We start from the raw sequence: 101632 nt of genomic DNA on the forward strand, positions 1-101632 counted from the left end.
CGTCGTGCTCGGCCGGCCGACGCTCTCGCGGCCCGTGCAGCGCCTGCTCGGGCGGCCCGACGTCGAGGTGAGCGTCGTCGCACCGGGCGCCGGCCCGTGGCCCGACGCCGCGCGCAACGCGTCGACGGTCCTGACGGCGGTGCCCGAACGGTGGCTCGCCCCGCGCCTGGGTGCCCCGGACCCGTCCGGGCCCGTGCCCGGACCGGCGTCGGACCACGCGACCGACACGGGCTGGCTCGCGCGCTGGCGCGCGGCGTCGGCGGCGGCCGTCGAGGTCGTCGCCGCGGCGACCGACGGGTCACTGACCGACGGCCCGAGCGTGGCGCGCGCCGTGGTCGGCGCGTGCGGGCCGGACGACCTGCTCGTGGTCGGGTCGTCCAACCCGGTGCGGGACCTCGCCCTCGTGCTCGGCCTCGACGCGGACGCCCCGCGCGTCCTGGCGAACCGCGGCCTCGCCGGGATCGACGGCACCGTCTCGACCGCGCTCGGCGCGGCGGTCGCCACCGCCCGGCCGCACCGCCGCACGCGCGCGCTGCTCGGCGACCTCACGTTCCTCCACGACGCGGGCGGGCTGCTGCGCGGTCCGCACGAGCCGCACGTCGACCTGCAGCTCGTCGTGGTGAACGACGACGGCGGCTCGATCTTCGCGGGCCTCGAGCCGGGCGCCCTGGGGGAGACGTCCGCGGTGGCGGGGCGCACGTTCGAGCGGGTGTTCGCGACGCCGCACGGCGCGAACCTCGCCCAGCTCTGCGCGGGGTACGGCGTGGACCACCAGCTCGTGCAGGACGTCCCCTCGCTGCGGCACGCGCTCGCGGCCCCGAGCCACGGCGTCCAGGTGCTGGAGGTGCACGTGTCGCGGACGGACCGGCGAGAGGCCGGCCTGCGCCTGGGCGAGCGAGTGCGCGACGCCGTCCGCGCGGCGCTCGCGGCGGACCGCTGACGACGGCGCCCAGAACTCGCAGCGAACTCCCAGGCTCGTTCAAGCCTCGTTCAAGCGCGGCGGTGTGAAGTAGTGGGCAGAACCGAGGAGGCCCACCATGACGAACACCCCGGGCACGGAGCCCACCCCCACCACGCCGTCCCCCGACGCGCCCGCGTCGACGCCGGCCGCCACGCCCGCCGCCACGACCCCCGCCGCCGCCGAGCGTGCCGCGTCGGTCGCTGCCGAGACGCCCACCGGGGCGCCGACGCAGCCGCTCGGCCCGGTCGCCACGACGCAGCCGCTCCCGCCGACCGCGGCGCACCCGACCGCGCACCCGACGCAGCCGCTCGAGGCGCCGCAGCACGTGCAGCACCTCACCACGCCGCAGCCGGCCCCGACGGCGCACACCGCAGTGACGGCGATGCCCAACCCGTACGCGCGTCCCACGCAGCCCGGGCCGCACGCGCCGTCCGGCAGCTTCGGGCCGCCGCCCGCGCCGCCGGTCCCGACCGCGCAGGGCGCGGCGGACGCCCCGAAGCGTCGGCGCACCTGGGTGCCGGTCGTGAGCGCCGCCGCCGCGGCCGCGGTCCTCGCGAGCGTCGGCACCGCCGGCCTCACGGGCGCGTTCGGCGCCGACCAGGACTCCGCGTCGCTCGCCGACGTCGGCCAGCGCCAGGAGAGCACGGCCGCGCCCGTCTCCGACTCGTCCTCGCAGAACCCGAACTGGGAGTCCGTGACGAAGGCCGTCGCGCCGTCGGTCGTCGCGATCCAGGTGCAGACCTCGCAGGGCGGCGCCGAGGGGTCGGGCGTCATCATCGACGACAAGGGCCACGTGCTCACGAACAACCACGTCGTGTCCGGGGCGGAGAACGACACCGTCCAGGTGACGCTCAGCGACGGCCGGCTCTTCGAGGCGAAGATCGTCGGGCTCGACCCGGCGACGGACCTCGCCGTCGTGCAGCTCGTCGACGCGCCCGACGACCTGCAGCCCGCGACGCTCGGCGACTCCGACGACGTGAGCGTCGGCGAGTCGGTCCTCGCGGTGGGCAACCCGCTCGGCCTCGCGAACACCGCGACGACGGGCATCGTGTCGGCCGTCGACCGGCCGGTCTCCGCGTCGGGCGAGGACGGCGGCACGTCCGTCGTGACGAACGCCATCCAGATCGACGCCGCGATCAACCCCGGCAACTCCGGCGGCCCGCTGTTCGACGCGCAGGGTCGCGTCATCGGCATCACGTCGTCGATCGCCACGCTGTCGGGCGGCGGGACCCAGTCCGGCTCGATCGGCCTCGGGTTCGCCATCCCGGTGAACCTCGCGAAGTCGATCAGCGAGCAGCTCATCGAGAACGGCACCGCCGAGCACGCGTTCCTCGGCGTGACGCTCGCGGACGCGACCGCGACCGCGGACGGCGTCACGCGTCGCGGCGCCGAGGTCCAGGAGGTCACCGACGGGTCGCCCGCGGCCGACGCCGGCATCCGGTCCGGCGACGTGATCGTCGCGATCGACGACCACGCCGTCGGCGGCGCCGAGTCGCTCACCGCGTTCGTGCGCGAGCGCGCCGCGGGCGCGAAGTCCACGCTGACGGTGGTGCGCGACGGCAAGACGCTCGATCTCGACGTCACGCTCGCGACGCGTCCCGCGGACGACGAGACCACCGGCCAGGGGTCGCAGGGCGGCCAGGGGCAGCTTCCCGGCCAGGACGGTCAGGGGCAGCTCCCCGGCCAGGGCGACCAGGGTGGCGAGCAGGGCGGCGACCAGGGTCAGCAGACCGACCCGACGGACCCGGGCAACGTGCCCAACCCGTTCGACTGGTTCTTCGGCGGCCAGGGCTGACCCTGACGGGCACCCCGCGAGGGGCGCCCACGATCTGCGGGGGCGGGTCGTCGTGCCGGCACGCGCGACCCGTACCCCGCGCCACGTCCCGTCGCGACCTCTGACCGCGACGGGCGGGTGACCGGACCACGGACGTCCCCCCGCGGACCGGGTACCGCACCGAGCGGCCGGCACGGATCCCCGTGCCGGCCGCTCGTCGTCGGTCCGGACTGCTCAGTCGGTGGCGGCGCTCGGCGCCCACGGTGCGTCGCCGCCCGCCGCGGTCGGCGCCGCCGGTGCCTCCACGCGCTTGGTGAAGAAGCCGGCGGTCTCGGCGTAGCCGCCGGAGACGTAGAACTCCTTGGAGAGCCCGGTCGCGAGCCCGACGCGGCGTGCCCCGACCTCGGCGGCCCACTTCTCGGCGCTCTCGAGCAGGTGGCGGCCGATGCCCTGGCGGCGGTGCTGCGGGAGGACCGCGACCTCCTCGACCCGGCAGACGACGCCGCTGGACGCGAAGGTCAGGTGCCGGTTCGCGAGCAGGTACCCCACGACGCCCTGGTCGGGCAGCTCCGCGACCGCGAAGTACGTGTCGAGCGCGGCGAGCAGCGGGCCGAAGGACCGCTCGAACGCCTCCCGCTCGGGGTCGTGGCGAGGCAGCTCCAGGACGAGCGGCCACACGGCGTCGCGGTCGGCGACGACGGCCCGGCGGACGAGCACGCCGGACGGGGCGGTGGGACGAGGACGGGAAAACTGGGAGGAGTCGGACACCTCCCGAAACCTAGCAGCGCCGCGGGCGCCGGGCCCGGTCGTCCGGGTGGCGGTCGAAAGTCGGCGGGGGTGACGTTCCGCACGCAGGCACGCAGGCACGCAGGCACGCAGGCACGCAGGCACGCAGGCACGACCGCCCGGACGAGGCGGACGGCGCGCCGCGGTCGTCAGGCCCCGCCGAGCGCGTAGCGCATCGGCTCGAGCTTCGCCTCGGACTCGGCGACCTCGGCCGCCGGGTCGGAGGCCGCGACGATCCCGCAACCGGCGAACAGCCGCACCGACCGGGGGTCCGTCGCCGAGAGCTCGGCCGAGCGCAGCGCGATGCCCCACTCGCCGTCGCCGTCCGCGCCGAGCCACCCGACGGGCCCGGCGTACCGGCCGCGGTCCATGCCCTCGATCTCGCGGATGAGGTCGCGCGCGACGCTCGTCGGCGTACCGCACACGGCCGCGGACGGGTGCAGCGCCGCGGCGAGCGCGAGACTCGTCGGCCCGGGACCGGTGCCGGCCGACAGCGAGCCCGGCGCGCTCGCCCCGCGCGCGAGGACCGCGGTCACGTCCGACGCGAGGTGCATGACGTTCGGCAGGTGCAGCACGAACGGCGCGTCGGGGACGTTCATCGACGAGCAGAACGGGGCGAGGGCTTGCGCGACCGACCGCACGGCGTACTCGTGCTCCTCCAGGTCCTTCGACGACCGGGCGAGCTGGGCCGCCCGCAGGAGCGCCTCGTCGTCGGACAGCCCGCCGCGGCGGATCGTCCCCGCGAGCACGCGCGAGGTGACGAGACCCTTCTCGCTGCGGACCAGGAGCTCGGGCGTCGCGCCCACGAGGCCGTCGACGGAGAACGTCCAGCACGCCTCGTACGACGTCGCCAGCCGTGCGAGCAGCCAGCGCGGGTCGACGGGCTCGGCCGTGTGCGCGACGACGTCCCGCGCCAGCACGACCTTCTCGAGCGCGCCCGAGCGGATGCGCTCGACGCCCTCCGCGACGACGGCGGCCCAGTCGTCGGCCCGCAGCGCGCCGTCGTGCCACGCCACGGCGCCGGGCGCGGTGACGGGAGCGCGCGGCGTGCGGCGCAGCGCGTCCGTCGGGGAGGACGACAGGGAGCCCGCGGTGTCGACGGTCGTGAGCCACGCGTGGCCGTCGCGCCGACCGACGACGACGCGCGGCACGACGAGCACGCCGCCCGCGCGGACCGGGTCGTGGGCGTCGTCGCCGGGGGCGGAGTCGTCGAACGCGAACGACCCGAACGCGACCGGACCCGTCCCGGGCAGCCCCACCTCGTCGCGCACGACGGCGCGCGCGAGCGTCTCGTGCCACGCGGCCTCGGCGTCGGCGAACCGGCCCGGTCCCCACGTCTCGAGCCGCAGCGCCTCGCCCCAGCCCACGATCCCGTCGCCACGACGCACCCAGGCGAGCGGCCGCGCGTCGGGCAGGAGGTCGACGAGGGCGTCCAGGCCGCCGGGCAGGTCGGGGATCCGGGTGGTCCGCACGACGATGCTCGGCCGGGGTCGGGGCTGTGCGGCCGTGGCCGACGGTTCTGCAGTCATCGCCTCCCAGCGTAAGCCGCGCGCGCGGGTGCGCCCTGCGGTGCGGGGACGTGGAAGCATGGGCCGCATGCCCCGCGCCAACCTGGACAAGAAGCCCTCCGAGGTCGCGTCGATGTTCGACGGGATCGCCTCGCGCTACGACCTGACGAACGACATCATGTCGTTCGGCCAGGACCGTGCCTGGCGCCGGGCGACGGTGCGCGCGGTCGGTGCGCTGCCGGGGGAGAAGGTCCTCGACCTCGCGGCGGGGACCGGGACGTCGTCCGAGCCGTTCGCCGACGACGGGGTGCGCGTCGTGCCCTGCGACTTCTCGCTCGGCATGCTCCAGGTGGGCAAGGAGCGCCGGCCCGACCTGCCGTTCGTCGCCGGTGACGCGACGCGCCTGCCGTTCGCGGACGGCACGTTCGACGCCGTGACGATCTCGTTCGGCCTGCGCAACGTCGTCGACACCGAGGCGGCGCTGCGCGAGATGCTGCGCGTCGTGCGGCCCGGCGGGCGGGTCGTGATCTGCGAGTTCTCGACCCCGACGTGGGCACCGTTCCGCGTCGTGTACCAGGAGTACCTGGTGCAGGCGCTGCCGCGCATCGCCGCCGCGGTGACGCGCGAGGGCGGCTCGTACGAGTACCTCGCGGAGTCCATCGCCGCCTGGCCCGACCAGGTCGGTCTCGGCCGGCTCCTGCTCCGTGCGGGCTGGGAGAAGGTCGCCTACCGCAACCTCTCCGGCGGGATCGTCGCGCTCCACCGGGGCACGCGCCCCGCCTGACGCCGTCGCCGGAGCGGTCCTGGCGACGCCGAATTCACCCGTCCCGAGCGGCGGCTCCCCATGCCGGTCCGCGCCGTCCGGCCTACGGTCGAGGGACGAGCGCGGCCGAAGGGGGCCCGCGCGCGGCATGACGGGGGCACGACATGGAACGTCTGACCAAGGGTGCGCTGGCGATCGGGGCGGGTGCGCTGCTCCTCCTCGGAGGGGCCGGGACCTACGCGCTGTGGTCCGACTCGCAGGCCGTCGCCGAGGCGGGGGACATCAGCTCCGGCGACCTCGACCTCGCGCTGGGGACGGCCGCCTGGACGCTCAACGGGACCGCGGTCGCGGACGTCACGGCCGTCCGCATCGTCCCGGGCGACGTGCTGGCGCTCAGCCAGCCGATCACGGTGACCGCGATCGGCGACTCGCTGCAGGCGACCCTCGCCGTGAGCGGCACGGACGGCCTCACGGGCGACCAGGCGCTCGTCGACGCGCTCGACGTGGCGTTCGTGCTCGACGGGCCGCCGGCGTGGGCCACCGCCAACGGTGACGGGACGTACGAGGTCGCGCCGTCGACGGCCGCCTACCCGGCGGTCGACGCCGACGTCACGCTGACGTTCGACGCGGCCACCGCCGACCAGGTCGCGACGAGCTCCGTGGTGAACCTCTCGAGCCTGACGTTCACGCTCGAGCAGCACCTCTGAGAGGACCGCGGTGGGGGTCGACCTGTCCCGCCGCCGCGCCCGGGTCGCACGTCGTCGCGCCCGACCCGGTCCGGGCGGCGCGGGCGGACGCGTCGCGCACGGGCGGCGCGGTGCCGTGCGCGCCCTGGTCGTGCTCGCGCTCGCCGCGCTGCCGCTCTCCGCGGGTGCGGCGTGGGCGACGTGGTCGGCGTCGCAGCCCGTGAGCGGTGCGGACGTGCGGTCGGGCTCGTTCGGCGTCGAGACGTCGTGGCAGACGTTCCCCGACCTCACGGCGATGCTGCCGGGCCAGTCCCGCGACGGAGTGGTCGCCGTCACCCACACGGGCGACGGCACGTGGCGCTACCGGCTCGCGGTGGCCTACGAGGGGACCGTGCGGCCCACCGTCGCGTTCTACCCCGGGGCGACGTGCACGGGGACGGCCCTGCCCGCCGGGGCACTCAGTCCGCAGACGTACGCGCGCGGCGCGACGACGCAGGTGTGCGTCCGCTACACGCTGCCCGCGGGGAGCCCGAGCGACTGGCAGGGCCAGAGCGCCCAGGTCGCGGTGACGGTCACGCTCGAGAGCAGGCCGTCGTGACGCGCGGCGCCCGGCTCCGGGTGGTCGCCGCGCTGGCCGTGGCGCTCGCGCTCGTCGGCGGCCCGGCCGTCGCGTGGTGGACGGCGAGCGGGTCGCTCTGGACGACGGCGTCGGCGGGGACGATCCCCGCCCCGACCGGGACGACGTGCGCGACGACGGGCACCAACCTCGCGCGGAGCGCGACCGTGCGGTGGACCGCGCCGACGCCCGCCCCGGCCCGCTACCGCGTGACGATCGCGGGAGGCGGGCAGTCCACGACCACCGAGACCACGGCGACGCAGCTCGTCATCACCGAGTCGCTGCTCGGCGGGCTCCTCCAGTCGATCCTCGACCTGCTGCTCGGCGGCACGATCCTGCAGGTCAGCGTCCAGTCCGTCCACGCGTCGGGATGGGTCTCGGTCCCGAGCAACGCGGTCGCGGTCCGCGGCGCGCTCCTCGCGGGCACCGGGCTCTCGGGGGTCTCCTGTGGCTGAGCGGCCCCGCGGCGGGCGGCACCGCGAGCGCGGCGCGACGCGGCGGCACGGGCCGCTCGCCCGGGCGCTCGGCGTGCTCGCGCTCGGGTGCGCCGTCGCGCTCGCGCTCGTGGGGGTCGTCGTGCCGCTCGTGCTGGGGGCGACGCCGTACACGGTGCTCACCGGGTCCATGCGGCCGACGTACGCGCCCGGGACGATGGTCGTCGTCCGGCCGGTCGACGTCGCGCGCGTCGCGCCGGGGGACGTGGTCACGTACCAGCTCGTGTCGGGCCGGCCGGAGGTCGTCACCCACCGGGTCGTCGCCGTCGGGGTGGGGGCCGACGACGAGCGGGTGCTCACGACGCAGGGCGACGCCAACGCCGCACCCGACCCGGAGCCCGTCCGCCCCGTGCAGGTCCGCGGGTCGGTCGTCTACGCGGTCCCGCTGCTCGGGTGGGTGAGCTCCGCGGTGTCGGGGGACACGCGCCGCACCGTCGCCGTCGTGGCCGCCGCCGGGCTCCTCGGGTGGGGCGCCTGGCAGGTCGCGGCGGGACTGCGCGAGCGCGCGCGGCGCCGGAGGACCCCGGCGGCGGTCCCGTGAGCCGCGGCGCGGGCCGAGGGCCGCTCCGTGCGCTCGCCGGCGTGCTGCTCGCGGTCGTGCTCGCCGGGCCGGGCCAGGCGGCGGTGGGGGCGACGGCGGGCGCCTCGGTGGGGGCGACGTCGGGCACCTCGGTGGGCACCGGCGCGGTCGCTGCGTCGGGGGAGGAGGACGCGCTCCGGCTGAGCGCCGACGGCGCGACGTGGGCGACGGGCCTCCCGGCGTCCCTGTTCGGTCCGGACGCGCTCGTCGTGCCGGGAGCGACCGTCGCGCGCGACCTGTGGGTCCGCAACGACGGCCCGACGGCGGCGCGCGTCCTCGTGGACCTCGCGGCCGACGTTGACCCGGCCGTCGTGCGGACCGGGCTCGGCGCGTGGCTCGACGTCCGGCTGGACGGCGCGGCGCCGCTCGCCGCGACCTGGGAGGGGCCCGTCCTCGATCCCGGGGAGGTGGGCCGGGTGGAGGTGAGCGTCGCGATGTCGCCGGACGCGCCGTCGTCCACGCGCCGCTCGGTCGCCGGCGTGCTGGAGACGGTGCACCTCGTGGGCGTCCCGGGCACCGGCCCGGCGCCCGCCCCGGGGGAGCCGCCGTCGACCGGCCCCGGGCTGGCGCGCACCGGGGCCGACACGTGGTGGCTCGCGACCGCCGCGGCGCTCGCGGCCGGGGCCGGCCTGGCGCTCGCCCGGCTCGGGCGGGCCCGGGCGGCGTCGTCCGACGGTCGTTGACCTGCGGCGACGCGCGCCCGCCGCCCGCCGTGCGTCCCGCGGCGGCGCGGGGAGGCTAGGCCATGGCCGCTCCGGCCCCCTTGCCCGCCGGTCCCGATCCACAGGGTCGGGAGTCGTCGCGCGGGAGGACCTTCGTCACAGGATCTCCCAGGGAAGGGTCGCCTTGCTACACATCCCGCGTCGGGAGTGACTAGAGTGGCGATGTCCATTGTGACCGACTTCACAAGGACCGTGGGTGCGCCGTGTCCCGACCCGGGTCACGGTGGACCACCACGAGGTGTGTCCCGACGACCGGACGGTGAGGTGAGCACGGTGGGCGCGAGGCTCGACGACGCCGACGTCATCGTCGTGGGCGCGGGCCCGGCCGGCTCCGCGGCGGCCCACTACTGCGCCGCCGCCGGGCTGAGCGTCCTCCTGCTGGAGAAGTCGTCGTTCCCGCGCGACAAGATCTGCGGCGACGGCCTGACGCCGCGCGCGGTCGCCGAGCTCGTGCGCATGGGCGTGCCGACCCGCGCCGAGGACGGCTGGATCCGGAACCAGGGCCTGCGCGTCGTCGCGAGCGGCCGCTCGTGGGAGCTCGCGTGGCCCGACCTCGCGTCGTACCCCAGCTACGGCATGGCCCGCGCGCGCCACTCGTTCGACCGGACCCTCGCCGAGCACGCGCAGCGCACGGGGGCCAAGCTCCTGGAGCGCACCGCGGTCACCGGCCCCGTGCTCGACGAGCGCACCGGCCGCGTCGTCGGCGTCACCGCCCGCCCCGTGGACGACAAGGGCCGGCGCGCGGGCGACGAGGTCACCTACCGCGCGCCCGTCGTCATCGCGGCCGACGGCGTCTCGTCGCGCTTCGCGCTCGCGCTCGGCCTCGCGCGGCGCGAGGACCGCCCGATCGGCGTCGCCGTCCGCACGTACTTCCGCACCCCCCGCCACGACGACCCGTGGATGGAGTCCCACCTCGAGCTGTGGGACGGCACGCCGCGCGAGTCCAACCTGCTGCCCGGCTACGGCTGGATCTTCTCGCTCGGCGACGGGACGGCGAACGTCGGGCTCGGCTCCGTGAGCTCGACGCCGGCGCGCCAGTCCGCCGCGAACGTCGACTACAAGGACCTCTTCGCCACCTGGATGCGCAACGCGCCCGCCGAGTGGGAGTTCACGGAGGAGAACCGGCTCGCCCCGGTGCGCGGCGCGGCGCTGCCCATGGGCTTCAACCGCACGCCGCTGTACACGCGCGGCGTGCTGCTCGTCGGGGACTCGGGCGGCATGGTGAGCCCCTTCAACGGCGAGGGGATCGCCTACGCGATGCAGGCCGGGCGGGCGGCGGCCGACGTCGTCGCCCAGTCCCGCGTGCGGCTCACCGACGGCGGTCGCGAGCGCGCGCTCCAGACGTACCCGCGGATCATGCGCCGCGAGCTGGGCGGCTACTACACGCTCGGCCGGTACTTCGTGAAGCTCATCGAGCACCCCGAGATCATGCGGATCTGCACGCGCTACGGGCTCCCGCGCCCGGTGGTCATGCGGTTCGTCCTCAAGCTCCTGTCCGACTGCTACGAGCCCCGCGGCGGCGACTGGGTCGACCGCGTGATCGCGGGGCTGACGAGGGTGGTGCCCTCGTCATGAGCCCACGAGGTGGGCCCGCAACGACGCGGGCGCTCGCACCACCCAGAGGTCTTCCCGGACACCGCCCGGGCGTTCCCGTCCCGAGCCCCCACTCGAGGAGTACGCGATGACCAACCCGTACGTACCGCTTCTCGTCCTCATGGGCGTGGCCGCCGTGCTGGCTCTCGGCGGTGTCGCCGCGAGCGCGGTCATCGGCCCCAAGCGGTACAACCGCGCCAAGCTCGACGCCTACGAGTGCGGCATCGAGCCCACGCCCCACGCGATCGGCGGCGGGCGCTTCCCGATCAAGTACTACCTCGTCGCCATGACGTTCATCGTCTTCGACATCGAGGTCGTCTTCCTCTACCCGTGGGCGGTCGACTTCGCGACGCTCGCGACCTTCGGCCTCGTCGCGATGCTCGCGTTCCTCGCGCTCATCACGGTCCCGTTCGTCTACGAGTGGCGGCGGGGTGGTCTCGAGTGGGACTGAGCAGGCGACCGATCGTCCGCGGCAGCCGGCACCGGCGAGAGAACTAGGAGAACACCATGGGGATCGAGGAGGCTCCCTCGGGCTTCTTGCTCACCACGATCGAGGACCTCGCGGGGTACCTGCGCAAGGCGTCGCTCTGGCCCGTGACGTTCGGGCTGGCGTGCTGCGCGATCGAGATGATGGCCGCCGGCGCCTCGCGGTTCGACCTGTCGCGCTTCGGCATGGAGGTCTTCCGGGCCTCGCCGCGCCAGGCGGACCTCATGATCGTGGCCGGGCGCGTGAGCCAGAAGATGGCGCCGGTCGTGCGGCAGGTCTACGACCAGATGAGCGAGCCCAAGTGGGTGCTGTCGATGGGCGTGTGCGCGTCCAGCGGCGGCATGTTCAACAACTACGCGATCGTGCAGGGCGTCGACCACATCGTGCCGGTGGACATCTACCTGCCGGGCTGCCCGCCGCGTCCGGAGATGCTCATCAACGCGATCCTCGCGCTGCACGACCAGATCCAGCACGAGCCGCTCGGCGTGAACCGCAAGGAGGCGGCACGCGCCGCCGAGGCGGCCGCGCTCGAGGCGACGCCCACGTTCCAGATGAAGGGGCTGCTGCGGTGACGGACGAGAAGACGGGCGGCGGCACGCCCGTGCCGCAGCCCGAGGAGGTCTCCGGACCGCGGTCGGGCGACCTGGTGACCGGGGCGGGCGCGCCGCGCACGCTCGAGGTCGTCGAGGTGCGCGAGGGCATGTTCGGCGTCCACGGCTCGGGCGACACGTCGGGGTACGGCGGGCTCGTCCAGCCCGTCGCGATGCCCGGCGCGAGCCCGCGACCGTACGGGGGCTGGTTCGACGAGGTCGTCGACGTCCTCGCCGAGGTGCTCGCGGAGGGCGGCACGCGGTTCGAGGCGGCGGTGGAGCGCGTCGTGGTGGACCCGCCCGGCGCGCACGCCGAGCTGACGATCCACGTGCACCGCGACCACCTCGTCGAGGTGTGCCGCGCGCTGCGCGACGACCAGGACCTGCGGTTCGAGCTGAGCCTGGGCGTGAGCGGCGTGCACTTCCCGCACGACGTCGGCCGCGAGCTGCACGCCGTCTACCACCTCACGTCGATCACGCACGGGCGTCGGCTGCGCCTCGAGGTGTCGGTGCCCGACGCCGACCCGCACGTGCCGACCACGACGTCCGTCTACCCGACGAACGACTGGCACGAGCGCGAGACGTGGGACTTCTTCGGGATCGTCTTCGACGGCCACCCGTCGCTCGCGCGCATCGAGATGCCCGACGACTGGCCGGGCCACCCGCAGCGCAAGGACTACCCGCTCGGCGGGATCCCCGTCGAGTACAAGGGCGCGACCGTGCCCCCGCCCGACACGAGGAGGTCGTACTCGTGAGCACGCACACCACCGGCGCCCCCGGCGCCGCCCCGCACTCGACCCGCCCGCCCGTCGGCGACTTCGACCAGGGCGTCCCGAGCTTCGAGGCGTCGGGCGGCGACTGGGCGGACATCGCCGAGAGCGCCGTCGCGGCGGCCGCGCTCGGCGAGGAGCGCATCGTCGTCAACATGGGCCCGCAGCACCCGTCGACGCACGGCGTGCTCCGCCTCATGCTCGAGATCGACGGCGAGACGGTCACCGAGGCGCGCTGCGGCATCGGCTACCTGCACACCGGCATCGAGAAGAACATGGAGTACCGGACGTGGACGCAGGGCGTCACGTTCTGCACCCGCATGGACTACCTCGCGCCGCTGTTCCAGGAGACGGCGTACTGCCTCGCGGTCGAGAAGCTGCTCGGCATCACGGACGACGTGCCCGAGCGCGCGAGCGTCATCCGCGTGCTCATGATGGAGCTCAACCGCATCGCGTCCCACCTCGTGTGCCTCGGCACCGGCGGCAACGAGATGGGCGCGACGACCGTCATGACCATCGCGTTCACCGCGCGCGAGGAGATCCTGCGGATCTTCGAGGCGGTCACGGGCCTGCGCATGAACAACGCGTACGTCCGCCCCGGCGGCGTCGCGCAGGACGTGCCGCCGGACCTCGTCGAGCAGGTCCGCAAGGCCGACCCGCTCATCCGCCGGTACCTCGGCCAGCTCGGCGACCTCATGCTGGCCAACCCGATCTTCAAGGGCCGGCTCGTCGGCGTGGGGCACCTCAACCTCGCGGGCTGCATGGCGCTCGGCGTCACCGGGCCGGTGCTGCGCTCCACGGGCCACCCGTACGACGTGCGCAAGTCCGACCCGTACTGCGGCTACGAGACGTACGACTTCGACGTCCCCACCGCGACGGGCGCCGACTGCTACGACAGGGTCGTGCTGCGCCTCGAGGAGTGCTACCAGTCGCTGCACATCGTCGCGCAGTGCCTCGAGCGCCTCGAGCAGACGGCCGGGCAGCCCGTGATGGTGGGCGACCGCAAGATCGCGTGGCCCGCGCAGCTCGCGATCGGGAGCGACGGCCAGGGCAACTCGCTCGACCACATCAAGGAGATCATGGGCACCTCCATGGAGGCCCTGATCCACCACTTCAAGCTCGTCACCGAGGGCTTCCGCGTCCCGGTCGGGCAGGCGTGGCAGACCGTGGAGCACCCGCGCGGCGAGCTCGGGGTGCACCTCGTGTCCGACGGCGGCACGCGCCCCTACCGGGCGCACTTCCGCGACCCGTCGTTCAACAACCTCCAGGCCGTGGCGGCGATGTGCGAGGGCGGCCAGGTGGCCGACGTCGTGGTCGCCGTCGCCTCCCTGGACCCCGTGCTGGGAGGGGTGGACCGATGACCATCGACGCCGGACCTGCGACGAACGGCACGCCCGCGGGCGCCCCGCGCCCCGGGTACGACGCGGAGACGACGGCGCGCCTCGCCGCCGACGCCGCGCAGATCGTCGCGCGCTACCCCGAGTCGCGCTCGGCGCTGCTCCCCATGCTGCACCTCGTGCAGTCCGAGGACGGCTACGTCTCGCGCGACGGCATCCTGTTCTGCGCGGAGCAGCTCGGCCTCACCGCGGCCGAGGTCTCCGCCGTCGCGACGTTCTACACGCAGTACAAGCGCCACCCCAACGGGACGTACACCGTGGGGGTCTGCACCAACACGCTGTGCGCGATCATGGGCGGCGACGCGATCTTCGACGAGCTCTCCGACCACCTCGGCGTCGGCCACGACGAGACGACGGAGGACGGCGCGATCACGCTCGAGCGCGTCGAGTGCAACGCGGCCTGCGACTACGCGCCGGTCATGATGGTCAACTGGGAGTTCTTCGACAACCAGACACCCGGGTCGGCGACCGACGTCGTCGACCGCCTCCGCGCGGGCGAGCCCGTCGCCCCGACCCGGGGCGCCGCGAGCGTGTGCACCTTCAAGCAGATGAGCCGCGTCCTCGCGGGCTTCCCCGACGGCCGCGCCGACGAGGGCGTCGGTGCCGGCGAGCCCACCCTCGCCGGCCTCCGCCTCGCGCGCGAGCAGGGCTGGACCGCCCCCGGCACCGACCAGGCCCCTACCTCGCCGGACCAGGGCTCTACCTCGGCTGGCGAGCCGGCTCCCGAGAGGCCCGTGACGGGCGGTGAGCAGTCGAGCGCCGAGCGGACGCCGACGACCGGCGCCGACGTCGACCCCGGTGGCAAGGCCGAGTCCCCCGGCACCCAGCCCGACCCGTCGAAGGGAGCGGACGCATGAGCGAGCAGCAGGGCACCGTGACCCGGCCGGCACCGGACCCGCTGACCCCCGTCCTGTCGGACACGTGGGACGCGGACCGGTCCTGGACGCTGGCGTCGTACGTGGACCGCGGCGGGTACGCGGGGCTGCGCGCGGCGCTCGCCCAGGACCCGGCGGACGTCGTCGCGACGGTCAAGGCGTCGGGCCTGCGCGGCCGTGGCGGCGCGGGCTTCCCGACGGGCATGAAGTGGGGCTTCCTGCCCGCGCCCGACGGCGGCCCGCGGTACCTGGTCGTCAACGCGGACGAGTCCGAGCCGGGCACGTGCAAGGACATCCCGCTCATGCTGGCGAGCCCGCAGGCGCTCGTGGAGGGCGTCGCGATCACGTCGTACGCGATCGGGTGCCACCACGCGTTCATCTACGTGCGCGGCGAGGTCCTGCACGTGTACCGCCGCCTGCTGCGCGCGGTCGAGGAGGCGTACGAGGCCGGGTTCCTGGGCAAGAACGTCCAGGGCTCGGGCTTCGACCTGGACGTCACGGTCCACGCCGGTGCGGGCGCGTACATCTGCGGCGAGGAGACGGCGCTGCTGGACTCGCTCGAGGGCCGCCGCGGCCAGCCGCGGCTCAAGCCGCCGTTCCCGGCGGTCGCGGGCCTGTACGCGCGCCCGACCGTCGTCAACAACGTGGAGTCCATCGCGAGCGTGCCCTCGATCGTCGCGCGCGGCGCCGACTGGTTCACGTCGATGGGCACGGAGCGGTCGGCCGGGTTCGGCCTGTTCTCGCTCTCGGGCCACGTGACGCGTCCCGGGCAGTACGAGGCACCGCTCGGCACGACGCTGCGCGAGCTGCTCGACCTCGCGGGCGGGATGCGGGGCGGCAAGGCGCTGAAGTTCTGGACGCCGGGCGGCTCGTCGACGCCGCTGTTCACCGACGCCCACCTCGACACCCCCCTCGACTACGAGTCGGTCGCGGCGGCGGGCTCGATGCTCGGCACGCGCGCGCTCCAGCTCTTCGACGAGACGACGTGCGTCGTGCGGGCCGTGAGCCGGTGGACGGACTTCTACGCGCACGAGTCGTGCGGCAAGTGCACGCCGTGCCGCGAGGGCACGTACTGGATGAAGCAGGTGCTGGCGCGCATCGAGGCGGGCCAGGGCACGGAGTCCGACCTCGACCTGCTCCTCGACACGTGCGACAACATCCTGGGCCGCGCGTTCTGCGCGCTCGGCGACGGCGCCACGTCGCCCGTGACGAGCAGCATCGAGCTGTTCCGCGACGAGTACGAGGCGCACATCACGGAGCACCGCTGCCCGTTCGACCCCGCCGCAGCGGCCCTCTTCGACTACACGCCCCGCCCGGCCCGCGTCCTGACGGCAGGAGTGCACTGATGACGACCACGACCCCCGCCCCGGGCACCGGCTCCGCCGCCGCTCCCACGGGTGGCGCGGCCAAGCCCCCGGTCCCCGCGGACCACGTGACGTTCACGATCGACGACGTCGAGATGTCGGTGCCGAAGGGCACGCTCGTGATCCGCGCGGCAGAGCAGATCGGGATCCAGATCCCGCGGTTCTGCGACCACCCCCTGCTGGAGCCGGCGGGCGCGTGCCGCCAGTGCCTCGTCGAGGTGGCGACGCCGGACCGCGAGGGCAACGTCCGGCCCATGCCGAAGCCCCAGGCGTCGTGCACGCTCGAGGCGACTCCCGGCATGGTGGTCAAGACGCAGCGCACGAGCCCGGTCGCCGACAAGGCGCAGCACGGGATCATGGAGCTGCTGCTCATCAACCACCCGCTCGACTGCCCGGTGTGCGACAAGGGCGGCGAGTGCCCGCTGCAGAACCAGGCGATGAGCAACGGTCGCGCGACGAGCCGGTTCGTGGACGTCAAGCGCACGTTCCCCAAGCCGATCGCGGTCTCGACGACGATCCTGCTCGACCGCGAGCGCTGCGTGCTGTGCCAGCGGTGCACGCGCTTCTCCCAGGAGATCGCGGGCGACGCGTTCATCGACCTCCAGAAGCGCGGCGCCGCGCAGCAGATCGGCCGGTTCGACGAGGCGGTGCTGGACTTCGCGCCGCCCGCGGGTCAGGCGCCGGGAGACCGCCCGGTCGGGCTCGCGCTCGAGGACGAGTCGGGGCTGCCGTTCGCGTCGTACTTCTCGGGCAACACCGTGCAGATCTGCCCGGTGGGCGCGCTCACGGGCGCGGCGTACCGGTTCCGCTCGCGCCCGTTCGACCTGGTCTCGACCCCCGGGGTCTCCGAGCACGACTCGTCGGGGTCGGCGATCCGCGTCGACCACCGCCGCGGCGTCGTGCTGCGCCGCCTCGCGGGCGAGGACCCGCTGGTGAACGAGGAGTGGATCACTGACCGCGACCGCTTCGCGTTCACGTGGCAGTCCGCGCCGGACCGCCTGACGCACCCCCTCGTGCGCGACCGCGAGGTCGCCCCGGACGGGTCGGTGACGCGGGGCGAGCTGCGCCCCGCCTCCTGGGCGGAGGCGCTCGAGGTCGCGGCCGACGCCCTGACGCGGGCTCGCGACGCCGGGGGCGTCGCCGTCCTGCCGGGCGGCCGGCTCACCCTCGAGGACGCCTACGCGTACGCGAAGCTCGCGCGCACGTGGCTGCGCACGAACGACGTCGACCACCGCGCCCGCGCCCACAGCGCCGAGGAGGCGGAGTTCCTGGCGCACGCCGTCGCGGGCCGGGCCGTCGGCCACGCCGGCGGCGTGACCTTCACCGACCTCGAGAAGGCGCCCGCGGTCCTCCTCGTCGGCCTGGAGGCCGAGGAGGAGGCGGGCGTGACGTTCCTGCGCCTGCGCAAGGGCGCCGTGCGGCACGGGGTGCGGGTGTTCTCCGTCGCGCCGTTCGCGTCGCGCGGCGTGCAGCGCATGCACGGCACGCTCCTCCCCGCCGCGCCGGGCACCGAGGCGGAGTGGCTCGACGGCATCGCCGCGGGCGGCCAGGTCCGCACGCTCGACGAGGCCGAGGGCACCGACCTCCTCGCCGAGGTCAGCGACGCGCTCCGGGCGCCGGGCGCCGTGATCCTCGTCGGCGAGCGGCTCGCCGCGACGCGCGGCGGGTACAGCGCGCTGCTGCGCGCGGTCGCCGCGACGGGCGCACGCCTCGCGTGGGTCCCGCGGCGCGCCGGCGAGCGCGGCGGCGTCGAGGCCGGCACCCTGCCGAACCTCCTGCCGGGCGGACGCCCGGTCGCCGACGCCGCGGCCCGTGTCGACGTCGCGACGGTCTGGGGCGTGGCCGCCACGGACGACCAGCCGACCGGGCTCCCCGCGACCGCGGGCCGCGACGTGGGGGAGATGCTCGACGCCCTGTCCGTCGGCCAGCTCGCGGGCGTGCTCGTCGGCGGCCTCGAGCTCGACGACCTGCCGGACCCCGCGCACGCGCGCCGCGCGCTCGAGGCGGCGGACGTCGTCGTCTCGCTCGAGGTGCGGCGTTCGGCGGTGACCGAGCTGGCGGACGTCGTGCTCCCCGTGGCGCCGCCCGTCGAGCGCGAGGGGGCGTTCGTGAGCTGGGAAGGCCGCGTGCGCCGGTTCCCGGCGGCGCTCGCCTCGACGGCGATGACGGACCACCGCGTGCTCGACGCGCTCGCCGACGCCGCGGGCGTCAGCCTCGGCCTCGGCACCGTGGACGCGGTGCGCGCCGAGCTGGACCAGCTCGTGGGCGACGGCGCGTGGGACGGCGAGCGCGCCGCCGCGCCGGACGTCGAGACCACCGAGCCGCCCGCCGTCGCACCCGGGACCGCGGTCCTCGCGAGCTGGCGCCTCCTGCTCGACGACGCGCGCGGCCAGGACGGCGAGCGCTACCTCGCGGGGACGGCGAAGCGGCCGGTCGCGCGGCTGTCCGCGACGACGGCCGCCGCGGTCGACGTGTTCGACGGCGACCTCGTGCGCGTCTCGACGGACCGGGGCGCGGTCACGCTCCCGGTGGTGGTGACCGACATGGTCGACCACGTGGTGTGGCTGCCGCTGCGGTCGCCGGGATCGTCCGTGCACGCGGCGCTCGGCGCCGTGCCGGGCGACGTCGTCCGGCTCGGCCCCGGGAGCACCGACGGAGGGGAGGGCGCATGAGGCTCGTCCACGCACTCGCTGCCGAGACCGCGGGCGTGCCCGGGATCACGGCGAACTTCTCGCAGGACAACGGCTGGACCTACCTCGTCAAGGCCGTCCTCATCCTCGTGTTCCTGCTGACGAGCGTGCTGTTCGCGATCTGGTTCGAGCGCAAGGTCGTCGCGCGCATGCAGGTGCGCCCGGGCCCCAACTGGCACGGCCCGTTCGGCCTGCTCCAGTCGCTCGCCGACGCGATGAAGCTCCTGCTCAAGGAGGACATCACCGTCAAGGCGGCGGACAAGTTCGTCTACCTGCTCGCCCCGATGATCTCCGTGTTCTGCGCGCTGCTCGTGTTCGCGGTCATCCCGTTCGGGCCCGAGGTGCAGATCCCGTTCACGGACTACGTGACGCCCGCCCAGCTCACGGACTTCCCGGTCGCGACGCTCTACATCCTCGCGTGCGCGTCGCTCGGCGTGTACGGGATCGTGCTCGGCGGCTGGTCGTCCGGCTCGACGTACCCGCTGCTCGGGTCGGTCCGCTCGACGGCCCAGGTCATCAGCTACGAGCTCGCGATGGGCCTCTCGCTCGTCTCCGTCTTCCTCATGGCGGGGTCGATGTCGACCTCGCGCATCGTCGACTCGCAGACGCAGCTCTGGTGGTTCCTCCCGCTCCTGCCCGCGTTCGTCATCTACGTCATCTCCATGGTCGGCGAGACCAACCGCCTGCCGTTCGACCTCCCCGAGGCCGAGGGCGAGCTCGTGTCCGGGTACATGACCGAGTACTCGTCGATGAAGTTCGCGTGGTTCTTCCTCGCGGAGTACATCAACATGCTCAACGTCTCCGCCGTCGCGACGACGCTCTTCCTCGGCGGGTGGCGCGCCCCGTGGCCGCTCTCGGCGATCAACGACGGGATGTTCAACGAGGGCTGGTGGCCCATCCTCTGGTTCCTCGTCAAGGTCTGGGCCGTCATGTTCTTCTTCGTGTGGGTCCGCGGCACGCTGCTGCGCCTGCGCTACGACCAGTTCATGCGGTTCGGCTGGAAGGTCCTCATCCCGTTCGCCCTCGCGTGGCTCGTGCTGCTCGCCGTCGCCCAGGCCGTGCGCCAGTTCCTCGACGTCGACCTCCGCGTCTTCGTCGGCATCGCCGTCGCGCTGGCCCTGGTGGTCGTGGTGGTCGTCTGGTTCTGGCCCGAGAAGAAGGCCCCACCCGGAGCGACGCCCCGCGCCGCGGGTACCGGGCCCGAGCCGTTCGACGCGTTCGCGGGCGGGTTCCCCGTCCCGCCGCTGCCGGGCCAGTCGCTCCCGCCCTCGCCCCGCCGCCGCGCCCTCGTGCCCGACGACACGGGCTCGCCCGGGGCGTCCCGCTCGCCGGGCACCGGTGCCCCCCGAGACACACCGCACGACAAGGAGGTCGACCGTGGCTGACGACCAGAAGCCGGCCCGTCCCGGCGAGTACGAGGTCCGCCGCCCGCAGGCGAAGGGGCTGCGCGAGGCGCTCGCGCCCGTCGCCGGGTTCGGCGTGACCTTCGCGTCGATGTTCCGGCCGACGGTCACCGAGCAGTACCCGCGCCAGAAGGTGCCGACGAAGCCGCGGTACCACGGACGGCACCAGCTCAACCGGTACCCCGACGGGCTCGAGAAGTGCATCGGCTGCGAGCTGTGCGCGTGGGCGTGCCCCGCGGACGCGATCTACGTCGAAGGTGCCGACAACGCCGACCTGCCCGACGGCGGCCACATGTCGCCGGGCGAGCGGTACGGGCGCGTCTACCAGATCAACTACCTGCGCTGCATCTTCTGCGGCCTGTGCATCGAGGCCTGCCCGACGCGCGCGCTGACGATGACCAACGAGTACGAGCTCGCGGGCCCGACGCGCGAGGGCATGATCTGGGAGAAGCAGGACCTGCTCGCGCCGCTCCAGGAGCGGATGCTCGCCGCGCCCCACCCGATGGTCCCGGGGACCTCGGACACCGAGTACTACCGCGGGGAGGTGAGCGGCCCGGTGGCCGAGCAGGTGGACTGGGTGCGCGAGCACCGTCCGGACGACCCGACCCTCCCGCCCGAGCCCACGGGGCCGCCGCCGGAGGTCCGGCGGGTCACCCCGACCTCGGGGCGCTCCGCCGGCGCGTCGGCCCGGAAGGCCGCCCGGTGACCGCGAGCGGCGGCGAGGCGGTCCTCTTCTGGGTCCTCGCCCCCCTCATGGTCCTCGCGGCGCTCTCGCTGCTCTTCGCCCGCAAGGCGGTGCACGCCGCCATCGCGGTCATGTTCGTCATGGTCGACCTCGCGATCCTCTACATCGCGCAGGAGGCGTCGTTCCTCGGCGTCGTCCAGGTGGTCGTGTACACGGGCGCCGTGATGATGCTGTTCCTCTTCGTGCTCATGCTCGTCGGCGTCGACGCGTCGGACTCGCTCGTGGAGACGATCCGCGGGCAGCGCTGGCTCGGCGTGCTCCTCGGGCTCGGGCTCGGGGTCGTGCTGGTGGGCGTGGTCGCGCAGGCGACCTTCCCGCCGTCGGTCGGGCTGGAGCTCGCCAACGCGGCGACGAACCCCGTGGCGCTCGCCCGCGTGCTCTTCGCGGACTACGTCTTCGCCATGGAGGTCGTGGGCATCCTGCTCATCACCGCCGCGGTCTCGGCGCTCGTGCTCACGCACCGGCGCCGGCTCACCCCGAAGGTGGGTCAGCGCGAGCAGGCCGACGCGAAGGTCGCCGCGCTGCCCGCGGGCGGCCGGCTCACGCCGCTCGCCGCCCCCGGCGTGTACGCGCAGAACAACGCCATGGACACCCCGGCGCTCGACCCCCAGGGCCGGCCCATCGAGGAGTCGGTCTCCCGCATCCTGCGCATCCGTGGCCAGGAGCGGTCGGCCGGGACCATCCTCGAGGCCGAGCGCGAGGTGCTCGTCGAGCACGAGCCCCTGCGGGCGCTGCCCGCCCTGCGGGCCCAGGACGCGAACGAGCGCACGGTGCAGGCCGCGACCGCCGACGAGCCGCAGGGCGAGGCGCCCGCCGGCGACGTCGGCGGGCCGGACGACCCGGGCCGGTCCCGCGTGCCCGGCGGCGCCACCGATGCGGTGCCGGACGGCGGCCCCGGCGCGACCCCGGGAGGAGAGGACTGATGGAGCTCACCAACTACCTCGTGCTCGCGGCGATCCTGTTCTCGATCGGTGCCGCGACCGTGCTGCTGCGGCGCAACGCGATCATCGTGTTCATGGGCATCGAGCTCATGCTCAACGCGACCAACCTCGCGTTCGTCACCTTCGCCCGGATGCACGGCGACGTGACCGGGCAGGTGCTCGCCTTCTTCGTCATGGTCGTCGCGGCGGCCGAGGTCGTCGTCGGCCTCGCGATCATCGTGTCCATCTTCCGCACCCGTCGGTCCGCCTCGGTCGACGACGTCAACCTGCTCAAGAGCTGAGGGGCCGGCACCGATGACGACGCTCCTTCCCGCCCTGCCCACGGCGAGCGGACTGCTGGCCGCGACCGACGTCGTGCCCGCGTCCGAGACCGTGCCGGGCGCGTTCCTCGCGGCACCGTACCTGGTGCTGCTCCCGCTCCTCGGGGCGGCCGTCCTCCTCCTCGCCGGGCGCCGCAGCGACCGCTGGGGCGCGTGGTTCGGCGTCCTCATGTCGGGCGCCGCCTTCGTGGTGGGCCTGGTCCTCTTCCTCGTGATGCTCGGGCTCCCCGTCGACGAGCGCGTGGTCGACTTCCGGATCGGCGACTGGATCGTCTCCGGCGGCCTCGACCTCGCGATGGGCCTGCGGATCGACCCGCTGTCCCTGACGTTCGTCCTCCTCGTGACGTTCGTCGGCACGCTCATCCACGTCTACGCGGTCGCCTACATGGCGCACGACCGCGACCGGCGCCGGTTCTTCGCGTACCTCAACCTGTTCGTCGCGGCGATGCTCGTGCTCGTCCTCGCCGACTCCTACCTCCTGCTGTTCGTCGGCTGGGAGGGCGTGGGCCTGGCGTCGTACCTGCTCATCGGGTTCTGGAACCACAACCGCGCGTACGCGGTCGCGGCCAAGAAGGCGTTCGTCATGAACCGCGTGGGCGACATCGGGCTCATCGTCGCGCTCATGCTGATGTTCGCGACGTTCGGCGCGGTCGACTTCACCACCGTGTTCGCGCAGGCGCCGGAGGCGTCGACCGCCGTGCTCACCGCGACGAGCATCGCGCTCCTGCTCGCCGCGTGCGGCAAGTCGGCGCAGTTCCCGCTCCAGGCGTGGCTCGGGGACGCCATGGCGGGCCCGACGCCGGTCTCCGCCCTCATCCACGCGGCCACCATGGTCACGGCGGGCGTCTACCTCGTCGTGCGGTCCGCGCCGATCTTCGAGGGCGCGCCCACCGCGCAGCTCGTCGTCGTCATCGTCGGCGCGGTGACGCTCCTCTTCGGGGCGATCGTGGGCTGCGCCAAGGACGACATCAAGAAGGCGCTCGCCGCCTCGACCATGTCCCAGATCGGGTACATGATCCTCGCCGCCGGGCTCGGGCCGATCGGGTACGCGTTCGCGATCTTCCACCTCGTGACGCACGGCTTCTTCAAGGCCGGGATGTTCCTCGGCGCGGGGTCCGTCATGCACGGCATGGACGACCAGGTCGACATGCGCCGGTTCGGCGGTCTCGCGCGGTACATGAAGGTCACCTGGATCACGTTCATGATGGGCTGGCTCGCGATCCTCGGGATCCCGCCGTTCTCGGGCTTCTGGAGCAAGGACAAGATCATCGAGGCCGCGTTCGTGCCCGTCGACGGCGAGCCGTGGCGGGCGTGGGTGTTCGGCGGCGTCGCGCTCCTGGGCGCCGGGATCACGGCGTTCTACATGTCGCGCCTGTTCTTCATGACGTTCTCCGGTCGCCGCCGCTGGAACGACGGCAGCGGCTCCGTGGACGGCCTCGGCCCGCAGGACGGCCCGGTGCAGCACCCGCACGAGTCGCCCCGCCTCATGACCTGGCCGATGATCGTCCTCGCCGTCGGCTCGGTGGCCCTGGGCGGCATCCTCGCCGCGGGCTCGCGGTTCGTCACGTGGCTCGAGCCGGTCACCGGGCACGCCGAGCACCACGAGCCGGTCCTGCCGGTGTGGTCGCTCATCACCCTGACGCTCCTGCTCGTCCTCGCCGGCGCGGCCCTCGCCTGGCGGCAGTACGCGATGTCGAGCGTCCCGGTCCGTGCGCCGCGCGGCTCCGTCCTCACGCGCGCCGCCCGGCGCGACCTGTACCAGGACGACGTCAACGAGGCCGTGTTCATGCGGCCCGGCCAGTACCTCACGCGCTCGCTCGTCTACGCCGACAAGGAGATGGTCGACGGCGGCTGGATGGGCCTCGCCGGCCTGATCGGCCGGATCGGGGAGTGGCTGCGCGGGTCGCAGAACGGCTACGTGCGCTCGTACGGCGCGACGATGCTCGGCGGCCTCGTGGTGATCGTCGCCGTCGTCCTCGCCCTGACCACCGGCTCCGCGAGCTGAGAGGGAGACACCCATGACTACCTCCGTCCCCTGGCTGTCCCTGCTCGTCGCCTGGCCCCTGGTGGGTGCCGCGGCGGTGTGGCTCACGGCCGCGGCCCGCACGCGCGGCGTCGGCGCGGGAGCGCTGCGCACCGTGCGCGGCATCGCCCTCGGCGCCGCGCTCGTCGAGCTGGGCCTGCTCGTCGGCGCCTTCACCGCGTTCGACACGTCCGCCGCCGGCACGCACCAGCTCACCGAGACGTACCGCTGGATCCCGCAGATCGGCGCGAGCTACGCGGTGGGCGCCGACGGCGTCGCGCTCGCGCTCGTGGCGCTGTCGGTCCTGCTCGTCCCGCTCGTCGTGCTGGCCGCGTGGAAGGAGCAGGACGGCGACGTGCGCCGCCTGCGCCACTACCTCGCGCTCGTGCTGCTGCTCGAGGCGTTCATGGTCGCGGTCTTCGTCGCGCGCGACGTGTTCCTCTTCTACGTCCTCTTCGAGGCGATGCTGATCCCGGTCTACTTCATGATCGGCGGGTTCGGCGTCGGGGCGCGGCGGCGCTACGCGGCGGTGAAGTTCCTGCTGTTCTCGCTCGCGGGCGGGCTCATCATGCTCGCGGCCGTCATCGCGCTGTACGTGCAGGTGCCGATCGACCCGACGACGGGCGCGCGTCCCGAGGACGCGTTCCTCACGTCGAACCTCGTCGAGACGTTCGCCGCGTCGCCCATGCCCGTCACGACCGAGCGCCTGCTGTTCCTCGGGTTCTTCCTCGCGTTCGCCATCAAGGCGCCGCTCTTCCCCGTCCACACCTGGCTGCCCGACGCCGCGCAGCACGCTCCCGCGGGCACCTCCACGCTCCTCGTGGGCGTGCTGGACAAGGTCGGCACGTTCGGGATGCTCACGCTGTGCCTCCCGCTCTTCCCGCACGCGAGCGCGTGGGCGGCCCCCGTCGTGGTCGTCCTGGCGGTCGTCTCGATCCTCTACGGCGCGCTCATGGCGATCGGGCAGAGCGACCTCATGCGACTCGTCGCCTACACGTCGGTGTCCCACTTCGGGTTCATCGTGCTCGGCATCTTCGCGTTCACGTCGCTCAGCGTGTCCGGGTCGTCGCTGTACATGGTCAACCATGGCATCTCGACCGGCGCGCTGTTCCTCCTGGCGGGCTTCCTCATCGCCCGGCACCCGGAGCGCTCGCAGCGCATCGCGGACTACGGCGGCCTCCAGAAGGTCGTCCCCGTGCTCGCGGGGACGTTCCTCGTGGCCGGCCTCTCCGCGCTGTCGCTGCCGGGTCTGTCGACGTTCGTCAGCGAGATCATGGTGCTGGTCGGCACGTTCGCGCGCAGCCCCTGGGCCGCGCTCGTCGCGGTGCTCGGCGTCGTGCTGGCCGCGCTCTACGTGCTGCTGACCTACCAGCGGATCTTCACGGGCGGCACCCGCGAGGGGCTCGACGCGCTCCCGGACCTCGGTGCGCGCGAGAAGTGGGTCGTCGCACCGCTGATCACGGTCCTCCTCGTCCTCGGCTTCTACCCGGCGCCCGCGCTCGACCTCGTGCGCGAGCCCGCGGAGGTCACCCTGTCCGACCTCGCGGTCGCCGGCGTCGAGGACCCGCCGCGCTCCGACCCGTTCGCCGAGGGCGCCGAGCAGGCCGCCCTCGAGAGCCAGGGGTCGTCCGTCACTCGTAGCTCCGACGAAGGGAGCGAGTCGTGAACGACTCCTTCGTGGCCCCCACGGTCGACTGGCTCTACCTCGCCCCGATCCTCGTCGTGCTGGGCGCCGGCGTCGTCGGCGTGCTGATCGAGGCGTTCGTGCCCGCGCGCGTCCGTCGCACGACGCAGGTCGTCCTCGCGCTGCTCGCGACGGCCGCGGCGTTCGCGCTCGTCGTCGTGCTGTGGCGCGACCCGGCCGTGCAGGGGTCCGCCCAGGCGGCTCCCGGGGTCCGGGTGCTCGGCGGATCCATGGTCGTCGACCCCTTCGGCCTCGCGATCCAGGGGATCGTCGTCCTCCTCGCGTTCCTCGCGATCCTCGTGATCGCCGACAAGACGTCGACCGGCCAGGACGCGTTCGCGCCGTCCGCGGCGGCGGTACCGGGGTCGCCGTACGAGGACCTCACGCGGCGCAAGGGCCTCGAGCAGACCGAGGTCTACCCGCTCGTGCTCTTCGCCGTCGGCGGCATGATGATCTTCCCCGCGACCGGCAACCTCCTCGTGATGTTCGTCGCGCTCGAGGTGCTCTCGCTCCCGCTGTACGTGCTCTCCGCGATGGCCCGCCGCCGTCGCCTCCTCTCGCAGGAGGCGTCGTTCAAGTACTTCCTCCTCGGTGCGTTCGCGTCCGCCCTGTTCGTGTTCGGCGTCGCGCTCGTCTACGGGTTCGCCGGCTCGGTCGACCTCGTCGAGGTGTACCAGTCGCTCGCGACGCCCGGAGGCCCGCTCGCGACCATGCCGGGGCTCGTCGTCGTGGGCGTCCTGCTCATCCTCGCGGGCCTGCTCTTCAAGATCGGTGCGGCTCCGTTCCACGCCTGGACGCCCGACGTCTACCAGGGCGCCCCGACGCCCATCACGGGCTTCATGGCCGCGTGCACCAAGGCGGCGGCGTTCGGCGCTCTGCTGCGCGTCCTGTACGTCGTGAGCCTCGGGCTCGCGCAGTCCTCGCCCACGGCGCGCGAGGACCTGTTCGTCGCGCTCTGGGTCGTCACGCTGCTCACGATGGTCGTCGGGACCGTCGTCGGTGCCGTGCAGACCGACGTCAAGCGGCTGCTCGCGTACTCGTCGATCGCGCACGCGGGCTTCATCCTCGTGGGCGTCGTCGGGTTCTCGCAGCTCTCGCTGCGCGCGACCGTCTTCTACCTGCTCGTCTACGGCCTCGCGACGGTCGGCGCGTTCGCGGTCGTCACGCTGGTGCGCGAGACCGCCCCCGTGCGCGAGCGCGTGCCGGCCACGGTGGGAGCCGGGGCCGACGGGGCGGGCGACCCCGCGGACAACGTGACCGACGGGGCGGCGGAGCAGCCGGTCGCCGTGCTCGGCGAGGCGACGCACCTCGCGCAGTGGGCGGGGCTCGGTCGCCGGAGCCCGTGGCTCGCGGGCGTGTTCTCCCTCTTCCTCCTCTCCATGGCGGGCATCCCGCTCACGGCGGGCTTCGTGGCGAAGTTCACCGCGTTCGGCGCGGCCATCGCCGGGCCCGACGGCCGGGGCGGGGGGTCGACGTGGGTGCTCGCCGTCGTGGGCGTGATCGCGTCGGCCGTCGCGGTGTTCTTCTACGTCCGGATCATCGTCCTGATGTTCTTCACCGCTCCCTCCGGGGGAGCCGCGGAGGGGACGGACGACGACGGCGGCGCGGTCGAGCGGCCGGGCGTGACCGTCGTCCGGTCGACCGGTCCGACGACGATCGCGATCGCGGTGTGCGCTCTCGGGGTGCTCCTCCTCGGTGTGTTCCCGTCCCCGGTTCTCGATCTGGCGGCCGAGGCGGTTAAGTTCGTCCCGTGACCTCTGTTCCTCCCGTGCCGCGTGAGCGGACCGCGCCCGTGACGACCACCGCGATCCCGATCTCGGACCCCGAGCTCGCGGCCGCCCTCACCGAGCGGCTCGCCGGGGTCGAGGCTCGGCTGCGCGAGGCCGTCGCGCACGCCGACCCGCTCGCCGACACGGCGTCCCGCCACCTCGTCAACGCGGGGGGCAAGCGGCTGCGGCCGCTGCTCACCCTGCTCGCCGCCGAGCTCGGGGACGGGACGCGTCCGGAGGTGGTGGAGTCCGCGGTCGTCGTCGAGCTCACGCACCTCGCGTCGCTGTACCACGACGACGTCATGGACTCCGCCCCGGTGCGCCGGGGGGCCCCGTCTGCGCACGCCGTGTGGGGGAACTCGGTCGCCATCATGGTCGGCGACCTCCTCTTTGCGCGTGCCGCGTCGACCGTCGCGGCGCTCGGGCCCGAGGCCGTGCTCATCCAGGCACGCACCTTCGAGCGGCTGTGCCTGGGCCAGCTCCACGAGACGATCGGCCCGGGGGAGGGCGACGACCCCGTCGAGCACTACCTCGAGGTGCTCGCCGACAAGACGGCCTCGCTGCTCTCGACGTCCGCGCGGCTCGGCGCCCTGTTCGCCGGGTGCCCGACGGCCGTCGTCGACACGGTCGCGGCCTACGGGGAGAAGCTCGGGGTCGCGTTCCAGCTCGCCGACGACGTGCTCGACCTGGCGTCGTCGGGCGACGAGTCGGGCAAGACGCCGGGGACGGACCTGCGCGAGAAGGTGCCGACCATGCCGGTGCTGCTGCTCCGTGCCCGGATCGCGAACGGGACCGCGAGCGAGGCGGACGCCCGGCTCGTCGAGCTTCTCGACTCCGACCTGACGGACGACGCCGCCCTCGCCACGGCCGTGGCCGCGCTGCGACGCCACGAGGTGCTCGGCGAGACGCGCGCGCTGGCGGTGCGCTGGGCGCGCTCCGCCGTGGAGGAGCTCGACGCGCTCCCCGCGGGGCCGGTCACCGACGCGCTGCGCTCCTTCGCGGAGGCGCTCGCCGACCGCGCCGCCTGACCGTCGCGCGGGGTGATCTTTTTCCCGGCCCACGACGGCCGGGGACGCCGGTGCGACCCGACGGCATCGTTGCCTCCGTCATCGAGTTGACCTGCTCGGACGCCCCCGACCGGGGAATCTCGCCCGACGCGGGACGGCGTCCGGGGAGCGCGGGGTGGGGAGCGCTCCCCATCGGACGGGTGTCGGTTTTCACCCGGTCTCCCGCTATCCTCGGTTGCGCGATCGGTGGGGCCGCCTGGTATGTGCGAGATCGAGGGGGCTGGAGAAGGGGGCCGATCGTCTCCCGATCCAACTCCTCGGAGGACCTGTGGGTTTCCTGGCGCGTCTGAACGAGCACCGTCGCACCGTCGCGTCGGTGAGCACCGTGTCGGTGTTCTCGACGGCGCTGGTCGGGATGGCGCTGTTCTACGAGGGCGAGGCCACGGCGGACGTGGACCTGAACGACTCGGGCGTGTGGGTGACGAAGTCGTCGGCCGGGCTGCTGGGTCGGTTCAACTACGAGTCGCAGGCGATGGACGGGACGCTGAACGCGGGCAGCGCGTCGTTCGACGTGCAGCAGGACGCGGGCCGGGTGCTGCTGGACGACTCCGGGACGAGCTCCGCGTCCCCCGTGAACGTCGCGCACCTCAAGCTGGACGGACAGGTTCGTCTGCCGGCGGGGGCGCAGGTGGTCTCCGGTGGCGCGACGACGGCGATCCTCGACGGCGAGGAGGGTCTGCTGTGGGTGCTGCCGTTCGACGGGGCGGCCTCGTTCGACGCGGAGAAGACGGACCCGACGGTCGAGGTCGAGGGCGGGGGAGCCCTCACGGTGTCGCAGGACGGGACGGTGTTCGCGGCGATCCCGTCGACGGGGACGTTGTGGACGGTGGCGACGACGTCCAAGGGCACCGCGGACGGCGACCCGTCGTCCTCCTCCCTGCCCGTGGGCAAGGGCGCGGAGGTCGAGGTGACCGCGGTGGGCGACAAGCCGGTCGTGCTCGACCGGTCGGGCTCGCAGCTCGTGCTCCCGGGTGGCAAGACGGTGACCCTGGACGACGGCGCCGAGGCGCGGCTCCAGCAGCCGTCCGCGGGGTCGGCGAACGTCGTCGTGGCGACGACCGGGGGGCTGGTCACGCAGCCGCTCAAGGGTGGCGACGCGCTGCGGCGCTCGGCCGAGGGGCGCCCGGCCGCGCCGGTGCAGCTCGGCGGCTGCACGTACGGGGCGTGGGCCTCGACGGGTCAGGTGATCCGTGACTGCGACGGCACCGACCGCGACCTGGACACCCGCCTGGAGGGGATCGATCCGCAGGCGCGTCTGGAGTACCGGGTGAACCGGCGCGTGATCGTGCTGAACGACCTGTCGGCGGGGACGTTGTGGATGGCGGCGGACGAGTACCAGAAGGTCGACGACTGGGACGTGCAGATGCCGGAGGAGGCCGAGGGTGAGGAGTCCGACGCGGAGCTGACGAACCCGGAGCAGGTGGACCAGTTCATCGCGGACCGGTCGCAGCCGAACAAGCCGCCGCAGCCGCAGGACGACAGCTTCGGGGTGCGTCCGGGTCGCACGACGATCCTGCCGGTGCTGGGCAACGACGTGGACCCGGACGGGGACGTGATGACGGCGTCGCTGGCGGGGGACTCTCCGGCCAACGCGACGGTGCAGGCGATCATGGGCGGTGCGGCGCTGCAGGCGGTGGTGCCCGAGGACGCGCAGGGTACGGGCACGTTCCGGTACTCGGTCGCGGACGGTCGCGGTGGTGTGGCCGAGGCCGGCGTCACGCTGAAGGTCTCGCCGTGGGGGGAGAACGCGCCGCCGGAGCAGACGGGTGACCCGGTGCTGCGGGTGGCTCAGGGTGGTCGGGCCACGATCAAGGTCCTGCCGTACTTCAAGGACCCGGACGGGGACGACCTGTACCTCGCCTCGGCCGCGGCGACGGTGGCCGGGGACGACGTGCGCTCGCGCCCGGACGGGACCGTGGAGTTCCGCGACGGCGGCGGCTCCACCGGCCGCAAGGTGGTCACGGTCACCGTGGCGGACGGGCAGGGTGGCGTCTTCGAGGGCAAGCTGCTGGTGGACGTGGTGCCGGGCCCCCAGCCGCCGGTGGCGGTGAACGATCACGTGGTGGTGCCGGCGGGGCAGCCGGTGACGGTGGAGCCGTTGCGCAACGACACCGATCCGAACGGTGACGAGCTGCGGCTGGCGTCGGTGTCGGAGTCCGCTCCCGCGGAGATCACGCCGAACTATGACGCGGGGACGTTCACGTTCGTGTCGATGGAGCCGCGGTCGTACGACCTGACGTACCAGGTCACCGATGGTCCGAACGCGACGACGGGTCTGGTGCGGGTGGACGTGCTGGCGCCGTCGGAGGCCGAGGGTGCCCCGATCGTGGTGACCGACACCGCCCTGCTCCCGGCGGGCGGCAGCACGCTCGTGGACGTGCTGGCCAACGACACCGACCCCGCCGGCGGCGTCCTCGTCGTCCAGTCGGTCAAGGTCCCCGCGGACGCGGGCGTCTCCGTCGCCGTGCTCGCCCACCAGATGCTGCGCATCACGGAGCTGCGCCAGCTCGACGGACCGGTCACCGTCACCTACACCGTGTCGAACGGCACGGAGTCCGCCCCGGGCGAGGTGCGGGTCATCCCGGTGCCGGCGCCGACGCGGTTGCAGCCGCCGCAGGCGGCGGCGGACGAGGTCACGGTGCACGCCGGGGACGTGGTGACGATCCCGGTGCTGAAGAACGACACCCACCCCGACGGGCTGGAGCTGTTCCTGCAGCCCGAGCTCGAGCAGGACGTGGACCCCGCCCTGGGCGAGGCGTTCGTCTCGGAGGACACGCTGCGGTTCAAGGCCGGCCCCGAGGCCGGGACCGCGTACGCGATCTACCGGGTGCGCGACGTCAACGGGCAGGAGGACTCCGCCCAGGTCACGATCCGCATCCGCGACGGCGAGGACAACGCACCCCCGCAGCCCCGCGAGATCGACGCCCGCGTGCTGTCCGGGTCCAGCGTGCGCATCGCGGTCCCCCTGGACGGGATCGACCCCGACGGCGACTCCGTCCAGGTCACCGGTATCGCGTCCCCGGCGGGCAAGGGGACGGTCGGCGTGGTCGACGGCTTCCTCGAGTACACCGCCGCGAAGAACGCGGTGGGGCTCGACACCTTCACCTACACGGTGCTCGACGCCCGCGGGGCGACGGCGACCGGCACCGTGCGCGTGGGGATCGCGCGCCCGGGGGAGACGAACCAGCCTCCTGTGGCGGTGGACGACGAGATCACGGTGCGCCCGGGGCGCACGGTCTCGGTCGCGGCCCTGGCCAACGACACCGACCCCGACGGCGACCAGGTCGGCCTGGTCCCCGGCGCCATCGAGGACACCCACGACCTGGACGCCGAGGTCGTGACCGACCGCATCGTCCTGACCTCCCCCGACGCCGACGGCGCCTACACGTTCTACTACCAGGTCCAGGACACCTACGGCGCCCGCGCCACCGGCGCCGTCACCGTCAACGTCGCCGCCGACGCACCCCTGCTGCCCCCCGTCGCCCGCGACGACACCGTGCCCGTCGAGGACATCCTCGGCAAGACCGAGGTCACCGTCCCCGTCCTGGACAACGACGCCGACCCCGACGGCGCCGCGACCGAGCTCACCGTCACCACCGACGCGACCACCGCCACCGTCACCGACACCGGCGAGCTCGTCGTCACCCTCACCGAGAACCGCCAGGTCATCACCTACACCGCCACCGACATCGACGGCCTCACCGCCAAGGCCTTCGTCAAGGTGCCCGGCCTCACCGACCAGAGGCCGACGCTCCGGCCGGGGACGCAGCTCGAGGTGCTGGCCGGGGAGTCCCTGCCGATCGACATCACCGAGCACGTGCTCGTGGTCGAGGGCAAGACGCCGCGCCTGACGACCGAGGACGCCGTGAAGGTCACCGAGGGCTCGCGCGAGGTCCCGTCGGTGACCCAGATCGTCTACACGCCCGACCCCGCCTACACCGGGCCGGCGTCGGTGTCGTTCGAGGTGACCGACGGGTCCGGCCCGGACGACCCCGAGGGGCACACCAACGTCCTGACCATCCCCGTCCAGGTCCTGCCTCCGGAGAACCTCGCGCCCGAGCTCGTCGGGTCCCCGGCGCTCGACGTGGCCGCGGGCGAGGAGGCCTCGGTCGACCTCGCACGCTTCGCCACGGACGCCGACGGAGACCCGCTGACGTTCACCGCGTCCTCGGGCGGTGCGCAGGGCATCACGGTCTCGGTCGAGGGCAGCACCCTGCACGCCCAGGCCACGCCCGAGGTGCCCAAGGGCTCGGTCGTGCAGGTCCCGATCACCGTCACCGACGGCGAGCACCCCCCGGTCGAGGGCACCGCGACCCTCACCGTCGTGGCCTCCACCCGACCCCTGGTCCGCGCCAACACCGACACGGTCGACGACGCCCACCAGGGCAAGGCCACGAAGGTCGACGTGCTCGCGAACGACTCGAACCCGTTCCCCGACACACCGCTGAAGCTCGTCGACGCCGTCGTGGAGACCGGGCAGGGTTCGGCTGACCTGGCCGGTGACCAGGTCAGCGTCACGCCCCGCGACGACTTCGTCGGCGTCATGGTGGTCCGGTACCGGGTGCAGGACGCGACCAAGGACCCCGACCGCGAGGTCGAGGGTCGGATCCAGCTCAAGGTGCTCGGCAAGCCGGAGGCCCCCGCGACCCCGCAGGTCGAGGAGGTGCGGTCCAAGACGGTCGTGCTGTCCTGGGACCCGCCGAACAACAACGGCGCCGAGATCACCGGCTACACCGTGCGCTCCCAGAACGGCTACGAGAAGGCCTGCGGCACCACGACCTGCACCCTCGACGGCCTGACGAACAACGTCAAGTACACCTTCACCGTGTTCGCGACCAACGCCGTCGGCGACGGACCCGCGTCCCCGCCCTCGGCCGAGGCCCGCCCCGACGAGAAGCCCGACCCGCCCGCCGCACCCACCCTCGAGTTCGGCGACCAGTCCCTGACCGTCACCTGGACCAACAAGACCTACACCGACCGCTCGCCCATCGAGACGGTCGACCTGGAGATCTCCCCGGCGCCGCCGGGCGGGGCGGTCCAGAAGACCGCGCTCGTCGGGACCTCGGTGACCTGGGACGGGCTGAAGAACGGCGTCGCGTACAAGGTGCGCGTCCGGGCGAACAACCTCGCGCCCGACCCCTCGGACTGGGGCGAGTACTCGACGGCGGAGACGCCCGCGGGCAAGCCGGCCGCGCCGGCGAAGCCGACCGTGAAGCGCACCTCGATCGGCGACACGTCGCAGATGCAGGTCGCGTGGACCGCTCCGTCCGACAACGGCGCGGCGATCTCGAAGTACACGATCGAGGCGCTCCAGGGCGGCTCCGTCGTGAAGACCGCCACCGCGGGGGCGGGAGCGACCTCGACGACGATCGGGGTCTCCGCGGACACGACCGGCTACACGTTCCGCGTGCGGGCGCACAACAAGGCGACCGACAAGTTCGGCGACGCCGAGTTCTCGCCCGCGTCCGACCCGGTGCGCGCCTTCGCGGCGCCGAGCACGGTGAGCAACCTCCGGGCTACGGCGAACGGGACGAACAATCAGATCCAGCTCTCGTTCGGTGCGGCGTCCGGCAACGGGGTGAAGGCGAGCGAGATCTCCTACGAGTACGCGGCCGGGGACGGCTGGAAGAAGCTCGCCGACAACAAGATCGTGGGCGGGCTGACCAACGGAAAGGCGTACTCGATCAAGGTTCGCGCCGTCGCCAACGTCGACGGCGCGAACCAGGCCGGCGAGAGCACGACCGCCAACTCGGCCACCCCGTACGGACCGCCGCCCCGCCCGACGGTCTCGGCGAGCGGCGGCAAGGGCCAGGTGACCTTCAAGGTCTCCGGCTCGACGAACGGTCGCAACGTGACGATCACGGTCAGCGGGGCGAAGTCCGGGTCGTTCGGCATCTCCCAGTCCGCCGGCTCGGGGTCGAACACGTACACCGCGAGCGGGCTCGGCTACGGCGAGACCGCCAAGCTGTGCGCCGTCGCGAAGGACAGCGAGGGCAACACGTCCGCCGAGGCGTGCGACTCGGCCAAGACCGAGGCGCGCCCGGTGCCGACGCTCTACAAGCACTCCGACGCCCAGGGCGAGGAGGGGTGCGGGGACAGCTCGTGCCGCTGGCTCGGCATCGACCCCAACGGCGCGACCGGATCGGTCCAGTACCAGTGCTGGGGCTCGGACGGCGGCTGGCACAGGTTCTCGCCGTCGTCGAACTACTCCAACGAGTGGTGGACCATCAACCTCAGCAACGGCCGCCAGCGGCTCCAGTGCTACTACGGCTGGCCGGGCCAGCAGGTCCAGGTGAAGTTCTCCGACGGGACGAGCACACCGGTCATGGGCTGGTAGCCCCCCGCCCGTCCGCTCTACAGCACGCAACGAGAAACGGAAACTCATGAGCACGATGACCCCCGAGCAGGCCACCTGGTTCGCTCAGACCTTCGACCGCCTCGTCGGCAACGTGGGCCAGGCCGTCCTGGGCAAGGCGCACGTGGTGCGCCTCACCCTGACGTGCATGCTCTCCGAGGGCCACATCCTCCTCGAGGACGCACCCGGCACGGGCAAGACGTCGCTCGCCCGCGCCCTCGCGGCGAGCGTCCAGGGCACGAACAACCGCATCCAGTTCACGCCCGACCTCCTTCCGTCGGACGTCACGGGCGTGACGATCTACGACCAGAAGACGGGACAGTTCGAGTTCCACCAGGGCCCGATCTTCGCGTCGATCGTGCTCGCGGACGAGATCAACCGCGCGTCGCCCAAGACGCAGTCGGCGCTCCTCGAGGTCATGGAGGAGGGGCGGGTCACCGTCGACGGCGTGGGCCACGACGTCGGGCGCCCGTTCATGGTCATCGCGACGCAGAACCCCATCGAGCAGGCCGGCACCTACCGGCTGCCCGAGGCACAGCTCGACCGCTTCCTCATGAAGGCGTCGATCGGGTACCCGGACCACGCGTCGACGGTCGAGATCCTCTCCGGTGCGTCCGTCCGCGACCGGAGCAAGACGCTCCAGCCGCTCATCACGACGCAGGCCGTGACGGAGATGGCCGAGCTCGGCGCGCGCGTGCACGTCGACGGCGCGGTCCTGGAGTACGTCTCCCGGCTCGCCGAGGAGACGCGCAACGCGCCCGAGGTCCGCGTCGGCGTCTCCGTCCGTGGCTCGCTCGCGCTCGTGCGCTGCGCCAAGGTCTGGGCCGCGGCCCACGGCCGCAACTACGTGCTGCCGGACGACATCAAGGAGCTCGCGCAGCCGGCGTGGGCGCACCGCCTCGTGCTCGACCCGGAGGCCGAGTTCGCCGGCGCCACGAACGAGGCCGTGCTCGGCCGGCTCCTCGCCGACGTCGCGGCGCCGCAGGAGCGACGCTCCGCCTGACCGGACGTACGGCGCTCCCCACGCCGCCCGCCCACTCCGCCCGTCGGGTGCCCCACGCACCGTCGACCTGGCGGACCGTCCTCCCCCGCACCGACCGAGAGCCCATCGCATGAACGCCTCACACGGCCCCTCGACCGGCCGCCCGAGCACCCGCTCGAGCAGCCCGAGCGGCAGGACCGGCACGCCACCCGCGTCGTCGGCCCTCGCCGGACTGCTCCGACCCCTCGCAGCGCCCCTCGCCCGGGTCGCGGCGCCGATCGGGCGCGCGCTGGCGCCGGTGACGAGGGCGGTCGAGCCGGTGACGTCGGCGGTCAGCCCGTTCGGCTGGGCCGCGCTCGTCGTCACCGTCGGGGCGTGGTGGGCCGGGCTCGCCCTCTCCTGGCTCGAGCTGCTGGTGGTCGCGATCCTGCTCACGGTGGCGCTGCTCGCTGCGGTGGCGTTCGTGCTGGGCCGCTTCCGCTACGCCGTCGTGCTCGACCTCGCGCAGCAGCGCGTCACGGTCGGCGACCGCGCCGTCGGCCGGCTCGACGTGCGCAACGACTCGGGCCGGCCGCTGCTCCCCTCGGTCATGGAGCTGCCGGTGGGGCAGGGCATGGCGACGTTCCCCGTGCCGCGCCTGCGTCCCCAGGCGAGCCACGAGGAGATCTTCACGGTGCCGACGCACCGGCGCTCGGTGATCTCCGTGGGACCCGTGCGCTCGGTGCGGGCGGACCCGCTCGGTCTGCTGCGCCGCGAGGTCGTCTGGACCGAGCCCGAGGAGCTCTTCGTGCACCCGCGCGTGAAGAACCTCTCGGGCTCGTCCACGGGCTTCCTCAAGGACCTCGAGGGCCGCGTCACGACGGACATCTCCAACTCGGACGTCTCGTTCCACGCGCTGCGCGACTACGTCCCGGGCGACGACCGCCGGCACATCCACTGGAAGACGACGGCCCGCACCGGGCAGCTCATGGTCCGCCAGTTCGAGGAGACCCGCCGGTCGCACCTCGCCGTGCTCCTCTCGACGCGTGCCGAGGACTACGCGCACGACGACGAGTTCGAGCTCGCCGTGAGCGCGTGCGGGTCGCTCGGCCTCCAGGCGATCAAGGAGGACCGCGGGGTCACCGTCCTCGTCAACGACGGCAACCTGCGCGGCGACCACCGCACCCGGCTGCTCGACGACCTCGCGCGCGTCGAGACGCGCGCGCAGCGGACGTCCCTCGTGGACGTCGCGCGCGTCGCGGGGCTGACGATCAGCGACGCCTCGGTCGTGGCCTTCGTCGTCGGCAGCAGGGTGACGCCGACCGAGCTGCGGGCGGCGTCCGCCCGGCTTCCCCAGGACGTCCGCGTCATGGCGATCCAGTGCGTCCCCGGGGCCTCGCTCAGCCGGCACGCCATCGCGGAGCTCGTCGTCCTCACCATCGGCGAGCTCGGTGAGCTCCCCCTCGCCCTGCGGAGGCTGAACGACTGATGAGCGCTCCCAGCACCACGACGCGCGGCTCGCGCCGCGCCACCCCGGTCGGCACGCCGCCGCCGTCCTCCGGTACCTCGCAGCGCAACACGACCCGGCTGCGCGGGGCCGACACCCCGCGCGCGCTCACGGCCCTCGGGGCCGTCGACGCGCTCGCGCTCGTCCTCGTCCTCGGCGCGGTCGCCGTCGGGTTCGGGCCCGTGTGGGGGTCCACCGGGTACCTCCTCCCGGCCGCGGGGGGCGCCGTCGTCGGGCTCCTGGTCGCGTGGCTCGGCGCCTGGCGCCGGTGGTCCGCCGCCACGGTCCTCGTGGTCGCGGTCGTCGCGTATCTGCTCCTCGGTGGCGCGCTCGCGCTGCCGGCGGACGCGATCGGCGGCGTGGTCCCGTCGCTGCAGACGATCACCGACCTGCTCCGTGGCGCCGTCACGGGCTGGAAGGAGTTCGTCACCACGGTCCCGCCGCTGCACTCCTTCCCGGAGCTCGCGGTGGTCCCGTACCTCCTCATGCTCGCGACCGCGCTCCTCGCGGGGACGATCGCGTGGCGCGCGCGCCGTGCCGAGTGGGCGCTCGTCCCCGTCGTGGTCGCGTTCGTGGGGGTCATCCTCCTCGGGACCGTCATCGCGGCGTTCCCGGTGGTGCAGGGTCTCGTCGTGGGCGGCGTGGGCCTGCTGTGGGCCGGGTGGCGGGTCACGGCCGCGCGCTTCGGGGCGCACCAGATCACGACCGAGGCGAGCAAGGCCGCGACGCGGCGGCTCTGGTGGCACCGCGTGCGCACCGGCGCGGCGATGCTGGTCGTCGGCGGCGTCGCCGCGGCGTTCGCCGCGCCCGTGCTGCTCCCGGACGCGCCGCGCACCGTGCTGCGCGAGACGGTCGTGCCGCCCCTCGACCTGCACGAGTACGTGAGCCCGCTCACGGCGTTCCGCAAGTACGCCAAGGACATGCGCGAGGACGAGCTGTTCACCGTGCAGGGGCTCCCGGCAGGCGCCAAGGTCCGCCTCGCCGGTCTCGACACGTACAACGGCGTCGTCTACGACGTCTCCAGCGGGCTGCCCGGCTCGGGCGTCTACACGCGCGCGGGCGAGGAGATCGCGACCGTCGCGTCCGGGACTCCGACGCGCGTCGAGGTCCAGGTCGGGGACTACACCGGCGTGTGGGTGCCCGACGTCGGCACGCTGGAGGGCATCACCTACGGGGGCGACCGCGCGCGCGAGCTCGGCGAGACCACGTACTACAACTCGACCACGGGGACCGCGCTGACGACCGCCGGGCTGCGACCGGGCGACTCGTACACGCTCGACACGCTCGTCACGGTCGAGCCCACGGAGGACGACCTGCGGGCGGGCGCGATCGACCAGTCGATCGAGGTGCCGAGGCCGCCCAAGGACGCGCTGCCCGCGTCGCTCGCGGGCAAGGCCGCGCAGTTCATGGGGGAGGAGACCGAGCCCGTCGACCAGCTCTTCGCGCTCCGCGACGGCCTCGTGGCCAGCGGCGTCTTCTCCAGCGGGCTCGACACCCAGCCCCCCTCGCGTCCGGGCCACTCGGCGGAGCGCATCGACACGCTCCTCGCGGACGAGGAGATGGTGGGCGACGACGAGCAGTTCGCGGTGGCGCTCGCCCTCATGGCCAACCAGGCCGGCATCCCCGCGCGCGTGGTCATGGGCTTCTACCCCGACATGGAGAAGAACCCGCTCGAGCCGGGCGAGCCCTTCACCGCGACCGGGACCGACGTGCACGCGTGGGCGGAGGTGCCGTTCGTCGGCTACGGGTGGGTGCCGATCACGGCGATCCCCGACGAGGACAACAAGATCCAGCCGGAGCCCAAGAGCCTCCAGGTGCCCAAGCCCCCGATCCTCGAGGACCCGGAACCGCCGGAGGAGCCCGCCGAGGCCGAGGCCGGCAAGGTCGACGACGAGGAGAAGGAGAAGGCCGAGAGCGACGGCTTCGACTGGGGCCAGGCGGCCCTCGTCGCCGTCGCCGTGGTGGTGCCGCTCGCGCTCCTCGCCCTGCCGGTGATCCTGGTGCTCGCCTACAAGGCGCGTCGCCGGGCGCGGCGCCGCGCGGCGGCACGTCCCGTCGACCGGGTGAGCGGAGGCTGGCGCGAGGTCCTGGACACCGCGACGGACCTCGGCACGCCCGTCCCCGCCGGGTCCACGCGGCGCGAGGGCGCCGGCCTCCTCTCCCAGGCGTACGGCGCGACGGCGACGATCCCGCTGGCGCACCGCGCCGACGCGACCGTCTTCGGCCAGGGCGAGCCGACCGAGCAGGAGATCGAGGCCTTCTGGGCGGACGTGGACACCGTCGTCGGGGGGCTACGCTCCTCCGTGAACCGTCGGGCCCGCGTCCGCGCCGCACTCTCGCTGCGGTCGGTCCGCGCGGCCTCCGGTTCGTCGGGTCTGCGCCGGTGGCTGCCCGGCCGCCGCGCCGGCACGAAGGGTGGCGCCGTGCCCCCGGCGGCAGGGTCGTCGTCGGAGCCGACGAGACGACAGGGAGACGAGTCATGAGCGACGTGACGTGCGCCGCGTGCGGGTCCGCGCAGTCCGCGGGGTCCGCGTTCTGCGCCGTGTGCGGGCAGCCCTTCCCCCGGACGGGTCGCCCGGTCGCCGAGCCGGCCGCGGGCCCGGTCGGCAGCGTCCAGGCCGTCGCCGCGCGCGCGGGGGCGGACCTGCCGTACGCGGCCGTCCCGCACTCGGCGCCGGACACCACGACGGAGCCCGAGGTCTACGCGGCGACCCAGAAGGCGTTCGGCCCGGCCGTCGCCGCGCCGTCGGCGTCCTCGCTCGCGACCGCCCCGTTCGCGGGGAGGGGACGGCGGTTCCTCGCCTACGTGGTCGACGTCGCGGTCCCGGGCCTCGTCGCGCTGGTGGTCGTCGTCGCGGGCCTCGCGATGGTCGGGACGCCGCTCGGCAGCGTCCAGGTCGTGACGCAGGACGAGGCCGCCGCGCTCTTCGGCAAGATCCTCGTGGTCTACGTCGTCGCCGGGGTGCTCGCGCTCGCGTGGTGGGTGGGCGTCTGGTTCTGGGAGGGCTCGACGGGCAAGACGCTCGGCAACCTCCTCACCGGCATCCGCACGGTCGACGCCGGGACGCGCGAGCCGGTCGGCTTCGGCCGGGCGGCGCTGCGCTGGATCATCGTCGGCGTCGTGCCCCTGGGCGGGATCCTCGTGGTCCTGCTCAGCCCGGGCTTCGACTCCTCCGGCCGGTCGCAGGGGTGGCACGACAAGGCGGGCCGCTCGCTCGTGCTCGACGTGCGCGGTGTCAGCCCCGCCTCCTCGTCGCCCTCCGGCTACGAGGGCGTGGCCACGCTCATGGCCGGTGCGCCCGCGGGTGCCTCCCACGGCGCCGCCGGGACCTACGCCTCGGCGCCCCAGCCCGGCTACGCCCCCGCACCGGCTCAGCCTGGGTACGCCCCCGCACCGGCTCCGACGGGGTACGCGCCCTACCCGCCCGCCCCGCTGGGCGGCCAGGGTCCTGCGGCCCCGGCGGCTCCAGGAGGCACGGCGTCGTTCGCCCCGTCGGCGCCGACGTCGCCGTCGGGTCCGGCGCCGGCCGCACCCGTCCCGGACCCCTGGGCCTTCCCGTCCTCCGCGGCGCCCGCGGGCGACGGACTGATCACGGGCGTCCCGGGCGTCGGGAGCGGGTCGACCCCGGCCGCGCCGCCGGTCCCCGCCACGCCCGCGCCCGCCGCTCCGCCGGCGGCGACGTCCCCCGCCCCCGTGGTGACGCCCGCGGCCCCCGCACCCGCCGTCGCGCCCACGCCCGAGCCCGCCGAGGCGGAGTGGGACAGCACGCGCATGACGGCGCGGGACGTCCGCGCCATGGACCCCGCACCCGACGTCTCGGTCGTCATCGAGCTCGAGTCCGGAGAGCGTCGTGCCGTCGACCGCCCGACCCTGCTCGGCCGCAACCCGCAGGCGCCCGACGACGGGCCGTGGAACCTCGTCGCGGTCGACGACCCGACGCGGTCCGTCTCCAAGACCCACGCCGAGCTCCGCGTGGACCCGAGCGGCCTGTGGCTCACGGACCGCGGCTCCACCAACGGCACCGTCGTCTCGGTGCCGGGAGCCCCGCCGCGCGTCGCCGAGCCGGGGACCCGGGTGCGCGTCCCCGTCGGTGCGACGATCCACGTCGGGGACCGCCGCATCGTCGTCCACCCCGGTGCCGCATGACGACCGAGCTGCCGGCCGAGGTCCACCTCGCCTGGGGCGCGGCGTCGCACCGGGGCGCGCGCCGGCTCCTCAACGAGGACCGGTTCCTCGTCTCGCGCTCCGTCTTCTTCGTCGCCGACGGCATGGGCGGCCACGAGGCGGGCGAGGTCGCGAGCGCGACGGCCGTCGAGGCCCTCCGACCCCTCGCCGACCTCGACGTCGTCACGCCGGACGAGGTCCGCGAGCGGATCACGGTCGCGCAGGAGAACGTGCAGGCCATCGTCACCGAGCCCGGCCGGGGGGCGGGCACCACCGTGACCGGCGTGGTCGTCTCGGAGCAGGACGGGAACCCGTACTGGCTCGTCGTCAACGTCGGCGACTCGCGCACGTACCACCTCGCCGGCGGTCGTCTCGAGCAGGTGAGCGTCGACCACTCGGAGGTCCAGGAGATGGTCGACGCCGGGCTGCTGACGCCCGCGGAGGCCCTCACGCACCCGCGGCGGCACGTCGTCACCCGCGCGCTCGGCTCGCGCAACGCCCCGCAGGTGGACTTCTGGTACCTGCCGATCGAGCGGCACGACCGCGTCCTGGTCTGCTCGGACGGCCTGACGGGCGAGCTCACGGACGAGCGGATCACGGAGGTCCTGCTCTCCACGCCCGACCCGCAGGCGGCCGCCGAGCGCCTGGTCCACGAGGCCATCGCGGCCGGGGGCCGGGATAACATCACAGTCGTCGTCGTCGACGCGACGGGCGTGTCCGACGACACGAGCGGTGGGAGCACGACGCCGCGCGACCACGCCGCGGCACCGGGTCCGGTCGTCGACGAGGACACGCTGCCCAGGGATGTTCGTCTCCAGATCGGGGGTCTGACGTGACGCTGCGCTACGTCACGGGAACCGCACGCGCCGTCGTGCGAGGCGGCACGGTCGTCGTGCTGCCGGGTCCGGTGGAGGCCTCGCTCGTCGAGCAGGTCTGGGACCAGCTCGGCACTGACGCAGGGGTCGTCGAGGTGCTCCAGGTCCTCACCGGCGCCTTCGGCTCGAGCCTGCGGACCGTGCCGCCGTTCGTGGTGGCGGTGGTCGCGGACCGTCGCGTCCACGTCGCCGCGCGCGGCCGGGTGACCGTGACCCTCGAGCTCGACGGCGGCGAGCGCGTGCGGGTCGAGGGCGAGGGCGTCACGACCTGGTCCGAGCGCGTCCTGGACGACGTCGTCGAGCTGCTCGTGCGCTCCGACACCGGTGTCGTCGGCACCCTCGACGAGGCGCCCGCCGGGGAGCCCCTGCTCGGGGACGCGGCCACGCTGCCGCTCGTCTCCGGCGTGGTCCTCGCGGGCGCCGTCGCGTGGCCGCTCGTCGAACGCCCCGCCCGGTCGGCTGCCGCGGACCTCGTGGACGACGACGCGCCCGCCGCCGAGCCCGCGCCGGCGGACCGGCCCTCCTGGGGCTCGGCCACCGAGCCGACGGCGGTGGAGCCCGAGTCCGTCCCCGTGCCGGCCGCGCCGCCGCTCGGCGCGACGCTCCGCCTCCCCGAGGAGACCATCGCGCCCGAGCCGGAGTCCGACGTCCCGACCCCGCCGGTGCTCGCGGACGAGCCCGCGGCAGCGGTCGAGGCGTCCGAGGCCGCCGCGGCTCCGGAGGAGGACGACGACTACTCGCACCTGTGGGGGTCGACCATCCTGCGGACCGTCGAGGATGCCGCGGTGCGCACCGAGGACGACGAGGAGCACGACGAGCCGGCACCCCCGGACGCCGTGACCCCGCCCGTCCCGCCGGCCCCGGTCGCGGAGGAACCGCCCGTGCCGTCGCCGGTCCCGTCCGGCGACGGGCTCATCGCCGGCGTCCCGCGGGAGTGGACGGGCGCGACGCCGGCCGCGGCGCACCGCGCCGCGACGGTCCTCGACCCCGACGGCGAGCCCGCCGAGGCCGAGGGAGAGCCCGGGCTCGACCACGACGGCCACACCGTGCACTCGTCCGCCATCGCGGACCTGCGCGCGGCCGCGCAGGACGCGGGCGGGGCCGCTCCGGTGCCGCCGCCGCCGTCGTTCAGCGCGCCGCCCGGCCCGGGACAGCAGCAGATCCTCGCGCGGACGTGCGCGCAGGGGCACGCGAACCCGCCGTCGCGGGACGCGTGCGCGCTCTGCGGCGGGCCCCTCGAGGGCGACGCCGCGCTGGCGGTCCGCCCGCCGCTCGGCCGCGTCGTGGTGTCGACCGGGCAGACGGTCGAGCTCGACCGTCCCGTCGTCGTGGGCCGTCGGCCGCGCACGCCCCGGTCGCAGGCGGCGGAGCTGCCCCGCCTGGTGACGGTGCCCAGCCCGCAGCAGGACATCTCGCGCTCGCACCTCGAGATCACGCTCGAGGGGTGGCACGTCCTCGTGAGCGACATGGCCACGACCAACGGGACCACGCTGCTGCGCGCGGGCCAGCCGCCGCGACGCCTGCACCCGTCGGAGCCGGTCCTCGTCATCGACGGCGACGTCGCTGACCTCGGCGACGGCGTGACCCTCGTCTTCGAGGGGATCCGGTGAGCACCAAGCGCGCGCCGTCCCCGCCGCCGGAGATCAAGGGCTTCGAGTACGTCTCGCTGGTCGGCTCGGGCGGGTTCTCCGACGTCTTCCTGTACCAGCAGCAGCGCCCCCGCCGGCGGGTCGCGGTCAAGGTCCTGCTGCACGAGTGGTCCAGCCACTCGCAGCGGGCGGCGTTCGACGCCGAGGCCGACCTCATGGCGACGCTCTCGACCCACCCGTCGATCGTCACGATGTACGAGGCGGACATCGCCGACGACGGGCGCCCGTACCTCGCCATGGAGTACTGCTCGCGCCCCAACCTCGGCGCGCGGTACCGCACCGAGCGGCTCTCGGTGGCCGAGGCGCTGCGCACGGCGGTCCAGATCGCGGGTGCCGTCGAGACGGCGCACCGCGCGGGCATCCTGCACCGCGACATCAAGCCGGCGAACATCCTGGTCACCGAGTACGGCCACCCGGCGCTCACGGACTTCGGCATCTCCTCGACGGTCGACGACGCCGCGCGCGCCGAGGGCATGTCGATCCCGTGGTCCCCGCCCGAGTCGTTCGCCGAGCCGCCCCGCAGCGGGATCGCGACCGACGTCTGGGCGCTCGCGGCGACGACGTACACGCTGCTCGCGGGCCGGACGCCGTTCGAGGTGCCCGGCGGCTCCAACTCGAGCGCCAACCTCATCTCCCGCATCGAGACCTCGCCGCTGCCCCCGACGGGCCGCACGGACGTCCCGGCCTCGCTCGAGCGCGTGCTCGCGACGGCGATGGAGAAGAACCCCGGGTCGCGCTACCCGACGGTCCTCGCGTTCGCGCGCGCCCTCCAGCAGGTGCAGAACGAGCTGTCGTACGCGGTCACCCCGATCGACCTGCTCGACGACTCGGGCCACGTGCAGGAGGAGGAGCCGGACGACGACGCCGGGACCCGCCTGCGGCAGGTCGTGTCGATCGACCCCTCGGGTCCGGGCGGGACGTCGTCGGGGCCCGTCGCCCCGAGCCGGCCGACCCAGCCCACGACGCCGCTGCGGCCGGGTCAGCCGGGCGCGCCGTGGCCCGGCCAGACCGTCGCGCCCGGACCGGCCGCCCCGCAGCAGCAGCCGGGACCGCGCGCCCCGCAGCAGCCCTACGCGCCCGCGGCCTGGAACCAGGGCGCGCCCGCGCACACCGCGGGCACCGCACCGACCTCCGTCGTCGGCGCCGGCGGGCACGCGCCCGTCGCCGAGCTCACGGACCCGTCCCGAATGTACCCCGGCGCCCGGCGCCCGGGGGCCTGGGGCCAGCCGCCCGTCGAGGACACCGTCCACCGGCCCACCGGGCCGGAGGACGGCGGACCGGCCGCCGCGCCCGCGGAGGAGCGGTCGGTCCGCGGCGCGCTGTGGGCGACGCTCGCCGGCGTCGTCGGGGTCGCGGTCGCGGTCGGCGGGTTCTTCCTGCTGCGGCCGGACGCCCCCGTGGACGACACGGACACCGGCGGGGGCGGCGAGGAGACGGCCGCCACGGACGACGACTTCCTGCCGTCGGACAACCTCGGCGACCTCGTCCCGCCCGTGAACGATCTCGTGGGCACCTACGACCCGGCGCGCGAGGTCGCCACGTTCACGTGGCGGTACGACTCGGACAAGGCGCAGGACGGCGACTCGTTCGCCTGGAAGAAGCTGGACCCCATCGAGGAGACCCCCTACAAGGAGATCTTCGACGAGACGACCGTCGAGCTCCGGGCGAAGCCGGGCGAGAAGGTCTGCATCGAGGTCGTCGTGCTCCGGGACGGTCGGCCGTCCGCGGCGCCCGGGAAGGTGTGCGTGACGGCGGAGGGAGCGGCGTGAGCGAGCTCGCGGTCGAGTTCTGCGGGGAGTGGTTCCGCCCGTCCGTGGACGGCGACCCGTTCGACATCGGGCGGGACGGCGACCTCGCGATCGAGGACAACCCGTACCTGCACCGCCGCTTCCTGCGCATCTCGCACGAGGGCGGCATCTGGTGGCTCGCCAACGTCGGGACGCTCATCTCCGCGACGGTGTGCGACTCGGGTGGCGGGGTGCAGTCCTGGCTCTCGCCGGGCAACCGCCTTCCGATCGTCTTCCCCACGACGTCGATCGTGTTCACGGCCGGGCCGACCACGTACGAGCTCACCGCGCAGCTGCACGGGGCGCCGTACCAGGAGATCCGCTCCGAGGACACGGAGTCGGGCGGCGCGACGACCATCGGCATGATCACCTTCACGACGAGCCAGAAGCAGCTCATCGTGGCGCTGGCCGAGCCGATGCTGCGACGCGACGGCACCGGCCTGTCGGAGATCCCGTCGTCGGCCGCGGCCGCTGCCCGCCTGGGCTGGGCGACGACGCGCTTCAACCGCAAGCTCGACAACGTGTGCGACAAGCTCGACCGGATCGGGGTCAAGGGCCTGCGCGGCGGGCCCGGAGCGCTGGCGACGAACCGCCGTGCGCGCCTCGTTGAGTACGCGGTGGCGTCGCGCCTCGTGACCTCGGCCGACCTGCCCCTGCTCGACCTCACCGACGACGGCTGACCCCGCGGGTCCCGGCGGGCGCGCCCGACGCGCGCCCCGCCCGGTCGCGCCCTCCCCGGCGCCGCCGACCGTCGTGGCATCCCACCTGCCCGTCCCTCTCCCCGGACCTGAACAGGAAACTCCGTGCGAATCAAGCTCACGCTGCACCGCCCTGACGCCAGCACGACCAACGTCGCCGTCACGGCGGACGCGACGGCCACGGTGCGCGACGTCGCCGAGGCGCTGTTCGCGGGCGACCCCACCCGGTCGGGCACCGCCGTCCCGGACCGGCTCACGCTCCAGGTCGGCACCGCGCCGTCGGGGTCCGGGCAGGGGCGCGTGCTGTCCCCGACGAGCGACCTCACCGAGGCGGGGCTGCGGTCCGGGTCGACGGTGTCGATCGTGCGCGTCTCCGAGCAGTTCGACGCGCCTGGGCAGGACCGCGGAGCGGCCGTCGCCGTCCTGCGCGTGCTCGAGGGGCCGGACGCGGGGCGCGAGTTCCCGCTGCCCGTGGGGACGAGCTACCTCGGCCGCGACCGCAACATGGACATCCGGCTGAGCGACCCGCAGATCTCCAAGCGGCACGCCCGCCTCACGGTCGGCGAGACGATCGAGATCACGGACACCAACTCGGCCAACGGGCTCGTCATGGGCGGCCAGCGCATGACGCGCTCGACGCTCACGTCGTCGGACACGGTGACGATCGGCAGCACGGTCGTGTCCGTCGTCGCGCTGCACCGCACGACGAGCCTCGCGCCGACGAGCCCGGTCGTCGAGTTCAACCGGTCCCCGCGCGTCGTCGCGCGCTTCCCCGAGCGCAAGCTCAAGGCGCCCAAGCCGCCGCAGCCGCCGGAGCCGCAGCGCTTCCCCTACCTGGCCATGGTCGCGCCGCTCCTCATGGGCGCGATCCTCTACTCCGTCACGCGCAACGTCCTGTCGATCGTCTTCGTCGGCCTGAGCCCGATCCTCATGCTCGGTAACTACCTCGACCAGAAGGTGCAGGCGAGGCGCAAGCTCAAGGCGCAGCGCGAGCAGTTCGAGGCGGGGGTCGTCGCGATGCGCGAGACGATCGACCGCACGCACGCCGTCGAGCGCGCCGTGCGCCTCTCGGAGGCGCCGTCGGTGGGCGACACGGTCGACGCGGTCCGGCGCCTCGGCGGGCTGATGTGGACGCACCGCCCGGAGCACGACGCGTTCCTGACGGTCCGCATCGGGCTCGGCGCCGCGCCGTCGCGCACCCAGCTCGAGCAGCCGGGCGAGAACAACACGCTGCCGGAGTACTGGAACGAGCTGGAGAAGCTGCACGCCCAGTGCGCGACGATCTCGGGCGTCCCGGTCGTCGCGCGCCTGCGCACGGACGGCGCGCTCGGCGTCGCCGGTGCGGGGTCCGCGGTCGACGCCGTCGCGCGCGGGATCCTCGTCCAGCTCGCGGGCCTGCACTCGCCGTCGGAGCTCGTGCTCGCGGCCATGACGTCGCAGCGCTCGCGCGCCGACTGGGAGTGGCTCGAGTGGCTGCCGCACACCGGGTCGCCGCACAGCCCGCTGGGTGGCGACCACCTGGCCGACAACCCGGGCGCCGCGCAGGCGCTGCTGTCGCAGCTCGAGGACCTGGTCGAGGCGCGCGGGGCAGACCTCGACACGCACGCCGAGCTGCGCGGGCCGATCGACCCCGAGGAGGGCGAGGACACGCCCAAGCCGGTGCTGCCGACCGTCGTCGTGCTCGTCGAGGACGACGCCCCGGTGGACCGCTCGCGCCTCACGCGCCTCGTGGAGCGCGGCGCGGACGCGGGCGTGCACGTCGTCTGGGTCGCCCCCTCGGTAGAGCAGCTCCCGGCCGCGTGCCGCACGTTCGTCCTCGTGGACACCGTCGACGCCGCGGCCGCGCCGGGTGCCACCGCGGGCGCCACGAGCGGCGAGGTCCGGGTCGGCCGCCTGTCGTTCCCCGTGGCGTGCGAGACGGTGGACCTCGCGACGGCCCACGAGGTGGCGCGCATCCTGGCCCCGGTGGTCGACGTCGGCGCGCCCGTCGACGACGACTCCGACCTCCCGCGCTCGGTCTCGTACCTCACGCTCGCGGGTACCGCGCTGGCCGAGGACCCGGGCCGCCTCATCGACGCGTGGCGCGAGAACGGCTCCCTGACGCCGCGCGACGGCTCGCCGCCCGTGCGGCGCAAGGCGCCGACGAACCTGCGCGGCCTCGTCGGGCACTCGGGGACGGAGCCCCTCTACCTCGACCTGCGCACGCAGGGCCCGCACGCGCTCGTGGGCGGTACGACCGGTGCGGGCAAGTCGGAGTTCCTCCAGTCCTGGGTGCTCGGCATGGCCGCCGCCCACAGCCCGGACCGCGTGACGTTCCTCTTCGTCGACTACAAGGGCGGCGCCGCGTTCGCGGACTGCGTGCACCTCCCGCACACCGTCGGCCTCGTCACCGACCTGTCGCCGCACCTGGTGCGCCGCGCCCTCACGTCGCTGCGCGCCGAGCTGCGCTACCGCGAGCACCTGCTCAACCGGAAGAAGGCCAAGGACCTCGCCTCGCTGGAGCGGACCGGCGACCCCGACGCGCCGCCGAGCCTGCTCATCGTGGTCGACGAGTTCGCGGCCCTCGTCAACGAGGTCCCGGAGTTCGTCGACGGCGTCGTGGACGTCGCCCAGCGTGGTCGCTCGCTCGGCCTGCACCTCATCCTCGCGACGCAGCGTCCGGCCGGCGTCATCAAGGACAACCTGCGCGCGAACACGAACCTGCGCGTCGCGCTGCGCATGGCCGACGAGGACGACTCGACGGACATCCTCGGCATCCCGATGGCCGCGCACTTCGACCCGTCGATCCCGGGCCGCGGCGCCGTGAAGACCGGCCCCGGGCGTATCACGCCGTTCCAGACCGGCTACGCGGGCGGATGGACGACCTCGCGCCCCGAGCGGCCCCGCATCGACGTCCAGGAGATGGCGTTCGGCTCCGACATCCGCTGGGAGCTGCCCGAGCCCGAGGTCGAGGAGGTCACCGACCCGGGTCCCAACGACATCGCCCGAGTGGTCGCGACGATCTCGCGGGCCGCGACGGAGGCCGCGGTCCCGATGCCGCGCAAGCCCTGGCTGGCCGAGCTCGCCCCGACCTACGACCTCGCGCGGCTGCCCAACCCGCGCACCGACACGATGCTCCTCCTCGGCGTGGAGGACGACCCGACGACCCAGGCGCAGCCCACGGTCTTCTACGAGCCCGACCGCGACGGCAACATGGCGATCTACGGCACGGGCGGCTCGGGCAAGAGCGCGACCCTGCGGACGATCGCCGTCTCCGCGGCGATCACGGCGCGCGGCGGCCCCGTCCAGGTCTACGCGATCGACGCGGGCGCGAGCGGCCTGCGCATGCTCGAGGACCTGCCCCACGTCGGCGCGGTCATCGCGGGCGACGACGAGGAGCGCGTCCAGCGCGTGCTGCGCACGCTGCGCGACCTCGTCGACGAGCGCTCGGCCCGGTACGCCTCGGTCCGTGCGGGCAGCCTCGACGAGTACCGGCGCCTCGCGAACGCCCCCGACGAGCCGCGCATCCTGCTGCTGGTCGACGGGATCGGCGCGTTCCGCGAGTCCTACGAGTTCCGGCCCGCGCACGCGTTCCCCGTGTGGGGCGCGTTCACGGCGATCGCGACCGACGGCCGCCAGGTCGGCGTGCACGTCGTCGTCGCGGGCGACCGCGCGGCGTCGGTCCCGACGTCGCTGGGGTCGACGATCCAGAAGCGGCTCGTGCTGCGCCTGGCGAGCGAGGACGACTACCTGACGCTCGGCGTCCCCAAGGACGTCCTGTCGCTCACGTCCCCGCCCGGCCGCGGTGTGCTCGACGAGAACGAGGTCCAGATCGCGGTCCTGGGCGGCGACCCGAACGTGGCGCTGCAGGCGCGCGAGCTGGGCAAGCTGCGCGACGCGATGACGCGCCTCGGCATCCAGCAGGCGCCGGGCGTCGAGCGGCTGCCCGACAGCTTCGCGCTGGACACGCTGCCCGAGGTCACGGGGGGCCGGCCGACCATCGGTCTCGACGACCTCGACATCGCCCCGGTGGCGCTGCCCGCCCGGGGGACGTTCATGCTCTCGGGTCCGCCCGGGGGCGGTCGCACGACGGCGCTCGTCACCATCGCCCAGGCGGTGCGCCGGGCGCGCGCGGGCCGGGTCGTGTACCTCTCGCCGCGCCGCACGAGCATCTCGGCGCTCGACGCGTGGGACACGGCGGCGACGTCGCCCGAGGAGGTCGTGACGCTCCTCGAGTCGCTCACGCAGGCGCTCGACGGCGGGTCGCTGCGGCCCGGTGCGCTCACCGTGCTCGTCGAGTCGGTGACGGAGTTCACGGGGACGCCGGCGGAGCAGCCGCTCGTCGCGTTCGTGCGGGCCGCCACGCGTGCCGAGCAGCTCGTCGTGGGCGAGGCCGAGTCGTCGACCTGGGGGCAGGCGTGGGCCATCGCGCAGCCGTTCAAGGCGGGTCGCAGCGGTCTGCTCCTCACGCCGGGCGACCTCGACGGCGACACGTTGCTCGGGACCGGTCTCGGCCGGATCCGGCGCGCGGACTTCCCGCCGGGACGAGGCTTCCTCGTCGTCTCCGGGAGGGCGCGCAAGCTGCACGTCGCGCTCCCGCGGTAGCGACGTGACGCCCGTGGGGACCTCATGGGGACACCTCCCCATCGACGGGGCTCGCGGGCCGATGGTTGAGTAGGGCCATCGACAACGGGACGACGTCCACGCAGGGTGGGGGTCGAGACACAGAAGGAGAACACCATGGCTGGTGGCATGTGGGGCGCGAACGTCGAGGAGCTGCGTGGGCTCGGTCAGACGCTGCAGCAGAAGGCGGACGAGATCCGCACGACCATGCAGAACCTGAACTCGCAGATCCAGAGCGTGCCGTGGGAGGGCCCCGACGCCCAGCAGTTCAAGGGCAGCGACTGGCCGGCCGCGCAGACGCAGCTCAACAACGTCGCGCAGACGCTGACGGACGCGGGCCAGAAGGCCACGCAGAACGCGCAGCAGCAGGAGCAGGCTTCGAACAGCTGATCCGCTGAGCTCCACGCAGGGCGCGGGACCCGGGACGGGTCCCGCGCCCTCCGTGTGCCCGGGGTCGGACGTGGCGCGCTGACGGGCGGCCGGGCGGTCGGTGGTCCGACGGTCTGCGAGACTGCTGGCGCGCCCCGCGCCGCCGGCGCGCGACGAGAGCGACCGAGAGGACCTGACGCATGGCCGAGCTGCGCTACCCGAGCGACGACTTCCCCGCGCCCGTGGGGGTGCGGCTCGACGCGCCCGACCGCTGGGTCCCGCTGCCCCACGTCGCCCTGCCGCTCGCGCTCGGGCGCGAGGTCGAGGAGGGGGAGTTCAACCCGAACGTCATCGTCGTGGTCTCGCGCATCCGGGCCGAGCAGACGCTCGACGACGCGCACGCCGAGGTGCTGCGCAAGCTCAAGCCGCTGCCGCGGCTGCGTCAGCTCGACGGCGGCGACGTGGACGTGGACGGCCTGCCGGGGCGGTGGGTCGAGGCGTCCTTCAAGGGCGGCGGGGGAGCGGTGCTGGTGCAGTCGGTGCGGACGGTCGTCGTCCCGCGCGGGCCGGTGGCCGACCTCGTCCAGACGACGGGGACGTGCACGCTCCTCCAGCACCCGTGGGCCGCGGCGGAGATCCGCGCGATCCAGGAGAGCCTGTGCGTCGACCGCTGACCCGGCGTTACATTCGCCCGGATCACAAGACGAGGTATCCACCAGGCGAGACCGGTGAGACCCTGGTCATGGAGGAGAGGGCCCGAGTGAGGCGACCCTCACCCCAGTCGTACAATCGAGAGGTCTCCTGCGGCCGGTACCCACTCCGGTCGACGCGGAACGGCCCGTCGGCCGCGCGGGAGAGACCCCCGTCCTCGACCGGAAGGCGCACCGTCCTGTGAGCAGCATCCGTCCACTGCGCGTCGCGATCGTCGGCGCTGGTCCCGCCGGGATCTACGCCGCGGACATCCTGTCCAAGACCGACCTCGACGTGAGCATCGACCTGTTCGAGCGTCTGCCTGCGCCGTTCGGCCTCGTGCGCTACGGCGTCGCGCCGGACCACCCGCGCATCAAGCAGATCATCGTGGCGCTCCACAAGGTGCTGAGCCGCGGCGACATCCGCCTGCTCGCGAACGTGGACTACGGCGTCGACCTCAAGCTGGACGACCTGCGCCAGTACTACGACGCGGTGATCTTCTCCACGGGATCGATCCGCGACGCGGCCCTGCCGATCGAGGGCATCGACCTGCCGGGCTCGTACGGCGCGGCCGACTTCGTGTCCTGGTACGACGGCCACCCCGACGTCCCGCGCACGTGGCCGCTCGAGGCGCAGCAGGTCGCGGTCGTCGGGGCCGGCAACGTGGCGCTCGACGTCGCGCGCGTGCTCGCCAAGCACGCGGACGACCTGCTGCCGACCGAGGTCCCGCAGAACGTCTACGAGATCCTCAAGGCCTCGCCGGTCACGGACGTGCACGTCTTCGCCCGCCGAGGGCCGGCGCAGGCCAAGTTCTCGCCGCTCGAGCTGCGGGAGCTGGGCCACGTCCCCGACGTCGACGTCATCGTGTACCCGGAGGACTTCGAGTTCGACGAGGGGTCGATGGCGGCCATCAGCTCGTCCAACCAGACCAAGCAGGTCGTCAAGACCCTCACGGACTGGACGCTCAAGGACCCGAGCGAGAACACGGCGTCGCGCCGCCTGCACCTGCACTTCCTCCACGCGCCGGCGGCGGTCCTCGGCGACGGCAAGGTCGAGGCGCTGCGCACCGAGCGCACGCGGCTCAACGGCGACGGCACCGTCTCCGGCACGGGCGAGTTCCACGAGTGGCCCGTGCAGGCCGTGTACCGCGCGGTCGGCTACTTCGGGTCGCCGCTGCCGGAGATCCCGTTCGACGAGCTCAAGGGCGTCATCCCGAACCGCGAGGGCCGGGTCATCGACATCGACGGCGAGCACATCCCCGGCGTGTACGCGACGGGCTGGATCAAGCGCGGCCCCGTCGGCCTCATCGGCCACACCAAGTCGGACGCCTCCGAGACGATCCGCCACCTCGTCGAGGACGTCACCGGTGCGGGCGACGGCGGCGACGTCGCGGCCGCGGACCTCGCGGCGGGGCGCGTCGCCCCGCTCGGGGACCCCGAGGCCGTCGTGGAGTTCCTCCGCGAGCGCGGCGTCGACCACATCGAGTGGTCCGGCTGGGAGCTGCTCGACGCGTACGAGCGCTCCCTCGGCGAGCCGCACGGGCGCGAGCGCATCAAGGTCGTGCCGCGCGAGGACATGATCCGCGTGGCGCGCGGCGAGACGCAGGTCGGCTGACCCGGCGGTCGCGCCCGAGCACCTGAGCACGACGGCGCCCCACCCGCTCCGGGTGGGGCGCCGTCGTCGTCGTGCCCGGGAACGGGACGGTCGCCTCGGGCGTTCATCAGGTGGGCGTCGACGGGGTCGGCGCCCGTCGGGTGCCCGGCGGACCACGCGGGTGCCCGGGGCGCGGAAGGGAGCACAGCGTGGGGCGTCAGCACTTCAACGGTCTCAAGACGGCCGGCCTGTTCGGCGTCATGTGGGCCATCGTCCTCGGCCTCTGGGCGCTGTTCGGCGCCAGGGCGAACCTGCTGTGGCTGTTCGTCGGCATCGGGCTCGTGACGACGTTCTACGGGTACTGGAACTCCGACAAGATCGCGATCCGCGCGATGCACGCGCGCCCCGTGAGCGAGCTCGAGCAGCCCGCGATGTACCGGATCGTGCGCGAGCTCTCGACGGAGGCGCGCCAGCCGATGCCCCGCCTCTACGTCTCGCCGACGCAGGCGCCCAACGCGTTCGCGACGGGCCGCAACCCCAGGAACGCGGCCGTGTGCTGCACGGAGGGCATCCTGCGCCTCCTCGACGAGCGCGAGCTGCGCGGGGTGCTCGGGCACGAGCTCATGCACGTGTACAACCGCGACATCCTCACGTCGTCGGTCGCGGGCGCGCTGGCAGGCGTGATCACGTCGCTCGCGCAGTTCCTGCTGATCTTCGGCGGTGACCGCGACCGCGGCGGCAACCCGCTCGCGGCGATCGCGATGGTCGTCCTCGCGCCCGTCGCGGCGATGCTGATCCAGCTCGCCATCTCGCGCACGCGCGAGTACGACGCCGACGAGGACGGCGCGAAGCTCACGGGCGACCCGCTCGCCCTCGCGTCCGCGCTGCGCAAGCTCGACGCGGGCACGCAGCGGGCCCCGCTCCCGCAGAACCGCGACCTCGTGGACGTCTCGCACCTCATGATCGCGAACCCGTTCCGTGGTGCGGGCGTCGCCAAGATGTTCGCGACCCACCCCCTGATGGCGGAGCGCATCAAGCGGCTCGAGACGATGGCCGGCCACGGCCCGGGCTACGGCGGCATCACCTACCACTGACGGGCGCGGGGCGGCGTGCCGGGCGGGGCCACGGGCGCGGCAGACGCGCAGCGCCGACGCGCGGGGCAGGTGGCACGATGACCCCGTGCCCCGCCGCCGAACGCATCTCGCGCGCGACCTCGCCCTCGTGCTCCTCGCCGTCGGCGGGCCCACGCTCGTGCTGCGCCAACGGCACGGCCACGGGTGGATTGTCGACGACGTGGTCACCGCCGTGACGGTCTCGGGTCTCGCGTGCCTGTCCGCCGCGGTCGGTCTCGCGCTGACGCGGCGCGCGCCCGGCCCGGTCGCGCGCGAGACGGCGCTCTACGTCGTCGTGGGCGTCTTCACCGCCGTCGGGGCGGCCGTCGGCACGTGGCGCGTCCTCGACGACCAGGCGCTCGCCCAGGGCTGGGTCGGCCTGCTCGCCGCGTACGTCGCGGTCGCCCTCCACGTCGGGCTGGCGGTCACGGCGCGGAGGCGCCGCCCGGCGCGCTGACCCCCAGCGCGTCGAGGAGGACGGCGGCGACGCCGTCGTCGTCGTTCGCGGCGGTGCGGTCGGTCGCCGCGGCCAGGACGTCGGGGTGCGCGTTCGCGACGGCGAACGAGCGGCCCGCCCAGCGCAGCATGGGCAGGTCGTTGGGCATGTCCCCGAACGCCCAGACGTCGCGGGCGTCGACGCCGAGCCGGTCGCACCAGCGCGCGAGCGCGGCGTCCTTCGTCACGGCCGGGGCGAGCAGCTCGGCGAGGCCCGCCGCCCCGGAGTAGGCGAGGTGCGCCCGGTCGCCGACCGCGTCGCGCACGCGCGCGAAGAACGTCTCCTGCGCCGTCGTCTGCCCGTCCGCGACGACGACGGGCTGCGTCGCGGGGGCGTCCTCGACCGGCGCGCCGGGGTCCCGCGCGAGGATCTTGCCGACGGGCTGCCGGGGGCCGGTGCCGGGGGTGGCGCCGGGGGCGGCGAGCGTCGACTCGACCGCGGCGACGACGTCCGCGTCGTCGTCCGGGGTGGAGCGGAAGCCCGGGTCGAACGTCGGCCCGTCGACTCTCTCGAACGCGAGCGCGACGCCCGGCACGGCGGCGCGCAGGTCGGCGACGAGCGCGGCCGCCTCGTCCGGGGCGAAGCCGCACACGTCGAGCGGGCTCGCGGTGGCCAGGTCCCACACGGCCGCGCCGCCGAGGCAGATGACGTGCCCGTGCCCGCCGACGACGTCGGCGAGCTGGTCGAGCCAGCGCGGCGGGCGCGCCGTGACGAACACCACCTCCACCCCGGCGTCCTCGGCGGCGCGCAGCGCGGCGCGCGTGCGCTCCGAGACGGTCCCGTCGGACCGCAGGAGCGTGCCGTCGAGGTCCGTCGCGACGACGCGCGGGAGCGCGCTCGACGACGCGGCAGGGCGACCCGGTGCGACCGGGGACGCGCCGCCGTCGCGCAGGGTCACGGCGAGCGCTACCGGTAGTTCGTGAACTGCAGCGCGACGTCGAGGTCGGCGCTCTTGAGCAGCGCGATGACGGCCTGCAGGTCGTCGCGCGACTTGCTCGTCACGCGGACCTCGTCGCCCGTGATCTGGGTCTTGACGGCTTTGGGCGCCTCGTCGCGGATGATCTTGGTGATCTTCTTCGCGTTCTCGCTCGACAGGCCCTCCTTGAGGGTCGCCGCGAGGCGGTACTCCTTGCCCGACGCCTTGGGCTCCTTGTCGCCCGTGTCGAGGGACTTGAGGGAGATGCCGCGCTTGATGAGCTTGGTCTCGAAGACGTCGAGGATGGCGAGCACGCGCTCGGCCGAGTTGGCGGTCATCACGATGCTCTCGCCGCTCCACGCGATCGACGCGCCGACGTTGCGGAAGTCGTAGCGCTGCGCGACCTCCTTGGCCGCCTGGTTCAGCGCGTTGTCGACCTCCTGGCGGTCGACCTTGCTCACGATGTCGAACGACGAGTCGGCCATGGGTGGTCCTCTCTCGGGCCGGAACGGGTGCTGGGTCCCACCGTAGTCGAGCGGGCTCAGGCTCGGGTCGCGAGACGCGTCGCGCGCGCCGCCCGCAGCCCGTCGACGGAGAGCACGACGAGCGCGGCCCACACGAGCCCGAAGCCGGCCCACCGGGTCGGCGACATGGGCTCGTGGAACACGAGGAGGCCGACGAGGAACTGCAGCGCCGGGCCGAGGTACTGCAGGAGCCCGACGACGCTCAGCGGGAGCCGTCGCGCGGCGGCGCTGAAGAGGAGCAGCGGCAGGGCCGTGACGATCCCGGCGGACGCCAGCAGGAGCGCGTGGCCGGTCCCCTCGGCGCCGAACGTGCCGGCGCCCGTCGTGCCGAGCCAGACCAGGTACGCCAGGGCGACGGGGGTGAGCACGGCCGTCTCCACGGCGAGGCCCGGCAGCGCCTCGACCGTCCGGCCCACGCGGTTCTTCACGAGGCCGTAGAGGCCGAACGAGGCCGCGAGCGCGAGCGCGATCCACGGCAGCCCTCCCGAGCCGGTGCTGATGACGACCACGGCGGCGACGCCGATGCCGACGGCCGCCCACTGCGCCGGGCGCAGCCGCTCGCGCAGCACGGCGACGGCGAGCAGGACCGTGACGAGCGGGTTGATGAAGTACCCGAGCGCGGCGTCGAGCACGTGGCCGCTGAGCACGCCGTACACGTAGACGGTCCAGTTGGTCACGATGAGGACGGCGGCGACGGCGAGCACGCCGAGCGTGCGCGGGGTGCGCAGCGCGGTGACGAACCCGCCGAGCTGGCGCGTCGCGGCGAGGAGCACGAGGCAGAAGAGCAGGCTCCACACGACCCGGTGCGCGATGATCTCGAGCGGCGCCGCCGGCTCCAGGAGCGGGAAGTACAGGGGCATCGCGCCCCAGAGGAAGAACGCGCCGGCACCGAGCAGGAGGCCCCAGCGGTCGGTCGGGGCGGGGGCGCCGCGCGGGGGGCCCGACGGCGCGGCTGGAGCGGGCGCGGACGGTGCGGCGGTGGGGGCGGGGCCGGGGGTCCCGGTGCCGGGGAGGTGGTCCGGCGCGGGGGAGGGGTGGGTCACCGCACCACTCTACGGACGGGTGCCCACAGGCGGATTTCGCACCTGGTCCGGTCGGGCTGTATCGTTGGCACGCCCGCACGGCAGGGGCTGCACCTGGTGCAGCCGCTCTCGGCGAGCGACAACTCCACACGGCAGGTTGCCCGAGCGGCCAAAGGGATCTGACTGTAAATCAGACGGCTCAGCCTTCGGGGGTTCGAATCCCTCACCTGCCACCGGAACGGCGGGGCGTCACCTACGGGTGGCGCCCCGTCGTCGTCGTCCCGGACGGCGCGCGACGCCGGTGGAGAGCGAGGCCGGAGGGCCCAGGAACGGCGGAACGGCGCCGATTTCGTTCGACGCCGTGTTCCGTGTAGAGTTTTCCGCGCTGCCCCGATAGCTCAGTCGGCAGAGCATCTCCATGGTAAGGAGAAGGTCAAGGGTTCGATTCCCTTTCGGGGCTCTGTGGTGACGCGGGGCCGTCTTGCTGGAATACTGCGAGACGGCCTCGCGTTCAGTCACGCGGCGGGGTAGCTCAGATGGTTAGAGCGCACGACTCATAATCGTGAGGTCGCGGGTTCGATCCCCGCCTCCGCTACCACTTTCGACAACCTCGCACGGCGGCCGGCGTCGTGCGACCTGCACAGCACATGCGCCCTCCGGAGGCGCGAGAGGTGGCTCACTACCGTGGCAAGCAAGAGCGCTGACGTTCGCCCCAAGATCACGCTGGCCTGCGTGGACTGCAAGGAGCGCAACTACATCACGAAGAAGAACCGTCGCAACGACCCGGACCGCCTGGAGCTCGCGAAGTTCTGCCCGCGCTGCGGCAAGCACACCGCGCACCGCGAGACCCGCTGAGCCTCCGGCTCCGCGCCCGCGCACCGCAGTGAGCGTCAACCTGGCCTACGTCGGCCGCGAGTACCCCGCCAACGCGCCGTACTCGGTGGGACGCGAGAAGCTGCGCGAGTTCTCCGGCGCCGTCGGCGCCACCCACCCCGTGCACCATGACCTCGTGGCGGCGCGGGGTGCTGGCTATCCGGACCTCGTCGCACCTCCGACCTTCGCGGTCGTCGTCGCCCAGCGGGCGGAGGGGCAGCTCATCGAGGACCCGGAGGCGGGCATCGACTTCTCGCGCGTCGTCCACGCGGACGAGCGCTTCACGCACCACCGGCCGATCGTCGCGGGCGACGAGCTCGTGACCGTGCTGCACGTGGACTCGATCGTCGAGCGAGCCGGCCTCGCCATGGTCACCACGCGCTGCGAGATCGCCGCGCTCCTGCCCGACGGCGGTACCGAGCCGGTCTCGACCGTCACCTCCACCCTCGCCGTCCGCGGGGAGGGCGCATGAGCACCGACGTCACTCGCCCCGTCCTCGCCGACCTCTCCGTCGGCGACGTGATCGGGACGCGCACGGTCGAGGTCGACCGCGCGCGCCTCGTCCGCTACGCCGGCGCGAGCGGCGACTTCAACCCGATCCACTGGAACGACGCCTTCGCGACGGAGGTCGGTCTGCCGGGCGTCATCGCGCACGGCATGTTCACCATGGGCGCCGCCGTCGCGCTGGTCGAGGACTGGGCCGGTGACCCGGGCGCCGTCGTCGACTACCAGACGCGCTTCACGCGCCCCGTGGCCGTGCCGAACCCCGGCGTCGCGACGCTGGAGGTCACCGGCACCGTCGGCGCCGTGGACGCCGACGCCGGCACCGTCCGCGTCGACCTCACGGTCACGTTCGAGGGTGCGCGCGTCCTCGGCAAGACGCAGGCCGTCGTCCGCCTCTGACCCGAGGTCGCCTCGGGCGACCCCGCGCTCCCGACGCCACGAGGGCGCCGCACCCGGCCGGGTGCGGCGCCCTCGTCGTCCCGCTCGGACTCAGCAGGTCTCCCAGCAGTCGGGGCCGCCGCTCTCCCGGGGCGGCCCGGCGACCTCCCCCTCGTCGAGGTACGTGGTGTGCTCCACGACGTGCTGCAGCGCGGCACCCTCGTCGCTCGTCCCCGCGGTCGGGTCGTCGGCGGTGGGCTCGGAGCCGGACGTGCCGAGGTCGACGTCGAAGGTGAGCTCGAGGAAGCGGTGCTCGGTGGTGTCGTAGACGAGGCGCACGATCCGGTTGCTCTGGTCCTCGCCCACCCACTCGAGACCCTCTCCGGTGCGACCCTGCGTGTCCTGGACGGCACCCAACGGGGTGCTGCCCGTCAGCCCGTTCAGGGTGGCCCAGAGCCCGTCGCGCACGGCGGGCGAGGTCGGCCCGCTCGTGAGGAGGTTCCACGTCTTCTGGGCGAGCGCGTCCTCGTTCACCGACCCGAGCTCCGCCCGGATGCTGTCGCGCAGGAGCGCGTCGAGCTCCGCGGGGTCCGTCGGGAGCGTGGCGAGCGCGTCCCAGCTGAGCCGGACGAGCTCCCCGTCGACGACGAGCGACCCGAACGTCGAGCCGGGCCAGGGCTCCAGGGCCTCGTCGCCTTCCAACGCTCGGTACGAGTCGCCCTCCGGGTCGCGGGCGGTCCAGTACGTGATGCCCTGCGTGCTCTCTTCCGTCCGTCCGTCGCTGGTCGTGTTCGTCGTGGTCGTCAGGGTCCGGACGCGCCAGTACGGCCCGTCGGAGGGTCCGTTGCCCTGCGGTCTCCCGTCGGGACCCAGGGCCGCGGCGTCGCCGCCGCTCGCCGGGGCGAGCTGCGAGGGATGGGTGGGACTGGGCTCCGCCCAGTAGCTCGCCGCGCCCACCCCGCCGGCGACGACCGCGAGCGCGCACAGGCCCGAGACCAGGGTGCGGCGCCGCCGTCGGGTGCGACGGGCCGTCGGGAGCACGCGGTCGGTGTCGACGTCGATGCGGGGGGCGAGCGTGTCGACCCGCGCACGGAGCGCGTGGACGAACGTCTCGTCGTCGGTCGGAAGGGTGCCGGTCATGGCTGCCTCCTGTCGGTCTGGTCGCTGGTCGGGTGGTGCGGCAGGCGGGCGGTGCGCAGCGCACCGCCCCGCGCGTCGGCGGGATCGGCGGCGCCGAGGACCGAGCGGAGCTGGGCGAGCCCGCGCGACGCCGTGGACTTGACGGTGCCGACGGAGACGCCGAGGTCGTCCGCGACCTCTCTCTCGCTCAGCCCGACGAGGTGGCGCAGCACGACGATCCGGCGCTGGCGGGCCGTGAGCGTCGCGAGCGCGCGGACGAGGACGTCCCGCTCGGCGTGCTGGTCGGCCCGGGCGTCGCTCGCGGTCTCGGGGAGGTCGGGCGGGGCGACGAGCACCTCGCGGCGTCGGCGGCGCCACGTGTCGACCCGCAGGTTCGCGAGCGTGCGGCGGGCGTAGGCGTACGGGTCGCGCTCGCGCGCCGTGCGCCAGTGCAGGTACGTCCGGGTGAGTGCCTGCTGGACGAGCTCGTCGGCCAGGTGCACGTCGCCGCACAGCAGCCACGCGGTGCGCGCGAGCCGCGGTGCGGCGCTCGCCATGAAGTCGCTGAACTCCTGCTCGTGCGAGGTGACGGCGCGCACGACGGGGAGGACGGCGTCCGGGGGTGGGCTCTCGTCGGGCTCGTCGTCGGCCGAGAGGGCGATCGCGTTCACGGTCATGACTGTCACACGCGTGGCCGCGCCGGAAGGTTGAGTCTCGTGCCGAGACCGGAGCGCAGATTTCGACATCGTTCGCCACGGCCCGCCCCCTTTCGCCATGGGAACGCTCCCACTACCGTGGGTCGCGCACCTCACGACGTCGAAGGAGACGCTCATGACCCAGCACGGCGGCCGCGCCGCACCCCACGAACCTCGCGATCTCGACCCCGCTCCCGCGCCCTCGCGGGGGCTCGACCGTCGCGCCGTCCTCGCGCTCGGCGGAGCGCTCGCGCTCGCCGGGCTCACGGCGACCCCGGCGGCGGCACGACCGGGCGCGACCCTGCCCGCGGCAGCGGGCGCCGTCGGGCAGACGGCCGGTGGCCCGACGCGGAGCCGCGCGGCGTCGGTCCAGCGCGCCCACGGCTTCCTCGCCGCGGCGACCGACGCCTACCCCGAGGTCAACCCCGGCCCGCGGCTCGCGCAGTCCTACGCCGACCAGCTCGGCCTGTTCTCCACGGCGTTCGTCTACGACAACGCCCTCGCCGTCCTCGCGACGCTCACGGCGGGGCGCCGCTACCTCGACCGCGCCCGCGCGCTCGGCGACGGGCTCGTGTTCGCGCTCGAGAACGACCCCGACCACGACGACGGCCGCCTGCGTCAGGCGTACAACGTCGGGCCGTACACGTTCTACGACGGCACGCCGCAGGAGCACGGCCTCGTGCTGCCCGACGGGACGGCGAACGTCGGGTGGCAGTTCGGCTTCCTCGGGACGGCGGTCGGGGACATGGCCTGGCCCGGCATCGCCCTGCTGCACCTGTACGCGGCGACGCGCGACGCGCGCTACCGGGACGCCGCGCTGCGGATCGGCGAGTGGATCGTCGCGCACACGTGGTCCCGGGCGCCCCTCGGCGGCTTCTCGTTCGGCGTCGACGGCGCGAACGTCCCGATCCCCAACGGCTCGACCGAGCACAACATCGACTGCGTCGCGTTCTTCCGCCAGCTCGGCTCCGTGACGCGCGACCGGCGCTGGGACCGGGCCGCCGAGCACGCCCGTGCGTTCGTCGACCGCATGTGGGAGCCCGACGGCGGCTACCTGTACACCGGCACGAACGACGGCACCGAGATCAACCGGGACCCGCTCCCGCTCGACCCGCAGACGTGGGGCTGGCTCGCGCTGCGCGAGCGCCGCTACGCCCGCGCGCTCGACTGGGCGGACGACGCGCTGGCCGCACGGGACGTCGCGGGCGAGGGCGTGTCGCAGCTCCCCGCCGGGACGGTCGTCGAGGGCGTGACGTTCTCGAGCGCCAGCCTCACGTCGAGCGCGTCGTACAACGGGCTGCCGGTGCACCAGCAGGGGGTGTGGCTGGAGGGCACGGCGCAGCTCGCGTCGGCGCTCGCGGACCGCGGGGCGCGCGGGCGGGGGAACCGCGACGACCGGCGGCGGGGACGCCGCGGCTGCGAGCGGGACGACGACCGGGTCCGGGCCGAGGGTCTGCTGCGCGAGGTGCAGGGCGTGCAGGAGGGCGTCGGCGCCGGTCAGACGATGGGCGGCGCGGCGCTGCCGGACCGCGGCGGCGTCGTCGCCGCGTCGAGCCTGCTCGACTCGGGCTTCGGGTTCGGGTACTTCCAGGTGCAGCACGTCGGGGCGACGTCCTGGTACGTCATGGCGGCCGCGCGGGCGAACCCGCTGCAGCCCGGTCGCCTCGGCTGACCCGCCGGTGTCAGGTGGTGGGGGCGGGGCCCGTCGTCGTCCCCACCACGAGCTCGACGTCGAGCTCGGCCGTCGTCGGGCTCTCGCCCGCGAGCTGGCGGATGACGGCGACACCGAGCTCGGAGCCCTTGCGGGCGAGCGGCTGGTGGACGCTCGTGAGGACGTCCGGGGCGAGCCAGGGCAGGTCGAGCCCGTCGAACCCCGCTACGGAGACGTCGTCGGGCACCCGCAGGCCGAGCTCGCGCGCGGCGAGCAGGGCGCCCGCGGCGAGCAGGTCGGAGTGGGCGATGACCGCCGTGGGTCGGGTGGCGGGGTCGGCCGGCTCGGTCGACCCGTCCGCGCCCGGGCGTCCCAGGAGGGCCAGCGTCGCGGAGCGGCCGTGCTCGACGAGCGACGCCTCGGTCTCCCAGCTCGCGACGGGCTCGACGACGTCCCGCACGCCCGCGAGCCGGTTCGCCGTCGGCGTACGGTCCACCTGGGCGAGCCGCCGCGCGTCGATCGGCCCGCTGCGGTCGGAGTTGTCGAGGGGGAGCGAGACCTCCGCGATGCGGGCGTGGCCCAGGTCGACGAGGTGCCGTACGGCGTCGGCCGTCCCGACCCGGTCGCGGATCGCGACGAGCGGGGTGCCCTCGACCGCGCGTCCCTCCCCGATGACGACGGGCACGCCGCGCCGCTGGAGCGCGGCGAGCGTCGCGTCGTCCGACCCCACGCCCCACACGAGGACGGCGACGTCCATGGCCGCGCTCTCGACGAGGGGGTCGACGGCGCGGGCCGGGTCGTCCGACGGGATGCCGGGGATGAGGAGGACGCCGAGGCCGTTCTCGCCGAGGGTCGAGACGAGGCCGTCGAGCACCTGGACGGCGACGGGGTCCCGGAACGCTCGGCGGAGCTGGTCGCCGACGACGACGCCCACGACGCCGGACCGCCCCGACCGGAGCTGGCGGCCGAGCGGGTTGGGCCCCGTGTACCCGAGCTCCTTCGCCGCGTCGAGCACCCGGGCCCGGGTCTCGGGGGTGATCGGTCCCGCGCCGGAGAAGGCGAGCGACGCCGTCGAGACGGAGACGCCGGCGAGCTCGGCGACCTTCGCGAGCGTGGGGCGGTGGGCCGACGGCCCGGCCGCGGGCTCCCGGTTCCCGGGGGTGTCGCTCATCACGCTCCCTGCCTCCCGCGCGCGCGGGATTCTCGATTGACGCGCGGCCAGCGTACCCGCACACTGGTGACCATGCCTCGAATCGATTCGAAGCGCACCCTCGTCCGTCGGATCGAATCGATTCGAGGAGGTGCTGCGCAGTCACCGACCGACCTCCTGTCCGACCCCCGCGCCCTGTCCCGGGCGCGCTGGGTCCTGCTGGGCGTGTTCGCGCTCAACGGCGGCATGATGTCGAGCTGGCTCGCGCGCATCCCCTCGGTGCGCGACGCGCTCGGCCTCACCCCCGCCGACCTCGGCGTCGTGCTGCTCGCGGGTGCCGTCGGTGCGCTCGCCACGGTCACCGCCGCCGGCCCCTTCGTCACGCGCTTCGGCGGCCGCGTCGCGTTCGCCGTCTCCGCGGTCCTGTTCGGCGTCGCGTTCCTGCTGCTCGGCCTCGGCCCCGCGACGGGCTCCGTCCCGCTGCTCGCCGCGGGCATCTTCGTCAACGGCATGGCGTTCTCGCTCGGCAACGTCCCGATGAACGTCGAGAGCGCGGGCATCGAGCGGCGCGTCGGGCGCACCATCCTGCCCCAGTTCCACGCCGCGTTCTCCGTCGGCGCCGTCGTCGGCTCGCTCGTCGGCGCGGCCTGCGCCCACGCGCAGGTCCCCGTGCTCGTCCAGTTCGTCGCGACGGGCGCCGTCGCCATGGCCTGGCGCCTCGCCGCGATCCCCGCGACGGTCCACGACACGCTCCCGACGCGCGCCCCGGCGGACGCTCCCGCCCCGGTCGAGGCGCTCGGCGACGCCGTCGTCGACGTCGAGACGGCCGGGCTCCGCGCGCGCCTCGCCCGTCGTGGCGCACGGCTCGGGGCGGCGCTCTCGGCCTGGCGCGAGCCGCGCACGCTGCTCATCGGCCTCGTCATCCTCTCGGCCGCGCTGTCCGAGGGGTCGGCCAACGACTGGCTCTCGCTCGCCGTCGTCGACGGGTTCGCGCAGACCGAGGCCGTCGGGGCCGTCGTGTTCGGCACGTTCGTCGCGGCCATGACGGTCATGCGGCTCGCCGGGACCCGCCTCATCGACCGCTTCGGCCGCGTGACCGTGCTCCGCGCCTCGGGCGTCGCGTCGATCGCCGGGCTGCTCCTCTTCGGGTTCGCGCCGACGCTCCCGCTCGCCGGGGCCGGGGTCGTGCTCTGGGGCTTCGGTGCGGCGCTCGCGGTGCCCGTCGGCATCGCCGCCGCGTCCGACGAGCCGCTGCGCGCCGCCAGCCGCGTGTCCGTCGTGTCCGCGTTCGCGTCGATGGCGTCGCTCGCCGCACCGCCCCTGCTCGGGCTCGCCGCCGAGGCCATGGGCGCGCGCCACGCGCTCGTGCTCATCGTCGCCGCGATGGTCCTCAGCGTCCTCCTCGCGCGCCAGGTCACGCCCCTGCGCACCCCGGCCGCGCTCGCCGCCCGGGCGCCGCGTCGCCCGGCGGGTGTGGACGACGGCGTGCCGTCCGGGGTGGAGGATGGACCCGAGACCGACGCACCGGTCGCCGTGGACGCCGTCGACCGCACGGTCGACGTCGACCGGGACGGCGCGACCGGCGCCGTCCCGGACGAGGCCGACGACGCGCACCGCCCCCGCCGGGCGCGCCGGCCCCGCGCGACGCCCCGCACCGGGGCGTCCGTCACCGTCCGCCGTGCCGCCGCCCGTCGCCCCCGAAACCGCCTGTCGCACCGTCGCGAGGAGACCTCCGCATGACCGCCGCCCGCACCGACCGTCGTGTCGTCGCGCTCGCCACCTGGGCCGTGTTCGCGGTCTTCTTCCTCAACGGCTTCAACTTCGCGACCTGGGCGTCCCGCCTGCCCGCGGTCCGGGACTCCCTCGGCTTCACCGAGGCCCAGATGGGCCTCCTGCTGCTCTTCATGGCCGTCGGCTCGCTGCTCGCGCTGCCGCTCTCCGGCATGGTCGTGCAGCGGCTCGGCGCGTCGAAGGCGGTCACGCTGTTCGCCGTGACCAACGTCGTCGGCCTCGTCACCGCCGTCACGGGCGTGGCCACGGGGGAGGACGTCGTCGTGCGGGTCGGGCTCTTCCTCGCCGGCATCGGCACGGGCGTGTGGGACGCCGCGATGAACCTCGAGGGCGCCGCCGTCGAGCAGCGGCTCGGCAAGGCGATCATGCCGCGCTTCCACGCCGGCTTCTCGTTCGGCACCATGGCGGGCGCGGGCGTCGGGGCCCTCATGGCCGCGCTGCACGTCCCGGTCCAGGCGCACCTCACGGCCGCCGTCGTGCTGAGCCTCCTCGGCGTCCTGTGGTGCGTGCGGTTCTTCCTCCCGGCCGGGCAGGTGGACCACGCCGTCGTCGACGCGTCGGAGGACGCCGCGGGCTCGGACCCCGCCGCCGCGGCGGGGAGCGGCGCACCCCTCACCGCGTCGGAGAACGCGCGCGGCGCGCTCAGCGCGTGGACCGAGCCGCGCACGCTCCTCATCGGGCTCGTCGTCCTCGCCGCCGCGCTCACCGAGGGCGCCGCGAACGACTGGGTCAGCCTCGCCGTCGTCGACGGCTTCGAGACGTCCGACGCGATGGGGGCGGTCGGCCTCGCCGTGTTCCTCACGGCCATGACCGGGATGCGCCTGCTCGGCACGGGGCTGCTCGACCGGTACGGCCGCGTCACCGTGCTGCGGCTCGGGGCGGCGCTCGCCCTCGTCGGGCTGCTGCTCTTCACGCTCTCGCCGAGCATCTGGCTCGCGCTGCTCGGCGTCGTCGCGTGGGGCATGGGCGCGGCGCTCGGCTTCCCTGTCGGGATGAGCGCAGCCTCCGACGACCCGGCGCGCGCCGCCGTGCGCGTGAGCGTCGTCGCGACCATCGGCTACTCCGCGTTCTTCATGGGCCCGCCCCTCATCGGGTTCCTCGCCGAGCACGTCGGCTACCGCGCCGCGCTCCTCGTCATCGCGGTGCCCGTGGTCGTCGGACTGCTGGTCGTCGGCGCCACCCGCCCCCTCCCGACCGCGGCCGGCTCCGCGGGCCAGCAGGCCGCCCAGCGCTCCGAGGAGACCCCCAACCGCTGACCCGCACCGACCGCAGGGCTTGCCGAGGTAGAGCCCTGGTCGGCCGAGGTAGAGGCGTGGTTTGCCGAGGTAGAGCCGTGGTCGTGGCCGACGGCGGTCTGGTCGCCCTGGGTGGTCGGGGTGGGTGGTGGTGCCGCGTCTACCATCCGCCGCTCGTTCCTCGCGGCTCCCGCCAGGCCCGCCACGACGCGGCACCACCACCCACCCCGCCCTGCGGTGTCTCGCCCTGGTCTGGGCTTGCCTCGGGCGACTGCCCGCAGTGTCAGCTTCGCCCGCACGGTTCCCGCTGCTGCATGCGGCCGGCGCACGAGAATGCCGCACGCGCCGGCGCCGGCGCCGGCGCCGACGCCGCTGCGCCGCGGACCCGAACCCGCAGGCGGCAGAGGTCGGGTGCGCCGGGGACCCGACCCTGCGAGGTCGACCGTGCGAACGGTGACGGGGGCCGGCCGGGGCGGGGGCGAACTACGCTGGGGCGGTGACGTGCGAACCCCTCACCCCCGTCGACCGCGACCTGCCCGAGATCGTCCGGACCGCGCCGGGCCTGCGGCCCGACGCCGTCGGCGCGCCCTCGTTGGCGGAGCTGACGACACTGCGCGTGGGCGGTCCGGCGGACCGGTACGTCGAGGCGCACAGCGAGGCCGAGCTGCTGGAGACCGTGCGGGCCGCGGACGACGCCGGGGAGCCGCTCCTCGTGATCGGCGGCGGGTCGAACCTGCTCGTCGGTGACGAGGGGTTCGGCGGGGTCGTCGTGCGCGACCTGCGCCGCGGGATCACCGTGGACGCGGAGGACTCGTGCGGCGGCGCGAGCTTCCACGCCCCGGCCGGCCAGGACTGGGACGAGCTCGTCGCGCGTGCGGTCGCGGAGGAGTGGGTGGGCGTCGAGGCGCTGTCCGGCATCCCGGGCACCGTCGGCGCCGCGCCCGTCCAGAACATCGGCGCGTACGGTCAGGAGGTCTCGGGCGTGATCTCGACCGTGCGGGTGTGGGACCGTCGGCGGTCGCGCGTGCGCACGCTGGCCCTGGGCGAGCTCGCGTTCGGGTACCGCACGTCGCTGCTGAAGCGCAGCATGCACGCCGCGGTGAGCGGTGACGACGAGCCCGACGGCCCGTGGTACCCGTCCCCGCGCTACGTGGTCCTCGACGTCGGCTTCCAGTCCCGGCTCGGCTCGCTGTCCGCCCCGGTCGCGTACCCGGAGCTCGCCCGGACGCTCGGCGTGCAGGTCGGCGACCGGGCCCCGAGCGCCGACGTGCGCGACGCCGTCCTGGCACTGCGGGCGCGCAAGGGCATGCTGCTCGACGGCGTCGGCCCGGACGCCGCGCCCGCGTCGCCCGAGTCGCCCGACGGCGCCGTGCCCGGGGAGACGGGTCCGGACCACGACCGCTGGAGCGCCGGGTCGTTCTTCACGAACCCCGTCGTCCCGGCGGAGCAGGCCGATCTGCTCCCGGCGGAGGCGCCGCGCTACCCGGTGCGCTCGGCGACGCCGTCCCGCACGACGGGGCCGAGCCTCGGCGAGATCGACCCGACGCTCGTCAAGACGTCCGCGGCGTGGCTCATCGAGCACGCCGGGTTCACCAAGGGCTTCGGCGTCCACGGCCCGGCGAGCCTCGCGCGGCTGTCGACCCGGCACACCCTGGCGCTCACCAACCGGGGCGGCGCGAGCGCGGAGGACCTGGTCGAGCTCGCGCGCGCCGTCCGCGACGGCGTGCGCGAGGCGTTCGGCGTCGATCTGGTCCCGGAGCCCGTCCTCGTCGGCGTCTCCCTCTGACCGACCCACGACCGTGGGTCAGTAGACGAGGACCGTGGTGCCCGGGTCGGCGTGCCAGGTGTCCCAGAGCCAGTTCATCGCCGAGTTCGCGACGCGCACGCACCCGTGCGACGCGGGCCACGGTGGGATCGAGCCCGAGCCGTGCACCGCGATGCCGCCGGTGAAGAACTTGGGGCGCCACATGTCGCCGAGCTCGAGGCTCGACGAGTGGTTGCCGTCGACCTGCCGGCCCACGTGGAACTCTCCGCGCGGCGTGCCCGCCCGGTAGGTTCGGCCCTTCGCCTCGTACGACTCGCCGTTGCCCGACGACGCGTTGACGACCGTGACGACCCGGCCGTCCTCGACGGCGAGCAGGAGCTGGCGGTCGAGGTCGATCTCGATGACCTTCCCCGACCCGCTGCGGGGCTGCGGCGTGACGCCCTGGTCGAGCGCGGCCTGCGTCGCGGGGCCCACGACGCCGTCGCGCGAGAGCCCGGCCGCCTTCTGCAGCGCCCACACGGCCTGCTGCGTGCCGCCGCCGAAGTCGCCGTCGGGCGCGCCGATGAAGTAGCCGAGGTCGGCGAGACGCTGCTGCAGGGCGACGACGCGCTCGCCGGTCGCGCCGCGCGCGAGCTCCTCCGGCTCGACGGGTGCGGGCGGCGGCTCGGGGGTGGGCTCCGGCGCGGGCGGAGGCGTGCTCGGCTCGGGCTCCGGGGTCTCGGTGGCGGGCGGTTCGGCCGTCGGCGTCTCCGTCGGCTCGGGCGTGGTCTCCGTCGGGCTCGGGCTCGCGGGCGCCGTCGTCGCGGGCCCGTCCGCGGTGGCCGACGGCGTCCGGCCGGGCTCGAGGTCGGGCAGCCCGGCCTGGCAGCCTGCGAGCGCCAGCGCCGCGACCAGCGTGGAGACGACGGCGAGCGACGCCGCGCGGGTACCGCGCCGACGTCGGCCCGGTCCGCGCCCCGCTGCCGCGGGAGCGGCGCACGCCGCGTCCCCCGCCGTCGTGCGCGTCGCAGCGCCCGTCCGCGCGCTCGCGGAAGCTCCGTCCACCTGTTCCCCCTCACGTGTGCCGCGGCGTCCGCCGCGGAGCACCATCATGCGCCCGGCGAGTGCCTCGGACGTCCGTGCCGGGCGCCTGTCGGCGGATCGTGACCCTGTCGTGACGCGGCGACGGGTCGGGGCGGGCCGGACGGGCTCGGCCGTCCGCCGACCGCCGGACCGTGACCGCGGGCGCTCGCCCGGTCGGCGCTCCGTCCAGCGCGGGTCGTCCAGCGCCGTCCGGTGCCGTTCGACGCCGTTCACCGTGGTTCAGCGTCCGGCGTCCCCCGGCCCGGGTGGCTCGTGGAGCAGCGCCCCGCGCACGACGTCGAGGATCGCGTCGTCGGACAGGCCCGCCTCGCGGCCGGCGCGCACGAGCTCGTGCGCGGCGTGGCGGGCGGCGACGTCGCTCGCGGAGACGCCGTCGGCCACGACGGTCCCGGCGCGACGCCGCGTCGTGACGACCCCGGCCGCCTCGAGCTCGCGGTACGCGCGCGCCACGGTCCCGGGCGCGAGCCCGAGGTCCGTGGCGAGCGCGCGGATCGTCGGCAGGCGGTCGCCGACGCGTAGGCGACCGGCGGCGACGTGCGCGACGACCTGCGACCGGATCTGCTCGTACGGCGCGATCCCCGAGCGCAGGTCGATCTCGACGCGCAGCTCAGCGGGCGGCACGACCTGCCCCTGCCATCACGGGTGCGCCCGCGCGGTCGTCGGCCCACGCGTCCGGGTCCGCGGCGGGCCGGACGGCGACCACGACGGCCGTCAGCGCCAGCCCGACCGCGACGACGACGAGCACGACCGCCCCCGGGTAGCCCACCCGCGCCGCGGCGTTCGCACCGGTGCCGAGCATCCCCGCGGCCGTCAGCCCGAGCGCGAGCTGCGCGCCCCGCAGGACCCGATGCGCGGACGCGCGGCGCAGGCCGACGTCCCACGTCTCCTCGACGTGCGCGACGGCGGGCCGACGCGCGACGAGCCGCAGGACGCCCTCGGCGCCCGCGACCAGCAGCACGGCCGCGAGCGCGAGCCACACGCCGTAGAACGTGCCGGGGTAGGGGCTCGCGGTCGAGGTCGTGTCGCCGAGGACGCGGGTCACCGACCGCCCGTCGTCGCCCGCCGTGAGCGCCCCGACGGCCGCGAGCAGCCCGACGAGCGCCCCGAGCGACCAGGTGAGGCGCCGCAGGCCGCGGGGCGCGACGTCGGCGACGGTCCGGGGGCGCAGCGTGGCCGCGCGGACGGCGGTCCGCTGGCGCGGCCAGGTGCGTTCCCCGACGGCGTGCGCGCCGAGGAACGTGAGCCCGACGACCGCGGGGGAGAGACCCACGAGCACGCCCTCGGAGAGGCCCCCGACGGAGGTCGCGGCGGCCTGGGCGACGACCGCGCCGACGAGGAGCGCGGCCGTCACCGCGGCGACGCTCACGGTCGTCGCGTGCCGCCGGGCGGCGCGGCGCACCGGGTCCTCCGGGGCGAGCCTCTGGAGCGACGGCTCGGGCGCGCGCGTCGCGGCGCGCACGGCGAGCACCACCGCGACGCCGAGCGCCACCAGGACGGCGAGGACCGCGCCGGTCCACGCGAGGTCGTACGCCGCGGGGAGGAAGAGGCCGGCGCCCTGCGGGCCCTCCGAAGTTTGTATCAACACGTCAGTACATTGGCACGCGCGCCTCGGCCCGTCAAGACCCCACGGATCCCGGACCGGCGCGCCCGGATGAGAGGTCTCTCATCCCGGTCTCACCCGCGAGCCACGCGCGCGAGGTTGCCTGGGGCCATGACGCTCGCCCCTCCCGCGCCCGACCAGCGCGCCTGGCTCGACCTGCTCACCGCCCCCGAGGCGGGAGAGCTGCTCGCCGTGGCGCTGGGCGCCGACGGCGCGAGCCTCGACACGTGGCGCGTCCACCAGGTGCACGCGCGCCCCGGCGCGGAGGTCACCGTCGGGTACGACGTCGTCGCCCGCCGGGCGCTCGCGGCCGGGCCGGGCGGGGGCACCGCCGCGGCCGACGCCGCCGAGTACCTGCTCGCGACGACGGCGCCCCTCTCGCCCGACGCGGTGGGGGCGGGGGTCGTCCGCCTCGCGGACGGTCCGCGCGTCGTGCACGTGTGGCGCCACCCCGCCGACCCGCTGCTGCCCGGCCTCGCCGCCGCGTGCGACGCGGGCGAGCTCGCCCGCCGCCTCGCGGCGGCCGGGGCGCTCGCGCCCGGCGAGGCCGTGGAGTCGGTGACGATGGTCGCCTACCGCCCGCTCCGGCGCGCGGTGCTGCGCGCGCGGACGTCCGCGCGCACGGTCTACGTCAAGGTCGTCCGGCCCGACCGGGCGCGCTCGCTCGTCCGTCGGCACGACCTCTTCCGGTCCACCACCGTGAACGCCCCCCGCTGCCTCGCATGGGACGACGACGGCGTGGTCGTCTTCGAGGAGGCGCGCGGCCCGTCGCTCGCGCAGCACCTCGCGGCGCTCGGCCCGGACGGCCAGCCCACCGCGATCGACCCGCGCGAGCTCCTGCGCGCGCTCGACGCCCTCCCGGCCCGCGCGACGACGCTGCGCCGCCGCCCCGCGTGGTCCGAGCGCGTCGAGCACTACGCGGCGTCGGCGCTCGCGGTGCACGCGCTGGACCCGGCGCGCGTGGACCGCGTCGCGCGCGCGGTCCGGACGGCCGTCGCGACGCGCGACCCCGGGCCGGTCGTCGCGACGCACGGCGACTTCTACGAGGCGAACGTCCTGCTCGACGTCCCGGCGGCCGCCGGCGACCCCGCCGCGCCGGGGGCCGGTGGCGCCCGCGTCGGCGTCCTGCTCGACGTCGACACGCTCGGCCCCGGGCATCGCGTCGACGACCTCGCGTGCCTCGTCGCGCACCTCGCCGTGCTCCCGTCGCTCGCCCCCGCGGTGTACGGGGGCGTACGTGCGCTCGTCGACCGGTGCCTGGCCGTGTTCGACGAGCGCGTCGACCCCGCGGCCCTGCGGGCGCGCGCGGCCGGCGTCGTGCTGTCCCTCACGGCCGGTGCGGCGACGCGCGACCTCGCCGACGCGTGGCTGCGGGTCGCGGAGGGGCTGCTGGACGCGGCCCCCGGGACGGTCGCCGCCGAGCTCGCCCCCGTTCCTGAGAGCACTCTCATCGGCGCCTCCTCGGCATCTCACGCGTGACCGAGAGGCTCGGACCATGCACGACCGAGGGGTCGTGCGCACCATCGGACGAAGGAGAAGGATCATGAAGGCACGCAGCGCATGGATCGTCACCGGGGCGCTCGGCGCGGTCGGTCTTGGAGCGACGGTGGCGACCGCCCAGGGCGCGTTCGACGCCCCCGAGCCGGCGACCGTCTCGCCGTCGGTCCAGGTCAGCACGTCGAGCACGCCGACCGGCTCGCCGACCGACGCACCCGCCACGTCCGCGACGCCCAGCCCGACCGACGTCCAGAACGGGACGTCGATCACGACCGTCACGGCGAACACGTCCGCGTCCCCGAGCACCGCGGGCTCGGCGGACACGTCCGGCTCGGCCGTGACGAGCCAGACCCCGAACACGCCCAACACCCCGCCCACGGCGAACACGCCGCAGACGCCGAACACCCCGCCCAGCCCGGTCACGCCGCCGTCGCCGCAGTCGGCCGACTGACCGAGGCGCACCCAGGGCCACCGTGCCGAACCCGGGTCCGCGGGTCACGAGGGACCACCTCGTGACCCGCAGGCCCGGGTTCGACGTGTCAGGGGTGCGTCCGCGCCCGTCAGGTCGGCAGGCGGGACCGCGGACCCGGCAGGTCAGCGGTCCCGCAGGTCAGCGGGCGACGTCGGCGAGCCGGTAGCCCATGCCGCGCACGGTGACGAAGTGCTCGGCCCCGAGCTTGTTGCGCAGGTAGCGCACGTACACGTCGACGACGTTCGAGCCGGGGTCGAAGTCGTACCCCCACACGCGCGACAGGAGCTGCTCGCGGCTCAGCACCTGGCCGGGGTTGCGCAGGAACGCCTCGGCGAGCGCGAACTCGCGCGCCGAGAGGTCGACCTCGCGCTCCGCGGTGCGCGCGCGGCGCGTGCGCAGGTCGAGGCTCAGGGCGCCGTGGGTGAGCACCGTGACCTCGCCCGCGGGCTCGCTGCGCAGGCGCAGCCGGATGCGCGCGAGCAGCTCCTCGAACCGGAACGGCTTGGCCATGTAGTCGTCGGCGCCGCCCTCGAGCCCGGCGACGGTGTCGGTGACCGACGTGCGCGCGGTGAGGATGATGACGGGGATCGCGTTGCCCGTCTCCCGCAGGCGCCGCAGCACGGTGAAGCCGTCCTGGTCGGGCAGGCCCAGGTCGAGCACGAGGAGCGCGAAGTCACCGGTGCCGGCGAGGTCGAGAGCCTCCCGTCCCGTCGCGACGGTCGTGCTGGCGTATCCCGCCGCGCGCAGCCCCTTGGCCACGAACGACGCGATGCGGGTCTCGTCCTCGGCGACGAGGATCTGGCTCACCGGGTGGTCCTTCCGTCGGGGGCGGGGTACGAGGGCGGACGGCGGTCGTCGGGAGCCGCGTCCGGCGGTACCGGCGGCCCGGGGTCGGGCGGCGGCAACGACGGGGTGGCGGCGGACGGCGCGCTGGGCACCGTCGGTGCGGTGGGCGCCACCGGGGCAGGCGCGGGGGGCCGTCCGGGCGCGGAGCCGTGCGGCCCGGGCGTCGGGCCGGCCGCGTCGGGGGACGCGGCGACGACCGGGACGAGCGGGAGGTCCAGCGTGAACGTCGACCCGACGCCGGGCGTCGACGCGACGAGCACCCGGCCGCCGTGGCCCTCCGCGATCGCCGCGACGATCGCGAGGCCGAGCCCGGCGCCCTCCGGGTGGGCGGCTCCGGGCGTGGTGGCCTGGGCGAACCGCTCGAAGACGCGCGCCTGCTGCTCGGGGGCGATCCCGACGCCCTCGTCGCGGACCCATGCGCGCACGCGCGTGCCGTCGTCGGACACCGCCGAGCCGAGCGCGACGACGGACCCGGGCGCCGAGAACTTCACCGCGTTGGCGGCGAGCTGCAGCAGCGCCTGGGTGAGGCGCTGCGCGTCGGCGCGCACGGCGACGTCGGCCCGCGCGTCGACGAGCCAGCGGCGCTCGCCGAGCGTCCGGACCTTGTCGTGCACGTCGTCGAGGAGGCGGCCGAGGTCCGTGTCGACCGGGCGGACGAAGTCGGGGCGACCGGCGGTCGCGAGCGTCACGAGGTCGTCGACGAGCCGGTTCATGCGGTCGAGCTCGTCGAGCGCGAGGTCGCGCGTCTCGGACGCGTCCGTGGCGTCGTGCGGGTCCATGAGCTCGAGGTGCCCCCGGACCACGGTGAGCGGGGTGCGCAGCTCGTGCCCGACGTCGTCGATGAGCCGCCGCTGCGAGTCGAACGCCCCCTCGATCCGGTCGAGCATGCCGTTCACCGTGCGCGACAGGTCCGAGAGGTCGTCGTTGCCGGTCACCGGGATGCGCGCGGACAGGTCGGTCTCGCCGATGTCCTGCGCGGTGCGTGACAGCGTGCGGATCGGCTGGAGGAGGCGCCCGGCGACGGCCCACCCCGCGACGCCGATGAGCACGAGGGCGCCGAGCGCCACGACCGCGTAGGTCCGGAAGACCTGCGCGAACTCGGCGTGCTCGGCCGAGCGGTCGTAGGCGAGCACGAGGGCCGCGGGCTCCTGGCCGGCCGCGGCGCCCGAGCCGCCGACCGTGTGGACCGGCGCGACGAGGGCGCGGTACTCGGCCGTCGCGGTCCGCGGGGAGCGCAGCACGACGTCGTCGCCCGACGCGAGCGGGGACAGCGTGGCGACGAGCTCGGGATCGTCCTCGAGCCGCAGCCGCACCTCCTGCTGCGAGACGAGCGGCGTCCGGCCCTCGCGCAGCCCGAGGATGCCCTCGTTGTGCGCGGGGACCGTGAGCTGGATCGAGGCGACGACGACGTCCTCGGCGGACGTGAAGGGCTCGCCCGTGACGGGGTTCACCCCGGACTCCGCGAGCTGCGCGAGCTCGTTCGCGCTCCGGGTCAGGCTCTCGTCGATGCGCGCGTCGATCTGCCCGCGCTGCAGGAACCAGGCCGCGCCGCCGGCGAGGAGGAGCGCGAGGGCGGAGAGCCCGAGGAACGCCGCGAGCATGCGGGTGCGGACGGTCAGCCCCGCGCGGCGCGTCCGGCGGCTCACCCGTCGCCCCGGTCGGAACCGCTGCGGTCGTCGTCGTCGTCATCGTCGTCGTCGCTCGACGGCGGGGCGGGCGTCACGCGGTCGTCGTCGTCATCGTCATCCCCATCGTCGTCGTCCCCGTCGTGGTCGTCGTCGGAGGCGGTCGGCGAGGGGGCGGGCGTGGTCGTCGGCGGGGCGGGAGCGGGCGTCACGACCACGGCGCCCCCGATCTCCCGGTCCTGCGGGCGCGCGGCCAGCGCACCGGCGGCGGCCGCGCCTCCGAGGGCGAGCACGAGCACCCCCACGAGCCACGCGACGGTCCGGCGAGTCATGGCCCCAGTATCCGAGAGCAGGATGAGCCGCACATGAGAAGGGGAGGCGGCCGGTCAGGCTCCCGCGAGCCAGTCGTCGACGCCGGCCAGCAGGCGCTCCTTCGTGCCCGACGACGCCCGGCTCGCCCGGATCGACGACCGCGCCAGCGCGGCGAGCTCGTCGTCGGAGAACCCGTGCTCGTGGCGCGCCGTCTCGTACTGCGCCACGAGGCGGGACCCGAAGAGCAGGGGGTCGTCCGCGCCGAGCGCGACCCGGGCCCCGGCGTCGACGAGCGCCCCGAGCGGCACCTGACCGGCGTCCTCGTACACCCCGAGGGAGACGTTGGACGCCGGGCACACCTCGAGCGCGATCCCGCGGTCCACGACGTCGTCCAGCACGTGCCGGTCCTCCGCGGACCGCACGCCGTGGCCCAGCCGGTCCGGGACGAGCTCGCGCACCACCTCGTGCACGTGCGCCGGCCCGAGCAGCTCGCCCCCGTGCGGCACGGACGCGAGCCCGGCGCGCCGCGCGATGGCGAACGCGCGCGCGAACTCCGCGGTGTCCCCGCGGCGCTCGTCGTTGCTCAGGCCGAACCCCACGACCTCGCCCGCCCCCTCGCCCGCGTACTGCGCCGCGAGGCGCGCGAGCGTGCGCGCGTCCAGCGGGTGCCGCATGCGCGACGCCGCCACGACCACCGCGACCTCCGTCCCCGTCGCGGCGCTCGCGGACCGCGCCGCGTCGAGCACGATCTCCACCGCCGGGGTGATGCCGCCGACGAACGGCGCGTACGACGTCGGGTCCACCTGGATCTCGAGGCGCCCCGACCCCTCGGCCGCGTCGTCCTGCGCGGCCTCCAGCACGATGCGGCGCATGTCGGCCTCGGAGCGCACGCACGCCCGCGCGGCGTCGTACAGGCGCTGGAACCGGAACCAGCCGCGCTCGGTCGGGGGGAGCCGGAGCGGGTCGCCGTCGACGAGCGCGTGCGGCAGCCGCACGCCGTACTGCGCGGCGAGGTCGCGCAGCGTGTCCGGGCGCATCGACCCGGTGAAGTGCAGGTGCAGGTGGGCCTTGGGAAGCGTCGCCAGGTCTCGCACACGGGGAGTCTGTCACGCGGACCCGGCCCGCGCGTCGGCACGGGCCGGGGCCCGACGGCGGTCCGCCCCCGGCGCGGGCCCCGCCCGGCGCGACGTCGGCTCAGGTCCCGGTGAGGAACCCGCGCTGCATGGCGACCGTCACCGCGGCGGTCCGGTCGTCCACCCCGAGCTTGGCGAACGCGCGGAGCAGGTGCGTCTTCACGGTCGCCTCCGCGATGAACAGCTCCTGCCCGACCGCCGCGTTCGACAGCCCGCGCGCGACGAGGCGCAGCACCTCGACCTCCCGGTCCGTGAGCCGGTCCGCCCCGCGGACCGACGTGACGAGCCGGGTCGCGACGCTCGGCGCGAGCACGGTCTGCCCGCGTGCCGCGGCGCGCACCCCCGCGACCAGCTCGTCGCGGGGCGTGTCCTTGAGCAGGTAGCCGGTGGCCCCCGCCTCGACCGCGCGCAGGATGTCGGCGTCGGTCTCGTACGTCGTGAGCACGACGACGCGCGGGCCGCTGGCCGCGCCGCCGCGCCCCGCGCCCCGGCCGGGCGCGCCGACGATGGCCGCCGTCGCGCCGACGCCGTCGAGCACGGGCATCCGCAGGTCCATGAGCACCACGTCGGGCGCCAGCTCGCGGGCGAGCGCCACCGCCTGCTCGCCGTCGCCCGCCTCGCCGACGACCTCCAGGTCGGGCTCGGCGGCCAGCATGCCGGTGATCCCCGAGCGCACGACCGGGTGGTCGTCCACGACGAGCACCCGGACGACGCCGTCCCCGGTCGGGCTCATCGCACGTCTCCCGCCCGCGTCGTCGCGCGCGCGCCCGTGGCCGGTCCGTCCGGCGACGCGCCGGCGGGCAGGCGCACCGCGACGCGCGTCCCGCCGCCGGGAGCCGGCCCCACCTCGAGGCTCCCGCCCTCCGCCGCCACGCGCTCCCGCATGCCCCGCAGCCCGTAGCCCTCGGTGAACCCCGGCGCGTCCGCGGGCAGGCCGCGCCCGTCGTCGGACACCTCGAGGACCGTCCCCTCCGCGTCCTGCCGGAGGTCCACGCGCACGGCCGCCGCAGCCGCGTGCCGCCGGACGTTCGCGAGCGCCTCCTGGGCGGACCGCAGGAGGACGACGTCGTCCGCGCTCGACAGCCGGAGGGCCTCCGGCGCCGTGAGCTCGACGCGCGTCCCGGTCTCCTCCGCGAACCGGCCCGCGAGCCGGCGCAGGGCCTCGCTCAGCGTGCCGCCCTGCAGCGGTGCGGGGGCCGAGGCGGCGACGAGCGCGCGCGCCTCGGCGAGGTTGTCGCGCGCCGTCGACTCCACGAGCGCGAGCCGCTCGCGCGCGGCGTCGGCGGCGCCCCGGTCGAGGTCGGCGCTCGCGGCCTGCGCGAGCATGACCACGCTCGTGAACCCCTGCGCGAGCGTGTCGTGGATCTCCTGGGCGACGCGCTCGCGCTCGGCGAGCACCCCCGCCTCGTGGGAGGCGCGGCCGAGCTCGGCCTGCGTCGCGCGCAGCTCGTCGACCAGACGGGCGTGCCGCTCCGCCTGGCGCATCGTGTGCGCGGTCCACAGCCCGAGGCTCAGCGCGAACGCGAGCGCGACCCCCATCTGCGGGGCGGAGCTCGCGAGCTCGTCCGGCTCGACCCGGCCCGTCGCCGGGTCGAACGCGAGCGCGAGCGCGGTGCCCGCGGCGAGCGCGACGCACAGCACCACCTGTGCCCACAGGTGCTCCGAGAGCATCCAGATCTGCGTGAACACCGCGAACAGCAGGAGCGTGCCGAGGGCGTCCTGCCCGACGACGACGAGCGTGCAGGCGACCGCGACGACGAGGTACACGTGGGCCGTCACCTGGTCCCGCGTCCGCGCGGCCCGTCGTCCCCAGCCGAGGTACCCGACGAGGATCACGGCGACCGCCGCGAGCGAGACCGCGAGCGCCGTACCGCGGACGTCCGCGGTGAGGAGCGCGAGCGCGCTGAGCACGACGATGACGGAGAACGCCACGTCCCACCAGCGCACGTCGCGCGCCCACGTGCCGTCGAGCTGGGCGGTCGCGGCGTCGGCGGTGTCGACCACCCCCGCGACCGCCCCGCCCGGCGGCGGCGTCTCAGCCGTCGTCACGGCGCCGCCACCGGAACGAGCGTGCACCGACCACGAGCCCCACGACCAGCCATGCGACCAGTACAGCAGCGGTCGCGCCGTGCTGCCACGACCCCGACGGCTCGAGGGCCGCCGCCTGCTCCGGGAGGAACACCGAGCGCATACCCTGCGCCATCCACTTGAGGGGGAACAGCGACGCGACGGTCTGCATCCACGACGGCAGCGCGAAGAACGCGAAGAAGACCCCGGAGATGAACTGCAGCACGAGGACGACGGGCGTGACGACCGCCGTCGCGGACTTGCCGGACCGCGGCAGCGACGAGAACGCCACCCCGCACACCGCGCCCGCGGCGCACCCGAGCACGAACACCCAGGCGAACGTCGCGAGCCGCGCGCCGCCGTCGGGCATCTCCCACGGCATGGGGACGTCGTAGACCGTCGCGGCGAGCGCCAGGAGCAGACCGGTCTGCACGACCGACGTCAGCAGGACGAGCCCGACCTTGCCGTAGAAGTACGCGGACGGCGGCAGCGGGGTAGAGCGCAGCCGCTTGAGCGAGCCGTCGTCGCGCTCGACCGCGATGGAGATCGCGAGCGACTGGAAGCTCGTGAGCATGACGCCGGTCGCGATCATGCCGGGCAGGAAGTACTGCGCGAACGGCACGGAGTACGCGGCCGTGCCCTGGTCCTGCCCGTCGAACACCGTCGCGAAGATCGCGAGCATGATGAGCGGGTACGTGAAGATGAAGATCACGGCGTCGCGCTCGCGGAAGAACGCGCGCAGCTCCGCGCGGGTGCGCTCGATCCCCAGCCGGCCGGCGCCGGGCAGGGCGGCGGGTCGGGCGGAGCGCGTGGGCCGGGCGGCGGTCGGGGCGGTGGTCACTTGCGGGCCTCCTCGGGGACGACGGCGGTCGTGCCGTCGGGCGTGCGGTCCCCGGCGGGCGCGCCGGGGGAGTCGGGGGAGTCAGGCGCGGGCGTGCGGGCGGGCGGGGCGGCGGGTGCCGTGGTCGGCTCGCCGATGAGCTCGAGGTAGACGTCCTCCAGGCTCGGGCGGGTCACCGCGAGGCCGGGGACCTCGCCGTCGGGGCCGGCGAAGCGCGCGGCGAGGGACGCGACGAGAGCGGTGGGGGAGTCGGTGCGCTCCGACCGCCAGGCGCCGTCGTCCAGCCAGCGGACCTCCGGACGGCGCGCGTCCGGGCCGCCGAGGCGGTCGGGCGCGTCGAGCGCGACGACCCGGCCCGCGCGCACGACGGCCGCGCGGTCGGCCAGGTGCGCGGCCTCGTCCAGGTAGTGCGTGGTGAGCAGGATCGTCGTGCCGTCCTCGCGCAGCGAGCGGACCAGCGCCCAGAACGCGCGGCGGGCCTGCGGGTCGAACCCGGTCGTCGGCTCGTCGAGGAACAGCAGCTCCGGCCGCCCCACGATGCCGAGCGCGACGTCCAGGCGGCGACGCTGGCCGCCGGAGAGCTGGCGCGTGCGGGTCCGGGCCTTCTCGCGCAGCCCGACGGCGTCGATCACCTCGTCCGGATCCCGCGGCGCGGGGTAGAACGTCGCGAAGTGCCGGACGATCTCGGCGACCGTGAGCTCGGCCTGGTCGCGCGAGTCCTGGAGCACGACGCCGATGCGCGAGCGCCAGGCGCGGCCGGCGGTCTGGGGGTCCTCGCCGAGCACGAGGACCTCGCCCGCGTCGCGGCGCCGGAAGCCCTCGAGGATCTCGACGGTCGTCGTCTTGCCGGCGCCGTTGGGCCCGAGGACGGCGAAGATCTCGCCGCGCTCGACCCGCAGGTCGACGCCGTCGACCGCCCGCTTGGCGCCGTAGCTCTTGCGCAGGCCACGGACCTCGACGGCCGGGCCGCTCTGCCGGGCGCCCGCGGTGGGGGAGCCGGTGGGGAGGGATGTCGTCGTCATGGGACCAGCCTGTCGGCGAGGCTCCGTCGCCCGCGACGGCCGTTCGTCCGGACCTCGTGTCCACCGATCGGTGGACGGCGGTTCGACCAGGGGCCGCGCGTCGCGTACAGTGATCCCTCGGTGGTTGACGCCCGCCACGCTGGCCCGCGCCCGAGACGCGTGTTTCGTCCCGGGGCCGGGGGCTCGTACGGCGTCGTCGAGCACGAAGGGTAGTGGCGCAATTGGTAGCGCAGCGGTCTCCAAAACCGCAGGTTGCAGGTTCGAGTCCTGTCTACCCTGCACGGCGTGGCTCTCGTGGGACCTTCCCGGGAACCACGCGCGGCCCGGCACCGGGTCGCACCGAGGGTTCGAGCAGGTCCCGCACGTGAGCGATGGGGAAGAACGAGTGAGCGAATCGCCGTCAGAGGCCGTGGGTGCAGGCGGCGCACGCGCCGACGAGGTGAAGAAGAAGGGCCGTCCGTCCGCGGACAAGAAGCCCAACATCTTCGCGCGCATCGCCCTGTTCGTGCGCCAGGTGGTCGCCGAGCTCCGCAAGGTCGTCACGCCGACGCGCTCGGAGCTCATCACCTACACGACGGTGGTCCTGGTCTTCGTGGTCGTGGTCATGGCCTTCGTGACCGTGCTCGACCTCGGGATCGGCAAGGCCGTCATGTGGGTCTTCGGCTAGCGAGCCCCCTCCGCCCGGTCGTGCCGGGCCTCACCACGGCTTCCGGCGCCCCTCGGGGCGCCGTCGGCGCTTCCAGAAGAAGTCATCGAGCAGTTCGTCAGAAAGCAGGTTCGTTCGTGTCCCAGGAGTCGCTGGACCAGACGGAGAACGTCGACCCGACGCAGCCCGAGGGTGCCCAGGACGACGTCGAGGAGACCACGGACGTCCCGGCGGTCGACGAGGCTGACGAGACGGCCGACGCGGACGCCGCGGTCGACGAGGTGGACGAGGACGCGTCGGAGGACGAGGCGTCGGAGGACGACCGCCCCGCCGACGAGGACGGCGACGTCATCGAGGACCCGGTCGCGGAGTTCAAGCGCACGCTGCGCACGCAGCTCGGCGACTGGTACGTCATCCACTCCTACGCGGGCTACGAGAACCGCGTGAAGGCCAACCTGGAGAACCGCATCCAGAGCCTGAACATGGAGGACTACATCTTCCAGATCGAGGTCCCCATGGAGGAGGTGGCCGAGATCAAGAACGCGCAGAAGAAGATCGTCCGACGCGTGCGCATCCCGGGCTACGTCCTCGTCCGCATGGACCTCACCGACGAGTCGTGGGGCGCCGTGCGCCACACCCCGGGTGTCACGGGCTTCGTCGGACACACCCACCAGCCCGTGCCGCTGACGCTCGACGAGGTCTTCTCGATGCTCGCGCCGATGCTGGCCCCCGCCCCGGAGCCCGGCAAGCCCGCCCAGGCCGCCGCGAAGGCACCGGTCGAGGTCGACTTCACGGTCGGTGAGTCGGTCACCGTCACGGACGGCCCGTTCGACACGCTGCCCGCCACGATCTCCGAGATCAACGTCGAGAACCAGAAGCTCAAGGTCCTCGTCTCCATCTTCGGCCGGGAGACCCCGGTCGAGCTGTCGTTCAACCAGGTCGCCAAGATCTGACGCGCCGCACGGCACCGGCCGTGCGCGCGTGAGCGCAGTACTGCAACCGGGTCATCGCCCACGGCGTCGGCCCACGAGAAGAAAGTCAGGGAAGAGTCATGCCTCCCAAGAAGAAGGTCTCCGGCCTCATCAAGCTCCAGATCCAGGCCGGTGCGGCGACGCCCGCCCCGCCGATCGGCCCCGCGCTCGGTCAGCACGGCGTGAACATCATGGAGTTCTGCAAGGCCTACAACGCGGCGACCGAGTCGCAGCGCGGCAACGTCATCCCCGTGGAGATCACGGTCTACGAGGACCGTTCGTTCACGTTCGTGACGAAGACCCCGCCGGCCGCGGAGCTCATCAAGAAGGCCGCGGGCGTGCAGAAGGGCTCGGCCACGCCGCACACCGTCAAGGTCGCGAAGATCACCGCCGACCAGGTGCGCGAGATCGCCCAGACCAAGCTCGAGGACCTCAACGCGAACGACCTCGACGCCGCGTCGAAGATCATCGCGGGCACGGCCCGCTCGATGGGCATCACCGTCGAGGGCTGACGCCCTCCCCGCCGGCCCCTGGATCGTTCCCCACGGTCACGACCTCCTGGGGAGCGATCCGGGGTTCGGCACACCAAGACCGTCCGTCCACGACCGTGGACGGCAGTGGCAGGGTCCGCGCGGACCCGCAGACCACGACTGCAGAAGGAGAAGCAGATGGCAACGCGCAGCAAGGCGTACCGCAACGCCGAGGAGAAGATCGACCGCGAGCGTCTCTACGCGCCGCTCGAGGCGGTCCGTCTCGCCAAGGAGACGTCGACCGTGAAGTACGACGCGACCGTCGAGGTCGTGTTCCGCCTGGGTGTCGACCCGCGCAAGGCGGACCAGATGGTCCGCGGCACGGTCAACCTGCCCCACGGCACGGGCAAGACGGCCCGCGTCATCGTCTTCGCGAACGCGGCGAAGGCTGAGGAGGCCCGTGCGGCCGGCGCCGACGAGGTCGGCGGCGACGACCTCATCGAGAAGGTCGCCGGTGGCTACACCGACTTCGACGCCGCCGTGGCGACGCCGGACCTCATGGGCAAGGTCGGCCGCCTGGGCAAGGTGCTCGGTCCCCGTGGTCTCATGCCGAACCCGAAGACCGGCACCGTGACGATGGACGTGGCGAAGGCCGTGTCCGACATCAAGGGCGGCAAGATCGAGTTCCGCGTCGACAAGCACGCGAACCTGCACTTCATCATCGGCAAGGTCTCGTTCGACGAGAAGGCGCTCGTGGAGAACTACGCGGCGGCCCTCGAAGAGGTCCTGCGTCTCAAGCCGTCGTCCTCGAAGGGCCGGTACATCACCAAGGCCACGCTGACGACGACGATGGGCCCCGGCATCCCGCTGGACCAGTCCAAGACGACGAAGCTGCTGGAGGACGACGCCGCCTGACGGCAGTCCTCTCCGCGGGTGGTTCCCCACCCGCACCACGCACGACGGCGCGGCACCCTGCGAGGGTGCCGCGCCGTCGTCGTCTCCGTACGCGCCCTGCCACCAACGCCGAGCCCGGGATCCCTCCCCAGCATCGATGGTCTCTCGGGAAGGATCCCGGGTTCGGCAGCAGAGGGGACCAGCAGAGGCGCGACGGGCCGGGCGCCGCACCTCCGGTGCGACGCCCGGCCCGTCGTGGGTCAGCGGGACGGCGTCAGCAGGCGCCGAGGTCCTTCCAGACGCCCCACTGCCCGCTCTGCGTCGGGTTCTCGTTCGTCGTCCACCACTTCGCCTCGTAGGTGTGGCCCTGGAGGGAGACGCGGTTGCCGCCGGTGTAGACGGCCGACGCGGACCACGCCGGGGCGGTGCAGGTGCCCGGGTCCGTGGGGTCCGTGGGGTCGGTCGGGTCGGTCGGGTCCGTGGGGTCGGTCGGGTCGGTCGGGTCCGTGGGGTCCGTCGGCGTGGTTGGGCCGCTGGCGAGGCGAGAGCCGATGACGGAGGCGACCTGGTAGTTGTTCGTCTTGTCCCAGTTGATCGACCAGGTCATGACGCCGCCGATCTTGCCGTACGGCGTCGCGGGCTTGAACGAACCGCAGCCGGTGCCGACCTCGAGGCAGTCGACGGCCTTCACGACGTTGGCGAGCGGCTGGTAGCCACCGCCGGCGGCCTTCTGGACCGCGGGCACGCCGATGCCGACCTGGTCGGGGCGCAGACCCATCTCGAGCTGGATGCAGGACAGCGCGGTGAGGAAGTCGACCGTGCCCTGCGAGTAGACCTGCTGGTTGCAGCCCATCATCGAGCCCGAGTTGTAGTACTGGGTGTTGACGATCGTGAGGATGTCCTTGATCGCGAGGGTGAGCTGGTAGTACCCCATGCTCGTCGCCTGGTAGTCGATCGTCTGCGGCGCCATCGTGAGGACGAGGCTCGGGCCGGCCTTCGCGGAGAGCTGGTGCAGCGCGCTCGACATGTACGTCGCGTTGATGCCGTGCTCGAGGTCGATGTCGACGCCGTCGAAGCCGTACTCCTGCATGAGCCCGTACGCGGTGTCGGCGAAGTTCTTGGCCTCGGTCGCGTTGGAGACGATGACGTTGCCCTTCTCGCCGCCGACGGAGAGCACGACCTTGCGGCCCTGCGAGCGGATCGTCGCGATGTCCGCCTTGAACTGCGCCTCGGTGTAGCCGCCCAGCTCCGCGCTGGAGAGGTTGAACGTGATGCCGCCCGGCGTTCCGGCCAGGTTGTCGGCGAAGGCGACCGCGACGAGGTTGTACGCCTGCGGGATCTCCGACAGGCGCATCGTCACGGAGCCGTTGTCGAAGTTGTGCCAGTAGCCGGTGAGCCACTGCGTGCTGCCCGACGCCGCGGCGGCGGGTGCGGCGACGGCCGGCGCGGGCGCCGCGGTCGCGGGCGCTGCGGCGAGGGCGCCGCCCGCGGCGACGGTCGCGGCGGCGACGACGGTGGCGAGGGCGCGCAGCGCGCGCCCGGTACGGCCGCGCGCGCGGCCGGAGAGGACTGGTGTCACGGAAGTGCTCCTCGTGCTCGGGCGGGTCGCGACGTCGCGGCCCCGCCGGTCCGCACCCGCGGTGGGCGCAGGGGTCGTCCTGCACGCTAGGAGCCCGTGCCGTCCCGTGGCATGAGGGATTCCCCGGCAGTTCCCGGGCCCGGCATACGGGGGAACACCTAGACGGCGACCCGGCCCGACGGCGATCCTGAGGCCGGTGGGCGGCGTCGCGACGAACGATGGGCGACGGATGTATCAGACGGGTGACCCGTCCCTCTTGTCCCGGTGGAGGAGTGTCGGCCGACGCTCCGACCCGCGTGTCGAAGGAGCGAGATGGGACGCAGCCGCACGAGCCAGGAGGGGTGTGACCAGTGACGATGGTTGTCGACCCCACCGGCCCGGCCATAGAATCAGGCGCTTCCGGGGACCCCCCGCTGATGCCTGGACGGACGAGCGTGCCGAGGACAGTGCCCCCCATGACGAGAACGACCGACGAGGTGGCCGACACCGACGAACCCGGGCTGAGCCTGGGGGACCGGGGCGCGCTCGCGCTCCTCGAGTACCGCGACGGTCGCCCCCACGCCCTCGGCGAGTTCGTCCGCGAGGCGACGCCCCTGCTCTGGCACACGGTGCGGGCCCAGGGCGTCGAGCGCGAGCAGGCCGACGACATCGTCCAGACCGTGTGGGTCGCGCTCGTGCGCAACGCGACGACGATCAAGGAACCGCACGCCGTCCTCAAGTGGCTGCTCATCACGGCCAAGCGCGCCGCGTGGGAGGCCGTGCGCAAGCACCGCGACGAGGCGAAGCGCCGCACCGAGCTCCCCGACGACACCGACGAGGGAGTGCCGGAGCTCCCCTCGGGCGACCCGACGCCGGACGTCGAGGTGCTCCGCAACGAGCGCGACCGCTCGCTGTGGGCCGCGCTGGACCAGCTGCCGGACCGCTGCCGGCGGCTCCTGCGGCTGGTGTCGCTCGCCGACCGACCCGACTACAAGGCCATCTCGGCCGCGATCGGCATGCCCGTCGGGAGCATCGGCTCCACGCGCGGTCGCTGCCTCGCCAAGCTGCGCGACATCATCGACGACCAGGGGGAATCGTGGGAAGCATCATGAGCACCGAGCCGACGCACAGCCCCGACGAGCCGCTCGACGCCGTCGACCTCGCGCTGCTCGCGGAGCTGGCGCGGATCGCGGAGGAGATCGACCCCGTGCCCGACGGCCTCGTGGAGCGGTCGCTGTTCGCGATCACCCTCGCCGGCCTCGAGGCCGAGGTCATGGAGCTGGAGTACGTCCAGGTCCCCGAGATGTCCGTGCGGGGCGACGCTCCGCCCGTCGAGGCGCGCACCATCACGTTCACGTCCGAGTCCGTCACGGTCATGATCTCGCTGTCGGCGACCGACGACGGACGCATCCGCATCGACGGCTGGGCCGCCCCGGCGACGGCGCTGCGCGTCGAGCTGCACCGCCCCGGCACCGTCAGCGAGACCACGAGCGACGACGACGGCCGCTTCGTCTTCGACGCCGTCGACCGCGGCCCGGCGAGCCTCGTCGTGCGCCGTGCCGACGGCGCCGGCGGCGCCGTGAGCACCCCGGTCGTCGAGCTGTAGCCGCCCTCGTGCCGCGGGCGACCTCTCGCCCGCGGCACGACGGCGTCCCGCCCCCACCCCCTTCCGCGCACCCGTGCGCGGCCGCGCCCGTCGACGTCGACGCCCGCGGCACCGACTGAACGCCATCCCTCGAGGAGGAGCACGTGAGCGAGACCCCCGAACCCCCCGTCGACGTGACCGGCCCGGGCTACTACGGCGACAGGCCGAACCGGCTCCAGTGGCGCACGCGTACGATCGACCCGGTCAGCGCGCCGCGCCGCGCGGGGAAGCAGTCCCCCCACCCGACGTGGTATGTCGGCGACCGCATCCTCATCCCCGAGTCGCCGTTCGACCGCGAGGGCAACCGCTCGCTCCGGTGGCTCGAGCGCGCGGCGGCCGACCGCGGGCTCTGGGTCGAGGTGCAGGAGGAGAGCATCGAGGACGCCGAGCTCGTGCGCGAGGCCGACCTCGACCCCGAGACGACGCGCGACCTGCTCAAGACCTTCGGCTACTCCGTGCGTCTGCACTACCGCGACGACCGCCAGGGCGCGCTCCCCGATGCCTGGGGGCTGATCGAGGAGCTGCGCGGGCGGCTGTGCCCCGACGACGGGTGCAGCCCGCGGCTCGCTCTGGACCACATGATCGCGCCGACGCCGTTCATCGGCGGCCAGCCCTACACCCAGCCGTTCCCGTACACGCAGCCGCTGCCGTACACGCAGCCGTTGCCGTACACACAGCCGCTGCCGTACACGCAGCCGTTGCCGTACACACAGCCGCTGCCGTACACGCAGTCGCTCGGTGCGGGGACCGCGGAGTACGCCGTGCCGGGATCCGGCGGACGGACACCGGTGAGCTGGATCGGCCCCGTGCCGCGGCGCAGGCTTCCCGCCGGCGCGAACCCCTACGTGTCGGGCGACGGGGTGCGGCGTCCTGTCGTCGCGGTGCTCGACACCGGCGTGGGCGAGCACCCGTGGTTCGACGACGACCTGGAGACGCGGGGGACGGTCGTCGTGCGCGACCCGGAGCTCCTCGGGCAGCCCCTCTCCACCCTCCCCCCGACGGAGTACCCGTACGAGGATCCCGAGATCGGAGGCGTCTCGGTCTCGCCGCTCACCGGGCCGCTCGACGCCGTGGCCGGGCACGGGACCTTCATCGCGGGCCTCGTCCACCAGCTCTGCCCGGACGCCGTCATCCTCGCCCCGCGTCTCTACGGAGGGTCGGGGGTCGTCCCCGAGCGGGAGCTCCTCCGCTCGCTGCGGAGGCTGCTGCTCTGGCACGTCCTCGGGCTGACGGGCCGCGACGGCTACGCGCCGATCGACGTCCTGGTGCTCTCGCTCGGCTACTACCACGAGCGTCCCGAGGACGCCGACTTCGACGCCCCGTTCGGAGCGCTCATCCGAGCGCTCCGTCGCTACGGGGTCATCGTCGTCGTCTCGTCGGGCAACGACGGGCAGACCCGGCCGACCTACCCGGCCGCGTTCGCCCCGCGCATCGACCGGAAGGTGAGCCCGCCCGTCCCGTTCGACGGGGTCGCTCTCCCCGAGGACGAGCCGCCGGTGCTCGCCGTAGGAGCCCAGAACCCGGACGGGACGGTGTCGCTCTTCAGCAACGACGGTCCGTGGATCACGTGCACCCGGCCCGGTGCCTCGTTGGTCTCGACCATCCCGCGGACCATCGACGGCGCTGTCGCGCCGTCCCGGCACGTGCGCGAGCTGTGGGGCCCGGGCTTCCGCGCGACGATCGACCCTGAGGGCTTCCAGGGCGGGTTCGCCACGTGGAGCGGGACGTCCTTCGCCGCACCTGTGCTCGCCGGTGAGCTGGCGGCCACGCTGCTCGACCGCATCGCCGACGATCCCACCGCGCCCGGTGTGGTGGACCCGGGCCGGGGTGCGCCCGAGCGCTGCGCCTGGCTGTGGCCGTCCATTACCCTGGCGACGGGTCTGGTCCCGACCCCGGGTGACGACGCATGAGGTGATGAGTGGTCAGCAACCAGGCGGTGCTCGAGTCCCGCCTGGCGGCCGCACAGGCGACGAACGCCCGTGGGCGCCACCGGCGCGCGATCCGTGCCTTCGAGGAGATCGTCGCCGAGGTCGAGGCGCAGGGGGACGGGGCGACTCGCGAGGCCGTGTACGTGGCCGCCCGGGCAGGCATGAGTCGCGCCGTCGCGGAGTTCGAGCTGTCCGGGTCGCTGGACGACGCGCTCGGGCGGCTCGCGCTCCTCGAGGAGCGCGGGGCCGCCCTGGGCATGTACGACCTGCAGTTCGTCGTGCGCGCCCAGCGCGGGCTCCTCCGGCTGCGGACGGGCGACGTGCGGGAGGCGCTCGTCGAGATGGAGGAGGCGGCCACGGGCGTCGACGACGCGCGCCCGCTCGACGCCGCGGTGCTCATGCTGAACCTCGGGTCGCTGCGGCTCGAGCTCGGCGACGCCGAGGGAGCGAGCCGCGACCTGGACGACGCCGTGCGCCGGGGCGTCGCGCTCGGGGACGACCTCCTCGTCTCCAAGGCGCGCCACAACCTCGGGTACGCGGAGTACCTCCGTGGCGATCTCCCGGTCGCGCTGCGTGCGATGGACGAGGCCGCCGACCAGGCGCCGGACCGGCACGCCGCGGTCGGTCTGATCGACCGCGCGCAGGTCCTGCTCGACGCCGGCCTGCTGACCGAGGCCGACGACGCGCTGCGCGAGGCGCGCGAGCACCTCTCGCGCTACCGCATGCTGCGCGACCTCGCCGAGGTCGAGCTGGTGCGGTCGCGCGTCGTGCTCGGCCTGCGGCGCTACGCCGACGCCCGCCGCCTGGCCCGGTCGGCGTCGCGCCGGTTCGACCGGCTCGGGAACACCCCGTGGATGCTGCGAGCCCGCGTCGCCGAGCTGCAGGCGGCGCTCACGGAGCACCGGTCGGACGGCGTGACGCCGACGACGGCACGGCGGCACGCCGGCTGGGCGCTCGCCCTCGCGCGCGAGGGCGAGGCGCTCGGCGGAGCCGCCGGCCTCGGCGTGACGATCCCGGCCCAGCTCCTCGCGGCCGAGTGGCTCGTGACCGCGGGGGACGTTCCCGCCGCGCAGGACGTCCTGGCGCAGGTTCCCGGGCGGCTCGACCGCGCCCCGCTGCCCGTGCGGCTGCAGCACGAGGCCGTGCTCGCCCAGCTCGCGTTCGCGGCCGGGGACCGCCGTGGCGGCGTGCGGGCCGTGCGGCGCGGCCAGTCGGCCCTCGCCGAGCACCGCGCGCGGCTCGGCTCCGTGGACGCGGTGACGGCGTCGGCCGTGCACGGGGTCCGGCTCGGCAACGTGGACGTGGCGGCGGCGCTGCGGACGCGGCGCCCGGGGACGATCTTCGACGCGGTCGAGCGCGGCCGCGCGGCGTTCGCCGGCACCGGCCGTGTGCGGCCTCCGTCGGACCCGGTCCTCGCAGACCTCCTCGCCGCGGCGCGCCGTGAGGTCGAGGCAGCCCGCGCGCTCGGCGCGCCCTCGGACCCCTCGCACCTCACCCGTCGCCAGGACCACCTGCGGTCTGCCCGTCGGCTGCAGGACGACGCGCGTCGCCGCGCCTGGCAGCACGGGGGAGAGGCCGCCACGCCGCTGGCCACGACGGAGCGCCGGCTCCGGGCCGCGCTCGCCGCGGCGGGCTCCGACGCCGTGGTCGCCGACCTCGTGGTCGAGGGCGACGACGTCCTCGCCGTCCGCGTGTCCGCGGCGGGGACGCGGCTCGTGCGGCTCGCGCCGCGCACGACGGTCGCAGAGCGCGTGCGCCGCGCGCGGGCCGACTTCGCGGTCCTCTCCAACGTGCTCATCCCCGTCCCGATGCGGGAGGCGGCGGTCGCGTCGCTCACGCGCACCCTGACCGCGCTCGACGACGCGCTCGTCGTCCCTCTGGAGGCCGACGGCGACCTGCACCTCGCCGCGCGCGACCTCCTGCTCGCGCTCCCGTGGGCCTCTCTGCCGTCACGGCGCGGGCGACGGACGTGGGCGAACTCGTGGGTGGACCTGCGGGTCGGGGACCCGACGCGGCGTGCCGACGAGGCGCTCGTCGTCGCCGGCCCCGGGCTGCGGTTCTCGGGTGCGGAGGCCAAGCTCGTCGCGTCGGTCTGGGAGGGCTCCGAGGCCCTCGCGGGCGAGGACGCCACGTGCGAGGCGGTGGTCGAGGGCCTCCGGAGCGCCGGGGTGGTCCACCTCGCGGCGCACGGGACGCACGAGACCGACAACCCGCTCTTCTCCTCTCTGCGGCTCGCCGACGGCCCGCTGTTCGCGCACGAGCTGGACGGGATCGACCTGCACGGCGTGGTCGTGGTCCTCTCGGCGTGCGAGGTGGGGCTCTCGACGCCGCGCATCGGCGGCGAGTCCCTCGGCCTGACGAGCGTGCTGCTGCGCCTCGGCGCGCGAGCGGTGGTCGCGAGCGTCGCCCCGCTGCGCGACGACGTCGCCGCGCGCGTCATGCCCTCGCTCCACGCCGAGCTGCGCGACGGCGCCATGCCGGGGACGGCGCTCGCCCGCGCCGTCGCCGACGAGCCCGAGCCCGTCCCGCTCGTGTGCTTCGGGCCGCTGGTGCTCTGACCGGGCAGGGGAGCGGAGGCAGCGCCTCGGTGCGCGACCGCGGTTTGGAGCACCCGCCGACGTCCCGTACGATGGGCGTGTACCCAAGACCGCCGGTCGTCCGATGCTGCCCGCAGACTCCGTCTGCAGGACGTGACGGACCGAAGTCCCACCACGAGGTGGAGGCCAGCGCAGGTAGCGAATCGACGACGTCCGCCCGGCCCCGCCGCGCGTGCGACTGCGAGCCCCGCGCCTGCGCGGGGCTCTTTCTCGTTCCGGGACGGACGCCGGTGGTACCACCACCGGAAGGATTGCCATGGCGAGGCCGGACAAGGCAGCCGCAGTCGCCGAGATCTCGGACAAGTTCCGCGACTCGAACGCTGCCGTGCTGACCGAGTACCGCGGGCTCACCGTCGCGCAGCTCAAGCAGCTGCGTCGGTCGCTCAGCGGCAACGCAACCTACGCCGTGGTGAAGAACACGCTGACCGCCATCGCGGCCAAGGAGGCCGGTGTCGAGGGACTCGACGCCGACCTGCAGGGCCCGTCGGCAATCGCCTTCGTCACCGGGGACCCGGTCGAGGCTGCCAAGGGTCTGCGTGACTTCGCCAAGGCGAACCCCGCGCTGGTCATCAAGGGCGGTGTCCTCGACGGGCGCCCCCTGACCGCCGCGGAGGTCACGAAGCTCGCGGACCTCGAGTCCCGCGAGGTCCTGCTGGCCAAGGCGGCCGGCGCGATGAAGGCCAAGCTCTTCCAGGCTGCCTACGTCTTCACCGCGAACACCGCCCAGGCCGCCCGCGTCATCGATGCCCTGCGTCAGAAGCAGGAATCGGAGGGCGCTGCCGCCTGATCCCGCGCCCGGGGCACGCCCCGGTCTCGTGATCCACGCAGCGCAAGCACACACCCCGCTTCTGGCAGGCCCGCACCGGGCCGCTGCCGAGCACCGACCGAAAGGAACGCCATCATGGCGAAGCTCAGCACCGACGAGCTCATCGAGCAGTTCAAGGAGCTCACCCTCATCGAGCTCAACGAGTTCGTGAAGGCCTTCGAGGAGACCTTCGAGGTCACCGCCGCCGCTCCCGCCGCCGTCGCGGTCGCCGCCCCCGCGGGTGGCTCGGGCGACGCCCCGGCCGAGGAGGAGAAGGACGAGTTCGACGTCATCCTCGAGGCCGCCGGCGACAAGAAGATCCAGGTCATCAAGGAGGTGCGCGCGCTCACGTCCCTCGGCCTGAAGGAGGCCAAGGACCTCGTGGACGGTGCCCCGAAGCCGGTCCTGGAGGGCGCGAACAAGGAGACGGCCGAGAAGGCCAAGGCTGCCCTCGAGGGCGCCGGCGCCACGGTCACCCTCAAGTGATCTCGCCGGTCCCGTCGTGACGGGACCGGTCAGCACGCCGCACGAGGCCCGCACCCCGCCCGGGGTGCGGGCCTCGTCGTCGTTCTCGGCGCCCGACGACGTGGGCGGGCCGGGGAGCGCGGCGCCGAGGTGGGCGTGCACGTCGTCGGGCACCCGGGCGGGCGCACCGGCTTCACGGAACGGCCACGAGTGTGCCACCATGTGCGGGTCGACGACGCAGGACAGCGAGGTCGACAACAAGCAGGTTCGCGACCCGCGAGACGGGTCGGAGGCGGGCGACGAGGCCCGCGCGAGTACCGGTGAGGCGTTCACGCGTCGGGAACCGGGCGGGGTCGCACGCCCCGGGGTTGTGTCACGATGCGTTGTGGGCTATGCTCACGCTTTGCGCTGTCCTGTGCCCCCGATCTCAAATACCCCCGACCCCCTCGTCGACGTACGTGCGCGTCCGCGAGGTGTCGTGGTGGCGGTGATCGTGTTCAGCCCGGCGGTGCAGCGTTCTTTCGATCTGCAGGGAAGGACCCCTCTTGGCTGCCTCGCGCACCCCTTCTGCTCCGACCGCCGACGCCATCGCGAACCGCACCGCATCGCGTCGCCTCTCCTTCGCCAAGATCTACGAGCCCCTCGAGGTCCCCGACCTGCTGGGCCTCCAGACCGAGAGCTTCGACTGGCTCCTCGGCAACGAGGCGTGGCAGGCGCGTGTCGCCGCCGCGTCCGCGGCCGGCCGCCAGGACGTGCCCTCGACGTCGGGTCTCGAGGAGATCTTCGAGGAGATCTCCCCGATCGAGGACTTCGGGTCCTCGATGTCGCTGTCGTTCTCCAACCACCGCTTCGAGCCGCCGAAGTACACGGCCGACGAGTGCAAGGAGAAGGACTTCACGTACGCCGCGCCGCTCTTCGTCACCGCGGAGTTCGTCAACTACAACACCGGCGAGATCAAGAGCCAGACGGTCTTCATGGGCGACTTCCCGCTCATGACCGAGCGCGGCACCTTCATCATCAACGGCACCGAGCGCGTCGTCGTCTCCCAGCTCGTCCGCTCGCCCGGCGTCTACTTCGAGCGCGCCGCCGACAAGACGAGCGACAAGGACATCTTCTCGGCGAAGATCATCCCCTCGCGCGGCGCCTGGCTCGAGTTCGAGATCGACAAGCGCGACGCCGTCGGCGTGCGCGTCGACCGCAAGCGCAAGCAGTCCGTCACGGTGCTGCTCAAGGCGCTCGGCCTGACCGAGTCGGAGATCCGCGAGCAGTTCGCCGACTTCCCGTCGGTGCTCGACACGCTCGAGAAGGACCACGTCCACACCCAGGACGAGGCCCTCGTCGACCTGTACCGCAAGATCCGCCCGGGCGAGCCGCCGACGGTCGAGGCCGGCCGCGCGCTGCTCGAGAACTTCTACTTCAACCCGAAGCGCTACGACCTCGCGAAGGTCGGCCGCTACAAGGCGAACAAGAAGCTCGGCATCGACGCGCCGCTCACGGACTCCACGCTCTCCGTCTCGGACGTCGTCGCGACGATCAAGTACCTCGCGGCCCTGCACGCCGACCACGCGTCCATCCCGGGCACCCGGAACGGCGAGGCCGTCGAGGTGCGCGTCGAGACGGACGACATCGACCACTTCGGCAACCGTCGCATCCGCGCCGTCGGCGAGCTCATCCAGAACCAGGTCCGCACCGGCCTGTCCCGGATGGAGCGCGTCGTGCGCGAGCGCATGACGACGCAGGACGTCGAGGCGATCACGCCGCAGACGCTCATCAACATCCGCCCGGTCGTGGCGTCCATCCGCGAGTTCTTCGGCACGTCGCAGCTCTCGCAGTTCATGGACCAGAACAACCCGCTCGCGGGCCTGACGCACAAGCGTCGTCTCTCGGCCCTCGGCCCGGGCGGTCTGTCGCGCGACCGCGCCGGCATGGAGGTCCGTGACGTCCACCCGTCGCACTACGGCCGCATGTGCCCGATCGAGACCCCTGAGGGTCCGAACATCGGTCTGATCGGCTCGCTCGCGTCGTACGGGCGCATCAACCCGTTCGGCTTCATCGAGACGCCGTACCGCAAGGTGACGGCGGGCAAGGTGACCGACGAGGTCGTCTACCTCACGGCCGACGACGAGGACCGCCACGTCATCGCGCAGGCGAACCAGACGCTCAACGCCGACGGCTCCTTCGCGGACGAGCGCGTGCTCGTGCGCACCAAGGGCGGCGAGGTCGAGATCGTCCCCGGCGCGCAGGTCGACTACATGGACGTCTCGCCGCGCCAGATGGTCTCGGTCGCGACGGCGCTCATCCCGTTCCTCGAGCACGACGACGCCAACCGCGCCCTCATGGGTGCGAACATGCAGCGCCAGGCCGTGCCGCTGGTCCGCTCCGAGGCCCCGCTCGTCGGGACCGGCATGGAGTGGCGCGCGGCCGTCGACGCGGGCGACGTCGTCGTCGCGTCGAAGCCCGGTGTCGTCACCGAGGTCTCGGCCGACCTCGTGCTCGTCGCGAACGACGACGGCACGACCGGCAGCTACCGGATCGCGAAGTTCCGCCGCTCCAACCAGGGCACGAGCTACAACCAGCGCGTGCTCGTCGACGAGGGCCAGCGCGTCGAGCCCGGCTCCGTCCTCGCGGACGGCCCGGCGACCGACGAGGGCGAGCTCGCGCTCGGCCGCAACCTCCTCGTGGCGTTCATGTCGTGGGAGGGCCACAACTACGAGGACGCGATCATCCTCAGCCAGCGTCTCGTGCAGGACGACGTGCTCTCCTCGATCCACATCGAGGAGCACGAGGTCGACGCGCGCGACACCAAGCTGGGCCCGGAGGAGATCACGCGGGACATCCCGAACGTCTCCGAGGACGTCCTCGCGGACCTCGACGAGCGCGGCATCATCCGCATCGGCGCCGAGGTCGGCGCGGGCGACGTCCTGGTCGGCAAGGTCACCCCGAAGGGCGAGACCGAGCTGACCCCGGAGGAGCGCCTGCTGCGCGCGATCTTCGGCGAGAAGGCGCGCGAGGTGCGCGACACGTCCCTCAAGGTGCCCCACGGCGAGTCCGGCACGGTCATCGGCGTGCGCGAGTTCAACCGCGAGGACGGCGACGAGCTGCCCGCGGGCGTGAACCAGCTCGTGCGCGTCTACATCGCGCAGCGCCGCAAGATCACGGACGGCGACAAGCTCGCCGGCCGTCACGGCAACAAGGGCGTCATCTCCAAGATCCTGCCCGTCGAGGACATGCCGTTCCTCGCGGACGGGACCCCGGTCGACGTCGTCCTCAACCCGCTGGGCGTCCCCGGTCGCATGAACGTCGGCCAGGTCCTCGAGACCCACCTCGGGTGGGTCGCGAAGCAGGGCTGGGACATCTCGCTGGCCGAGGGCAAGGACCTCTCCTGGCGGGAGAACGTCCCGGAGATCGCCGCGACGTCCGAGCCGGGCCGTCCCGTCGCCACCCCGGTGTTCGACGGCGTCCACGAGGACGCGCTCACGGGCCTGCTCTCGACGACGATCCCGAACCGCGACGGCGACCGCATGGTCGGCGCCGACGGCAAGGCGCGCCTCTTCGACGGCCGCTCCGGCGAGCCGTTCCCCGAGGCGGTGTCGGTGGGCTACATGTACATCCTCAAGCTCCACCACCTGGTCGACGACAAGATCCACGCGCGCTCGACCGGCCCGTACTCGATGATCACGCAGCAGCCGCTGGGTGGTAAGGCGCAGTTCGGCGGCCAGCGCTTCGGCGAGATGGAGGTGTGGGCCCTCGAGGCGTACGGCGCGGCCTACACGCTCCAGGAGCTCCTCACCATCAAGTCGGACGACGTCCCCGGCCGCGTCAAGGTCTACGAGGCGATCGTCAAGGGCGAGAACATCCCCGACTCGGGCATCCCGGAGTCCTTCAAGGTCCTCCTCAAGGAGATGCAGTCGCTGTGCCTGAACGTCGAGGTGCTCTCGAGCGACGGCGTGTCCATCGAGATGCGGGAGTCGGACGACGACGTGTACCGCGCAGCAGAAGAGCTCGGCATCGACCTGTCGCGCCGCCCCAACGCGGCGTCCAGCGTCGACGAGATCTGATCTCGGGCAGGCGGGAGCGGGTCACCCCGCTCCCGCCGACGACCCCGCACCAACCGTCTTTATGGCGTCGGCACCGGCCCCGGCCGGTCCCGGCAGACGAAGGAAGTAGGACAACTTGCTCGACGTCAACGTCTTCGACGAGCTGCGTATCGGCCTGGCCACGGCCGACGACATCCGTGCGTGGTCGCACGGTGAGGTGAAGAAGCCCGAGACCATCAACTACCGCACCCTCAAGCCCGAGAAGGACGGACTCTTCTGCGAGAAGATCTTCGGCCCGACCCGGGACTGGGAGTGCTACTGCGGCAAGTACAAGCGCGTGCGCTTCAAGGGCATCATCTGCGAGCGCTGCGGCGTCGAGGTGACGCGCTCGAAGGTGCGTCGTGAGCGCATGGGCCACATCGAGCTCGCCGCGCCCGTCACGCACATCTGGTTCTTCAAGGGCGTGCCCTCGCGCCTCGGCTACCTGCTCGACCTCGCCCCGAAGGACCTCGAGAAGGTCATCTACTTCGCGGCGTACATGATCACCTCGGTCGACGAGGAGGGCCGCCAGGAGGACCTCCCCAACCTCCAGAACGAGATCGACCTGGAGAAGAAGGAGATCGCGGACGCCCGCGACAACGACATCAACGCCCGCGCCCAGAAGCTCGAGGCCGACCTGGCCGAGCTCGAGGCCGAGGGTGCCAAGGCCGACGCGCGCCGCAAGGTCCGCGACTCGGCCGAGCGCGAGATGGCGCAGATCCGCAAGCGCGCGGACGCGCAGCTCGACCGCCTCGACCAGGTGTGGGACCGCTTCAAGAACCTCAAGGTCGCCGACCTCGAGGGCGACGAGATGCTCTACCGCGCCCTCCAGGACCGCTACGGCACGTACTTCGAGGGTTCGATGGGCGCCGCGGCGATCCAGAAGCGTCTCCAGGACTTCGACCTGGAGGCGGAGGCCGAGTCCCTGCGCGAGACCATCCGCTCGGGCAAGGGCCAGCGCAAGACGCGTGCCCTCAAGCGCCTCAAGGTCGTCAACGCGTTCCTCACGACGACGAACTCGCCCACGGGCATGGTGCTCGACGCCGTCCCGGTCATCCCGCCGGACCTGCGCCCGATGGTGCAGCTCGACGGTGGCCGCTTCGCGACGAGCGACCTCAACGACCTGTACCGCCGCGTGATCAACCGGAACAACCGCCTGAAGCGTCTGCTCGACCTGGGCGCGCCGGAGATCATCGTCAACAACGAGAAGCGGATGCTCCAGGAGGCCGTCGACTCGCTGTTCGACAACGGCCGTCGTGGTCGTCCGGTCACGGGCCCGGGCAACCGCCCGCTGAAGTCCATCTCGGACATGCTCAAGGGCAAGCAGGGTCGTTTCCGTCAGAACCTGCTCGGCAAGCGCGTCGACTACTCGGGCCGTTCGGTCATCGTCGTCGGCCCGCAGCTCAAGCTGCACCAGTGCGGCCTGCCGAAGCAGATGGCGCTCGAGCTGTTCAAGCCGTTCGTCATGAAGCGGCTCGTGGACCTCAACCACGCGCAGAACATCAAGAGCGCCAAGCGCATGGTCGAGCGTGCCCGCCCGGTCGTGTGGGACGTGCTCGAGGAGGTCATCACCGAGCACCCGGTGCTGCTCAACCGTGCGCCGACGCTGCACCGCCTGGGCATCCAGGCGTTCGAGCCGCAGCTCGTCGAGGGCAAGGCGATCCACCTGCACCCGCTCGTGTGCGCCGCGTTCAACGCGGACTTCGACGGTGACCAGATGGCCGTCCACCTGCCCCTGAGCGCGGAGGCGCAGGCCGAGGCCCGCATCCTCATGCTCTCGAGCAACAACATCCTCAAGCCGTCGGACGGTCGTCCGGTGACCATGCCCTCGCAGGACATGATCATCGGTCTGTACCACCTGACGAGCGACCGCAAGGGCGCCGAGGGCGAGGGCCGCGCGTTCGGCTCGGTCGCCGAGGCGATCATGGCGTTCGACCAGGGCACCCTGGACCTGAACGCCGAGGTGAAGATCCGCCTGACGGACCTCGTCCCGCCGGTCTCCGGCTTCGAGGCTCCCGAGGGCTGGGAGGAGGGTCAGCCGATCCTCTTCGACACCACGCTCGGTCGCGCGCTGTTCAACGAGACGCTCCCCGTCGACTACCCGTACGTGAACTCCGTGGTCGACAAGAAGCGCCTCTCGGCGATCGTCAACGAGCTCGCGGAGCGCTACCCGAAGGTCGAGGTCGCGGCGTCGCTCGACGCGCTGAAGGCCGCCGGCTTCCGCTGGGCGACCCGCTCGGGCGTCACGATCGCGATCTCCGACGTCGCCACCCCGGCGGCGAAGGCGGAGATCCTCGAGCAGCACGAGGAGCGCGCGCTCAAGGTCCAGCAGCAGTACGACCGTGGTCTCATCACGGACGACGAGCGCCGTCAGGAGCTCATCGAGATCTGGACCCAGGCGACGGACAAGGTCGCCTCCGTCATGCGCGAGAACCTCGAGGCGAACGACCGCAACACCGTGTACCGCATGGTCGGCTCGGGTGCCCGTGGTAACTGGATGCAGGTGCGTCAGATCGCCGGCATGCGCGGTCTCGTGGCGAACCCGAAGGGCGAGATCATCCCGCGCCCGATCAAGTCCAACTACCGCGAGGGCCTGTCCGTCCTGGAGTACTTCATCGCGACGCACGGCGCCCGCAAGGGTCTGGCGGACACCGCTCTGCGGACCGCCGACTCGGGCTACCTCACGCGTCGTCTCGTGGACGTGTCGCAGGACGTCATCGTCCGCGAGGAGGACTGCGGCACGGAGCGCGGCCTGACGCTGCCGATCGCGGAGGAGCTCGCGGGCATCCTCGTGCGCCACCCGAAGGTGGAGACGAGCGTCTACTCGCGCACCCTCGCGGCCGACCTGGTCGACCCCGACGGGAACGTCGTCGGCAAGGCCGGCGACGACGCGGGCGACGTCCTCATCGACGCCGCGGTGGCCGCGGGCGTCCGCGAGGCCAAGGTCCGCTCGGTCCTCACGTGCGAGTCGCGCGTCGGCACGTGCGCCAAGTGCTACGGACGCTCGCTCGCCACGGGCAAGCTCGTCGACATCGGCGAGGCGGTCGGCATCATCGCCGCCCAGTCGATCGGTGAGCCGGGCACGCAGCTGACGATGCGTACCTTCCACACCGGTGGTGTCGCCTCCGCGGACGACATCACGCAGGGTCTGCCGCGTGTCACGGAGCTCTTCGAGGCCCGCACCCCCAAGGGTGAGGCGCCCATCGCGGAGTTCTCGGGCCGCATCGCGATCGACGACTCGGAGCGCTCGCGCCGTCTGGTGCTCACGCCGGACGACGGCTCGGAGGAGATCGCCTACCCGGTGACCAAGCGTGCGCGCCTGCTCGTGCAGGACGGCGACCACGTCAACGTCGGCACGCAGCTCGTCCAGGGTGCGGTGGACCCCAAGAAGGTCCTGCGCATCCTCGGCCCGCGCGCCACGCAGAAGCACCTGGTGGACGAGGTCCAGGAGGTCTACCGCTCCCAGGGCGTGGACATCCACGACAAGCACATCGAGGTCATCGTGCGGCAGATGCTGCGTCGCGTGACCGTGCTCGACTCGGGCGACTCGCACCTCCTGCCGGGCGAGCTCGCCGAGCGCGGCCGCTTCGAGGACGCGAACCGTCGTGCGGTGGCGGAGGGTGGCCAGCCGGCCTCCGGCCGTCCCGAGCTGATGGGCATCACGAAGGCGTCGCTCGCGACGGACTCGTGGCTGTCGGCGGCCTCCTTCCAGGAGACGACGCGCGTGCTCACCGAGGCGTCGATGAGCGGTCGTCGCGACCCGCTCCTCGGCCTCAAGGAGAACGTCATCATCGGTAAGCTCATCCCGGCCGGTACCGGTCTGCCCCGGTACACCAAGGTCCAGGTCGAGCCGACCGAGCAGGCCAAGACCGAGCTCTACCCGAGCTTCGGCTACGACGAGATCGACTTCCCGGCGCTCGGCATGGGCTCCGGCGAGGCGATCCCGCTCGAGGACCTGGACTTCGGCGACTACCGCTGAGAGATCACGC

General features: G+C 74.0%; 80 protein-coding genes and 4 tRNA genes (1 of these 84 only partly in view). 64 read left to right on the forward strand and 20 right to left on the reverse strand.

Annotated features, from left to right (window positions below; all coding sequences use genetic code 11):
- Positions 1-940: the 3' end of a 2-succinyl-5-enolpyruvyl-6-hydroxy-3-cyclohexene-1-carboxylic-acid synthase gene (gene menD / locus NHH00_RS18775; protein ID WP_308202347.1), read on the forward strand. 1007 nt of this gene lie to the left of the window's left edge; 940 of the gene's 1947 nt are visible here — the last part of the coding sequence; its start codon lies beyond the left edge, outside the window; the stop codon is at positions 938-940.
- A 97-nt stretch (positions 941-1037) separates the two neighbouring features.
- Positions 1038-2756: a S1C family serine protease gene (locus tag NHH00_RS18780; protein WP_253055067.1), complete on the forward strand. Its 1719-nt coding sequence runs from the start codon at positions 1038-1040 to the stop codon at positions 2754-2756.
- Between the two features lie 213 nt (positions 2757-2969).
- On the opposite strand, the gene NHH00_RS18785 is transcribed toward NHH00_RS18780, so the two are convergent.
- Together NHH00_RS18785 and NHH00_RS18790 are read right to left on the reverse strand one after the other, a co-directional pair.
- Positions 2970-3503 carry a GNAT family N-acetyltransferase gene (locus NHH00_RS18785; RefSeq protein WP_253055068.1) on the reverse strand — a complete coding sequence of 178 codons (534 nt, stop codon included), beginning with the start codon at positions 3501-3503 and terminating at the stop codon, positions 2970-2972.
- A gap of 167 nt (positions 3504-3670) precedes the next feature.
- A complete protein-coding gene (locus tag NHH00_RS18790) occupies positions 3671-5050 on the reverse strand; it encodes an isochorismate synthase (RefSeq protein ID WP_253055069.1) in 1380 nt (459 codons plus the stop codon).
- Positions 5051-5117: 67 nt separating this feature from the next.
- Here NHH00_RS18790 and NHH00_RS18795 point away from each other — a divergent pair, with 67 nt between their 5' ends.
- The 37 genes from NHH00_RS18795 to NHH00_RS18980 all read left to right on the forward strand — a co-directional run bounded on the left by NHH00_RS18795 (position 5118) and on the right by NHH00_RS18980 (position 55428).
- Positions 5118-5813 (forward strand): demethylmenaquinone methyltransferase, encoded by a 696-nt coding sequence (locus NHH00_RS18795; RefSeq protein WP_253055070.1) that lies wholly within the window; start codon positions 5118-5120, stop codon positions 5811-5813.
- 143 nt (positions 5814-5956) lie between these two features.
- Positions 5957-6499, forward strand: a complete 543-nt coding sequence (locus tag NHH00_RS18800; RefSeq protein ID WP_253055071.1) for an alternate-type signal peptide domain-containing protein — start codon at positions 5957-5959, stop codon at positions 6497-6499.
- A 10-nt stretch (positions 6500-6509) separates the two neighbouring features.
- On the forward strand, positions 6510-7076 hold the full coding sequence (locus tag NHH00_RS18805; protein ID WP_253055072.1) for a hypothetical protein: 567 nt from the start codon (positions 6510-6512) through the stop codon (positions 7074-7076).
- Entirely contained in the window at positions 7073-7549 is a 477-nt protein-coding gene (locus NHH00_RS18810; RefSeq protein ID WP_253055073.1) for a hypothetical protein, read from the forward strand. Before NHH00_RS18805 ends, NHH00_RS18810 begins: the two co-directional genes overlap by 4 nt.
- Positions 7542-8129, forward strand: a complete 588-nt coding sequence (locus NHH00_RS18815) for a signal peptidase I (protein WP_253055074.1) — start codon at positions 7542-7544, stop codon at positions 8127-8129. The genes NHH00_RS18810 and NHH00_RS18815 overlap by 8 nt, the downstream gene beginning before the upstream one ends.
- Positions 8126-8851 (forward strand): hypothetical protein, encoded by a 726-nt coding sequence (locus tag NHH00_RS18820; protein ID WP_253055075.1) that lies wholly within the window; start codon positions 8126-8128, stop codon positions 8849-8851. Before NHH00_RS18815 ends, NHH00_RS18820 begins: the two co-directional genes overlap by 4 nt.
- A gap of 312 nt (positions 8852-9163) precedes the next feature.
- Positions 9164-10465 carry a geranylgeranyl reductase family protein gene (locus NHH00_RS18825; RefSeq protein ID WP_253055076.1) on the forward strand — a complete coding sequence of 434 codons (1302 nt, stop codon included), beginning with the start codon at positions 9164-9166 and terminating at the stop codon, positions 10463-10465.
- Positions 10466-10571: 106 nt separating this feature from the next.
- Positions 10572-10934, forward strand: a complete 363-nt coding sequence (locus NHH00_RS18830) for an NADH-quinone oxidoreductase subunit A (RefSeq protein ID WP_047234407.1) — start codon at positions 10572-10574, stop codon at positions 10932-10934.
- Between the two features lie 56 nt (positions 10935-10990).
- Positions 10991-11542 (forward strand): NuoB/complex I 20 kDa subunit family protein, encoded by a 552-nt coding sequence (locus tag NHH00_RS18835; RefSeq protein WP_047234408.1) that lies wholly within the window; start codon positions 10991-10993, stop codon positions 11540-11542.
- Positions 11543-11613: 71 nt separating this feature from the next.
- Complete coding sequence (locus NHH00_RS18840) at positions 11614-12315, forward strand: NADH-quinone oxidoreductase subunit C (RefSeq protein WP_253055134.1); 702 nt, start codon at positions 11614-11616, stop codon at positions 12313-12315.
- Complete coding sequence (locus NHH00_RS18845; protein WP_374615299.1) at positions 12312-13691, forward strand: NADH-quinone oxidoreductase subunit D; 1380 nt, start codon at positions 12312-12314, stop codon at positions 13689-13691. The genes NHH00_RS18840 and NHH00_RS18845 overlap by 4 nt, the downstream gene beginning before the upstream one ends.
- Positions 13688-14584 carry an NADH-quinone oxidoreductase subunit NuoE gene (gene nuoE / locus NHH00_RS18850; RefSeq protein ID WP_253055077.1) on the forward strand — a complete coding sequence of 299 codons (897 nt, stop codon included), beginning with the start codon at positions 13688-13690 and terminating at the stop codon, positions 14582-14584. The genes NHH00_RS18845 and nuoE overlap by 4 nt, the downstream gene beginning before the upstream one ends.
- Positions 14581-15948 (forward strand): NADH-quinone oxidoreductase subunit NuoF, encoded by a 1368-nt coding sequence (gene nuoF / locus NHH00_RS18855; protein WP_253055078.1) that lies wholly within the window; start codon positions 14581-14583, stop codon positions 15946-15948. The genes nuoE and nuoF overlap by 4 nt, the downstream gene beginning before the upstream one ends.
- Positions 15948-18638 carry an NADH-quinone oxidoreductase subunit G gene (locus NHH00_RS18860; RefSeq protein WP_253055079.1) on the forward strand — a complete coding sequence of 897 codons (2691 nt, stop codon included), beginning with the start codon at positions 15948-15950 and terminating at the stop codon, positions 18636-18638. The genes nuoF and NHH00_RS18860 overlap by 1 nt, the downstream gene beginning before the upstream one ends.
- Complete coding sequence (gene nuoH / locus NHH00_RS18865; protein ID WP_253055080.1) at positions 18635-20041, forward strand: NADH-quinone oxidoreductase subunit NuoH; 1407 nt, start codon at positions 18635-18637, stop codon at positions 20039-20041. The genes NHH00_RS18860 and nuoH overlap by 4 nt, the downstream gene beginning before the upstream one ends.
- A 58-nt stretch (positions 20042-20099) precedes the next feature.
- Positions 20100-20765, forward strand: coding sequence for an NADH-quinone oxidoreductase subunit NuoI (nuoI, locus tag NHH00_RS18870; RefSeq protein ID WP_253055136.1), 666 nt, complete (start codon positions 20100-20102; stop codon positions 20763-20765).
- On the forward strand, positions 20762-21727 hold the full coding sequence (locus NHH00_RS18875; protein WP_253055081.1) for an NADH-quinone oxidoreductase subunit J: 966 nt from the start codon (positions 20762-20764) through the stop codon (positions 21725-21727). The genes nuoI and NHH00_RS18875 overlap by 4 nt, the downstream gene beginning before the upstream one ends.
- Positions 21727-22026 (forward strand): NADH-quinone oxidoreductase subunit NuoK, encoded by a 300-nt coding sequence (gene nuoK, locus NHH00_RS18880; protein WP_047234414.1) that lies wholly within the window; start codon positions 21727-21729, stop codon positions 22024-22026. Before NHH00_RS18875 ends, nuoK begins: the two co-directional genes overlap by 1 nt.
- 13 nt (positions 22027-22039) lie before the next feature.
- Positions 22040-24070: an NADH-quinone oxidoreductase subunit L gene (nuoL, locus tag NHH00_RS18885; protein ID WP_253055082.1), complete on the forward strand. Its 2031-nt coding sequence runs from the start codon at positions 22040-22042 to the stop codon at positions 24068-24070.
- A 13-nt stretch (positions 24071-24083) separates the two neighbouring features.
- A complete protein-coding gene (locus tag NHH00_RS18890) occupies positions 24084-25754 on the forward strand; it encodes an NADH-quinone oxidoreductase subunit M (protein WP_253055083.1) in 1671 nt (556 codons plus the stop codon).
- Positions 25751-27526: an NADH-quinone oxidoreductase subunit NuoN gene (gene nuoN, locus NHH00_RS18895; protein WP_253055084.1), complete on the forward strand. Its 1776-nt coding sequence runs from the start codon at positions 25751-25753 to the stop codon at positions 27524-27526. The genes NHH00_RS18890 and nuoN overlap by 4 nt, the downstream gene beginning before the upstream one ends.
- On the forward strand, positions 27523-28569 hold the full coding sequence (locus tag NHH00_RS18900; RefSeq protein WP_374615302.1) for a polyprenyl synthetase family protein: 1047 nt from the start codon (positions 27523-27525) through the stop codon (positions 28567-28569). The genes nuoN and NHH00_RS18900 overlap by 4 nt, the downstream gene beginning before the upstream one ends.
- Positions 28570-28924: 355 nt before the next feature.
- On the forward strand, positions 28925-34945 hold the full coding sequence (locus NHH00_RS18905) for an Ig-like domain-containing protein (protein ID WP_253055085.1): 6021 nt from the start codon (positions 28925-28927) through the stop codon (positions 34943-34945).
- 46 nt (positions 34946-34991) lie between these two features.
- Positions 34992-35966, forward strand: coding sequence for an AAA family ATPase (locus NHH00_RS18910; RefSeq protein ID WP_253055086.1), 975 nt, complete (start codon positions 34992-34994; stop codon positions 35964-35966).
- A gap of 109 nt (positions 35967-36075) precedes the next feature.
- On the forward strand, positions 36076-37413 hold the full coding sequence (locus NHH00_RS18915; RefSeq protein ID WP_253055087.1) for a DUF58 domain-containing protein: 1338 nt from the start codon (positions 36076-36078) through the stop codon (positions 37411-37413).
- A complete protein-coding gene (locus tag NHH00_RS18920) occupies positions 37413-39914 on the forward strand; it encodes a transglutaminase-like domain-containing protein (protein WP_253055088.1) in 2502 nt (833 codons plus the stop codon). The genes NHH00_RS18915 and NHH00_RS18920 overlap by 1 nt, the downstream gene beginning before the upstream one ends.
- The gene (locus NHH00_RS20865; RefSeq protein ID WP_290445664.1) at positions 39911-41578 is read left to right on the forward strand and encodes an RDD family protein; all 1668 of its coding nucleotides are present in this window, start codon (positions 39911-39913) and stop codon (positions 41576-41578) included. The genes NHH00_RS18920 and NHH00_RS20865 overlap by 4 nt, the downstream gene beginning before the upstream one ends.
- On the forward strand, positions 41575-42432 hold the full coding sequence (locus NHH00_RS18935) for a PP2C family protein-serine/threonine phosphatase (protein ID WP_253055089.1): 858 nt from the start codon (positions 41575-41577) through the stop codon (positions 42430-42432). The genes NHH00_RS20865 and NHH00_RS18935 overlap by 4 nt, the downstream gene beginning before the upstream one ends.
- Positions 42429-44081 (forward strand): FHA domain-containing protein, encoded by a 1653-nt coding sequence (locus NHH00_RS18940; RefSeq protein ID WP_253055090.1) that lies wholly within the window; start codon positions 42429-42431, stop codon positions 44079-44081. The genes NHH00_RS18935 and NHH00_RS18940 overlap by 4 nt, the downstream gene beginning before the upstream one ends.
- Complete coding sequence (locus tag NHH00_RS18945) at positions 44078-45889, forward strand: serine/threonine-protein kinase (protein ID WP_253055091.1); 1812 nt, start codon at positions 44078-44080, stop codon at positions 45887-45889. Before NHH00_RS18940 ends, NHH00_RS18945 begins: the two co-directional genes overlap by 4 nt.
- The gene (locus NHH00_RS18950) at positions 45886-46587 is read left to right on the forward strand and encodes a hypothetical protein (RefSeq protein ID WP_253055092.1); all 702 of its coding nucleotides are present in this window, start codon (positions 45886-45888) and stop codon (positions 46585-46587) included. Before NHH00_RS18945 ends, NHH00_RS18950 begins: the two co-directional genes overlap by 4 nt.
- Before the next feature lie 123 nt (positions 46588-46710).
- On the forward strand, positions 46711-51189 hold the full coding sequence (locus NHH00_RS18955; RefSeq protein ID WP_253055093.1) for an FtsK/SpoIIIE domain-containing protein: 4479 nt from the start codon (positions 46711-46713) through the stop codon (positions 51187-51189).
- Positions 51190-51324: 135 nt separating this feature from the next.
- Positions 51325-51597 carry a WXG100 family type VII secretion target gene (locus NHH00_RS18960; protein WP_021482523.1) on the forward strand — a complete coding sequence of 91 codons (273 nt, stop codon included), beginning with the start codon at positions 51325-51327 and terminating at the stop codon, positions 51595-51597.
- Between the two features lie 179 nt (positions 51598-51776).
- Positions 51777-52250: an LpqN/LpqT family lipoprotein gene (locus tag NHH00_RS18965; RefSeq protein ID WP_253055094.1), complete on the forward strand. Its 474-nt coding sequence runs from the start codon at positions 51777-51779 to the stop codon at positions 52248-52250.
- 217 nt (positions 52251-52467) lie between these two features.
- Complete coding sequence (locus NHH00_RS18970) at positions 52468-53880, forward strand: FAD-dependent oxidoreductase (RefSeq protein WP_253055095.1); 1413 nt, start codon at positions 52468-52470, stop codon at positions 53878-53880.
- Positions 53881-54068: 188 nt separating this feature from the next.
- A complete protein-coding gene (gene htpX, locus NHH00_RS18975) occupies positions 54069-54953 on the forward strand; it encodes a zinc metalloprotease HtpX (RefSeq protein WP_253055096.1) in 885 nt (294 codons plus the stop codon).
- Between the two features lie 85 nt (positions 54954-55038).
- Complete coding sequence (locus NHH00_RS18980) at positions 55039-55428, forward strand: hypothetical protein (RefSeq protein WP_253055097.1); 390 nt, start codon at positions 55039-55041, stop codon at positions 55426-55428.
- On the opposite strand, the gene NHH00_RS18985 is transcribed toward NHH00_RS18980, so the two are convergent.
- From NHH00_RS18985 to rarD, 3 genes are read right to left on the reverse strand one after another with little or no spacing between them, the layout of a single operon-like run.
- Positions 55397-56359 carry an HAD hydrolase family protein gene (locus tag NHH00_RS18985; protein ID WP_253055139.1) on the reverse strand — a complete coding sequence of 321 codons (963 nt, stop codon included), beginning with the start codon at positions 56357-56359 and terminating at the stop codon, positions 55397-55399. The two genes, NHH00_RS18980 and NHH00_RS18985, sit on opposite strands and share 32 nt — an antisense overlap.
- A 14-nt stretch (positions 56360-56373) precedes the next feature.
- On the reverse strand, positions 56374-56868 hold the full coding sequence (locus tag NHH00_RS18990; RefSeq protein WP_253055098.1) for a YajQ family cyclic di-GMP-binding protein: 495 nt from the start codon (positions 56866-56868) through the stop codon (positions 56374-56376).
- 56 nt (positions 56869-56924) lie between these two features.
- Positions 56925-57950: an EamA family transporter RarD gene (rarD, locus tag NHH00_RS18995; RefSeq protein WP_374615307.1), complete on the reverse strand. Its 1026-nt coding sequence runs from the start codon at positions 57948-57950 to the stop codon at positions 56925-56927.
- Positions 57951-58080: 130 nt separating this feature from the next.
- Between rarD and NHH00_RS19000 the strand changes: the two genes are divergently transcribed.
- From NHH00_RS19000 to NHH00_RS19025, 6 genes are all read left to right on the forward strand, one after another.
- Positions 58081-58162, forward strand: a tRNA-Tyr gene (locus tag NHH00_RS19000).
- Positions 58163-58316: 154 nt separating this feature from the next.
- Positions 58317-58389: transfer RNA gene (locus NHH00_RS19005), tRNA-Thr, on the forward strand.
- Positions 58390-58450: 61 nt separating this feature from the next.
- Positions 58451-58527: transfer RNA gene (locus tag NHH00_RS19010), tRNA-Met, on the forward strand.
- An 86-nt stretch (positions 58528-58613) separates the two neighbouring features.
- The gene (gene rpmG / locus NHH00_RS19015) at positions 58614-58784 is read left to right on the forward strand and encodes a 50S ribosomal protein L33 (protein ID WP_021482899.1); all 171 of its coding nucleotides are present in this window, start codon (positions 58614-58616) and stop codon (positions 58782-58784) included.
- Between the two features lie 28 nt (positions 58785-58812).
- Positions 58813-59274, forward strand: a complete 462-nt coding sequence (locus NHH00_RS19020; protein ID WP_141388455.1) for an FAS1-like dehydratase domain-containing protein — start codon at positions 58813-58815, stop codon at positions 59272-59274.
- A complete protein-coding gene (locus tag NHH00_RS19025) occupies positions 59271-59705 on the forward strand; it encodes a MaoC family dehydratase (protein WP_253055099.1) in 435 nt (144 codons plus the stop codon). Before NHH00_RS19020 ends, NHH00_RS19025 begins: the two co-directional genes overlap by 4 nt.
- Before the next feature lie 90 nt (positions 59706-59795).
- On the opposite strand, the gene NHH00_RS19030 is transcribed toward NHH00_RS19025, so the two are convergent.
- Both NHH00_RS19030 and NHH00_RS19035 read right to left on the reverse strand, forming a co-directional pair.
- Complete coding sequence (locus tag NHH00_RS19030) at positions 59796-60824, reverse strand: hypothetical protein (protein WP_253055100.1); 1029 nt, start codon at positions 60822-60824, stop codon at positions 59796-59798.
- The gene (locus NHH00_RS19035; protein ID WP_374615310.1) at positions 60821-61474 is read right to left on the reverse strand and encodes a SigE family RNA polymerase sigma factor; all 654 of its coding nucleotides are present in this window, start codon (positions 61472-61474) and stop codon (positions 60821-60823) included. The genes NHH00_RS19030 and NHH00_RS19035 overlap by 4 nt, the downstream gene beginning before the upstream one ends.
- A gap of 160 nt (positions 61475-61634) precedes the next feature.
- On the opposite strand from NHH00_RS19035, the gene NHH00_RS19040 reads away from it, so the two are divergent.
- Positions 61635-63170 (forward strand): Tat pathway signal sequence domain protein, encoded by a 1536-nt coding sequence (locus NHH00_RS19040; protein WP_253055101.1) that lies wholly within the window; start codon positions 61635-61637, stop codon positions 63168-63170.
- 10 nt (positions 63171-63180) lie between these two features.
- Here NHH00_RS19040 and NHH00_RS19045 read toward each other — a convergent pair whose 3' ends face one another.
- Positions 63181-64320 (reverse strand): LacI family DNA-binding transcriptional regulator, encoded by a 1140-nt coding sequence (locus NHH00_RS19045; RefSeq protein WP_253055102.1) that lies wholly within the window; start codon positions 64318-64320, stop codon positions 63181-63183.
- A gap of 72 nt (positions 64321-64392) precedes the next feature.
- On the opposite strand from NHH00_RS19045, the gene NHH00_RS19050 reads away from it, so the two are divergent.
- From NHH00_RS19050 to NHH00_RS19060, 3 genes are all read left to right on the forward strand, one after another.
- Positions 64393-66039: an MFS transporter gene (locus tag NHH00_RS19050; protein WP_253055103.1), complete on the forward strand. Its 1647-nt coding sequence runs from the start codon at positions 64393-64395 to the stop codon at positions 66037-66039.
- Positions 66036-67346, forward strand: coding sequence for an MFS transporter (locus tag NHH00_RS19055; protein ID WP_253055104.1), 1311 nt, complete (start codon positions 66036-66038; stop codon positions 67344-67346). The genes NHH00_RS19050 and NHH00_RS19055 overlap by 4 nt, the downstream gene beginning before the upstream one ends.
- Positions 67347-67857: 511 nt before the next feature.
- The gene (locus NHH00_RS19060) at positions 67858-69111 is read left to right on the forward strand and encodes a UDP-N-acetylmuramate dehydrogenase (protein WP_374615321.1); all 1254 of its coding nucleotides are present in this window, start codon (positions 67858-67860) and stop codon (positions 69109-69111) included.
- Between the two features lie 18 nt (positions 69112-69129).
- On the opposite strand, the gene NHH00_RS19065 is transcribed toward NHH00_RS19060, so the two are convergent.
- The 3 genes from NHH00_RS19065 to NHH00_RS19075 form a co-directional block, all read right to left on the reverse strand.
- The gene (locus tag NHH00_RS19065) at positions 69130-70134 is read right to left on the reverse strand and encodes a L,D-transpeptidase family protein (RefSeq protein ID WP_253055105.1); all 1005 of its coding nucleotides are present in this window, start codon (positions 70132-70134) and stop codon (positions 69130-69132) included.
- A gap of 258 nt (positions 70135-70392) precedes the next feature.
- Complete coding sequence (locus NHH00_RS19070; protein ID WP_253055106.1) at positions 70393-70794, reverse strand: GntR family transcriptional regulator; 402 nt, start codon at positions 70792-70794, stop codon at positions 70393-70395.
- The gene (locus NHH00_RS19075; RefSeq protein WP_253055107.1) at positions 70781-71755 is read right to left on the reverse strand and encodes a hypothetical protein; all 975 of its coding nucleotides are present in this window, start codon (positions 71753-71755) and stop codon (positions 70781-70783) included. The genes NHH00_RS19070 and NHH00_RS19075 overlap by 14 nt, the downstream gene beginning before the upstream one ends.
- Positions 71756-71884: 129 nt before the next feature.
- On the opposite strand from NHH00_RS19075, the gene NHH00_RS19080 reads away from it, so the two are divergent.
- The gene (locus NHH00_RS19080) at positions 71885-73252 is read left to right on the forward strand and encodes an aminoglycoside phosphotransferase family protein (protein WP_253055108.1); all 1368 of its coding nucleotides are present in this window, start codon (positions 71885-71887) and stop codon (positions 73250-73252) included.
- Positions 73253-73316: 64 nt separating this feature from the next.
- Complete coding sequence (locus NHH00_RS19085) at positions 73317-73721, forward strand: hypothetical protein (RefSeq protein ID WP_253055109.1); 405 nt, start codon at positions 73317-73319, stop codon at positions 73719-73721.
- Between the two features lie 159 nt (positions 73722-73880).
- On the opposite strand, the gene NHH00_RS19090 is transcribed toward NHH00_RS19085, so the two are convergent.
- From NHH00_RS19090 to NHH00_RS19125, 8 genes are all read right to left on the reverse strand, one after another.
- A complete protein-coding gene (locus NHH00_RS19090) occupies positions 73881-74549 on the reverse strand; it encodes a response regulator transcription factor (protein WP_253055110.1) in 669 nt (222 codons plus the stop codon).
- Entirely contained in the window at positions 74546-76234 is a 1689-nt protein-coding gene (locus tag NHH00_RS19095; protein ID WP_253055111.1) for a sensor histidine kinase, read from the reverse strand. Before NHH00_RS19095 ends, NHH00_RS19090 begins: the two co-directional genes overlap by 4 nt.
- Positions 76231-76545, reverse strand: coding sequence for a hypothetical protein (locus NHH00_RS19100; protein WP_253055112.1), 315 nt, complete (start codon positions 76543-76545; stop codon positions 76231-76233). Before NHH00_RS19100 ends, NHH00_RS19095 begins: the two co-directional genes overlap by 4 nt.
- A 54-nt stretch (positions 76546-76599) precedes the next feature.
- Entirely contained in the window at positions 76600-77619 is a 1020-nt protein-coding gene (locus tag NHH00_RS19105) for an adenosine deaminase (RefSeq protein ID WP_253055113.1), read from the reverse strand.
- Between the two features lie 100 nt (positions 77620-77719).
- Entirely contained in the window at positions 77720-78391 is a 672-nt protein-coding gene (locus NHH00_RS19110) for a response regulator (RefSeq protein WP_253055114.1), read from the reverse strand.
- Entirely contained in the window at positions 78388-79707 is a 1320-nt protein-coding gene (locus NHH00_RS21190; protein WP_253055115.1) for a sensor histidine kinase, read from the reverse strand. Before NHH00_RS21190 ends, NHH00_RS19110 begins: the two co-directional genes overlap by 4 nt.
- Positions 79694-80566, reverse strand: a complete 873-nt coding sequence (locus tag NHH00_RS19120) for an ABC transporter permease (protein WP_253055116.1) — start codon at positions 80564-80566, stop codon at positions 79694-79696. The genes NHH00_RS21190 and NHH00_RS19120 overlap by 14 nt, the downstream gene beginning before the upstream one ends.
- A complete protein-coding gene (locus tag NHH00_RS19125; protein WP_253055117.1) occupies positions 80563-81588 on the reverse strand; it encodes an ABC transporter ATP-binding protein in 1026 nt (341 codons plus the stop codon). The genes NHH00_RS19120 and NHH00_RS19125 overlap by 4 nt, the downstream gene beginning before the upstream one ends.
- Positions 81589-81794: 206 nt before the next feature.
- Between NHH00_RS19125 and NHH00_RS19130 the strand changes: the two genes are divergently transcribed.
- The 5 genes from NHH00_RS19130 to rplA all read left to right on the forward strand — a co-directional run bounded on the left by NHH00_RS19130 (position 81795) and on the right by rplA (position 84590).
- Positions 81795-81867 (forward strand) — tRNA-Trp (locus NHH00_RS19130).
- Positions 81868-82027: 160 nt separating this feature from the next.
- The gene (secE, locus tag NHH00_RS19135; RefSeq protein WP_253055143.1) at positions 82028-82255 is read left to right on the forward strand and encodes a preprotein translocase subunit SecE; all 228 of its coding nucleotides are present in this window, start codon (positions 82028-82030) and stop codon (positions 82253-82255) included.
- Between the two features lie 116 nt (positions 82256-82371).
- Positions 82372-83187, forward strand: coding sequence for a transcription termination/antitermination protein NusG (gene nusG, locus NHH00_RS19140; RefSeq protein ID WP_253055118.1), 816 nt, complete (start codon positions 82372-82374; stop codon positions 83185-83187).
- Positions 83188-83285: 98 nt separating this feature from the next.
- A complete protein-coding gene (gene rplK / locus NHH00_RS19145; RefSeq protein ID WP_047233799.1) occupies positions 83286-83717 on the forward strand; it encodes a 50S ribosomal protein L11 in 432 nt (143 codons plus the stop codon).
- Between the two features lie 156 nt (positions 83718-83873).
- The gene (rplA, locus tag NHH00_RS19150) at positions 83874-84590 is read left to right on the forward strand and encodes a 50S ribosomal protein L1 (RefSeq protein WP_047233800.1); all 717 of its coding nucleotides are present in this window, start codon (positions 83874-83876) and stop codon (positions 84588-84590) included.
- Positions 84591-84843: 253 nt separating this feature from the next.
- Here the strand turns inward: rplA and NHH00_RS19155 are convergent, their stop codons facing one another.
- A complete protein-coding gene (locus NHH00_RS19155) occupies positions 84844-86148 on the reverse strand; it encodes a glycosyl hydrolase family 18 protein (RefSeq protein ID WP_253055119.1) in 1305 nt (434 codons plus the stop codon).
- A gap of 455 nt (positions 86149-86603) precedes the next feature.
- On the opposite strand from NHH00_RS19155, the gene NHH00_RS19160 reads away from it, so the two are divergent.
- The 8 genes from NHH00_RS19160 (at position 86604) to NHH00_RS19195 (ending at position 101622) form a co-directional block, all read left to right on the forward strand.
- Entirely contained in the window at positions 86604-87239 is a 636-nt protein-coding gene (locus tag NHH00_RS19160; protein ID WP_253055120.1) for an RNA polymerase sigma factor, read from the forward strand.
- Positions 87236-87733 carry a hypothetical protein gene (locus tag NHH00_RS19165; RefSeq protein WP_170227215.1) on the forward strand — a complete coding sequence of 166 codons (498 nt, stop codon included), beginning with the start codon at positions 87236-87238 and terminating at the stop codon, positions 87731-87733. Before NHH00_RS19160 ends, NHH00_RS19165 begins: the two co-directional genes overlap by 4 nt.
- 143 nt (positions 87734-87876) lie before the next feature.
- Positions 87877-89682, forward strand: a complete 1806-nt coding sequence (locus NHH00_RS19170) for a S8/S53 family peptidase (RefSeq protein WP_253055121.1) — start codon at positions 87877-87879, stop codon at positions 89680-89682.
- 8 nt (positions 89683-89690) lie between these two features.
- Positions 89691-92258 carry a CHAT domain-containing protein gene (locus NHH00_RS19175; protein ID WP_253055122.1) on the forward strand — a complete coding sequence of 856 codons (2568 nt, stop codon included), beginning with the start codon at positions 89691-89693 and terminating at the stop codon, positions 92256-92258.
- Positions 92259-92553: 295 nt separating this feature from the next.
- Positions 92554-93084, forward strand: a complete 531-nt coding sequence (gene rplJ, locus NHH00_RS19180) for a 50S ribosomal protein L10 (RefSeq protein WP_021483443.1) — start codon at positions 92554-92556, stop codon at positions 93082-93084.
- 114 nt (positions 93085-93198) lie between these two features.
- Positions 93199-93588 carry a 50S ribosomal protein L7/L12 gene (gene rplL, locus NHH00_RS19185; RefSeq protein WP_021483444.1) on the forward strand — a complete coding sequence of 130 codons (390 nt, stop codon included), beginning with the start codon at positions 93199-93201 and terminating at the stop codon, positions 93586-93588.
- Between the two features lie 524 nt (positions 93589-94112).
- Positions 94113-97625 (forward strand): DNA-directed RNA polymerase subunit beta, encoded by a 3513-nt coding sequence (gene rpoB, locus NHH00_RS19190; protein ID WP_253055123.1) that lies wholly within the window; start codon positions 94113-94115, stop codon positions 97623-97625.
- A gap of 115 nt (positions 97626-97740) precedes the next feature.
- A complete protein-coding gene (locus tag NHH00_RS19195) occupies positions 97741-101622 on the forward strand; it encodes a DNA-directed RNA polymerase subunit beta' (RefSeq protein WP_253055124.1) in 3882 nt (1293 codons plus the stop codon).
- Positions 101623-101632 lie beyond the last annotated feature (10 nt).

Source organism: Cellulosimicrobium cellulans (assembly GCF_024124905.1).
Lineage (GTDB): Bacteria > Actinomycetota > Actinomycetes > Actinomycetales > Cellulomonadaceae > Cellulosimicrobium > Cellulosimicrobium cellulans_G.

Bases quoted from the DNA above. Each gene is read 5' to 3' on its own strand.
- NHH00_RS18780 (WP_253055067.1), top strand. From the start codon at position 1,038: ATGACGAACACCCCGGGCACGGAGCCCACCCCCACCACGCCGTCCCCC.
- NHH00_RS18790 (WP_253055069.1), bottom strand. From the start codon at position 5,050: ATGACTGCAGAACCGTCGGCCACGGCCGCACAGCCCCGACCCCGGCCG.
- NHH00_RS18795 (WP_253055070.1), top strand. From the start codon at position 5,118: ATGCCCCGCGCCAACCTGGACAAGAAGCCCTCCGAGGTCGCGTCGATG.
- NHH00_RS18800 (WP_253055071.1), top strand. From the start codon at position 5,957: ATGGAACGTCTGACCAAGGGTGCGCTGGCGATCGGGGCGGGTGCGCTG.
- NHH00_RS18830 (WP_047234407.1), top strand. From the start codon at position 10,572: ATGACCAACCCGTACGTACCGCTTCTCGTCCTCATGGGCGTGGCCGCC.
- NHH00_RS18835 (WP_047234408.1), top strand. From the start codon at position 10,991: ATGGGGATCGAGGAGGCTCCCTCGGGCTTCTTGCTCACCACGATCGAG.
- nuoE (WP_253055077.1), top strand. From the start codon at position 13,688: ATGACCATCGACGCCGGACCTGCGACGAACGGCACGCCCGCGGGCGCC.
- nuoF (WP_253055078.1), top strand. From the start codon at position 14,581: ATGAGCGAGCAGCAGGGCACCGTGACCCGGCCGGCACCGGACCCGCTG.
- NHH00_RS18860 (WP_253055079.1), top strand. From the start codon at position 15,948: ATGACGACCACGACCCCCGCCCCGGGCACCGGCTCCGCCGCCGCTCCC.
- nuoH (WP_253055080.1), top strand. From the start codon at position 18,635: ATGAGGCTCGTCCACGCACTCGCTGCCGAGACCGCGGGCGTGCCCGGG.
- nuoK (WP_047234414.1), top strand. From the start codon at position 21,727: ATGGAGCTCACCAACTACCTCGTGCTCGCGGCGATCCTGTTCTCGATC.
- nuoL (WP_253055082.1), top strand. From the start codon at position 22,040: ATGACGACGCTCCTTCCCGCCCTGCCCACGGCGAGCGGACTGCTGGCC.
- NHH00_RS18890 (WP_253055083.1), top strand. From the start codon at position 24,084: ATGACTACCTCCGTCCCCTGGCTGTCCCTGCTCGTCGCCTGGCCCCTG.
- NHH00_RS18910 (WP_253055086.1), top strand. From the start codon at position 34,992: ATGAGCACGATGACCCCCGAGCAGGCCACCTGGTTCGCTCAGACCTTC.
- NHH00_RS18915 (WP_253055087.1), top strand. From the start codon at position 36,076: ATGAACGCCTCACACGGCCCCTCGACCGGCCGCCCGAGCACCCGCTCG.
- NHH00_RS18920 (WP_253055088.1), top strand. From the start codon at position 37,413: ATGAGCGCTCCCAGCACCACGACGCGCGGCTCGCGCCGCGCCACCCCG.
- NHH00_RS20865 (WP_290445664.1), top strand. From the start codon at position 39,911: ATGAGCGACGTGACGTGCGCCGCGTGCGGGTCCGCGCAGTCCGCGGGG.
- NHH00_RS18935 (WP_253055089.1), top strand. From the start codon at position 41,575: ATGACGACCGAGCTGCCGGCCGAGGTCCACCTCGCCTGGGGCGCGGCG.
- NHH00_RS18960 (WP_021482523.1), top strand. From the start codon at position 51,325: ATGGCTGGTGGCATGTGGGGCGCGAACGTCGAGGAGCTGCGTGGGCTC.
- NHH00_RS18965 (WP_253055094.1), top strand. From the start codon at position 51,777: ATGGCCGAGCTGCGCTACCCGAGCGACGACTTCCCCGCGCCCGTGGGG.
- NHH00_RS18990 (WP_253055098.1), bottom strand. From the start codon at position 56,868: ATGGCCGACTCGTCGTTCGACATCGTGAGCAAGGTCGACCGCCAGGAG.
- NHH00_RS19025 (WP_253055099.1), top strand. From the start codon at position 59,271: ATGAGCACCGACGTCACTCGCCCCGTCCTCGCCGACCTCTCCGTCGGC.
- NHH00_RS19030 (WP_253055100.1), bottom strand. From the start codon at position 60,824: ATGACCGGCACCCTTCCGACCGACGACGAGACGTTCGTCCACGCGCTC.
- NHH00_RS19040 (WP_253055101.1), top strand. From the start codon at position 61,635: ATGACCCAGCACGGCGGCCGCGCCGCACCCCACGAACCTCGCGATCTC.
- NHH00_RS19045 (WP_253055102.1), bottom strand. From the start codon at position 64,320: ATGAGCGACACCCCCGGGAACCGGGAGCCCGCGGCCGGGCCGTCGGCC.
- NHH00_RS19050 (WP_253055103.1), top strand. From the start codon at position 64,393: ATGCCTCGAATCGATTCGAAGCGCACCCTCGTCCGTCGGATCGAATCG.
- NHH00_RS19055 (WP_253055104.1), top strand. From the start codon at position 66,036: ATGACCGCCGCCCGCACCGACCGTCGTGTCGTCGCGCTCGCCACCTGG.
- NHH00_RS19080 (WP_253055108.1), top strand. From the start codon at position 71,885: ATGACGCTCGCCCCTCCCGCGCCCGACCAGCGCGCCTGGCTCGACCTG.
- NHH00_RS19085 (WP_253055109.1), top strand. From the start codon at position 73,317: ATGAAGGCACGCAGCGCATGGATCGTCACCGGGGCGCTCGGCGCGGTC.
- NHH00_RS19100 (WP_253055112.1), bottom strand. From the start codon at position 76,545: ATGACTCGCCGGACCGTCGCGTGGCTCGTGGGGGTGCTCGTGCTCGCC.
- NHH00_RS19110 (WP_253055114.1), bottom strand. From the start codon at position 78,391: ATGAGCCCGACCGGGGACGGCGTCGTCCGGGTGCTCGTCGTGGACGAC.
- NHH00_RS19125 (WP_253055117.1), bottom strand. From the start codon at position 81,588: ATGACGACGACATCCCTCCCCACCGGCTCCCCCACCGCGGGCGCCCGG.
- rplK (WP_047233799.1), top strand. From the start codon at position 83,286: ATGCCTCCCAAGAAGAAGGTCTCCGGCCTCATCAAGCTCCAGATCCAG.
- rplA (WP_047233800.1), top strand. From the start codon at position 83,874: ATGGCAACGCGCAGCAAGGCGTACCGCAACGCCGAGGAGAAGATCGAC.
- NHH00_RS19160 (WP_253055120.1), top strand. From the start codon at position 86,604: ATGACGAGAACGACCGACGAGGTGGCCGACACCGACGAACCCGGGCTG.
- NHH00_RS19165 (WP_170227215.1), top strand. From the start codon at position 87,236: ATGAGCACCGAGCCGACGCACAGCCCCGACGAGCCGCTCGACGCCGTC.
- rplJ (WP_021483443.1), top strand. From the start codon at position 92,554: ATGGCGAGGCCGGACAAGGCAGCCGCAGTCGCCGAGATCTCGGACAAG.
- rplL (WP_021483444.1), top strand. From the start codon at position 93,199: ATGGCGAAGCTCAGCACCGACGAGCTCATCGAGCAGTTCAAGGAGCTC.